Genomic DNA, 105,789 nt, shown 5'->3' with positions numbered 1-105,789 from the left:
ACGGTGATCGAGCGTCCATCCACGGACATGCCATCGAGCGCCTTGATGGCAGCCTCGGCAACTTCCGCAGACGCCATTTCGACAAAACCGAAGCCCTTGGAGCGGCCGGTTTCACGGTCCATCATGACCTTGGCGGAGGAAACGCTGCCGAACTCGGCAAAGTTGGATTCCAGGGTGGAATCGGTCACGGAGTAGGGCAGGTTGCCCACGTAGATCTTGCTGCTCATGGCGAGCCTTTCTCAATGATGGCGCTTAGTAGTGCGCACAGGTGCCGCGCAGCAACCTGCCGCGCGATGCGCAACGTCAGAAGACATCGGGAGGGATTCAGACAACGACGCGGCGGGTTGCAAGTTCGCCGGAGGGAGACAGTAATACCTTGAAGAGCGACGTTCTGCTCAACGTTCAGCAGCACGGAGGTTAGCACGTTACGTACTTTCGCGTGACCCTGTCCCAGGATTCAGTACCGCTCGGTTACAGAAACCGCCCGGCATGATGAAGGCCCGAGAGGGCCAGGAGGCATGTCGTGAGAAAGAGCAAGTTCACAGGCGATCAGATCGCGTTCGCGCTCAAGCAGGCGGAGCTGGGTATCAGCGTCGAGGAGGTCTGTCGCAAGATGGGCATCAGCGATGCGACCTTTTATGTCTGGCGCAAGAAGTACGGCGGCGTGGGTCCCTCTGAGCTGCGCCGATTGCGGCAGCTGGAAGAAGAGAATCGCAAGTTAAAGCAGATCGTGGCCGATCTGACGTGGTCGCCACCCTCAGTCGCATTTGCGCCGCCCGGGGCTTGCCGGCAACGATCAAGACAGACAACGGCAGCGAGTTCATCTCCAAGGCAATGGACAAGTGGGCCTACGAGCACGGCGTGGAGCTTGACTTCAGTCGACCCGGCAAACCGACCGACAACGCGCGCGTGGAAAGCTTCAACGGCCGACTGCGCCAGGAGTGTCTGAACGCCCACTGGTTCTTGTCCCTGGAGGACGCCAGGGACAAGATCGACGCCTGGCGCAGCGACTACAACGAGAGCCGCCCCCACTCCGCGCCAGACTGGATCGCACCGGCCGAATTCGCCCGCCGTTGCCGGCTTGAGCCGGCAACGGTGATCCCCGAAGAGCCGGAAGTTTCTACTTCTGAACGGTACTGAAACGGGTACAGGGTCACGTAGGGATCGGCCTCATCCGCGATGCTGATCGTGAGCCGATCTCTTTCGACCTACGCCCTCCGGTCGCTGCCGACTTCGTGCGGCAGCGCACCGACATGGACGCGAGGCGTGTTTACGTTACTTGAGGGCACTGAAGTTTTGCAGCCCGAGAAAGCTCCGTCATGAATCCCGTCACTTCCTTCCTCGTCTTTGTCTGCGTGCTCGCCGCCGCAGCTGTCGGCTATCTGGTGAACCCGTTTCTGGCACTCGCCTTCCTCGCGGCCGCCGCAGTGATCGCGAGTTCACTGAAGATGGCCAATGTGTGGCAGAAGTTCGTCGTGCTGCGCATGGGCAAGCTGCAAGGCGTCAAGGGCGCGGGGCTGTTCGCGATCATTCCGGTCATCGACAGCATCGTCGCGGTGATCGACTGCCGCATTCAGACGACGGCCTTCAACGCCGAGCAGGCGCTCACGCGCGACACGGTGCCCGTGAACGTCGACGCAATCATCTTCTGGCACGTCCACGATGCCGAGAAGGCGGCATTGGCGATTACCAACTACCGTGAAGCCATCGACCGCGTCGCCCAGACTTCGCTACGGGAGATGATCGGCTCGTCGATGTTGGCGGCGCTCTTGTCCGACCGAAAGGATGCCGACGAGCAACTGAAGATCGAGATCGGCGCCAAGACCGCGCCCTGGGGCGTCTCGGTCACGTCCGTGGAAATCCGGGACGTCGCCATTCCCGAGGCGCTGCAGAACGCGATGTCGCGCCAGGCGCAGGCCGAGCGCGAGAAGCAGGCCCGCGTCATCCTGGGCTCAGCCGAGGCGGCAATCGCTGGCAGGTTCGTCGAGGCAGCCAAGATCTATGCGGGTCATCCATGGGCGCTCCAGCTACGCGCGATGAACATCATTTACGAAACGACGAAAGAGCGTGGCGCCACGATCCTGATGCCGAGTTCGATGGTCGACAGCCTCAATCCCTCGGCCGCCAGCATGGCATTCGCACTAGCCGGGCAAGCCGCGCCCGACCCGACGATGGTCGAGCCTGCGGCACCGGCCAGGCCGCGGCCCCCATCAGGCCCGGTGCTGAGCGCCGACAACAGCGCTGAGGCCCCGTTGCTGGCGGCATGAGCGCGGCGGCCCGCGTCTGGCGATTCCGGACACGCCAGCGCGCCGCGCGCCAGACCGGATCCGACCCGCCGAATTCGCCCGCCGTGCCGGGGCAGCCGGCAACGGGAGTATCCGAGGGGCCGGAAGCTTTACTTCCGAGCCGTACTGAAGCGGGTACAGGGTCAGTCCCTCGCGGCGGAGTTCTTCTCGTGCCGGAGGTCCGGGCAGCACGGACCCCCGACTATGCGGGCTAGCGCACGGACGGCACCGGTGCGTTCGGTGACAGTCAGCCAGGCAAGGCTTGCCGCGGCGCGGACTGCGCTGGCCTTGCGCTCTCAAAGGATGCAGATGGCGACGGATCTGAGACAGCTACCCAAGACGCCGACCGGCATCGTCGGATTCGACCAGATCACAGGCGGTGGCGTGCCGACGGGGCGGCCCACCCTGCTGTGCGGCGCGGCCGGCTGTGGCAAGACCTTGTTCGCGATGACTTTCCTGGTCTGCGGCGCGCAGAAGAACGACGAGCCCGGCGTCTTCATGTCCTTCGAGGAGCACGCGGGGGACCTGTCGGCGAACGTCGCGTCCCTTGGCTATGACCTCGATGGCCTGATCGCCGAGAACCGGCTCGTCATCGACCACGTGCAACTGGATCGCAGCCAGATCGAGGAAACCGGCGACTACGACCTCGAAGGCCTGTTCGTGCGCCTCGACTACGCGATCACGCGCATCGGGGCCAAGCGAGTCGTGCTGGACACGATCGAGACCCTGTTCTCGAGTTTCACCGATGCGGGGATGCTGCGGGCCGAGCTGCGCCGCCTGTTCGAGTGGCTCAAGAAACGCGGCGTGACGGCGATCATCACCGGCGAGCGCGGCGAAGGGCAGCTGACGCGCTACGGCATCGAGGAGTACATCTCCGACTGCGTGGTGCTGCTGGACAACCGGGTGGTCGATCAGGTCACCACCCGCCGCCTGCGGGTGGTGAAGTACCGCGGCTCGGCGCACGGCACCAACGAGTACCCCTTCCTGATCGACGCGCAGGGCATCAGCGTGTTCCCGGTGACGTCGGCGGGCCTGGATCACCAGACGTCGGACCGGGTGGTGTCGTCCGGGGTATCCCAGCTCGACGAAATGTTCGACCTGCGGGGCTACTTCCGCGCCTCCAGCATCCTGATCTCCGGCCTTGCGGGCACCGGCAAGACGACGTTCGCGGCGAGCTTCATCGACGCTTGCTGCCGTGCCGGCGAGAAGTGCCTGTACTTCGTCTTCGAGGAGTCTCCCAAGCAGATCGTCCGCAACATGGAGTCGATCGGGATCCGCCTGGGCCAGCATCTGGCCTCCGGGCTGCTGCAGTTCGAAGCGGCGCGGCCCAGTGTGTACGGCGTCGAGATGCACCTGGCCAAGATGCACCGGGACATCAGCGTGTTCAACCCGTCCATCGTGCTCATCGATCCCATCACCGCCTTTCGCGGACCCGCGACCGAGGTGAATTCCATCCTGCTGCGGCTGATCGACCTGCTCAAGTCGCACGGGATCACGGCGCTGTTCACCAGCCTCTCGAGCATCGACGAAACGATGAACGAAAGCGACCACGCCATCTCCTCGCTGATGGACGCCTGGGTGTCGCTGTCGAACACGACGTCCAACGGCGAGCGCAACCGGATCCTGTATGTCCTCAAGGCACGCGGCATGGGGCATTCAAACCAGCTGCGCGAATACCAGATCACCTCCCAGGGCATCAAGGTGGTCCCCGCCTACATCGGCGCCGCCGGGGTGCTGACCGGTTCCGCGCGCGTGACGCAGGAAGCGAGCGAGCGCGAGGACCTGGCCGCCGCCAAGCAGGAGGCCGAGCTGCGCGTGCGCGTGCTGGCGCGCAGCCGGCAGGTGGTCGAGCGGCAGATCGAGGACATGCGCGCCGGCCTGGACGACGCCGACAAGGAAGCGCTCGGACTCACCACGCAGCGCATCCTGCAGCAAAGCGTGGTCGCCTCCGACCGCTCCGTCATGGCCAAGCGCCGCAGCTGAGTCGCCATGCTCACAGACACCACCAGTTCGACACCCGCCCCGGCGGAAGCACCACGGGACGGCCATTACTCGCTGCGCCTGTACGTCGCGGGCCAGACACCGAAGTCTGTCGCCGCGATCCACAACCTCACCGTCATCTGCGAAACGCACCTGGCGGGCCGCTACACCATCGAGATCGTCGATCTGCGCGTGAATCCGCAGCTGGCTGCGGGCGACCAGATCCTGGCGCTGCCCACCCTGGTGCGGCACCTGCCTTCACCCCTCACGAAGATCATCGGAGACCTCTCGAACACGGAGCGCGTCCTCGTGGGCCTGGACATCCGGTCCAGGGGCGAGGCACCATGATGACCGCCGAGCGCTACAGCCTTCGCCTCTACGTGGCCGGCTCTACGCCGCGATCGATGCAGGCGGTGAAGAACATCCGCAACATCTGCGAGCGGCACCTGGCCGGCCTTTACGACCTCGAGGTCATCGACATCTACCAGCATCCGGAGGCCGCGGCCGGTGCGCAGATCATCGCCGCGCCCACGCTGATCAAGGTCAGCCCGGCACCCGCCCGGCGCGCCATCGGAGACCTTTCCAACGAACAAAAAGTTCTGTCGACGCTGAGCCTGCCGATCATCGATCACCATGAGAACTGATGGCGCGCCGAGGCCCTCCGCCGCCCAGGAGGCAATGATTGCCGACCTGCGCGCCAAGCTGCGCGAGGCGGAGGAAACGCTCGAGGCGATCCGCTGCGGCGACGTGGATGCGGTAGTGGTGAACCAGGCGGGTTCCAACCAGATCTTCACCCTGGTCAACGCGGACCGACCCTACCGGTCGCTGATCGAGCAGATGAAGGAAGGCGCGGTCACGCTGTCGGAGGACGGAGTCGTGCTGTACGGCAACCGTCGGCTCGGCGAGATCCTGGGCTGCCCGCTGGAGCAGATCGTAGGCAGCAACATCAAGCGTTTCTTTGTCGGCGGCGAAGCGGCCAAGTTCGAGAGCCTGTTGGCGGCCACCGGTCCCGAGCCATCGCGCGCTGAACTCCGTGCCGGCCTCGCTGGCGAAGACGCCGTTGCCGTCTATATCTCGATCAACGACATCGTCTCGGAGCCCGGCGCGGCGCGGCTGATCGGCGGCGTGGTCACCGACCTGACGGAACAACACGAGGTGGATGCCCGCTTCAGTCACCATCGGAAGATGGAGGCCGTAGGCCAGCTGACCGGAGGGTTGGCACACGAGTTCAACAACCTGTTCCAGACCGTCTGCGGCAACCTGAGCCTGATCCGGCTGCGGCCGCACGACGCCGCCGCGGTGCGCAGGTGGTCGGAGAGCGGCCTCAGGGCCGCCGACCGCGGCAGCAAGCTCACGTCCCAGCTGCTCGCGTTCTCGGAGACGCAGCAGATCAACGTTCAGCCCGTTGACCTGGAAAGCCTGGTTCGTGGCATGGCGGAGCTGTTGCGAACCACCTTGGGGCCGGGCATCAGTGTCCACTACGATCTTGACTCGTCGGGGGTGCGCGTTTTCGCCGACAAGACCCAGCTCGAACTGGCAATCCTCAACCTGTCGATCAATGCGCGGGATGCCATGCCCGGCGGCGGCGGCCTGCGCATAGCAACCACGATTCGCGTAATTGGCAGCGACCCGGAGCTCGGGGCCGGACGCTACCTGGAGCTGAGCATCGCCGATACCGGCCACGGGATGGACGACAACGTCCGGGCGCGCGCTTTCGATCCTTTTTTCACGACGAAGGCGATCGGGCGAGGCAGCGGACTCGGCCTCGCGCAGGTGTATGGCATCGCCCGCCAGTCGGGTGGCGCGGCTCGCATCGCCAGTGCGCTGGGGACGGGGACCACGGTGACCCTGCTGCTGCGGCAGGCGCTGTCCGCCGGGATTGCGGTGATGAAAGACGTTGCCGCACTCCCAAGCGCAGCGGCCAGGACAAAGCCAGCCAGCATTCTCGTGATCGACGACGACGACGATGTCAGGAGCCTGCTCGTGGAGAGCCTGTCGGTTGCCGGGTACGACGTCTGCGGCGCGGCCGACGGACTCACGGGACTTGCGCGCATGGCGTGCAGCCCGCCTGACTTGCTGTTGATCGACTATCTCATGCCCGGTGTGAACGGAGCCGAGGTCGTGCAACAGGCCCGGGCAAGGGGCTTTGACATGCCCGTGATTTTCGCCACCGGGTATGCGGACACGCGCGCGCTCGATGCGGCAATCGGGTTGAAGGCAACGGTCCTCGCGAAGCCATTTTCGCTGGCCGACCTGCAGCTGGCGATCGAGGCAGCACTGGAGGCCCCGACGTGATGGTGGCATGGCCATCCAGCGCCTCCTGGCCGGAACGCGATGAGTGGGACATCTCCCATCGGGCAGCGAGCGCGTTCCTGTCGCGCGCGAGCTCTGCCCTGGCGCACTCGTGGTCGAGTCAGCCCTGGGACTGGCCGGCGCGTCAGTCGCTCAGACGCAATCAGTTCGCGGCCGCAGCTGTCCGGAATCTGTGCGTCGTCGGGGTGTCCTGTGAGAGTCTTGAAAGCGGGAGGGCTGCAAAGGCAAGCCAGCGGCTTCAGCCGCTGGCCCGCTGTTGCAGGAAAGCATGGCGCGGCATGCGTATCGAGAACACGCAGCCCACGCCGGGGATGTCGCGCACGCTCAGGGTGCCCGAGTCGGTTTCTATGCTTTGCCGGGCGATGGTCAGCCCCAGGCCGAGCCCCGACCGGTCGCTGCTGCGCTGGCGAAACGGCATGAACATCTCTTCCGCGCTGCCCTTGGGCAACCCGCCGCAGTGATCGGAAACGTCGATCTGGATGTGGCGCGTTGACGCGAAGACTCGCAGCGTGACCACCGTGTCGGCATGCGTGAACTTGAAGGCGTTGTGCAGCAGGTTGGACAACGCCGCCAGCAGCAGTTCGCGGTCGCCACGCATCCCCAGTGCCGGTTCGACCGGCGCCACCTCGAACTTGCAGCGCAGGGAACCCGCTACCAACTGCGCCGCGCTGCTGGCGTCCTCGATGAACGCGGCGACATCGAAAACCTCGTGTTCGACCAGGGCGCCCCGGCGCACGTCGTCCAGCGAACGCTCCACCAGGCCGGTCAAGGCTCGCAGGCTGCGTTTGAGCACTGCGCCGGTCGCGCCGCTGATCGGCATGTTGCTCAACTCGAGGGCGCCGACGGCAAGTGTCGCCGTCCCGAGCGCGTTTCGCAGCTCGTGGACGAAGAACGCCAGGCGCTCGTTGGCGGCTGCCTGCTGCTCGGTAATCAGGCCGGTTTCGCGGCGCCGGCTGAACTCGGTCACTGCGTCGGCGATGGCATTGTCCAGGCAGCGATTGAGCGTGCGGAACTCCTCGGTGGGGAACGCTGTCTCCCGCTCGAAGGCGAGGTCCATGATGCTCTGGCAAAGATCGCCGTAGTCATGAACCACCTGGTCGACGGAAAACCCCAACTCCAGCAGCTCCTTGCCGTGAGCAGCGGCGCTGACGCCGATTTCGGAAAGCGACAGCGCGTCGCCCCCGGCCGCGCCGGAAATCCGAATGCTTTCGGCGGCGAGGCCATCCTCCTCCGCGCCCAGCGTGCGGGTCAACTGGTCGAGGAAGAGAGGGATGCCGTGCTCAAGTTGAGCTGCGGTGGCCGAACGGCGGGGACGCTGCGCGACCTTCCGCGTGCAGCGGGCGATCAATTCATCGCGATTGTGGATCAGGAATTGGTGCACGTTGTTGCTCCCGCGTCAGTGAGGGACCGCGGCGAGGTTCGTGCCCGCTCGCTGCCGACGAAGTCCAGGCTGCGCGCACGCCGGTAGCCGTGCTGCAGCACGGCTACTGGTGCGGCGCGGCCAGCGAGGCACCGCCGGGCGGCGCTTCCCCGGGTGGTGCGCACGCAGTCCCACGCACCCAGCGGCAGCAGCGTGACGGCGACGGCGGCGCGCATCCACCAGGACGGCGAGCGGGCCGGCGTCGGCCGTCAGGGGTTGGGCGGCAGGTGTCATGGGAGTCCTTCGGAGCGAAGGATGCGCCGGGGAGCCATGCCCCGTCGGTGCGCTGGCATACCGACAGGGCGCCTCCACCGGGGCCTCGGCCGCTCGCGGCGCAGTGTTCAGTAGCGCACAGACTTGGCCGGCATCCTTTTATACTGAGGCGGCAAATGACAGACAGCGTGCCTGCATCCTGCAATCCCCGACGCAACCAGCTTCTGGCCGCGCTTCCTGCGCCGGAGTGGGAACGTTGGTCTCCCTTGCTCGAAGAGGTGCAGCTGCCGCTGGGCCGGGTGCTTTACGAGTCCGGCGTGTCGCTCGCCCACGTCTATTTCCCGATCGATTCGATCGTCTCCCTGCTGTACGTGATGGAAGACGGCGCGTCGGCTGAAATCGCGCTCGTCGGCAACGAGGGTCTGGTTGGCGTGTCGCTGTTCATGGGTGGCGAAACCACGCCAAGCCGGGCAGTGGTGCAAAGCGCGGGGCGCGGTTTTCGGCTCGAGGCGCAAGCCATGAAGAACGAGTTCAACCGCGCGGGGCCGGTGCTTCACCTGTTGCTGCGGTATACGCAGGCACTCATCACGCAGATGGCCCAGACCGCCGTGTGCAACCGCCACCATTCGCTGGACCAGCAGCTTTGCCGCTGGCTGCTACTCAGTCTGGATCGCCTGCAGGGCAGCGAACTGCGCATGACGCAGGAACTGATCGCGAACATGCTGGGCGTCCGGCGCGAAGGCGTGACCGAAGCCGCGCTCAAGCTGCAGGCCGCCGGCGTCATCCGCTACTCGCGCGGTCACATCACGGTACTGGATAGGCCCGCTCTGGAGCACCGGACTTGTGAATGCTACGCCGTGGTCAAGAAGGAATACGACCGCCTGCTGCCCGCGCGCAAGGCGGCATGAGTGCATCTGCGGGGGCACGCAGCTTGATGCGTTTGCGTCGTGCCGACAAACCCCTGGTGGCGCCAAGGTGAGTTGCGCGGTTTCGCCCTGGCGCATCACCCTGGGCCCGGGCTCACGGAGTGCGCATGCCCTGCACTTGCACGTCGACTCGGCGGTCCGGCTGCAGGCAGGCGACCAGCGCCGGCGTGGCAGCGTTGCCGTGGCAGTTCGCAGTTGCGGGCAGCGGGTCGGATTCGCCGCCGCCACTGGTGGCCAGTTTGTCGGCGGGCACTCCGGCGCGCACCAGGTACGCGGCGACGGCAGCGGCCCGGCGGCGGGACAGGTTGGCGTTGTAGGCGGTGGAGCCCAGGCGATCGGTGTGGCCGATCACGCGCATGCCGTCGTACTGCACGCCGCGCAACTGGCTGACGAACGCATCGAGCTCCCGGCTGCCCTGCGGGCGCAGATCGGCGCGGTCGAAATCGAACAGGGCATCGGCCGAGAAGTGCACGGTGACCAGCGGCCGCGCTGGGGCAGGGGCGGGGGGTGGCAGCGGCGCCGCCGGGACGGGGACCACCTCGCGCGGGGGTGGCATGGATGCCGCAACGTAAGCCGCTGCAGGCGCAGCTGCCGTCCGAGGCGCAGCCACGCCGCCGAAGTGATAGACGACAGCCAGGCTCAGCAAATCCACGTGCCCGCGGTTGCCGACACTGTCGTTGACGCGGATGCGCTCGCCTTCGGCACGCAGGTCCCAGGCATCGGTGAGGCGCCAGGCAAGGCCCACGCCGTACTCGGCCCCGAAGCGCCGCGCGCTGGTGCTGTTGCCGGAGAAGGGCATCACCACCGCGCCGGTGGAACTGAAGGCGCCACGCGTGCGGACGTACGCGCCGCCGATGCGCCCCAGCAGCGAGAAGCGATCGCTGATCGGCAGCGTGCCGACCAGGTCGAGGTCGAGGCCGTTGAAGCGGACATCCCCGACCAGCGTGCCGGCCGGCGTGGTCGTCGCGGTGAAGCCCATCCTGCCCACGTCGAACCAGCCGGCCTCGAGGCCGAAGTTGCGGTTCCACTGGTAGCCGCCGAACAGCTTGTAGCCGGTGCTGCGATCGCGGTCTTCGATGGCGGTGGTGGCCAGGCCTTCGCTGGCCAGCCCACGGTTGATGCGCGCATCGTCGATGGTGGCGGCGGACCGGCCGATGGCGCCGCCCGCGTACCAGCCGGCGTCCTGCGCCAGGCTGGCCTGGCCGACCAGTGTGCCCGCCGCCAGGCAGCCGAGCGCCACGAAGTTTCTGGAAGTGATCGTCATGATTCTTCTTTGGTGAAGGTGGGTGCTGTCACGGTGCCGGCACGTTGATGACCGTGTTCACCAGCGTCACGGAAGGGCCGAGCGACAGCAGCCGGCCGTTGATCGTGGTCACCGCGAGCGCGCCGGCGGTGGAGACCGACTGGCCCGCCTGCGAAATGATCGTACCGACCATGGTGCCGCCGCCGCCCGCGTTGATGGTCGCGGCCGAGCCGACCTGCCAGAACACGTTCTTCGCCTGGGCGCCGTTGGTCAGGATCACGCTGCTCGGGAAAGCGGCACCGGGGCCGCCGACCGTCAGCGAGGCGGCCATCTGGAACACCCAGGTGGCATTGGCATTGCCGCCCGCGTCGAGCGTCAGGTTGCCCCCCTGGATGCGGAACGTGCCGGCCGCGGAGGTGTAGACGCCGGGAGCCAGCGTCAGGTTGGCCAGGTTGCCGGCGCCCGGGTCGGGTCCGCCCGGCAACGCCGCGAGCTGGTTGTAGGCGACCAGTGCGTCGGCGCGCGCCTGCGTGGCGACGGCCAGCGTCACCGCCGTGCCCTCGCTCGGGCAGGCCGGCGTGGGCGGCGGCGGGGCGGTGTAGATCAGCCCGTTGACCGCGCCGATGTTCAGCGGAGTCTCCGTGTAGGTGCAACCGGGGCCGGCGTCGTGGAAGCCGGTCGCCGCGGTGGACACGCCGGTGGTGCCGATGTCGCCGTTGATCACGGTGAGGATGCCCTGGTTGGTCATGCCGGCGGATCCGCCGAACACGCCGAAGGTGGCCGCCGACGCGAGCGGGACCGGTGTCGCCGCTGCGCAAGGCACGGCGCTGAAGCTCCAGACGAAGTCATTCGCCATGGGGTTGCCCGGCACCGCGAGGTCCTTGACGCCGGCGCTGCCGCCGCGCAGGCGCGCCGTATAGACGCCGGCCACCAGCGGCGCCAGCGGCGTGAAGGTGGCGATGCGTCCGGTAGCGGCGTCCAGCGCCACCGAGGCGGGCACCACGGCGACGCCGCCCGGCCCGGTCACGGCGAAGTTGGCAGCGGTGATGCTGGCGGGGTCCATGCGCAGGCCCGAGGGCACCGCGAAGGTGGCATTGACCGCCGCATTCAGGCAGACGTTGTTGGCGCCGGCGGCTGGATTGGTGCTCTGCACCGACACGTCGGCCGGCGGCACGGCGCCCGCGGTAGTGAAGGTCCACACGTAGTTGCTGGCGGCCGGCAGCGCGGCCTGGTTACCGGCCAGCGCGTTGCCGGCGAGGTCCCTGGCCGCCGTGGTGATGGTGCCGGTGTAGGTGGTGCCTGCTGCCAGCGCTGCGGTCGGGGTGAAGACGGCGGTGCGGCTGCCGACGACGTAGGTCACGGTGCCCGCCGGGGATGTGCAAGGTGCGGCGCAGGTGAGCGTGAAGCTGCCGGCGCTGATACTGGCGGGGTCCATGTCCTCGGTGAACGTCGCCGTCACGGCGGTGTTGGCCGCCACGCCGGGCGTTGGGCCCGGCACCGTGGTGGCGGGAACGGTCAGCGTCACCCGCGGCCGCGTGGTGTCCGCCACGGTTCCGGTCGTGAAGTGCCACACGAAAGGCGCCACCATCGCCAAGCCGGTGACCCTGCTGCGCGCCCCGGTGACGGTGGCGGTGTAGAGCGTCAGCGGCGCCAGTGAGGCGCCGGCGGGCAGCGAGAAGGTGGCGATGCGGCCGGACGGATCCAGGCTGGCGGTGCCGCTCGGGCTGGTGCAGGGTGCCGCGCAGGTCACGACGAACGTGGCCGTGCCGCCCAGCGGAGCCATGACCTCGCTGAAGTCGGCGCTGATCACGGCGTTGTTGAACGCAACCCCGGTCGCGCCGTTCACGGGAGCCACGGCAGTGACCGTCGGGGGCGCCTGCGAGGGACCGTCGAAGCCGAGGATGGGGTCGCGTCCACCGCTTCCCCCGCCGCATCCTGCAATGACTGCGGCCAGCAGCAAAGCTGCCAGCCTGGCGGTGAAGTGGCTGAGTCGGTTTTTCATTCGTCTGTACTCCGTTTGCTCGCAGCAGGATCGCGAAGCGCAGCGGCAGCGTCTGTGCGCTGAGGTACATAGCGCGTCCCACGCTCGGGATGTCCGCACGCGCAAGCTGCCTGAGTCGCTATGTGCGGCGACGCACCGACCGTGGCGGCAGTTGCGGGGGTAATGCAGCCATTGCCTTTTTCCACCCGCGAAACGCGAGTGCTGCCGCTGAGTCACTGCAGTCGGGGCCTGGCGCGCGCGCTGAAGGCAAATCCCTGGTGCATCCGATGCACGACTGCCCACGCACCGTCTGCCGGGCAGTCGCTCTTGTGGACATTCACGCGCTCCACGGCGGCACGAGGCCGCCTTTGTGAAATGTCGGGAGCAAGAAGGATGCGCGCCGCCGACCACAGGAGCTGCCCATGCATGCGTTTCTGAAAGACAACCGTGATGCCTTGATTGCCAGGTGCAAGTTGAAGGTTTCACAGCGCCCGCAGCGCGCCGCGACCCACGCGCAGCTCGCCAACGGGGTGCCGATGTTCCTTGACCAGCTGACCCGCACACTCGAGGCCGAAGAGGCAGGCGAACCAGCGCAAAGCCTCAGGATTTCAGGAGTGGCGGAGCGAGACACATCCACTTTCTCGGAGATCGGGGTGAGCGCGACGGCGCACGGAAAGGAACTTCTCAAGCTCGGCTTCTCCGTCGACCAGGTCGTCTACGACTATGGCGACATCAGCCAGGCGCTCGCCGAACTCGCACATGAACGCCACGAGCCTTTCACCACCGATGAATTCCGAATTCTCAACAGCTGCGTTGACCATGCGATTGCCTACGCGGTGATGGCGTTCAGCAGCGAGCGCGACGCTGCGGTCGTGCGTCAACAGCACGCCGATGCGCACGAGCGCGTGGGATTTCTGGTTCACGAACTTCGCAACGCGCTTGGCACGGCGACCTTGGCCGCAAGCGCCCTGGAACTGGGAAACATGACCTTGAGCGGCGCCACGGGTGCGGTGCTCAAACGCAGTCTTGCCGCCCTGAACACACTGATCACCCGCTCTTTGGGCGAAGTGCGAAGCGATACACAGGCCGAACGGGCTCCCTTTTCTGTTGCCGCGCTGGTGTGGGACGCGGAACAAACGGCGCAGCTGGATGCGTCGGCGAGGGGTTGCACGCTGCTCGTGCCGGCGGTGGACACCCACATGATGGTTCGGGCCAACCGTGAGCTCCTGCAGGCAGCCCTGGGCAACCTGATTCAAAACGCGCTCAAGTTTACCCATGCCCATTCAGCAGTGACGGTTCACGCCCGTGCCGTCGGCGACCGCGTGTTGATCGAAGTCGAGGACCATTGCGGGGGCCTGCCGCCGGGAGGTGCCGAACGGATGTTCGATTCCTTCAATCAGCGAAATGACGACAAGTCCGGCCTCGGGATAGGCCTGTCCATCGCCCGGCAAAGTATCGAAGCAGACTTGGGGGCACTCAGCGTGCGAGACGTTCCTGGCAGCGGGTGCGTCTTCACGATTTCACTCCCGCTCGTGTCGCTGCAGCAGCGTCCGTGCTGAATCGAGGCTGGCGAAAGCGCCGTGATCGCCAGGCGGCTCACTCCACAAAATGCCTTGCTTTTTTTTGAGAGACTATCGCAGCACGGCAGCGGCCAGCTTGCAACGAGCACCGTCCGGGCAACGGGCGCCGTTGTTTGCAGCGCTCGCCTTGTTCGCGCAGTTTGCGCTTGCGCAAAACGAGGCCGTGCCGCTGGTGAAGGATGCGGACTCCATCGAAGCGCGCGTGCAGGGCTGCGTCACCTGCCACGGGCAGGGCGGACAAGGCACCAGCAACGGCTACTTCCCCCGCATCGCCGGCAAGCCGGCCGGCTACCTGTACAACCAGCTCGCCGCCTTTCGCGACGGGACGCGTCACTACGCCCCGATGAACTATCTGGTGGCCTACATGCCAGACCGGTTCCTGCACGAAATTGCGGAGTACTTCGCCAGGCAGCGGCCGCCCTTCGTCGCGAAGGAAGTCGCGAACGTCGGTGCCGATGTGCTCGCACGTGGCCGCGCCCTTGTCAGCGCCGGCGATCCGCAGAAGGGCATTCCCGCCTGCGTGGCGTGCCACGGCGTGGGCCTCACTGGCATGGACCCGGGCATCCCGGGACTCGTCGGCCTGCGCCCCACCTACATCGTGGGGCAGCTCACGCGCTGGCGCGTGGGTGAGCGGCACGCGGCCGAACCGGACTGCATGAAGCGCATCGCCACCCGCCTGTCCGATACCGACATCACCGCCGTGGCCTCGTGGCTGTCGCAACAGGTCGCGCCCAAGGACCCGTCGCCCGAATCGTCCAACCTCGTGCGCATGCCCTTCGCATGCGGCAGCCAGCAGGCCGTACGATGAAGAAGGGCATCGCGATCATCGTCGCCCTGGCGATCCTCGTCCTCGCGGCGATCGGCGTCGTCTACTGGACACATCCCGGGCCGCTGCCGGTCAGGTCCGGGGAAGCCGCCGCGCCCAATGCGGCCACCCAGGTGATAGCCCGCGGCGAATACCTGGCGCGCGCCGGGGACTGCGTCGCCTGCCACACGCCGCCAAACGGCAAGGCTTTTGCCGGTGGCCGGCCCATGCCCACGCCCTTCGGGGCGCTGTACGCGCCCAACATCACGCCGGACGACGAGACCGGCATCGGCAAATGGACCCCCGACGACTTCTACCGGATGATGCACACGGGCGTCTCCCGCGACGGCACGCTGCTGTACCCGGCGATGCCCTTTGCCAGCTATACCAAGGTCACGCGGGCGGACTCCGACGCGATCTACGCCTACCTCATGTCCGTCACGCCGGCGAAGCAGCAGAACCGGCCGCACGAGCTGAAGTTTCCCTTCAACAACCGCGACCTGCTCCTGGGCTGGCGCACGCTGTACTTCCGCGAAGGTGAATACGCGGCTGACCCGAAGCAGTCGGCCGAGTGGAACCGCGGCGCCTATCTCGTGCAGGGCCTGGGCCACTGCGCGATGTGCCACACGGCCATCAACGCGCTGGGTGGCTCGAGCGAGGCCAAGGCATTCGAGGGCGGCATGATCCCCAACCAGAACTGGTACGCGCCCTCGCTGACGTCCAATCGCGAGGCAGGCCTGGGCAACTGGGAGCTGCAGGACATCGCGGACCTGCTGCAGGTCGGCGTCTCGCATCGGGGCACTACTTACGGGCCGATGGCCGAAGTGGTCTACGACAGCCTGCAGTACCTCTCGGACGCCGACGTGAAGGCGGTGGGCGTGTACCTGAAGACGCTGCCGCAAAAGGAAGCGCAGGCGCCGGTCACCAACGAGGCGCGGCTCGTGCAGCCCGGCGTGATGGAGACAGGGCGCAAGGTGTACGAGGCGCAGTGCGCCACCTGCCACGGCGCCCAGGGCAAGGGGAATGGCACCGCGTTCCCGCCGCTGGCAGGCAACCAGTCGATCACGATGTCATCGCCGGTCAACGCGATCCGCATGGTGCTCAATGGCGGCTATGCGCCGGGGACCAGGAAGAACCCGCGCCCGCACGGCATGCCGCCGTTCAGTCACCTGCTGAACGACGACGAAGTCGCCGCCGTCGTCACCTACATCCGCGTGGCCTGGGAAAACACCGGCACGCCCGTGACCCCGGCGCAGGCCAACGACCTGCGCAAGCTGCTGCCGGAGTGAACATCCTCATGTCGCCCATCCCACCCACCGACGAAGAAGACCGGCGCGTCGACGAAATCGTGCGGCGTGGCCCGGCGGGGGCCTTCGCGGTGGCCGGCGTGGCTACCGCCATCGTGGTGGCGATCTACTTCATCTTCTACATCGTGGTCTACCTGCCGCGGGGGGCGGTGCAGTGAGCACCGCGATCGAGTCGCCCGCGGGCGGGCCTGAATCCGAAGCCGTCTCCATCGCGGCGGAACGGCGCTGGACCATCGTCGTCGTGGCGATCGTCGCGCTGCTGGTGCTGATGATGATCGTCACCGGCCTGCACTGGGCTTCGATGCCGCCCTCCCGCGTGGAGACTGTTGATGTCAAGACGGTGCACGTGAGGGGCGAGTTCGTGGAGTCCAATCTGGGCACCGCGGTGGCGTCGGACGGCAAGGTGACGGTGCGCCTGATCGCGCAGCAGTACTCGTTCGTGCCGCAATGCATCGTCGTGCCGGCCGACCTGCCGGTCACCTTCCGCGGCACGGCCACCGATGCGATCCACGGTTTCATCGTCGGCCGCACCAACGCGAACACGATGCTGATCCCCGGCTTCGTGTCCACCTTCACCACGAGCTTCCATGCGACCGGCGAACTGCTGATGCCCTGCCACGAATACTGCGGCACCGGGCACGAGGCGATGTGGGGGCGCGTGCAGGTGCTACCGGCCGACGAGTTCCTGGCCAAGGCGCGCGCTGGAGAAAGGCTCAGCTGTGTTCCTCGCTAGGAAACTCGTTCTCGCGCATTTCTGGGTGGCGTTCGTCGCCTTCCTCGCAGCGCTCGTGCTGGGCGCCTGGCAGATGTACGTGCGCAGCCCGCTCTCCACCTGGGTCAACAATCCTGAGCATTACTACCGCTCGGTCACGGCGCACGGTACCGTCATGGCCTACGTGCTGCCGACGCTGGTGGCCATGGGCTTCGGCTATGCCATCACCGAACTCGCGCTGAAGAAACCGCTGGTGGGGGTGCGCTGGGCCTGGGCCGGCTTCTGGCTGGTCGTGGCCGGCACGGCGCTGGCGGCCGTGACCATCGGCATCGGCAAGGCGTCGGTGCTGTACACCTTCTACCCGCCGATGCTGGCCAGCCCGCTCTATTACCTGGGCGTGGTGCTCGTGGTGGTGGGCTCGTGGATCTGGGTGGCGCTGATGTCCGTCAACCTGCGCCTGTGGAAGAAGGAGAACCCGGGCGTGCCGGTGCCGCTGGCGATGTTCGGCAACGTCGCGGGCGCGTACCTGTGGGCCTGGACTTCGGTCGGCGCCGCGGTGGAGGTGCTGGTGCTGATCCTGCCCGCCTCGCTCGGGCTGACGGACACCATCAACGCCGGACTGGCACGCGTCTTGTTCTCGTGGACGCTGCACGCCATCGTGTACTTCTGGCTGATGCCCTCGTACATCGTGTTCTACACGATCGTGCCGCGCGCCATCGGCGGCCGACTCTACAGCGACACCATGGGCCGGGTTTCCTTCGTGTTGTTCCTGGTGTTCTCGATGCCGATCGGCATCCACCACCTGTTTGCCGATCCGCAGGTGGGTGCCGGCTTCAAGTTCGTGCATGCGGCGATGACGGCGATGGTCTCGGTGCCGACCTTGCTGACGGTGTTCACCATCACGGCCTCCGTGGAGATCGCCGGCCGCCTGCGTGGCGGCAAGGGCGCCTTCGGCTGGGTGAAGGCGCTGCCGTGGGACAAGCCGATGATGCTGGCGGTCGCCTTCGCTTTCATCATGCTGGGCTTCGGCGGCGCCGGCGGCCTGATCAACATGAGTTACCAGCTCAATGGAAGCATCCACAACACGCAGTGGGTGACGGGGCACTTCCACCTGATCTTCGCCGGCGCCATCGTCCTGATGTACTTCATGGCGGCCTATGAGCTGTGGCCGCAGCTCACGGGCTGCGCGCCGCTTTCGCCAAAACTCATAAAGACCCAGGTCTGGCTTTGGTTCGTTGGAATGATGGTGCTGTCGATGCCTTGGCACCTGGTCGGCTTGCTGGGCGCTCCGCGGCGCATGGCCTATTACGACTACACGCATCCCGCCCTGCATCCCCAGGCCTGGACAGTCACGGTATCGGCCATCGGCGGCTTCATCCTGCTCGCCTCGGGCATCTTGCTGGTCTACATCCTGGCGACCGCAAGGAGGCGGCAAGCCGGCGTGGTCGAGCCCTTCACTTTCAGCCGTGCGGCGCACCCGGGTGCGCATACGCCCGTCGCATTGAACGGTTTCGGCCTCTGGCTCGCCATGATGATCGGCTTGACCCTGGTGAACTACGGCTACCCCATCGCGCAGCTCGCATCCATCAAGGAGGCGTACGTGCCTGTCATTCCCATCGGGAGCCGCTGATGCGAGAGGAAGGCATGTACTCCTGGCGCAATCCCTGGTTCCGGTGGAGCGTGGTCTCGCTCGTCACCTTTACGGTCGTGTCGGTGCTGGTGGGCTTCGTCTGGCTTCCCTCGGTGCATCGCGACTTCACGGCCCAGGGTCTCTGGGCAAGTATCTGCCGCGCCGCCGGCGTTCCCTCGACCTGGAGCGACAGCGGCGGTACAGGCAAGGACGTTCCCCAGGCCACCAATGTGGTCCTTGAGCGAAGCATGGCCAGGATCGCAGGAAGTGCCTCGGTGGGGCGCGGAGGGACCTTGGCCCTGAACTGCACGATGTGCCACGGCGCGCAGGGCATGAGCGCCTCCAGTGCGCCCAACCTGGCCGGCCAGTACCCCGAGGTCGTCATCAAGCAGCTGCACGATTACCAGGCGGCCAAGCGCGCCAGCTCCATCATGGAGGCGCTGGCGGCGAGGCTGTCCGACCGCGACATCGAGGATTTGGCGGCCTACTACGCGTACTTGCCGAAGGCTCGCACGGCGCCGACTACCTATGACGAAAGATTGCCTGCGCTGGTCCGCGTTGGGGCTCCCCTGCGGAACATTGCTCCGTGCATCTCCTGCCATGGCGGCGTCGACCAGAAGCTTGGGGCGCCCTGGCTCGAGGGCATGCCCAAGGACTACCTGGTGGGACAACTGCAAGCATTGCGAAGCGGCAAGCGGCGCAACGACTCGGAAGCCCAGATGCGCAATGTTGTCCGGAGCATGACCGATGCTGAAATCGAGGAGGTCACCACGTTCTATGCCGGCAAGGCCAGCGCCGGTGGAGAGCGGTGAAGCAGGCCTCTCAGCGGACCACAGCGTGAGCAGCCCGTTGTCCCGTCGCTGGGCGCCAAGCAGGCGGCGATGGACGATTGCAGGCTTCGTCTTGCTCGTGAGCGCGCTGGCTGCTGCTCTGGTCTTGCGCGGCGAACAAGAGCGCCATGGCCGAGAGGTCGACGCATTGAAGCATCAGCTGGAAACCGGGCGGCGAACCGAACTCACCATGGCTCGCAAGCTCGAGGGTCTTCCGCCGCCTGTTCGTCGCTACCTTCAGATGGTGCTGCCTACAGGCGCGCCGCGTCCGCCTCGGATAGTGACACTCAGGCAGCACGGCGAGCTGCGCACCGATGTGACCTCCGCCCACTGGATGCCTTTCGAGGCGACCCATCTTGCATCACCAGGCGCGACCGGATTCGTTTGGGACGCATGGGTCAACGCGGCGCCCTTCATTCACATTCGAGTTCTGGACTCGCTGATACAAGGGCGTGGTGCGGGCCAGGTCCTGTTGCTGTCTGCTCTTGACGTCGGTCACGACGGTGCTACGCCGGAGATGAACTCGGGGTCCTTGCACCGTTTTCTGGCCGAGGCGCCGTGGTACCCATGGGCGCTCTTGCCGAGCGATGAACTAAGCTGGACGCCGGTCGACGACCATCGCGCGTTGGCTACGCTCTCGGCCCAGGGAACAACGGTCGCCCTGGAATTCCGCTTCGCCGAGTCGGGGGAAGTGCAGAGCATCTACACGCCAGGACGGTGGGGTTCGTTTGGAGGAGCCTACGCCAAACTCCCCTGGGAGGGGCGCTTCCTTGATTACCAGCGCCAGGGCGGGGTTCTCGTTCCAATGCGCGCAGAGGTCGGTTGGTACCAAGGCGGTAAATTGGCCTTGGTGTGGAAGGCAAGCATTGACGGCGTGTCAACTTCCTACTGATGGCTTCGAAAGAGAAAATGAGCAAGAAGAGCGCGAACGGATTTGCACAGCGCCTGGGCCCGGGCCTCATCACCGGGGCTGCTGACGACGATCCAAGCGGCATCGCGACCTACTCGCAGGCGGGTTCACAGTTCCGATTCGGTCTGGTCTGGACCCTGCTGCTCACCACGCCGCTCATGATCGGCATCCAGATGCTGTCTGCGCGCATTGGATGGGTAACGCAGCAAGGACTCGGGGCGAACATCGCCCTGATGTGCCCGCGGTGGCTCACCGTGCTTCTCGTCGGCCTCCTCGTGGTGGCGAACACGATCAACATCGCCGCGGACATCGGCGCGATGGCAGACGCTTCGCGCCTGCTGCTCGGGGGCCCGCAGTCGCTCTACGTCGTCGCATTCGGAGCCGTGTGCATTGCAGGACAGTTGTACTTCTCCTACGAGCGGACCGTGAGGGTCCTGAAGTGGCTGACGCTTGCGTTGTTTTCGTATGTCGCAGTCATCCTGTCGGTGCATGTTCCGTGGCGCCAGGCCCTGCTTGAAACCGTGCAGCCCTGGGCCTACTTCCCGAAGGACATGTCTGCTGGCGACTACGCCAGCATGGTGGTCGCAGTCCTGGGGACCACCATCAGTCCCTACCTGTTTTTCTGGCAGGCGTCGCAGGAGGCTGAGGACAATCGCCGCCGACCCGAAGCCGCCGCTCTGCGAACGCACCCGGCCTATGCGGCCGAACACCTGTCTCGCATCAAGCAGGACACGAATGTCGGGATGCTGTTCTCCAATGCCGTCGCACTGTGCATCGTTGTGGCGACGGCGGTGACACTGAATCACCCTGGACCGAACACCATCCAGACTTCCGCGCAGGCCGCCGAGGCGCTGCGGCCGGTCGCCGGAGACTTTGCGTTTGCATTGTTCGCACTGGGCATCATCGGCACCGGGCTCTTGGCGGTGCCGGTCCTGGCGGGCTCGGCTGCTTACGCGGTCAGCGAGGCGTTCGGATGGAAGGCGGGCCTGTCACGGGGCTTCGACGATGCTCGCGGCTTCTACGTCATCATCATCGCGGCGACCGCGCTCGGTGCCTTGATGAGCATTTTCGAGCTGGACCCGATGAAAGCCCTCGTCTGGAGTGCCATCGTCAACGGGGTCATTTCCGTTCCGATCATGGTCGTGATGATGTGGATCGGCCAGTCTTCGACCTTGATGGGAGACCTCACGATGAGCACCCGTCACCGGGTGTTTGGATGGGCGGCCACCGGTGTGATGGCAATCGCAGTAGCCGTGATGCTAGTGTCCTGTTCCTTTCATTCATAGGCACAGAAACTGGTGAGGGCGCTGGGTGCGCGTCCAGACTATCGCCGCCGCCGTCAGCCACACAGACCTCAAGAACCGCGGCGGCATGGCTTTCTGTACGCCACAGGGGATCGAGCACCGCAGCAGTCTCAGTGCCCCGACGCCACCACCGCGCCAATGCCGGTTTCCGATCTGACCTGCTGCGCTGCGAATCCGGCCCGGTCCTGCGCCGCGCGCGCGCTCGTGTCCAGGATCGAGAACAGCCAGATGCCGAAGAAGCCGATCGTCATCGAGAACAGCGCCGGCGAGGCATAGGGGAACCATGCCGAGCCAGGGGGGTTGCCCAGGGTCACTTCCCAGACTGCCGGCGACACCAGCGTCAGCAGCACCGAGGACAGGAGGCCGAGAAAGCCACCGATCACCGCGCCGCGCGTCGTGCAATCCTTCCACAGCACCGACATCAGCAGCACCGGGAAATTGGCCGAAGCTGCGATCGCGAACGCCAGGCTCACCATGAAGGCGATGTTCTGCTTCTCGAAGGCGATGCCCAGCACCACGGCAACGATGCCGAGTCCGACCGTGGTCATCTTCGACACGCGCAGTTCCGCCGCGCTGTCGGCCTTGCCCTTCTTGATGACCGTGGCATAGATGTCGTGCGACACGGCCGATGCGCCGGACAAAGTCAGGCCCGCAACCACCGCCAGGATGGTCGCGAAAGCCACGGCCGAAATGAACCCGAGGAAGACATTGCCGCCGACCGCATTGGCCAGGTGAATAGCGGCCATGTTGCCGCCCCCCAGCAACGCGCCCTTGGCGTCGAGGAACTGCGGGTTGGTCAGCACGAAGGTGATCGCGCCGAAGCCGATGATGAAGGTGAGGAGATAGAAGTAGCCGATCCAGGTGGTCGCCCACAGCACCGACTTGCGGGCCTCCTTGGCGTTGGGTACCGTGAAGAAGCGCATCAGGATGTGCGGCAGGCCGGCGGTGCCGAACATCAATGCCATGCCGAAACTGATCGCCGAGACCGGGTCCTTGATGAAGCCCCCCGGACCCATGATCGAGAAGCCCTGGGCAGCGGCTTCAGCCGGTGATTTGCCGGAGGCGGCGGCCAATCCCGTCTTGATTTCCACGGCCTTGGCGAACATCGCTTCCGTGCTGAAGTCGAAGCCGTAGAGCACCATGAACGCCATGAAAGTCGCCCCCGCCAGCAGCAGGCAGGCCTTGATGATCTGGACCCACGTGGTCGCCGTCATGCCGCCGAACAGCACGTAGACCATCATCAGCGCGCCGACGATCACCACCGCGATCCAGTACTCCAGCCCGAACAGCAGCTTGATCAACTGGCCCGCGCCGACCATCTGCGCGATCAGGTAGAAGGCGACGACCACCAGCGTGCCCGAGGCGGCGAAGACGCGCACGGGCGTCTGCGCGAAGCGGAACGCGGCCACGTCGGCGAAGGTGAACTTGCCGAGGTTGCGCAGCCGCTCCGCCAGCAGGAAGGTGACGACCGGCCAGCCGACCAGGAACCCGATCGAATAGATCAGGCCGTCGAAGCCGCCCACCATCACCGCCGCAGAAATGCCCAGGAACGATGCGGCCGACATGTAGTCGCCGGCAATGGCCAGCCCGTTCTGGAAGCCGGTGATGCCGCCGCCGGCGGTGTAGAAATCGGCAGCCGACCTGGTCCTGCCGGCAGCCCACTTGGTGATGAAGAGCGTGAACACCACGAACCCGGCGAACATGCTGATGGCCGTCCAGTTGGTGGGCTGCCGCTCGGTCTGGCCGAGGTCGGCGCCGGCCGCGAAGGCGGCGCCGCAGGCAGCCAGCAGCCCGGCAATCGCCGCAGCCCTGATGACCCGCCCAGTGGGCACCGGCGCGGTCACTGGAGTGCTCCCTTGATGATCCGCTCGCTCAGCACGTCGAACTCGCGGTTCGCGCGGCGCACATACATCGCGGTGATGGCGATCGTGAAGGCGATGACGGCCAGGGCGACCGGCATGCCGAGGGTCGTCACGCCGTCGCCCATGCGCGTTGCCAGGAACGGCTTGTCGAATGCCACCAGCAGGATGAAGCCGTAGTACACCAGCATCATCGCGAGCGTGAGCCACCAGCCCATGCGCGTACGCCTGGCCTTGAGCTCCTGGTAGTTGGGGTCGCGCGCGACGCGGGTCGCCAGGTCATCGGCTTGCATGGGTGGTCTTTCAGATCTTCTCGGCCAACTGCTGGAGTACCGCCGGGTTTTCGAGGGTGGAAATGTCCTGGGTGATGGCTTGCCCGGCGGCGACGGAGCGAAGCAGGCGGCGCATGATCTTTCCGCTGCGCGTCTTCGGCAGGTTGTCGCCGAAGCGGACGTCCTTCGGCTTGGCGATCGGGCCGATTTCCCTGGCGACCCAGTTGCGCAAGGTGTTGGCGATCTGCCTGGCTTCTTCACCCATGGGCCGGCTGCCCTTGAGGACGACGAAGGCGCAGATGGCCTCGCCGGTGGTGTCGTCGGGGCGCCCGACCACCGCGGCTTCCGCGACCAGTTCCGTGCACGACACCAGCGCGGACTCGATCTCCATCGTTCCCAGGCGGTGGCCGCTGACATTGAGCACGTCGTCGATGCGGCCGGTGATGGTGAAGTAGCCGGTGCCAGCGTCGCGGATCGCGCCGTCGCCGGCCAGGTAGAAGCCACGTAGCTCCGGCGGGAAGTAGCTGGCCCGGTAGCGCTCGGGGTCGCCCCAGATGGTGCGGATCATCCCGGGCCAGGGTTTCTTCACCACCAGGATGCCGCCCTGGCCGTTCGGCACGTCGTTGCCCGCCTCGTCCACGACCGCCGCCTCGATGCCGGGGAACGGCAGCGTGCAGGAGCCCGGGACCAGCGGGGTGGCGCCAGGCAGCGGGGTGATCATGTGGCCGCCGGTCTCGGTCTGCCAGAAGGTGTCGACGATGGGGCAACGCCCGCCACCCACGTTCCGGTGGTACCACTCCCACGCCGCCGGGTTGATCGGCTCGCCGACCGAGCCGAGGATGCGCAGGCTGGCGAGGTCGTAGCGGTCCGGATGGATGGCCGCATCCGCTTCGGCTGCCTTGAGGAGCGAGCGGATGACGGTCGGCGCGGTGTAGAAGATCGTGACGCCGTGCCGCTGGATCATCTGCCAGAACCTGCCCGCATCGGGGTAGGTGGGCACCCCCTCGAACATCACCTGGGTGGCGCCGAGCGCGAGCGGGCCATAGGCGATGTAGCTGTGGCCGGTGATCCAGCCGATGTCGGCGGTGCACCAGAAGACATCGTCGTCCTTCAGGTCGAAGGTCCACTTCATCGTGACGGCGGCGAACACCAGGTAGCCGCCGCTCGAATGCTGCACGCCCTTGGGCTTGCCGGTCGATCCGGAGGTATACAGCAGGAACAGCGGATGTTCGGCCCCCACCCATTCAGGCTCGCAGCTGTCTGGCTGGACAGCGCACTCGTCGTGCAGCCAGCGGTCGCGCGCCGGGTTCCACGCCACGGCAGCGCCGGTGCGGCGGTAGACGATGACGTCGCGCACCGAGTCGCAGCCACCCAGCGCCAGGGCCTCGTCGACGATGGCCTTCAGCGGCAGGTGCCTGCCCCCGCGCACCTGCTCGTCGGCGGTGATGACCATCACCGCGCCGGCGCCCTCGATCCGGTCGCGCAGACTGTGCGCTGAAAAGCCGCCAAACACGACCGAGTGGGTTGCGCCGATGCGCGCGCACGCCTGCATCGCCACCACGCCCTCGATGCTCATGGGCAGGTAGATGACGACGCGGTCGCCGCGCCGAACGCCGCGCGCCTTCAGCGCGTTGGCCAGGCGGCAGGTCCGGGCCAGCAGATCACGGTAGCTGACGCGGGTGACCGTGCCGGCGTCGGACTCGAACACGATGGCCGTCCTGGCGCCCCTGCCCGCTTGCACATGCCGGTCCAGGCAGTTCCAGGAAACGTTCAAGGTCCCGTCCGCGAACCACTTGTAGAAGGGTGCCTCGCTCTCGTCCAGCGACTTGCTGAAGGGCGTTCTCCAGGCAACCACGTCGCGCGCGATGCCGGCCCAGTAGCCGCCGTAGTCGGCCTGCGCCTGCGCCACCAGCTTGCGGTATGCGGCCATCCCCGAAACATGCGCCGCGGCCTCGAGGACCGGTGGCGGAACGTAGAGTCCGTGCGGGGCGAAAGAAGCGAGATCCATCGTGTGAACGTCCTGCTGCGCGGTTGTCGGAACAGCATGAAATGTCGCCGGCATCGGAGCGCCGCCGCATGATGTGCATCAATGCCGGCGGCATTCCATGAAGCTCAATGCACCCGCATTTCCACGGTGCGCGTGAGGCCCTCCAGGTCGGCGAGCCGGACGTGCTTCTTGTCCACGTCCAGCAGGCCTTGCTGCTGGAGGGCCGAAAAGGTGCGGCTCACGGTTTCCAGTTTCATTCCCAGGTAGCTGCCGATCTCGGCGCGCGACATGCGCAGATGGAACTCGCTCGCGGAGTAGCCACGCGCCTTCATGCGCTGGGAAATGTTCAGCAGGAAGACCCCCAGGCGTTCCTCGGCATTCATCGAGCCGAGCAGCATCATCAGGCTGTGTTCGCGCACGATTTCGCGGCTCATGAGCCGGCTGATGATGTTCTGCATGTCGGGATTGCCCGCCGCCAGCTCGGTGAGGCCCGCGTACGGGATCGCGCAGATCTCCGCATCTTCCAGTGCCGTGGCCGAGGTCGCGTGCGTGCCATGCGCCAGCCCGTCCAGTCCCATCAGCTCGCCGGCCATGTGGAACGCAGTCACCTGCTCGCGCCCGTCCTTCAGCGCCAGCCCGGAACGGAAGGTGCCGCTGCGCACCGCGTAGATGAACTGGAACTTGTCGCCCTGGCGGTACAGGCCGTGGCCCGGCTTGAGCTTGCGGCGGGCGAACATCATGCCGTCCAGGCGCTGCACGTCCTTGCCCGCCAGGCCGCAGGGCAGGCACAGGTCCTTCAGGTGGCACGTGGAGCACGGCGTGGGCACCGTCGCGCGGGTGGCTGCGGCTGCGTGTTCGCCTGCGGCGCTGCGGCTGAAGTGGACCGCCGAAACGGCGCTCGCGGGGGTGGTGGTGTTCATGTTCGGTGCCTCTGGGTCAATGTGGGAAGCGGGTGCAGGCCGAAACGACAGCTTGTGCGAGCTGGTCGAATTCGGAGCTCTTGTCGAGGAAGCGGACCGCCCCTTCGGCGAGGTAGCGCTTGCGGTATCCGGCGGCGGAGTTGTTGCTGAAGACGACGAAGGCGATGGCCGGGTCAGCGCGGCGCACCGCCTTGAGCACGTCCAGGCCGGTGCCGCCTTCCAGCTGGCAGTCCAGGACCACGACGTCGGGGCTGGATCCCAGAATGCCCGCGATGCAGTCCTGCGGCGTTTCGCCTGCGCCGACGATCGTCACGGCCTCGCCGGCGAGGAGCGTGACCACCCTTTGGCGAATCGGCGCGGAGTCCTCGGCGAGGTAAACCTTCAGGTGGGCAAGGCACGTCTTCATGCCCTGTACCTTGCCCTGGACGGGCGTGCCGCGACATCGGCGCCCCCTGAATCGGAGCCTAGGAGGACTCCGGTTGCGGTTCTCGTCACCGGCCGATGCCGCCTAGGACGATTCCCAGGAAGCCCCTAGGTTTCCGCCAGGCCGTGCTTGATCGCGTAGCGAACGAGTTCGCTCGGGTTCTGCAAGTCCAGCTTGTGCATCAGGTTGGCCTTGTGCGTGCTCACGGTCTTGACCGAGAGGTGCAGCGCCGCTGCGATCCCGGTGACCGACTGGCCTGCCACCAGCATGCGGAACACTTCGAACTCACGGTTGGACAGTGCCCCATGCGGCGCCGCATCGTTGCCAGGCATCGCGCCCAGGGCGAGCTGTTCCGCGACTTCGGCGCTGACATAGGCGCCGCCGGAGGCGACCTTGCGGATCGCCGGCTCCAGCAGCGCGGGGGCGCTGTCCTTCGTCAGATAGCCGCTGGCGCCCGACTTGATGGCCCGCACCGCGTACTGCATCTCCTGGTGCATCGAGAGCACCAGGATGCGCAGCCTGGGCTTCTCCGCCTTGACCAGCTTGATCAGCTCCATCCCGCTGCGGCCTGGCATGGACAGGTCCAGCACGAGCACCTGGAAATCCAGATCGCGCACCCGCTGCATGACCTCGCTGCCGTCGGCCGCCTCGCCGACCACGGCGAGGTCGGGCACCGCTTCCACGATCCGTTTCAGCCCCTCCCGGACGATCGCGTGGTCGTCGGCGATGACGATGGGGATCAAGCGCCTTCCTCCTGCGAACTGGCGAGCCAGCGCCCGGATTTCTGGTGGGCAGGGTGGGTGGCGTGCAAGGCGGGTGGCGAAAGCTCGTCTGCCCTGAATCTACAGCACAAACGCGCCGGCTCCGGCAGGGGCGGACCCTCGAAGTCAACGCAGCACGAGCACCGGAACCGCGCCGTGCGTCAGCACGTGCTGGGTCTCGCTTCCCAGCAGCAGGCGCTTGAGCCCCTTGCGGCCATGCGAGGCCATCACCACCAGGTCGCACCGGTTCTTGCGGACGGCGCCCAGGATGGCTTCGGCGACGAGATCCGAGCGCACGGTGATCGCCCTGGCCTTCACGCCTGCCTTCGCCGCCGCCTTGCTCACTTCATCGGCGATCGCCTGGCCCTGTTCGGCCCATTGCCGTTCGGCGCGCGCCACCTCGTCCGGGGACACGCCGTTGCCACCTTCGAAAAAGGCGGTGGGATAGCGCGGCACCACGTTCACGCCGACCACTTCGGCGCCCACACTCGCGGCGAGTTCGACCGCGCTGCGAATCGCCTTGCGCGAGAGCGGCGAGCCGTCGGTGGGGACCAGAATTCGTCGGTACATGCGTTCTCCCTGAACGTGCCAAGCTTAGGGGCCCCGAGTCCTGCGCAGTTGACCCACATCAAGTGCAGCGCGCGCCATCCGCGGAACACTCTGCGCACCGCAAACAAGGAGACCCACCATGGCGCGCTGTGCCCTCCAGATCATCCGCGACGAACACGCCGCAGTCGCTGCGATGCTGCGTTCCATGCTGATGCTGATCGAGCGGGGGCCGGGTGAGCCGCCCGAGCGCTTCTTCGACGTTCTCCGGGCGATGCTGTTCTACATCGACGAATTTCCCGAGCGGCGCCACCACCCCAACGAGTCGAAGTTCCTGTTCCCGAAACTGGCCCGGCTGCGGCCCCAGCTGATGCCGGTGATCCAACGGCTGGAGGAGCAGCACATCAACGGCGAACGGCGCGTGCGTGATCTGCAGCACCTGCTGCTCGCCTGGGAGCTGCTGGGTGACTCACGCCGGGCAGCATTTTGCAAGGCTGCACAGGACTATGTCCGCTTCTACCTCGATCACATGCACACCGAGGAATCGGAACTGCTGCCGGTCGCCGACAAGCTGTTCTCCGAAGAAGATCGGCGCGAGCTGGACCGCGCGTTCGCGGCGGACCGGGACCCGCTGGCCGGCGGTGTGAGCGACTCGAGCTACGACCGCCTGTTCACGCGCATCGTGCTGCGCGCTCCTGCGCCCATCGGCGTCGGTCCCGAATTCGCCTGACCCCGGGGCGGGCAAAGCGCAGGCGGCGGCGCCTGCCGCATCCTCCACTTCGGTCATCCACCCGCGCAGGAATGGCGAGGGAAGGTGCTACCCTGATCGCAGCACCTGCCCCATGTCTTCCCTCCTTGCCACCGAGCCAGCCGCCGATGCCGGAACTCCGGTGGCCGAGACGCGCTCCGGGCGACGCCGTGGCCGTGTCCTCGGTTCCTTCGGCATGGTGGTGGTGGTGGTGGTGGTCGGCCTGCTGGTGACGCTGCTGTCCTGGGAGATGGCCCGCGGCCTCGCGCGCCAGGACCAGGCCCGCCGCTTCGAATACCGCACCAGCCGCATCGTGGGCGCCCTGCGTCAGGGCCTGGAGTCGGACCAGGTGCTGCTGCGTTCCGTCTCGACCCTCCTCGGCACGCGCGGCGACCTCAGCCGCTCCCAGTGGCGCGATTACTTCGACGTGATGGAGAGCGGCAGCCGCGCACCAGGGCGGCTGTGGCTGGCATTCGCGCAGCGGGTCCCGGCGGTCGAACGCGAGGCGCACGAGCGGCAGGCGCGCGCCGACGGCCTGGGAGACTACCGGGTGCGCGCGAGCGAGCCGCGCACGGACTATTTCCCGCTTGCCTATTTGCGCGCCTTCGGCACGAATGACCTGAGTCCGCTGGGACTCGACCTGCAGGACGACACGCTCGCACGCGCAGCGATGTCCCGCGCCATGCAGACCGGGGCGATGGTGATGGCGGGGCCGCTGGCGCTGTCCGCCGCCGCGGGGCAGGGCGGGCGGGTCTGGGCTCTGGTCGTGCCGGTGTATGCGGGCGGCGTAGCGCCTGCGGCCGAGGCCGAGCGCGCGCGGGCGCTCACCGGCTACCTGGTCGAGGCCCTGGACGCGCCAGAGATGGTGAAGGCGGCCGTGGGCCAGGATGCGGCCCTCATCGGCGTGCGCGTACACGATGGCAACGTCCCCGTGTTCACCAGTGCCGAACTGCTGCAGCAGGCGGCCGTCGGCGACGAGTCGGCGCTGCGCCGCGTGACACAGCTGGAGTTCGGCCAGAGCCGCTGGCAGCTGGAGTTCCTGCCGCTGCCGCGCTTCGGGGACACCCTGCCTTCGGACCAGTCCTCGGCGATCCTCGGGCTCGGCATCGTCATCAGCGCGCTGATGGCCGGCCTGCTCGGGCTCGTCTCCAGGCTGCGGGTGCGCGCGCTGGCGCTGGTGGACGAGCGCACGGGCGCGTTGCGTAGTGCGATGCAGCAGCATGCGCAGAGCGAGGCACGGCTGCGTGCGGTGTTCGACCATGCGCTCGATGCCTTCATCACCATCGACACGCATGGGGTGGTCCAGACCTTCAACCTGGCGGCCGAACGCATCTTCGGCTGGACAGCCGACGAGGTGATCGGGCGCAACGTCCACATGCTGATGCCGCCACCGGACCACGAGCGGCACGACTCCTACCTGCGCAACTATCTCGCCGGTGGCCCCCCCAGCATCATCGGCATCGGCCGCCTGGTCACCGGCCGGCGCAAGGACGGCACCCACCTGCCGCTGGACCTGGGCGTGAGCGCGATGACGGTCAACGGCCAGAAGCTGTTCTCCGGGATCATGCGTGACGTCACGGAGCGGGTGGCGAGCGAGAGTGCGCTGCGCGCCAGCGAGCGCAAGCTGCGCTCGTACATCGAGCAATCGCTGGAAGGGATCATGGTGGTGGACGGCGAGGGCCATTACCTGGAGACCAATCCGGCGGCGGCGCAGATGCTGGGCTACCCCGAGCACGAACTCGTGCAGATGACGATCGCCGACGTGCTGGCCGGCGACGAGGCCGAGCGCGCGACGGGTCTCGCGCACTTCCGGCGCGTTGCCGTCGAAGGCCGCAGCAGCGGCGAAGTGGGTTTGCGCAAGCGCGGCGGCGAGACTTTCATCGCCGAGATCAACGCGGTGGCCCTGGGCGGCGACCGCTACCTGGCCATCTTCCGCGACGTCACCGAGCGCCGGCTGGCGCAGCAGGCCTTGCAGGCGGAGCGCGCGCAACTGGAGCAGCGGGTGCAGGAGCGCACCGCGGTGCTGACGCAGACGAACGCGACGCTGCAGGAGGAGATCAACGAGCGCAGGCGCATCGAGGCGGAACTGGTGGCCGCGCGCGAGCAGGCGCTGCAGGCGGCGGAGGCCAAGGCCTCCTTCCTGGCCAACATGAGCCACGAGATCCGCACGCCGATGAATGCGGTGATCGGCATGACCGCGCTGCTCGAGGACACCGGCCTCGACGCCGAACAGCGCTCCTACGTGCAGACCATCCACACCAGCGGGGACGCCCTGCTGTCCACGATCAACGACATCCTGGACTTCTCCAAGACCGAGTCGGGCATGCTGGAACTGGAGCAGCGCCCGTTCGAGCTGGGCGTGTGCATCGAGGAGGCCTTCGACATCCTCGCGCCGCGCGCGGCCGACAAGGGCATCGACCTGCTGTACGAGATCGCCGAGAACGTGCCGCACTGGATCGTCGGCGACGCGACGCGGCTGCGGCAGGTGCTGGTCAACCTGCTGTCCAACGCGGTGAAGTTCACCGAGCACGGCGAGGTGTGCCTGACGGCCAGCGTGCTGCGGCGCGAGACCGAGCGCGTGCAACTGCGCTTCGCCGTGCGGGACACCGGCATCGGCATCCCGGCAAGCCAGCAGGAACACCTGTTCAAGGCCTTCTCCCAGGGAGATGCCTCTACCACCCGCAAATACGGCGGCACCGGCCTGGGACTGGCGATCAGCGCGCGGCTGGCCCGCCTGATGGGTGGCGACATCCGGGTCGAGAGCCAGGAGCGCCAGGGCTCCACCTTCTCGTTCACGATCGACGCCGGCATCGGCCGCGACGTGCCGACGGCCCGCTACCGCACCGGCAGCGCACCCGAACTGGCGGGCCGCAAGGTGCTGCTGGTCGACGACAATCAGGCCAACCTGCAGATCCTGAAGACGCAGTGCACGCGCTGGGGCATGGAGGCGTTGTGCGCAACGCGCGGCACCCATGCCCTGGCGCTGCTGGAAGCCGAGGGGCCGTTCGACATCGCGGTGCTGGACCTGCACATGCCCCACATGGACGGCCTGCAGCTCGCGCGCGCCATCACCGCGCAGCGTGGCGACAGCGCACCGCCGCTGGTGCTGCTGTCGTCCTCGCCGGGGCGAAGCCGCGACGCCGCGGCGATGAAGCTGTTCGCCGCGACGCTGTCCAAGCCGGTGAAGCATTCGCGGCTGTTCGCGGTGCTGGACGAAGTGGTCCACCACCACCGCGCGGCGGCTGCCGCGCCGCCCGCGCAGATCATCGATCACACGCTCGCCGACCAGCTGCCGATGAATATCCTGGTGGTGGAGGACAGCGACATCAACCGCAAGCTGGCCGTCACGATGCTGCGCAAGTTCGGCTACACGTGCGAGGTCGCCGTCGATGGTTCCGAGGCCGTGGCGAAGGTGCGGACGCAGCGTTACGACCTGGTGTTCATGGACCTGCAGATGCCGGTGATGGACGGCCTGGAGGCGACGCGCCAGATCGTCGCCATGCAGCCGCCGCATCGACGCCCACGCATCGTCGCCATGACCGCCAACGCCCTGCCGCAGGACCGCCAGCGCTGCCTCGACGCGGGCATGGACGACTACATCGCCAAGCCGATCCTGCCGATGCTGGTGCAGCAGCTGATCGAGCGCTGGGCGCCCCAGCGCTCACGCGCCCCGGGGGAGGCAGCGCACGGCGTCCTCGACGAGGCCATCCTGAAGGAGCTCTCGGCGCTGGACGAACCCGGCGCGCCCTCGATCCTGCGCCGCCTGCTGGGCGACTACCTCAGCGAAACACCGGCGGCGCTGAGCGCGATCAACCAGCACCTGCACAGCGGCGACACCACGGACCTGGGCAAGCGCGCCCACAAGCTGGCAGGCACCAGCGCCAGCCTGGGCGCCAAGGCCATGGCGGAGGTCTGCAACCGCATCGAGCAGACGGTGCAGCGCAATGAGACGTCGCCGCTGGCCGCGATGGTGGAGGAGCTGGAGATGCGCTTCACACGCACGCGAACGGCGCTGCAGCGGTACGTGGCGAGTTGAGCCGACCCAACTTGCCGGGCCTCTCCCATCTTGATCGGATCCCGTCAGCGCTTCGCCAGTCGCGACACGCCCCCGAAGCTGCCCACCCACATGGTGCCGTCCGCGCCCGTGTCCATCGAGAAGACGGTGTTCGAGAACAGGCCGTCGCTGGTGGTCAGCACCTCGAAATGCTCGCCTTTCTTGCGCGCCAGGCCGGCGTTGGTGCCGATCCACAAGTCGCCGTTGGGGGCCTGGTGCAGCATGAACACATGGTTGCCGGGCAGGCCGTCCTTGACCGTGTAGTTGCGAAAGCCCTTGCCGTCGAAGTGGGCCAGCCCACCGCCCCAGGTGCCGGCCCACACGGTGCCGTCGCGGTCGGCCACCAGCGAGACGATGTAGTTGGGGTTGTACGCCGTGTCGATCCCGGTCAGTCCCATCTCTTCCTTCTGGCGGGCATGGTGGCTCGACACCTTGGACGGATCGTTCTTGAACGTCAGGTCGTCCTTCACCAGATCGAACGATGCCCCCTGGCCCTTGGCATGGTTCCAGTTGTCCCACTTGCCGTTCTCGAAGCGCGCGAGCCCGCCTTCGGTGGCCAGCCAGACGATGCCGTCCTTGCCTTCGGCCAGGCCGTAGACCCAGTCGTTGGGGAGTCCGCCCTTGGTGGACGCCACGGTGTGCAGCTCCCACTTGGACCGGTCCTTCAGGTTGCCGCCCCGGATGCGGTTGACGCCCGACCAGGTGGCGATCCACACGTCGCCGTTCTTCGCCTTCAGCACGTCGTACACGAAGGCATCGCCCAGTCCGTCGGGGATGTTGTAGCTCTCCCAGGTGCCGCTCTTTTCGTCCAGCAGCGACAGTCCGCCGCCGTAGGTTCCGACGGCCAGCTTTCCGTCCAGGCGGCTCACGTGGAACACGCCGTTGGACAGCAGGCCCGCGCGCGTGTCGAACAGCTTGTATTCGTCGGTCTTCGTGTTGTAGCGGATCACGCCGCCGGAGGTGCCGACCCACACGATGTCACCTTCGACGAGGATGTCCTTGACGTTGCGGTTGCCGACGCGAAAGTGCACGAACTTCGCGGCCGGATCGACCTGCACCTTGCCCTCGGTGGCGGGCGCGCCGCCCTCGGCCACCGGCGGATGGCCCGCGGGAGCGTGGATGCTGCCGGGTGCCGCGGCGTTCGCTGCGTCACCCATCTTCGCGGTAACCGCCATTGGCACCGGTTGCTTGACGGCGGCGGGCGAGCCGTTGCTGCGACCGAGCGTGTAGGCGCCGGCGATGACGCCGCCCAGGGCGATCGCCAGCACGGCGATGGACTTGTGACCGAACTGCATCTGCTGCTCCTTGATCTTCGGGTCGTGCCGCATCAGCGGCCGATGCGGGCGACGCCCTTGCGGGTGCCGGCCCAGACAACGCCTTGCGGCGTGATCGCCAGCGCATAGACGTTGTCTTCCAGCAGGCCTTCCTTGCGGCCGAAGTTCTGGAACTTCTTGCCGTCCCAGCGCGATACGCCGCGATTGGTGCCGAACCAGAGCGCGCCGTCGCCGTGCTGCGCGATCGAATAGACGATGTTGCCGGCGAGGCCGTCGCTGCTGGACAGGTTGGTCCACTTCTTCCCGTCGAAGCGCGCGACGCCGCCGCCCCAGGTGCCGGCCCAGATCGCGTCGTCGGCCGCGACATGGATCGCGAACGTGTAGTTCGGGTTGTAGGTGGGCTGCCCCTCGTTCAGGGTTGCCAGATCGTGGCGCGAGCGGGTGCCGAGACCGGTGTTGGTGCTGAAGGCGAGCTGGTCGGTGTTGGGTGCACCCAGGCCGTCCTTGTGGGTCCAGCTTTTCCAGGTCCTGCCGTCGAACATCGACACGCCGCCTTCGGTGCCGAACCACACGCGGTCCTGCCGGTCGACGCCCAGGCCGTAGACCCACTCGTTGATCAACTCGCGCACGTAGGTCGTGAACTTGCCAGTCCTGGGGTCGACCTTGTTGGTGCCGGCCCAGGTGCCGATCCACAGCGTGCCGTCCTTCTGGCTGGCGAAGCAGTACACCCAGTAGTCGGCCAGGCCGTGCATCGGGAAGAAGGTCTTCCACTGGCCGTCCTTGTAGCGCGAAACGCCGCCGGCATTGGTGCCGAACCACTTGTTGTCCTGCGCATCGACGGTGACGGCGAACACGTATTCATTGGCCAGGCCGTCCTTGCGCGTGAAGGTGCTCAGGGCCTTGAGCGTCTTCAGGTCGACCTCGTGCACGCCCGAGGAGGTGCCGACCCACATCACGTTCTTCTTCGCTTCCACCTTCAGCGCGCGCACGTACACGCCTTCGCCGACCTCGAAGGTGTCCAGCACGCGCCAGCCGTCGGCCGCAGGCCTGGCGGCGGCTGCGCCGGAGCTGGCGGACGCCGGTGGTTGCGCAAGGGCGCTCGCGGCGCCGGTGGCCAGTGCCACGGCCAGCGCGAGTGCCGGCAAGGCGCGCGTGCGTTTCATTCCTGTCGTCATCAGCTGAGGGTCCTCAGGTAGGCCACCACGTCCAGGATCTCGCGGTCCCGCAGCACGCCGAAGTAGCCGGGCATCGCGCCCTTGCCATTGCGGATCGCGGTAAGCAGCTGCATGTCGGGACGCATCAGTGCCTCCATGCGCCGGAAGTTGGGGGCGCCGGGCATCACGGGCGTGCCACTGGCGCCGTGGCACATCGCGCAGTGCGTTGCGTAGAGCGTGCCACCCCGGGCGATGTCCGCCGCGGCTGCAGGGCCCGCGGCGAGCGCGAGCAGCATCGCGGCGAGCATTCCCGAGCGCGGGAAAGCGGCTGCGCGCAGCGCCAGAATCGAGATCACCTGACCTCCGCGGCGGCGTTCTTCGGCGCAGCGTCGGCCTTGCGCTGGTAGGCCCTCGCCAGCTCGGGGTCCTTGGCCAGGCCCAGCGTCCCGGTGCGATAGGCGCGCGCCAGCTGGTCGAAGGCCGGGCCGTAGTTCCTGCCCTCCGCCTTGCGATAGAGCTCCAGCGCCTGCGCCGGGTCCTGCGCCACGCCGGCGCCGTCGGCATAGGCGCGGCCCAGGCCGACCTCGCCGGCGGGCTCGCCGCGTTCGGCGGCCTTGCGGTACAGGACGACGGCTTCGCTCTCGAATTCGGCGGCTCGCAGCAGGTCGCCCAGGCGCGCCATTGCCAGCGGGTGGTCCTGGTCGGCGGCCCGCCGCAGCAGCGACATGGCATCGGGGACGTCGCCGGTGCGCAGCAGGGCATCGGCCTGCTGCACGTCTTCGGCGGGGCCCGCATGCAGGCCCAAGGCGGCGAACAGCGCACCCGTCCACAGGGTGCAGCGCGCGAGGAAGCGGGTGGCTTGAAGGGTGTTCATGCACCCTTCAGTGCAACTTCCAGACCACCCGGCTTGAGGTGGATCAGGGCCCGGCCATCCGTTGGTGACTAAGCCTCCGGCGTGTCGCGACCCTGCTCATGCTCTTCCAGCTTGCGGTACAGGCTGGACAGGCCGATGCCCAGGGCCTGGGCTGCGGCGCGGCGGTCGCCGTCGCATTCCTCGATCGCGCGCAGGATCAGTCCGTGCTCGAAATCGCGGAGCTGCTCGCGCAGCTGGCCGCGCGCGGCGGCTGGCAGGGTGGTGCCGGCGGGCGTGGTGGGCGTGATGTTGGGCGGCAGGTCGGCCACCGTGATGCGGCCGTCCTCGGCGAGGATGGTCGCACGCTGCAGCACGTTCTCGAGTTCGCGCACGTTGCCCGGCCAGTCGTAGCCCACCAGGATGTCCTCGGCCTCCGCATCCAGCGCCAGCTTGCCGGCCACGCCGAAGCGCTCGGCACCGCGCGCGAGCAGATAGCGGATCAGCGGCGGGATGTCTTCGCGCCGCTCGCGCAGTGGCGGCACCGTAACGAGGAAGCCGCTGATGCGAAAGTACAGGTCCTCCCGGAAGCGCCCTGCCGCGACCATTTCCTTGAGGTCGCGATTGGTGGCAGCGATGATGCGCACGTTGATCTTGCGCACCTGCTCGCTGCCCAGCGGCCGGATCTCGCGCGCCTCCAGCACGTGCAGCAGCTTCACCTGCAACTCCAGCGGCAACTCGCCGATCTCGTCGAGGAAGATGGTGCCGCGGTCGGCCTCCAGGAACAGGCCCTTGCGCGCGCGGTCGGCGCCGGTGAAGGCACCGCGCGTGTGGCCGAAGAATTCGCTTTCCAGCAGGTTCTCGGGGATGGCGCCGCAGTTCACCGGGATGAAGGGCGCGCCGGCACGCTGGCTCTGCTGGTGGATCGAGCGCGCCGTCACGCCCTTGCCGGTGCCGCTCTCGCCGGTGATCAGCACGGTGCTGTCGGTCGGCGCCACCTTGGCGACCAGGCGATCGAGCTGCTTCATCGCCGCAGAGAGCGCGACGCAGCGGTCGTCGCTGCGGCCCACCACCAGCTTGCGCAGCGTCTCGTTCTCTCCGCGCAGGCCGCGCAGGTCCGAGATCTGGTCCAGCCGCTGCTGCAGTTCCTCCGAACGCAGCGGCTTGATCATGTAGTCGCTGGCGCCGGCCTTCATGGCCTCGACCGCGGTGTCCACCGAGGAGAAGGCGGTCATCATGATGAAGGTGGTGTCGACGCCGCTGGCGCGCGCCTCGCGGACCACTTCGATGCCGGTCAGGTCCGGCATGTTGATGTCGCACAGCGCGACCTCCACGTCCCCCTTGGCCAGGCGCATCAGTGCCGCGCGGCCGCTGCCGGCGACTTCGACGGAATGGCCGGCGCGGGTCAGCGTCGCGGCAAGGATCTGCCGGATCGCGGGTTCATCGTCGATGACCAGGATCTGCAGCGTGGAACTCATTGCCGCAGTTTACCGGCTCATCCCCGTCAAGAGGCAGCCAGACGGTGACCCGCGTGCCGCCGCCGGGGCGCAAGGCCAGGCTGATTCGGCCGCCATGCGCCTGCACCACGGAGCGGCACAGCGGCAGGCCGAGGCCGGTGCCGCGGCCCGCAGGCTTGGTGGTGAACAGCGGCTCGAAGGCGCGCACAACCACCTCCGGCGGCATGCCGCAGCCGTTGTCGTCGACCACGAGCAGGATCCCGCCCTCATCCGGCCGGGTGCTGATGGCGATCCGCGCGGTGTGCGGCGCCAGCCCCGCCGTCGCGTCCGCGGCGTTGACGACCAGGTTGGTGAGCATCTGCATCAGCCGGTCGGCAAAGGCCATCGCGGCCGGCAACTGCGGATCGAGCGTCGTCGTGACCGTCACACCGTCCAGCCGCGGTTCGTAGCGCAGCAGGGCGAGGGTGTGGGTGACGATCTGGTTGACGCTGGCCAGCTGCCACTGGGCGGCCGGCCCCGCGGCCAGGTTCGAGATCTCGCGGGTGATCGCGATCAGTCGCGCCGTCTCCCGCAGGATCGGCTTCACGTCTTCGTCCCCGGTGACCGGTGGCGGGCCGGGCGAGGCGAGGCGCGCTTCCAGCAGGGCGCGCGCGTAGCCGTCGATGGCGGCGATCGGGTTGCCGATCTCGCGGATCACGCCGGCGGCCATCGAACCGATGGTGGCCAGCTTCTCCTGGTGCATGACGTGGCGCCGCTCCACGGCCAGGTCGCGCTCGTGCCGGGCCAGCGCCCCGGCCAGGTCGTTGACCGCCTGCGAGAGTTCGCCGAGCTCGTCGTGCCGGCTCAGCGGTGCGCCGGGGCCGCGGTCGCCCATCAGGATGTCCTGCGCCCGCGCACGCACCGCCGCGATGTCGCCGGCCAACCGCGAGAAGAACAGCAGTGCAAGGCTGCCCATCGAGGTGATCCCCAGCCAGGCGAGCGAAGCGATGGTCACCGTGCTGCCGTCGATGTAGTGGCGCGTGGTCGCCAGGTGGCGCTGGCGTTCCGCCGCCGTGTCGCGCAGCTCCGTGTCCAGCGCCTGCAGCGTGGCGGCGTCGCTGTCGCTACGCTGCTGCGCCTCCTGCCGCCATTGCTGCAGCAGGCCGTGCCGCGCGCTGGCGTCTTCCAGCTGCTGCAGCTGCGCCTGCACCGCACCGCGGAACAGTAGCGCCGACACCACCATGAGGGTGGCCAGCGCAATCAGCGCCAGGATGCCCAGCAGCCCGATCGCGCGCAGCGAGAACCGGCGCTGGCGCCAGCCGCTGCCCGCGGGCAGCGTGGCAGCGAGTTGCGGCAGCGGTGCGGCGGCGTCCATCAGGCGCCCTGCAGCACCCGCGCGACATCGGCGCGGACCGGCGCGGAGTCCCACGCGCGCGCACCCACCCAGCAGACCGCGATGTTGCCGTCACGGTCCACCACGAAGGTCTGCGGCAGCGCGTCGATCGCCAGTTCCTCGCGCACGACCGGCAGCTTCGGATCGAGCACGGCGCCGCGCAGGCGAACGGCGTTCTGCGCCAGATATTCGCGCACGGCGAACACGTCGTCGGCCAGCGCGAGGGCGGTGACGCCGATGCCCTGCGGCGCCAGCACCCCGGCCAGCCGCTCCAGCGCGGGCAGCTCCGCGCGACAGGGTGGGCACCACAGGGCCCAGAGGTTGATCAATTGCGGCTTGCCCGGCGTGGCGGCGAGCGTGAGTTCGCGGCCGTCGAAGTCGCGTACGTCGAGCGTCGGCCATCTCGGCCGCTTCGTTGCGGTCGCGATCGGCGTCGGCCACGGGCCGCAGCCGGCGGAGCAGGCCGCGAGCGCGCAGGCCAGGGCGGCGCGGCGCTTCATTTCACGGCCTCGACGATCACCAGCTGGACGTCGCGCGCACCCACGTTCACCGGGGCCAGCGTGCCCGTGAGGTCGCCGGGTTGCGGCATCGCGTTGCCGCTGCGCGAAATGCGCGCCACCAGCATCACTTCCGAATGCGTGGACAGGCGGGTCTGCGGGGTCATCGCCTGCGAGTCGTCCAGCCGGAACCGGAACGGGAAGCCGCCCGCGGGCACCCGCAGGATCGCCAGCGGCATGCGGCCGCCAGCGACCGGGCGCGCATAGACGAACAGCGTGGCGCCCGGAGCGAGCTGCGGCTTGAGCGCGTCGGCCACGGTGACGCTGCCTTCGATGCTGGTGCCGGCGGCGACGACGGCGACAGCGGCACCGGCGTTGTCGGCGACCGGCGTCCGCGCTCGCGCCGCCACCTGCGTGCCGCCCGCGTCGGCCTGGGCGATGTTGCTGCGAATCGCGGTGGCCTGCTGCGAGTCGGGCGGCACGGTGGCCAGCAGCTGTCGCCACCAGTTCGCGGCGCCCTCGAAGTCGCCGCGGTTGAAGGCGGCGGTGCCGGCCAGCGACAGCGACTTCGGGTGCTTCGGATCGACCTTCAGCGCTTGCTGCAGCAGCTGCATCGGCCGGCCTTCCAGGTTGCGGTCGTTGACCATGGCCAGCACGTCGGCGAAATCGGAGAGGATCTGCGGATCGCCGGGCGCCAACTGGTTGGCGCGCTCGTAGGCCTGCGCTGCTTCCGGCAGCCGGTCGAACGCCACGTAGGAGCGCGCCAGCATGTGCCAGCCGGCGGCGTCTTCAGGGTTCTTCTTCAGCTTCTCGGCCAGCTTGTCCACCATCGTTTCGATCTGCTCGCGGCTCATCGCATGCGGCGACGCTTCGCCGCTCGCCTGCTGCGGCTCGCTGGCGTGCAGCGCCGCGGGTGTGCCGGTCAGCGCATAGACCGCGAGCGCGGCGGCGGGGATCAGCAGCGCCACGGCGGCGACGAGCGACTTCGATCGCGGCCCGGCGTCCAGCGGCTGGTGGTCGGCGGGATCGCCCACTTCCTCCACCACCCGGGCCTGCAGTTCGGCCAGGGCCTGCTGGTGCTGCTCGCGGCTGAGTGTTCCTCGCGCGAATTCGGCATCGACCTGCGCCCGTTGTTCGCGGTACGCCGCCAGCGGCGATTCGGCGGCCCGGCGCACGCCGGTGGGGCGCAGCAGTGGCGGCAGCACAAACAGCAGCGCGCCGGCCAGCAGCAGGGCGACGCAGGCCCAGAAGGCAACAGTCATGTTTGGATCTCCGGCTCGTCCTGCAGCAGTTGTGCGGCCTCGCTGCGCTGCGCTTGCGTGATCCGCGTGACGCTGGGCGCGACCTCGCCGCGCCGGCGCACCACCAGCACGCCGGCCGCGATGCCGAGCGCCAGCAGCACGAAAGGCCCGGCCCACAACAGGATGGTGGTGGGTTTCAGCGGCGGGCGATACAGCACGAAGTCGCCGTAGCGCTCCACCATGAAATCCATGATCTGCCGGTCGCTGCGTCCGGCCTTGAGCTGTTCGCGGATCTGGTTCTTCAGGTCGGTCGCCAGTCCGGCATGCGAGTCGGCGATGGTCTGGTTCTGGCACACCAGGCAGCGCAGTTCCTCGCCGATGCGGTTGACGTGCGCTTCGAGTGCCGGGTCGTCGGCCAGCGCCGGCGCTTCTTCCGCGCGCACTGCCATGGCCGCAAGCAGCACCAGCAGGACGGCGACTATCTTCAGCCATTGCTTCATGCCTGGGCTCCTGCAATCAGCGCGGGCTGTGGCGCCTGGCGTGCGCTCTCGCGGGCCAGGCGATAGCGCCGGTCGGTGGCTGCCAGCAATCCGCCCAGCGCCATCAGCAGCGCGCCGGCCCAGATCCAGTCGACGAAGGGCTTGACCTGCACCCGCACGGCGAAGGCACTGCCGCCGACGTTCTCGCCCAGCGAGACATAGAGGTCGCGCGTGAGGCCGGCGTCGATCGCCGCCTCGGTCATCGGCATGCCTTGCGCCGTGTAGAGGCGCTTTTCCGGATGCAGCACGGCGACCGGCTGGCCATCGCGGGTGACCGTCATCGCCGCCCGCAGTCCCAGGTAGTTGGGGCCTGTGTACTCGGCGACGCTGTCCATCCGGAAGACATAGCCGCCCAGCGTGGTGGTGGTGCCCGGCTCCATGCGCACGTCGCGCTCGGTTTCCCAGGTCTTGACCATGGTCACGCCGAAGATGAACACGCCGACGCCGAAGTGCGCGAGCAGCATGCCCCATTCGCCGCGCGGCAACAGGCGGGGCAGGCGAGCGACGCGCTGCAGCAGCGAACCGGGGACGTTGCGGGCGCGCTCCAGCACGGTGACCAGCGTCGCGCCCGCGACCCACGCGGCCAGCAGCACGCCGAAGCAACTGAGGAGAGAGCCGCCCGCGGCGAGCGACACGCCACTGGCCACCAGCGCGGCCACCAAGGCCCAGCGCAGGCGCTTGGCCAGGTCCGGCAGCGAGGCTTCGCGCCAGCGCGCCAGCGGACCGACACCCATCAGGAAGATCGCCGGCGCCATCAGCGGCACGAACACGGCCTCGAAGTAGGGCGGGCCGACGGAGATCTTCCCCAGCGAGAGGGCATCGAGCAGCAGCGGATAGAGCGTGCCGAGCAGCACCGAGGCCGCGGCCACCGACAGCAGCACGTTGTTGGCCAGCAGCAGGGTTTCACGCGAGATCGCCTTGAAGCCGCCGCCGAGGCCGACCTTGGGAGCGCGGGCCGCGAACAGCGCCAGCGAGCTGCCTACGACGGCGACCAGGAAGGCGAGGATGTAGATGCCCCGCCGGGGGTCGGTCGCGAAGGCGTGGACCGAGGTCAGCACGCCGGAGCGCACGAGGAAAGTCCCGAGCAGGCTGAAGGAGAAGGCGAAGATCGCCAGCAGCACCGTCCACGAGCGGAACACGCCACGCTTTTCCGTGACGGCCAGCGAGTGGATCAGTGCCGTGCCGGCCAGCCAGGGCAGGAAGGAGGCGTTCTCCACCGGGTCCCAGAACCACCAGCCGCCCCAGCCCAGCTCGTAGTACGCCCAGCCCGAGCCGAGCGCGATGCCCAGCGTGAGGAACATCCAGGCGATGGTGGTCCACGGCCGCGACCAGCGTGCCCAGGTGGCGTCGAGCCGGCCCGAGAGCAGGGCCGCGATCGCGAAGGCGAAGGCGACCGAGAAGCCCACGTAGCCCATGTACAGCATCGGGGGGTGGATCACCATGCCGGGGTCCTGCAGCAGCGGGTTCAGGTCGCGCCCTTCGCCTGCTGCCGGCAGCAGGCGCGCGAACGGGTTGGACGTGAACAGCAGGAAGCCCAGGAAGCCGGCGCCGAGCAGCCCCATCACCCCGAGCACGCGGGCGACGATGGCCGTGGGCAGCCGCTGGCTGAACACCGACACGGCGATGCCCCACAGCGACAGCATCAGCACCCACAGCAGCATCGAGCCTTCGTGGCCGCCCCACACGGCCGCCACGCGATAGGGCGTGGGCAGTTGCGTGTTGGAGTTCTGCGCCACCACGGCGATGCTGAAGTCGTTGTTCAGGAAGGCGCTCACGAGCAGGGCGAAGGCGATCGCCACGAACAGGAACTGCCCCTGCGCCGCCGGCTGCGCCACCGCCATCCAGGTGCTGCGCCCGCGCGCGGCCCCCAGCAGCGGCAGGATCCCTTGCGCCAGCGCCAGCATCAGCGCGACGATCAGGCAGAAGTGGCCGATTTCACCAATCATTGTTGCTCCCGGTGGGGAGCGTGACGTGCACGGAGCGTGCCAGACGAATTGCGCCGAAAACCGTGTCCGCAGGGGCTGTCGCTTCCCGCCGGCAGGAAGCGCGCGGCGGCTTTCCCGGAAACAGGAAGGGGCGCCGCCTGCGCCTAGGGTTGGCGCAGGGGCGCGGCGGTCGAAGCAGCCGCCGCGCGGATGACCGCGGGCGGGGAAGACGCTGCGCCGGGCGCATGCCGGCCCAGCTTCTCCTCCCACTCCCACAACGCCGATCGCGCGCGGGTCACGTGCGGATCGTTGGCCGGCGCCAGGTGCAGGTAGGTGCGCATCGCGCCGAGCGCGCTCTCGTAGTCCTGCTGTTGTTCGGCCACCAACGCCAGGCCGTAGTAGGCATTGGCCTGGCGTGGCTGCAGCTCGATCGCCGCCTCGAAGAAGCCCCGGGCCGCCTCGGGCTGCGCCAGGCCGATCAGCGCATAGCCCATGTTCACATGCGCTTCCGGCAGCCGCGGCGCCAGCTCCAGCACGCGGTGCAGGGCGGTGACCGCGTGCTCGTACTGCTTCGCGTGCAGCATCACCACTCCCTGCTCGAAGCGCTGCTTCAGTTCCGAGCGCTGCATCTGCTGCTGGTGCTCCATCCGGCTCACGCTGGCCGGTTCGCCGGCGAAGCGGACGATGCCGCCGACCAGCACGAGGGCCGGCACCAGGATGGCGGCGGCCAGCGTCGTCGGGTTTTTCATACGGCGCCCTTGTGCGGCGCGAGGCTGAGGAACGGCACGCCGAAGAAGGTGAGGAAGGCGATGGCGAACACGCCGGCGATCATCAACGCGCCCACGCGCGGCCCGACCTGCCAGGTGATGCGGGCATGCACGGCCGCCGACAGCGCGATCCAGGTGATGAAGGCCCAGGTCTCCAGCGGGTCCCAGGCCCAGAAGCGGCCCCAGGCGTCCTGCGCCCACACGGCCCCGGCAATCAGCATCAGGCTCTCGAACACCAGTCCTGCCAGCATGAAGCGCCAGGCGAGCAGGTCCAGCGCGGCGTCGCCGGGCATGCGGCGGAACCAGCGCGCGCCACGCCTGCTGCGGCGCGCGAGCAGCACGCCGGCGAGTCCGGTGGCGACGAAGGCGCAACCGAGGAAGATCTTTCCGAGCGCCACGTGCACCCAGAGGATAGGCATCTCGTAGGTGGGCGGCAGCAGCGTGTCGGCGGGGTTGGCCACCAGCAGCCAGATGCCCATGACGGATAGCAGCGACAGCACCACGGGCGCGCTCTCACGCAGCAGCGGCAGGCGCAGGCCCGCGATGCGCCAGACCAGGCCCAGGCTCACCAGGCTGCTGGCCAGCACCTCGAACAGGCTCAGGAAGGGGCCGTGGCCGATGCGCGCCCAGCGCAGCGCAATGCCGACGGCCAGCACGGCCAGCGCCAGATCGTGCAGCGACAGCACGCGCACCGGCGCGCTGCGCACCGTGGTCACAGCCGTCACGCGCCAGGCGAGCAGGGCGGAGCCGGCCACCAGCAACGCGCCGAGGTACAGGACCCAGGTATCGATAGCATGCTGGGCGAGGCTCATGCCAGGACTCCTTGCAAGCCGGGTGCCAGCCGGCCGATCCGCCGCCACAAATGCCACGCGAGCCCGGCGACGCCCAGCAGCGCCGCCGCCAGCAGCGGGATCAGCGTGGGATCGTAGAAGATGCGATAGCCCATCCATCCCAGCAGCCGCTCGTAGCGCAGCGTGCCGGATGGCAGGGTGAGCGCGCCGCCCGGGCGCAGTTCGTGCCGGACGCCGGCGGCTTCCACGACCAGCAGCGCGGGCACGTCCTTGGTCGACAGCGTCCAGGCCACCTCCTGCGCGATCGGCCGCTCGATGCGCAGCCAGAAGCGCAGCGCGGTGCCGTCGGGCGCGGTCCAGGCCTGCTCCTGCTTCCAGTCGAACATGGGGTAGCTGGGCATGTGCAGCACTCCCTGCATAGTCTCGGCGCCGGTCGCCTGCCAGGCCAGCAGCGGCGCGAAGCCCTTGTTGGGCGTCGTGTAGAAGCGGTAGCCGGCGAGGATCAGCGCGGTGTCGTCGCCCACCGTGCGCGGTTCCTGCTCGCCCGGCAGCCACGCCAGGCTGCGGGTGTGGGCGCGCTTGACGCCCGGCCGGTAGTCCACCTCCCAGCCGCCCTGGCGGAACTGCAGGCGCTTCCACGCCTCGCCGTGCCACGGACCCTGGCCGGTGACTTCCACCAGCGCAGGATCGAAGAAGCCATCCTGCGCAACCTCGACCCGGCCATCGAAGTGCGTCAGCCGCCCCCAGCCCGCGAGCAGCAGGAACGCCAGCAGTGCGAAGTGGAACAGGCCGAGGCCGCCGCGCCGCAAGGCGGGCCGCATCGCGATCGCGGCGGCCAGGTTGAGGCCCAGGAGCGCGAGCGGGGCGACGAACGCCAGCGTTGGCGCGGCGGGCCAGTGCAGGCCGGCGACGATCACCCCCACCAGCAGCGCGAAGCCGGCGAGCGTGAGCCGAGGCGAGGCGAGGCGTTGCAGCACGTGCTTCATGGCATGTTGCTGCAGGCTTCGCTGCCGCCGCCCATCCAGTCCTTGCCCGATTGTCCATTGCCCGGCGCGCCAGCGGAGCCGCAGTTGGTGTCGACCCAGTTGCCGCTGGCCGCGAAGGTGCGCACCTTGAGCACGGCGTTCAGGTAGTAGGGCGCGTTGTTGTAGCCCGCCGTGGTGTTGTTGCGCACCTGCGTGCCGGCGGCCAGTCCGCCCTCGGGGCCGACATCGTTCAGGTTCACCAGGAAAGCCTTGTTCTTCCAGCCGTGCGGCACGGCGGTGTGGCACCAGCTGCAGCGGATGCGGCCGATCTTGTCCGTGTGGAAGGCGTGCAGGTTGCCCTTGTCGTTGTTGTAGAAGCCGGTCGTGCGGTTGCTGCCGCCGCCCAGGCCGCCCTTGCTCGCATAGTTGGCCGGGTTGTGGCACTTGAAGCACAGGGCATTGGCGGTCTGCGTGCCGGACGAACTGGCGCCCGTGGTGGCGCTCCACTCGCCCTTGAGCAGGAAATTGTTGGTCGAGCCGTGCGGCCCCCACGGGCTGCCGTTCTCGCCGCCGGCCGGCACCACGTCCGCCGGGCCGGTGTTGGAGCCGTGGCAGTCGGTGCAGTACATGGTCTGCGTGCCGACATCGCCGGCAGCGTTGAAGGGCGCGCGCCAGGCGGTGGTGGCCTGGGCGGCCGTCATCTGCCGCACGGCCAGCGAGCGGCCGGTGCTGTCCTGCACCGGGTGCCAGCCACGGTGGTTGTTGCTGCGGTAGTTCACCGAGTAGGTCTGCCCCGGTGGCGTGCCGGCGAAGGCGCCCGAGTCGGTGGTGGTGGTCTCGCCCTTGTGGCCGGCCGGTGCCTGGAACTCCATGGCCTGGTCGGTGAAATTCAGCAGCCCGTTGGTCCCGGAGGGCGTGCCGCCACCGCTGTCGCCCAGCTTGGGCGGCGTGTCGAACGCGTAGCTGGAATGGCACTTCATGCACACCTGGTACTCGCGCGTCACCCACGCGCTGCCCACGGCGTTGCTGGCGCCGACGCCGCCGTCGCCGCGCTTGACGTCGTAGGCAGCCGCCAGGCTGCCGAAGGCTGCGCCGCCGTACACCGGCTGCACGCCATGGCTGCCGCGCAGCACGCCGGAGGCGATGTTGGTGTGGCCGGCCGCGTGGTTGTGCGTGCCGGCGGCATCGGGCGTCGCGGGGTTGGCGTTGAACAACCGGTTCTTCACCACGCGATGCGGGTTGTGGCAGTCGGTGCATTCGACGTGCCGGTTCTTCAGGTCGCCCTTGCCGAGAAGGCGCGGGTCCTCGATGAAGTCCTTGCCCCGCTGCAGGCCGGTGCCGGTGCCGATGTCGTGCACCTCGCCGCCGGTCTGTTGCTCGCTCGATCTGATCGGCATGTGCCGCGGCAGCGAGAAATCGTCCTTGATGTTCGGCACCGTCGCGACGCTGGAGAGCGCGGTCTCGGCGGTGGACGAGTGGCACTGGTAGCAGGTCTCCTCGATGGCGGAATTGCCGCCGGACTTGGGCTTGGCCAGGCTGTCGGTGCCTTCGCGCAGCAGGCGGCGCGCACCTTGCACGGTGTGCGTGTCGTGGCAGGACATGCAGGCCGCGCGCCAGACCGGGAGGTTGGCCGGGAACTCGCGCTGGGTGGCGCCAGCAGCGCTGAACAGTTCGTCGGCCACCAGCGGGTTGGCGTGCGCCGACAGCGCCCACGTCTGGCCGGCCTTCTCGTGGCAGGCCAGGCAGAAGATGTCGCCGGTCTCGGAGAAGGCGCCACCGGTGGGCGTGCTCTCCTGCAGCCGGTTCAGGCGCAGGAACTTGGCTGCTCCCTTGAGCGGATCGGTCTCCTTCAGGTGCGGGTCGTGGCAGGTGGTGCACTGCATCTGCCCGTTCTCCAGCGGCAGCTTGGGCTTGGCGCCGCCGCGCGTGCGCGTGCCGACCACGTTGCCATCCGGGCTGCGCAGTTCGCCGTCGAGCGCCGCGACCGACGCGTCGTAGGTGAAGGAGATCGGGTGATCGTTGGTCAGGTCCACGCCCAGGTTGCGCGTGAAGCCGGTGCTGGCGCCGCTGCCCGCAGGCATCGTGCCGCCGGTGCCGGTGCCCGCCATGTTGATCGTCGGGCTGGCCTGGCCGTTCAGGACGTTGACGCTGCCGATCGCCATCGTGCCGTCGTGGCACGACAGGCACAGGCGCGACAGTCCGCCCGGACCCTTGGAGAGTTCGTCGATGCTGGCGTCGATCGAACTGGATTGGTAGGTGTTGTAGGTGGCGCCGGAGAGCTTGCGGTTCCACAGCGGCGCGCCCGGGATGTTCTCTGCGGAGTGCGGCGTATGGCAGAACACGCAGATCTGCGTTTCGCTGGTCGCCTTGACAGTGCCCGGCCCGTTGGCCGACAGGTTGTGCTTCGTGTTGGCGATGTCCGGAACCTTCGCCGCATACGATGCCGGCGGCAGCAGGGCGAGCAGCACCGTGACGAGCAAGGCGGCCAGGCGCGTGATCATCACTTGCCGCCCAGGAACTGGAACACCGCGACGCGGCCATTGAACATGTCGGCGACGAACACGCGATTGCGCGCATCGACCCAGACCCCGGCGGGCAGGTAGAACTTGCTCGCCTCCACGTCGGTGCCGCCCAGCGCCATCAGGAAGCGGCCCTCGCGGTCGTACACCAGCAGGCTGTCGTGCATGGATTCGACGACATAGACGTTGCCTTCATCGTCGGCGGCCACGCCCTTGGGCCGCACCAGGTTGCCCACGTACAGCCCGCGCTGGCCGATGCGCAACACCGGCTTGCCTTCGCGGTCGAAGCCCTGCACGCGCGCGTTCATCGCGTCGGTCACCAGCAGCGTGCCGTCCGCGAAGGCCAGGTGCGTCGGGTAGTTCAGTTCGCCCGGGCCTTCGCCGCGGTGTCCCCAGGTCGCCAGCAGCTTGCCGTCGTCGTCGAACACCTTGATGTCGTGCGAGTGCGTGTCGGCGACGAACACGCGGCCGCGCTGCGCGTCGCGGGCGATGCCGGTGGGCCGCCGCAGCACGCCGGCGCCGAACTCGCCCAGCGGCGTGCCGTCGCCAGCGAGCCGGAACACGCGACCGAGTTCGGCGTCGCTCACCAGGAACTCGCCGCCGCGTCCCAGCGCGATCGCGATCGGCGCGGCGAAGCGTTCGCGCCGCGAGGCCCGCTCCCACACATCGAGCTTGCCCGCCGCCTCGTCGAACACGTAGATCGCGTTGCGGCTGACATCAGTGACGAGCACGCGGCCGGCAGCGTCCACCACGCCCGACTGCGGCCGCTGCAACGTCACCGGCGTCTCGCGCTCTTCGCCCAGGCCGGCGATCCAGGCCAGCAGCTTGCGGCCGCCGCCGTCCTTGGGCTTGAAGTTGCTCTCGCCCAGCAGCTGGCCGAGGTAACGGTAGCGCGGCTCCTCCTGCGTTTGCGGCGGCGGGAACAGGCGGGCGCTGGCATTCTGCGGCGCATCCAGCTGCATCACCATGGGTTCGCTGGCGCAGCCGACGAGCAGCAGCACGACGGCACAAAGCAGCAGTTGCGGCGCGCTCATCGCCGTCCCTCCGGTGCCATGGGCAGGCCGACGTTCACCATTTGCCCGGCCCCTTCGTTTCCGACGCGCCGTAGATGCCCGGCGCGACCCCCGGCTTGCCGGAGTGGCACAGGTCGCAGCGGTCCGGTGTCCAGGCGATCTGACCGTTGTGGCACATGCCGCAAAAGCGCCCTTCGATGATGTCGTTCATCTGGATCGCATTGGACCCTGCCCGCATCTTGAAGCCCAGTTCCGAATGGCACACCTTGCAGCGAAAGCGGATGCGGTGGAACCAGTGCGGAAACACCACCGGCCGCATGCCGTTCTTCGTGGACGCGCGGTCCAGGACCACGTCCGCGTACTCCGCCGCCGCCGGCATGGCGACGCCCAGCCCGAGCGCCAGCACGAGTGCGCAGGGCACGAGGTTCACGGAGGCGTCGCCTCGCGCACCAGCGCGTTGCCGAAGGCCTGGTGCTCGGGGCTGCCGCGCTCCACGCTGTGGCAGCGCTTGCATTCGGTCAGCGGGAACGCGACCGCCCCGTGGCACAGCCCGCATTTCTCCCCGGACAGGATCAGCATCATGTTGATCTTCGTCGCGCCGGCCTGCTGCTCGAACAGGCCCGCGGCGCCGTGGCAGTTGCTGCAATCGAGCCAGGCGGTGTGCTGGCGATGCGGGAAGCGCACCATCGCCATCTCGCCGGTGTTCTTCAGCAGCACCTCGGACAGCCGCAGGTTGACCCGGGTCTCCGGCAGGATGTTGGTGCGCGGCTGGATCGCGCCCTCGTCCAGTGCCTTGACCCAGCGGACCTGGTTGCCGACTGCGTCGTGCGGCAGCGCCGCCAGCGCCTCGCCCGGTTCCTGCAGCACGCCCAGCGCCGGACTGCGCGGATCGTGCAGACCGTCAGCCGCGATCCGCACCCAGCCCCGGTTCTGTGCCAGTGCCGCCAGGCCCATCGCTGCCAGCAACAGCGCGAGCAGCCACCGCACGCCTGCGCGCTGGCGCGCAACTGCGCGTCGCAGGGTGCTTGCAGGCAGGCAGCCACGGGCCATGGTCATCCCGGGATGTAGACACCGGCGGCGCGGATTGCCTTCACCAGTTCGCGCGTGGAGTCCTCCAGCGTGCGGATCGCGCTCCGGTGGTCGTTGCGGGACGCTTCGCCCTCCGCCTGCGTGCGCAGCTTGCCGGAGGCGGCCACTGCCTGGTCCACCATCGCATCGCCATGGCGGTCCTTCAGCAGCATCTGCACCAGCATGCGGTGGGTGTCGTTGCGGTCGACTTCGTAGGCGTATTCGTCGGCCGGCGTGGCGAAGTTCAGCGAGCGCACGAGCGTATCCCCCTCGCGCTGGCTGCCGATCGCTGCCTTCACCGTGAGGTACGCCTGGTCCAGGGTGTGGCGTGCGTCGGTCAGCCGGCCGGCTGCCGCCAGCTTGTCCGCCTCGCCGATCAGGGCCTCGGCCTGCCGCGACGGTTCGGCCGCGCGGGTGCCGCCCTTCTCGGCGGAGATGCGCTTTTGCGCCTCGATCAGCGCGCGCGTGGAGTCCAGCCGCGCCTGGTAGTCGGCGCGCTGCTTGGCTTCGGTCACCTGCGACGGGGCGGCCAGGCGCACGCCGTCGAACATCGCGCGGGAGGATTCGTCCAGGAGTTTCGCCGCCTTCTCCAGCTCGCCGGCGGTCAGCGCGACACGGGCGCGCTGGTGCAGTTCACGCGCGTCGGCGCGCCGGGCTGCCGCTTCGACTACGCCGCTGGCCTCGATCTGCCTGGCGCCCGAGGAGGTCTCGATCAGCGTGCCGGTCGATTGCAGCTTGCGTTCCAGCTGCTCCCGGTCGATCGACATCCGCGGCTGGGCGCAGGCCATGCCCGCGGCGAGGCACAGGACGAGCGAAATGGCGGCGCCGCGCACGTTGCGCGGGGAGAGGAAGGTGCTCATCGGGATTCCATCGTCTGCGGCACCACCAGGCCGGCGGCCTGCAGCGCCCGCCGCAAGGCGTCGGTGCCGTCGCTGATGTCCTTGATGGCCGCGAGCGGGTTGCGGGCGAACTGCGCCTCGGCGCGCTCGCGCAGTTCGCGCGCCTGCGTCACGTTGCGCTCGGCCAGCGCCCGGGCTTCCGGCGCCGGCCTGAACTCCAGCAGCGCCAGCGGCACCAGCCGCTCGAAGCTGCGATGGCGCTCCAGCTCGAACGCGAACTCTTCGTGGCGATCCGCGAAGCGCACGTCGTACACGATCGTGTGGCCCGCCAGCCGCGCCGAGGCGTCCCGCAGCAGCAGCATCAGCGCCGCATCGAGCTGCTTGTTGGCCTCGATGTAGCGGTCGGCGCGCGCCAGCTGGCCGGCCTGGTCGGCCAGCAGGTCGGCGCGGGCCAGCATCATGTCGCGGCTTTCGCCCTGCGTGGCGGCAGCCGGGGGCAGGGCGATCTGTGCGGTGCGCTTGAGCGCGGCGACGCTGTCTTCCAGTTGCGCGTAGCGGGAGCGCTCGCCGGCCTGCTGCGTGCCGGGGTCGGGCACCAGCTGCTGCGCGCGGCTGATCTCCCAGATCGCTTCGTTCAGCAGGCCGTCGGCGGCGCGCAGCAGGCCGTCGGTGCGCAACGCCGCGGCGTGCGCGGCCAGTTCGCGGGCGTGGCCGAAGTGCCATCGCGCCTGCTCGTTGCCGCTGCTCAGGACGCGCGCCGCCACCGGCGACTCGTTCAGCACCTTGTCGACCATCGCGCTCTTTTGCGCGAGGACTTGCGGCGACACGACCGCTGCGGCGGCGGTGCCGGGCTGCGCGCGCGGCTCGCCAGCCAGTTGCAGCAGGACGAGTGCCACGGCAGCGTGGCAGCGGTAGGACTTGATGTTCATGGTCTCCTCCGGTCGCGAGTGGCCATCACCGCGGAGCGGCCTGGGTCTGGCCGGCCGCGCTCTCCGCCGGCGGGGTGCTGACGACCGCCGCGGTAGCGGTCGCCTTGGGCCTGGAGTGGCACAGGCGGCACTCCGACACCGGGAAGGCAACCTTGCCGTGGCATACCCCGCACTGCTGCCCGAGCAGGATGCTGGCCATGCTGATCTGGTTCGCGCCCTTTTGCGGCTTGAAGATGGCCGGGTGGCAGTTGGAGCAGTCCAGCCATTCCGTGTGCTGCTTGTGCGGGTACACCACATCCGGCATGGAGCCCTTCACCTCGCGCACTATGTTCAGGTCCATCACTGCCGGCACCGCCTTGGGGTCGAGCCGGTCGGCGCGCGGATTGATCTTGCCGTCGTGCAGCGACTTGACCCAGTCGACGCGGTTGCCGGCGTTGCTGCGCGTGAGCTCGTTGAAGGCCAGGGTCGGCGGCTGCAGCGCCAGCGTCGCGTCGTTGCCGGGATCGTGGATGCCGTCCTCCGCCGGCGGCCGGTTGCGCAGTTGTGGCCGCAGCAAACGGTTGAAGGTGTTGACGCCGGCTTGGGCGCCGGCGGGCTGGAGGGCAGCCGTCATCGTCGCCGCAGCTGCTGGCGGCGCCGCAGGGGCCCTGGGAGCAGTGAGCACCGGGGCAGCAGGAGCCGCCACCACGGCAGGCACGGGGGCCACTGCAGCCGCAGCCATGGGCTTGGCCGCCCCCGCGGTGCTCGCTGCGGCCGGCGCGGCGGCGGCAGCCTTGGCCGCGGGCGCAGCCGCCAAAGCAGGCGCTTTCGCGGCTGCGAGGGCCGCAGCCGGCCTGGCCGGCGCCGCCGGCACGCCGGCGGACTGCGACACCATGTAGGCGATCGCATTCTGCAATTGCCCGTCGGTCAGTCCCGGCATGGCCCCCCTGGCTGGCATCGCACCCTTGCCGGCCCTGGCGCTGGCCAGCAGGGTGGCGAGTCCCTGCGCCGCGCGCGGCTTCCAGGCAGCGGCATCGCCCACCTTGGGCGCGCCCAGCACGCCGGTGCCGTGGCAGGCGACGCAACCGCCTTCGTAGACGCCCTTGCCGGCCGCGAGATCCTGCGCCGCGGCCGCCAGTGCGAACGAGGCCAGGGCCGCGGCCGCGAGCGCCGCCAGTGCGGTGCGGGCGCTCATGGCTTCTTCTCCGTGGCGGCCGGCGCGACCAGCGAGTTGGTCGTGCTCTCGTGCACCTGGGTCGGCGTGCCGGGCTTGGCCGAGTGGCACATGTTGCAGTTCTCGATGTTCCACGCGACCTCGCCGTTGTGGCAGGCGCCGCAGAACTGGCCGTCGATCACCTTGACCATGTTGATCTCGTTGCCGCCGGCCTTGAACTTGAAGCCCAGGTCTGCGTGGCACACCTTGCAGCGGTAGCGGATGCGGTGGAACCAGTGCGGGAACACCACCGGCCGCATGCCCGCCTGGTCGGAGTAGTTGTTGATGACCACGTCGCCGTATTCCGCGTGCGCCTGCGGCGCCAGCAAGCCGGCAAACAGCGCGCATCCGAACAGCGCCACGCCGGCGGCGACGCGCGCGGCGGGGGGCATCCGCTTGCTCGATCTCGACATCTCACCCTCACTTGGTTGTCGTCGCCGCGGTCAGTCGCCAAAGCTGCGCTGCACGCGGAACATCAGGGATTCCCGTCGCCTGCCATCCACTTCGGCGACCCGCAGCACCAGCTGGGTTTCGATCCGGCCGATGCTGTAGTCGAGCCGGTTTTCCCAGAGCCTGGTCTCACGATCGGGAAGGGACAGCAGGATTCCAGGTTGTTTCAGCACGTCCTGGGCCAGCTTCAGGCGCGAGATGAAGCGCAGCCGCGCGATGCCGAAAGGCCGCTGGTGGCGGTACGTGATCTCGCCGCTGGCGGCGCGCGAGCTGCTGCGGCCCGGGAGGGTCACGTCGCCCCCCGTGGACACGCTGTCGATCTGCTGCGACGTGCGCTGCCAGGTGAGGTCGCCGCCGAGGGAGCGGCGGTTGTCCAGTTCGAAATTTCCGGAAAGCTGGAAATTGAACAACTGGAACCGGTTGTCCCGTCCCAGCTCCGTCGCGTCGCTGTAGCTCGCGCGGGCATAGGCACTGCGGTCGCTGCCGCCGGTCTGCCAGGTGCCGGCCAGCGTGTTCAGCAGCGTGCGCGACGAGCCGAGTCCCAGCTCGCCGTCGGCGTGCAGGTTGCTCTGGTTGTCGTTCCAGGACAGCGTCTGCGCCGCGTTCAGGCCCAGCGTCGATTGCGCGCCGAGCGCCCAGTTGCGCGCGAAGCTGTGTCCGAGCTGCAGGTTCAGCGAGGTCTGCCGCTCGCGCTCCAGTCGCGTGCCGTCGTTCACCGCCGCGCCCGCCGAGCCGTTCGCGAACCAGTCGTAGCGCCCGCCCGCCAGCGGCACCGTGTCACCCTGGTACGCAGCGCCGACCGAGCCGGTGAAACCGAGGGCATCGCTGCCGCCGCTGCGCGTCGTGCTGACGGCGGCATTGCCGGTCAGGCGCAGATTGGGATTGAGCTCGTAGTTGGCGCCCAGGGTGGCGCCGGCGGAATCGAGCGCGGTGCCGGCCAGGCCCTCGCGCAGCGACAGGTAGCGGCCGCTGCCGGTCAGCGTCAGCGGCGAGCCCTCGCCGTGCCACAGGCCGACGCTGGACACCTGCAGCACCTTCAGGTCGCTCGGCGCCGTGGCCAGGCTCTCCTGCGTGCGCGTCCAGTTCGCGGTGGTGTTCACCGACAGGGCGTTGCCCGGCGCGTACTGGTGGCGCGCGACCAGGCTGGCGAAGCTGCTGTCGTCGTCCAGGCCGATGCTGCGGGCGCGGCTGAAGGAGGCCCCGAGATTGAGCTCGTTGGCGCGCCAGCGCGTGCCGAAGTCGCCGCTGACGGTGTCCTGCTTCGCGTTGAAACCCAGGCCGCTCTGCTCGCGGTGGTCGTAAGCGCCCGTCAGGTCGAAGCCGCCGGAGAGCGGGCGATACCGCTGGGAAAATCCGATGTTCTGCGTGCGGAAGTCGAGGCTGGAGGCCACCCCGCTGCCGATCCGGCTGTCGCTGTGCTCGACATGCGCCTCGAACGGGAAGCGGCTTTGGGCAAAGACGTCGAGCCGCCCGGTGCCGGTGATGAACTGCTCGCGGGCCTTGATGCTCTCGCTGAGCGAGGCCGTGCTGCCCTCGTCGAAGCTGCGCCGGGTCCAGTCGCTACTCAGGTTGAGCGTGCCGCCGACGGTGGCGAACCACGGCTGGAAGATGTAGGTGCGCGCTGCCAGGCTGGCGGTGAGCAGGTGCGACAGCGAACTGCCTTCGTGGCCGCCGTGGGAGGCGCGCAGGTCATAGGAGAGCGAGCCGCCCACGCGCACCGGCGGCAGTCGCCATTCGCGGCCGGGGGTGTCGGCGCCGTCGGCAGGCGGGGCCAGGGCGGCGGCCGGCGGGGAGTCTGCCGGCTGCTGCTGCTGTGCTGCCACGCTGGCCGCGGTGGCGACACCGGCGAGCAGGGTGAGCCAGGTGCGGCGGGCGGTTTGCATTCACTGCCCGCGGCTCACGGCGTTCGTCCCTAGCGCGCGGCCGCGCCGTCGTCCGCCTTGGCCAGCGGCAACAAGCGAGATTCGTCGAGCGTGACGGGGTTGTCCCGGCGCAGCGTTGCCAGCAGCGCGTTCCACGCCTCGTCGCCCTTGCCGCGCAGGTACAGGTCGCGCGCGCGATCGCGCACGCCGGCCAGCGGGTTCAGCACGGGCAGCTTGCGTTCCAGCAGGCGCAGCACCGCCACGCCTTCGAGCACGGCGACCGGCTCGCTGGTCTCGCCCGGCTTCATCCGGTCCACGGCCTGCTGCGCCGGCTCGGGCAGCATGCCCTGGTGGAGGTAGCCCAGGTCGCCGCCCCGTTCGGCCGAAGGATCGCTCGAGTGCACCTTGGCGAGCTCGGCGAAGGAGGCGCCCTTTTTCAGGCGGCCGACGATCGCCGCGGCTTCCTGCCGGGCACCGTCCCACTGCGCCTGCGGCGAGGAGGGATCGACCTTCAGCAGGATCATCTGCAGGTGCACCTGCTCGGGCGAGGTGAACTTGTCCTTGTGCGCCTGGTAGTACTGTTCGATCTGCGCGGTCGTCGGCTCGCTGACGGCCTTCACCTGCGTCGCGAGCTGCTCGATGATGCTGTCACGTTCCAGCTTCGCCACCAGCCCGGGCACCACCTGCGGGCGATCGAGCTTCCATTGCGCGCTGTCCTTGTAGCGCTCGTCGTAGCCGGCGATCACCTTGTGCACGGCGCCGGCGTCGGGCGCGATCTTGCGTCGCCTCGCTTCGCGGGCGAGCAGGAGGTCGTCCACGAGACTCTGGCCGACCTCGCGCTGCAGCTTCGCGATATCGGCTTGCGGCGGCTTGCCGTGATAGAACTTGCTGCGCGCGGCCTGCGCGAACGCGGCGTCGAAATCCTGGTGCGTGATCACGGTCTCGCCGACCTTGGCGAACGGCGCGGCATTCGAGCGTGCGGACGCCGGTGCCGGGGCTTGCGCCGCGACCGGCGCGGCGGTGGCAGCGGCCGCGCCGATCGGCAGCGTGGCGAGCGCCATGCAGGTGGCCAGCGCGGCGCGGGTGAAGGGAAGGGTCTTCATGGACATGCTCTTTCGCCTCGGTGAAAAAGAAAAGGGGCCATCAGGCCCCGTGGTATTGCACTGAGTGCAAGACATGTGCCGGACGCATCCGGCACGACTTGCTTTACTTCACGTGGCAGGACAGGCACACGGCGCTGCCATCGTTCTTGATGCGCAGGAAGGTGGTGTTGCTGGTGTGCGGGTCATGGCAGCTCGCGCACTCGACGAAGGGCTCCGGATCGGTCTGGCCGACGTAGCCCGCGACGGCGGCGCGCGTGTACAGCAGCATGTCGGTCTTCTGGCGCGTGCCGTTGGGGGTCGCTTCGGTGTCGACCCACCACACGGTGGTGCCGTTGATCTCGGCGTTGGCCGGCATCTTGAAGTCGCCGTCCCTCAGCGTGCCGGTCCTGGCCGTGGTGCTCAGGCCGCCACCGCCGTACTGGATGCCGATCGGGTGGTCATTGCGCAGGTCCTGGCCGATCTTGGTGATCAGGCCGTCCTTGAGCACGCCGCCGATCTGGTTGGCGCCGGACCAGGTGCCGGTGTTGAAGTCGGTGACGAGACCGGAGCCCGGCTGGTTGATCACCGCGCTCATCGACGTCACGCCGTCATGGCACGAGAGGCAGGCAATGGAAACGGAGCCGACCGGCGCCACCTTGCCGTCCAGCGTGGAAGTGCCCAGGCTGTCATAGGTGGTGAAGGTGTTCGGGTTCGGCAGCGTGCGGTTCCAGAGCGGCACCGCGGCGCTGGTGTCCGCTCCGTGCGGCGTGTGGCAGAACACGCAGATCTCGGTGGTGCCGCTGAACTTGTTGATCCCGGTGCCGCTGGCCCCCAGGTTGTGCCTGGTGCTGGCGATCTGCGCGTGCGCCGGCATGTACATCGTCATTCCGATCACGGCGACGGCCAGGGCCATCAGCAGTGTTCCGACTCCCCTTGCGGCCTTCGCCTGCGCGGCCCCTTGCTTCCAGCCCATGTCCATCTCCTTGGAAAGTTGTGAGGCAGCGGACCTTCCCGCAACCATCACGGGGCAAGTCGCATCTTGCGTGCCAAGCCCGAAAGCCGTGATTTGCGCCCGAAAGGACCTCCACAATTGATCCACGTCAAAGGGGTCGAAGGGGGCTTCCCGCATCCAGGAATCGGCGCCTCGCCCTTTCCCGGAAGCAGGCACGCAGCGCTCAGCGCGCCGTCAAGGGCGCGGCGGCGGCGGGCTGGCCAGGCGTCGGCACCAGCGCGGGGGTCACTGCGGCAGTGGCCGCGGGCTGGCCGTAGCGGGCGGACGCGGGCAGGTCGGCCGGCCGGAACACCTCCACCTTGCGGAAGAACTGGTCGGCCATGTAGATGCGGCCGTCACTGTCCACTGCGATTCCCGAGGGCAGCATGAACTTCGCCGGGCCGTCGCTGGCGCCGCGGCTGCCCACGTCCAGCAACAGCTGGCCGGCGGGATTGAAGATCTGGAAGTTGCCGAAGGCCGTGTCGACCACGTACAGGTTGCCGACAGCGTCGCTGGCGATTTCCTTCGGGCGCGAGAACTGGCCGCTCTGCCGGCCGATGGCGCCAAAGGTCCTCACGAACTTGCCGTCGACATCGAACACCTGCACGCGGAAGTTGCCGCCGTCCACCACGTACAGCTGCCCGCCGGCGCCCACGGCCACATCGCGCGGCAGGTTGAATTCGCCCGGGCCGTCGCCGCGCCTGCCGATCTCGAACAGCAGCTTGCCGGAGTCGAGGTCCAGCACGCGCACCTTGTGGTCCGGCTTGTCCACGCCGCCCGCGTCCACGACGTACAGACGCTTGCGCGCGTTGTCGATCGCCACGCCCACGGGCCGGCTCCATTGCATGTCCTGGCCGATCGCGCGGACAAACTTGCCGCTGGCGTCGTACACGTGCACCCGCTTGAGCGTGCCGTCGACCACGTACAGGTTGCCGCGGTCGTCGAGGTCCAGGCCGAAGGGCATGCGCAGCGAGCCGGGATCGTCGGCGCCGATGCGCGTGAAGGTCTTTGCGTTCAGGTCATAGACGGCGACGTTGCGGGCGACGGTGTCACCGACGTAGACCTTGCCATTACGCGCCGCGATGCCATAAGGCTTGTCCAGCGCCTGGCCGGTGCGGCCCTCGCCGGTGACCATGCGGCGCAGTGTGCCGTCCTTGTCGTCAGCCACCACGTCGGCGCTGCTGCGAATGCTGCGCTCCCAGTAGACGCGGGCGGCTTCCGGCGGCGGCGGAAAGGCGGGGATCTCTGCCGGCTTCGCGGATGAGACCTTGGGTGCCTCGGCACAGGCTGCCAGCAGCACTCCGGCCATTCCCACAAGCGCGCAGCGGCGGCTCGGATTCGAGAATCGGGAGGTCATGTGTGGGGTGTCTCCGGGTTGGGGTGCCGGCACCTGCCGGCCGTTGGTCGGAGGGCGAAAACGCAAGCGTCGTGCCACCCGCGGATCAGGTGGCATCGAAGTTGCAGGCCAGCCGCTATCTCATGGGAGTGGACATGTTCAGAAGCTCGCGTTCGCTGCGTCCCGCCCGCCTCTGGATGACTGCCGCCGTGTTCCTGCTGGCCTTCGCCGCCGCCCGCCCGGCGCTGGCGGGGAACCGCGGCCCGGACGCCGCGCAGCAGACCCCGGCGGCGCTCTATCACAACTACTGCTCGGTGTGCCACGGCGATGCCGGCGACGGCAACAGCCGCGCGTCCGCCAGCCTGAAGCCGCCGCCGCGCGACTTCACCAGCCCGCAGTCTGCGCAGGAGCTGACGCGCGAACGCATGCTCGCCGCGGTCGGGAACGGCGTGCCGGGCAGCGCGATGGTCGGCTGGCACACGCAATTGAGCGACGAGCAGGTCGGCCAGGTGGTCGACTACGTGCGCGGCACCTTCATGCGGCCCAGCGTCAACGACGACAGCCGCGGCCGCCAGATCTATGCGCGCGTGTGCTCGGTCTGCCACGGCGACGGCGGCACCGGCTCGATGTGGGCCAGCGCCAACCTGAAGCCGGCGCCGCGCGATTTCTCCTCGCCACAGGCGAAACTCGAACTCACCCGCGAACGCATGCTGGCCGCCGTCGCCGCCGGCCGCCCGGGCACCGCCATGCAAGGCTATGCCAGCCGCCTGAGCGGCGAAGACATGGCGGCGGTGGTCGATTACATCCGCGGCGCGATCATGCGGTCCGACGGCATACAAGGGATCCCGGGCAGCCATGCGCGCGACCTGCCGGCCCATGCAGCGGCGGCCCCCGCGCCGCAGCTTGCGGCCGCCGTGCCCGCCAGCCCCAGGGCACCCGCCGCGGCGCCGGCGACCCAGGCCGACGTCTCGCTGCCCTTGCCCGCCGGCCTGCGCGGGGACGCTGCCGCCGGCCACAAGTTCTACGACGCCAACTGCGCCACCTGCCACGGGCTCAAGGGCGACGGCCACGGGCCACGCGCGTACTTCATCAACCCGAAGCCGCGGGTCTTCACGAGCGACGCGTCGCGCGCGATGCTGAACCGGCCGGTGATCTTCGCGGCCACCTCGGCGGGGCGGCGCGGCTCCGAGATGCCTGCCTGGGACAAGGTGCTGTCGCCGCAGGAAATCGCCAACGTCTCGGAGTACGTGTTCCGTGCCTTCATCCAGCCGGGGGCAAGCGATGTCGCGAGGAACCGGCAGTAGGGCGGCCGGCTGGCTGCGGCACGCCGCCGCCGCCTTCGTCGTGGCCGGCATGGCGCTGCTGGCCGCCTGCGGTGAACGCGCGCCACGCGCGGCGACCCCGGTCGCCAGCGCGGCCACCGTGGAGCAGGGGCGCGCGATCTACAACTTCCGCTGCTACTTCTGCCACGGCTACTCGGGCGACGCGAAGACGCTGGCCACCAGCTACCTCGACCCGAAGCCGCGCGACTTCCGCGCCACGCGGGCGCAGGACCTGTCGCGCGCGGCCATGATCGCTGCCATCCGCAACGGCAAGTCCGGCACCGCGATGAAGGGCTTCACCGGCATCCTCTCGGAGGCCGAGATGGCGGCGGTCGCCGATTTCGTGCGCGACGAGTTCATGGACAAGCAGGCTGGGAACACGCGCTATCACAGCAAGGAAAACGGCTGGCCCGACCACGAGCGCAACGCCGTGGCCTTCCCGTTCGCGCGCGGCGAGCTCGCCATCGACACGCCGTGGGAGCAGCTCACGCCGGACCAGCGGAAAGGCATGCGCCTGTTCCGCAGCACCTGCATCACCTGCCACGACCACGGCAAGGTGAACGATCCCGGCAAGGTCTGGGAGTCGCGGCCGGTGAGCTTCCCGCGCGATGCGTACTGCACCAGCTGCCACCAAAACGTGCCGCGCTCGGCGCCCGAGGGCGCGGCGCATCCGGTGCGGCCGGCGACGCACACCTTCTCCGCGCCGGATGGCAGCGTGCCGGTGCGCTCGCCCACCCGGCCCGAGGCGCAGCTGGCCGCCAACTACGTCGTGCACGACACGCCGCCCGTGCTGGTGGCCGCGACGGCGCAGGAGCTGCGGGGTGAGCGTCTGTTCCAGAAGAACTGCGCTTTCTGCCATGCGGGCGACGGCACGTCCAAGGGCTGGATCGGCAGCTTCCTCGAGCCGCATCCGCGCGACCTGACCAGCGCGGTGGAGATGAAGGGGATGACCGGCGAGCGCATCCTGCGCGCCATCGGCGAGGGCCTGCCGGGCACGTCGATGCCGGCGTGGAAAAGCGTGATGCCGGCGTCGGATATCGAGGCGGTGGCGGCGTACATCTCGCGCGCGTTCCATCCGGTGCCGGGGATCGCGTCGGGGCAGTAGCGGGCAGAAGGCGGACATCCGAACGCAAAGGGCGCGAAGGATTCGCAAAGGACGCAAAAAAATCCAATGACGTTTGATTTTCCTTTTGCACCCTTTGCCTCCTTTGGCTATTCCCCCGCATTCCTCCGCAAAAGAAAAGCAGCCCTCGAAGGGGCTGCTTGCACGGGTACGCGTGTTGCCTACTTCGCCGCGGCCATCAGGAAGTCCACCGCGGCGCTCAGGTCGTCCGCGCTCAGCGCGGCGTTGCCGCCCTTGGGTGGCATCGCGCCCTTGCCGCCGGTGACCGAGGCCACCAGGGCGGGCTTGCCGGTCGCCACGCGCGGTGCCCAGGCCGCCTTGTCGCCGAGTTTCGGCGCATTGGCCACGCCGGCCGCATGGCACATCGCGCAGGTTTGTTCGTAAACGGCCTTGCCGTCGGCAGCGAATGCCGTCGCGGCCAGGCCCATCGTCGCAAGGGCCACGAGGCCCGCTGCAATGCTCTTCATCTGACTTTCTCCTTGTGGGGGTGAAAACACCGACGGTGAAAGTGCAAGCGCCATGCCGGAAGATCCGCGGCCGGGCTCACGCCGCGGCGCGTGGCCGAAAGCTTGATGCCGGTCAAGGATGCGGCGTGCCACGCTCACGCCAGGCGTGCCGCACGCAAGCCTTCCCGTCTCGCCCCAAGGAATCCCGGCACTGCTTTTCCTGCCTTTGGGAAGGTGCGGGGCCGCTGCGCGTGCGCGGGAAGCGATGCGAGGACGGCATGGCGCTTGCGTCGTATCGCGCATGCTCACTGTCCATGGCCTGACCTGCGTGCGCGGCACGCGCCCGCTCTTTGCGGGGCTCGACTTCGCAGTCGAAGCCGGCAGCTGGGCCCACGTGCGCGGCGCCAACGGCTCGGGCAAGACGAGCCTGCTGCGCCTGCTGGCCGGGCTGGCGAAGCCGGAGGCGGGCGACGTGCGCTGGAACGGCGAGCGTGTGGGCACGGAGGACTTCCGCCGGGAATTGATCTATCTCGGTCACCACGCCGCGGTGAAGGAAGACCTCACCGCGCGCGAGAACCTGTGCTTCGCCGCCAGCCTCGACGGCGTCGAGCTGGCGGGTGAACAGGCTGGCGACGCGCTCGCACGCTTCGGCCTCGCCGGGCGCGAAGACCTGCCGGTGCGCCATCTCTCCGCTGGCCAGAAGCGTCGCGTGCTGCTGGCACGCACCGTCACGCGTGCGGCCAGGCTCTGGATCCTGGACGAGCCCTTCACTGCGCTCGACACGAAGGCGGTGGAGCACCTGTCGAACCTGGTCGCGAACCACGTGCGGCAGGGCGGCCTGGCGGTGCTGACCAGCCACCAGGCGATTTCGCTGCCCGCCGGTCAGGTCGTGGAGCTGTGAACGCGATGATCAGCGTCATCAAACGCGACCTGCTGCTGGCCATGCGCCGCAAGGCGGAGGTGCTGACCGCGCTGTTCTTCTTCCTGATCGTCAGCAGCCTGTTTCCGCTAGGCATCGGCCCCGAGCCGGCGCTGCTGCGCAAGATCGGCCCGGGCGTGTTGTGGGTGGGCGCGCTGCTCGCCACCATGCTGGGACTGCAGCGCATCTTCGCCGCCGACCACGCCGACGGCACGCTCGAACAAATGGTGCTTGCGAGCGCGCCGCTGCCGCTGCTGGTGGCCGGCAAGATCGCCGCCCACTGGCTGGTCTCGGGCCTGCCGGTGGTACTGCTGGCGCCGGTGCTCGGACTGCAGTTCGGCCTCGACGCGCAGTCCCTGCTGGTGCTGACGCTCGGGCTCCTGATCGGAACGCCGGTGCTGTCCCTGATCGGCGCGATCGGCGCGGCGCTGACACTGGGCGTGCGCGGTGGCGGCGCTCTGCTGAGCCTGCTGGTGCTGCCGCTCTACATCCCGACGCTGATCTTCGGCGCGGGCGCCGTGCCGGCGCAGTTGTCGGGGCAGGGCGCCGGCGGGCATCTCTCGCTGCTCGGCGCGCTTCTTGCGCTGTCCCTGTTCTTTGCGCCGTGGGCGACCACGGCGGCCCTGAGGATCTCACTCGAATGAATCATCCATTGATCAACTGCTTCCGCCTCTCGAGTCCGGTGAGCTTCTATCCCGTCGCCGGGAAGCTGGTTCCCTGGTTCTGGCTGCTGGCCGCGCTGTTCGGGCTGACCGGCCTGTACGTGGGCTTCATGATCGCGCCGACCGACGCAACGCAGGGCGAGGGCTACCGCATCATCTTCCTGCACGTGCCGGCCTCGTGGATGTCGATGTTCATCTACGTCGTGATGGCCGCGTGGGCGGCGGTGGGCATGGCCTTCAATACGCGGCTGTCGTCGATGGTGGCGCTGTCGCTGGCGCCCACCGGCGCGCTGATGGCCTTCCTGTCGCTGTGGACCGGTGCGCTCTGGGGCAAGCCGACGTGGGGGACCTGGTGGGTGTGGGACGCGCGCCTGACCTCCGAGCTGATCCTGCTGTTCCTGTACCTCGGATTCATGGCGCTGCATGCGGCCACCGACGAGGCGCGCCGTGCCGATCGGGCCGCCGCCGTGCTCGCCCTGGTCGGCCTGGTGAACGTGCCGATCATCTACTTCTCGGTGCAATGGTGGAACACGCTGCACCAGGGATCGTCGGTCTCGCTGACCCGGTCCCCGTCGATGGCACACGCCATGCTGGCAGGCATGCTGCTGATGGCGCTGTGCTTCTGGATGTATTCGATCGCCGCGGCACTCACCCGGCTGCGCGCCATCATCCTCGAGCGCGAGGCGCATACGGACTGGGTGCTGCATCTGCCGGAGGCCGCCGCATGAACAACTGGAACTCGCTCTCTGAATTCATCCACATGGGCGGCTACGCGCTCTACGTGTGGGGCAGCGTCGGCGTCTGCGCAGTAGCGCTGGCGGCCGAACAGGTGCTGCTGAAGCGCCGCACGGAATCGGTCGTGCGCAACCTGCGGCTGCGCGCGCGGGCCCAGCGCCTGGACGCGGGACCGGCATGAAGAACTGGCACAAGCGCGGCGCGGTCATCGCCGCCGGCCTGCTGGCCCTGGGCACGGCGTCGGCGCTGGTGCTGAACGCGTTGAACAGCAACATCGCGCTGTACGTGACACCCAGCGAAGTGGCCGCTGGCAAGGCGCCCGAAGGCCGCGCGTTCCGCATCGGCGGCATGGTCAAGCAAGGGTCGCTGCGGCGCGACGACCTCACCGTGCACTTCGTGATCACCGACCTGGCCAGGGAAGTGCCGGTGGCCTACACGGGCCTGCTGCCGGACCTGTTCAAGGAAGGCAAGGGTGCGGTGGTGCAGGGCAGGCTGGAAGCCGGCGGCGGCTTCACCGCCTCGGAGGTGCTCGCCAAGCACGACGAGAACTACATGCCGCCGCCGGCGCAGCACGCGCTCGACGAGGCCAGGAAGCACCAGGGCGGGGGCAGCCTGAAATGAAGATCAAGTTCCTGATCCCGCTGCTGGCGTTCCTGGTGCTGGCCGTCTTCCTGGGCATCGGCCTCACGCACGACCCGCGCAAGCTGCCGTCCACCATGATCGACAAGCTGGCGCCTGCGTTCCGGATTGCGCAGGTGCATGCGCCGGACCAGACCTTCTCGCCCGCGGACATGAAGGGCCAGGTCTGGATGCTCAACGTCTGGGCCTCGTGGTGCACCGCGTGCCGCGTGGAGCATCCGCTGCTGGTGGAGATCGCGCGTTCCAATGCGATCCCGCTGGTCGGCCTGGACTACAAGGACCAGCGCGAGGATGCCGTGCCCTTCCTGCAGCAGCACGGCAACCCCTACATGCTGTCGGCGCTGGACCTCGATGGCCGGGTGGGCATCGACTACGGCGTCTACGGCGTGCCCGAGACCTTCATCATCGACAAGGCCGGCCGCATCCGGCACAAGCAGATCGGGCCGATCACGCCCGAAGCGTTGCAAGACGAGATCCTCCCCTTGATTGCGCAGTTGAAGAAGGATTGAACGCGTGGCCCGACAGCCCGCCCTTGCCGCCGGGCCCGGCGAAGTCTTCTTCGCCGGCGTGGACGGGCATGCACAGCTCCCGCAGCTCGCAGTTGGAGCAGGCGACCTGGATGCGAACGGGATGTGCCACGGGTCAAATTGTGGCGAGCGGGCGCTCCCGCGCCATGACGCAGATCAAGCGGGCGAGGGCGGTCGCAGCGCAAAGTACTTCCGCATGAGCGCTACCACCACGATCTCCCCCGAGCTGCTGCGCCGCTTCGACATGGCGGGCCCACGCTACACCTCGTATCCCACCGCCGACCGCTTCGTGGACGCCTTCGCGGCGCCGCAGTACGAACAGGCGCTGGCGCAGCGCCGCGACGGCCCGGCGGCCTCGTCCAGGCCGCTGTCGCTGTACGTGCACGTCCCCTTCTGCGAATCCCTGTGCTACTACTGCGCCTGCAACAAGATCATCACCCGGCACCATGAGCGCGGCCAGGCCTACCTGCGCTACCTGCAGCTGGAAGTGGAGTTGCACGCGGCCGTGCTCGGCACTGGCCAGGCCGTCTCCCAGGTGCACCTGGGTGGCGGGACGCCCACCTTCCTGTCGGACGCGGAGCTGGCGCAGCTCATGGCGATGCTGCGTCGCAGCTTTGCCATCGCGCCCGGCGCCGAATGCTCGATCGAGATCGACCCCAGGACCGTGGACGGCATCCGGCTGCAGGCCCTGGCCGACCTCGGATTCAACCGGGTCAGTTTCGGCGTCCAGGATTTCGACCCGCAGGTGCAGAAGGCGGTACACCGGATCCAGCCCGCCGAACAGGTTTTCGCGCTGGTGGCGCAGGCCAGGAGCGTGGGCTTCGAATCCATCAATGTAGACCTCATCTACGGCCTGCCGCGGCAGACACCCGAGTCGTTCGCCCACACCGTGGCGCAGGTGTCGCAGTTGCGGCCGGACCGGATCGCCCTGTACGCGTACGCGCACCTGCCGGAGCGCTTCAAGCCGCAACGTCGCATCGTCCCGGCCGAATTGCCCGGGGCCGCGGACAAGGTCAGCATGCTCGGGCAGGCGCTGGCTGCGTTCCAGGCCTGCGGCTACGTGTACGTGGGCATGGACCACTTTGCCTTGCCGGGTGACCCCTTGGCGGTGGCCAAGCGCCAGGGCCGGCTGCACCGCAACTTCCAGGGCTACAGCACCCAGCCGGACTGCGACCTGATCGGGCTGGGGGTGTCCGCCATCGGCCGCGTCGGCTCGACCTACAGCCAGAACGCGAAGACCATGGAGGAATACTGCAATCACCTGGACCAGGGGCGGCTCCCCGTGGTGCGTGGCCTTTCGCTGACGCGCGACGATCTCGCGCGGCGTGCGGTGATCATGGCGCTGATGTGCCAGGGCGAAGTGGTCTTCGAGGCGATCGAGACTGCGTGGCTGCTGGACTTCAGGAGCGCGTTCGCGCCGGAGCTGGAGCACTTGCAGCAGCTGCAGGAACAGGGGCTCGTATCCATCGACGCGGCCGGCGTGCAGGTGACGGACGAGGGCTGGTTTTTCGTGCGGGCCGTCGCGATGGTGTTCGACCGTTATCTGCAGGCTGATCGCAGCCGCGCACGCTTTTCCCGGATTCTCTGAACGATCGGACCGCATGGACTTCGAGCCTTCGCCGCGGGCGCGTGAGTGGCTGGGCCGGCTCGAGACTTTCCTCGATCGCTTCGTGCTGCCGCACAATGCCGCCTGGCACCGCGAGGCCGCAGCCGGCCGGCACGCAGCTTTCGTCGGTGAGTTGCAGGCGCTCGCGCGCGACGAGGGGCTGTGGAATCTGTGCCTCCCCACGCTGCCGGTCGACGCGCCCGGCACGCGCCTGGACAACCTGGACTACGCACCCCTGGCCGAAGCGATGGGCCGACTGCCCTGGTCGGCCGAGGTCTTCAACTGCAACGCGCCGGACAGCGGCAACATGGAACTGCTGTTGCGGCACGGCTCGCCGATGCAGCAGGAGCGCTGGCTCGCGCCCTTGCTGGCAGGGCGCATCCGATCCGCGTTCGCGATGTCCGAGCCGGACGTCGCGTCGTCCGATCCGACGGCACTGCAGGCCCAGGTGCGGCGCCAAGGCGATCAGCTGGTGGTGAGCGGCCGCAAGTGGTTCGTCACGGGTGCGGCGCATCCGGATTGCCGGCTGCTGGTCGTCGTCTGCCGGGATGCCGCCGCGACCGGGAGCGAGGCGCATCGTTCGCACAGTCTGGTGCTGGTGCCGATGGACACCCCGGGCGTGGAGGTGGTGCGCAACATACCCGTGCTGCAGCATGCGGCCCCGGAAGGCCATTGCGAGCTGGTGTTCCGCCAGGTGGCGGTGCCGATGGCCAATCTGGTGGGCGCCGGGTGTGACGGCTTCGCCCTGGCGCAGGCCAGGCTCGGCCCGGGCCGCGTGCATCACTGCATGCGCACCATCGGCCAATGCGAGCTGGCGCTGGCGCTCGCCTGCGACCGGGCCCTGGAGCGGCGAGCCTTCGGCAAGCCGCTGGCGCAGCAGGCGAACGTGCAGGAGTGGATTGCGGAGTCGCGCCTGGAGATCGACCAGGCGCGCTTGCTGGTGCTGCGCACGGCCTGGGCGCTGGACCAGCCGGTGCCGGGCGCCGGCTTGCGCGAGAGCATCGCGGCGATCAAGGTGGTCGCGGCACGCCTGCAGACGCGGGTGGTTGACCGCGCGATCCAGATCTTCGGCGCCATGGGCTTGTCGCCGGACACGCCGCTCGCATCGCTGTTTGCCTGGGGCCGCGCGTTGCGCATCATGGACGGACCGGACGAGGTGCACCTGCGCAGCGTCGCGCGGGGAGAGCTGCGGCGGGCGGCGCAGCAGCGGGGCAAGTGGACGGACTACTTCACCACCCCGCAACAACTCGAAGCCCCGGTGCGGATCCGCTAGCACTCCATCGCCTGCGGACCCGGTCAGCGGCGTGGTGCATGGTCGCCTGCGCCGGATCCGCCGCGAAACGCCGTGTCAGGCGAGTGCGTCAACCGCAGGCGCCGACATGGCCGCACGCCGTGCAGAAGTCACAGCCATCCTTGCGGATCATGGCGTGACCGCCGCACTCCGGGCACTTGCTGCCCGCCATTGCCACGCCGGCGAGGGCGGATACAGGCGCAGTCGCCAGCGTGGCGACCGGCTCGCCCTGCCGGCGCGCGATGATGTTCTGGATCGCGTAGGCGATCGCCGCCACCTCGGAGTCGTGCCACAGCGGCACGGCAGCGCCATCCGCCCTGGCATGGCTTCCCAGGCGTACCGCTCCGCGATCCCAGGCGACCTTGCGCATGTCCGCGAGTGCGCGCTCGAGAAAGCCGCCGCGCGCGGCCAGCGACAGCAGCCGCATGCTCGAAGTGATCCACTGCTGGGATTCGCCGCTCTGGCCGACGGGCATGAAGAACTCGATCGCACGCTCACGGCCGTCCTCCACCGGCAGGAAGGACACGACGATGTAGAGCGTCTGTCGTCCGGACTGCGTCCAGTATTCGACCTTCTCCACCGTGGCGGGCAGCTGCCCCTTGGGCCGGCTGGCGATCATGGTCCGCATGGGGTCCGCGGTCCGGCGCTGCCCAGCCGGCTCGGCCAGGCTCGCCGGCTCCGGCTCCGGCGCCACCGTCAGCACGGCGCCGAGAATATCGTTCGGCCGGTAGGTGGCCAGGCCCTTCAGTCCGGCTCGCCAGGCTTGCAGGTACAGGCCCTGGAAGTCGGCGTAGGGATACTCCGCCGGCACGTTCACCGTCTTGGAGATCGCGGTGTCGATGAAAGGCTGCACCGCTGCCATCATCGCCAGGTGATCGGAGGCCGGCATTTCGAGCGCGGAAACGAAGTACGGCGGCAGCTGCTGCACATCGCCGCCCAGCGCCCGGTACAGCCGCCACGCATGATCCTCCACCTGGTACTCGGACGTGCTGCCGTCGGACTCGCGCTTCTTGCGGCGGTAGGTCCACGAGAACGGCGGCTCGATGCCGTTCGACGCGTTGTCGGCGAAGGCCAGGCTGACCGTGCCGGTCGGGGCGATCGACAGCAGGTGGCTGTTGCGGATACCGTGCTGGCGGATCGCCTGTTGGAGTGGTTCGTCCAGGCGGCTGGCGAAGGTGCCGGCTTCCAGGTAGCGGCCGGCATCGAACAGGGCGAACGCTCCTTTCTCCTTCGCCAGTTCCACCGACGCGGCATAGGCCGCGTCGCGCATCGTGCGGGCGATCTGCGCCGCGGTCTCGCAGCCGGCCGGGGTGTCGTAACGGACCTTCAGCATGGCCAGCGCATTGCCCAGTCCGGTGAACCCGACGCCGATGCGGCGCTTGGACTGCGACTCCGCCTGCTGCTGCGGCAGGGGCCACCAGGTGAGGTCGAGGACGTTGTCGAGCGCCCGGACCTGCACCGCCACCGCCCTGGAGAATCCCTCGAAGTCGAACCCCGGTGGTCCGCCGAAGCCGAAAGGGTGCTGCACGAACCGCGTCAGGATGACCGGTCCCAGGTCACAGCAGCCGTACGGAGGCAGGGGTTCCTCGGCGCAGGGGTTGGTGGCTGTGATCGTCTCGCAATACCGCAGGTTGTTGTCGCGGTTGATGTTGTCCACGAACAGGACGCCCGGTTCGGCGAAGTCGTAGGTGGACTTCATCACTGTGTCCCACAGTTCCTGGGCGGGGAGGGTGCGGTACACCCAGAGGCCGGCATCGCGCTGGTGCGCGCCTTGCGCGAGCAGTGCCGCGCCTGGCGTTGCCTTGTGCACCAGCTGCCAATCGCCGCCGGATTGCATGGCGCGGATGAACTCGTCCGTCACTGCGACGGATACGTTGAAGTTGTTCCACCTGCCGGGCTCGCGCTTGGCGGTGATGAACTCCAGCACGTCGGGGTGATCGATGCGCAGCACGCCCATCTGCGCGCCTCGGCGGGCGCCGGCGCTTTCGACCGTGCTGCAGGAGCGATCGAACACGTCCATGTAGCTGCAGGGCCCGGACGCGAGCGAGGCGGTGGCGCGTACCTGCGCGCCGCGCGGCCTGATGCGCGAGAAGTCGTAGCCGACGCCGCCACCGCGGCGCATGGTCTCCGCCGCTTCGCGCAGCGCTTCGTAGATGCCCGGAAAGCCATCGTCGTCCCGCCCCTGGATCGCGTCACCCACCGGCTGCACAAAACAGTTGATCAGCGTCGCCTGCAGCTCGGTGCCCGCGGCGCTCATGATCCGGCCGGCGCCGATCGCGCCCGCCTGCAGGTTGGCGAGAAAGCGCGCCTCCCACGCGAGGCGCAGCGGCTCGGCCTCGACGCTCGCCAGCGCCCGGGCCACGCGGCGCAGGAGGTCGGCCTCGTTCGCCTCGCCGGGCTTCAGGTACTTTTCGCGCAGGACGTCGTGGCTGATCGGCTGCGTGGCGAGCGCCGGCAGGTCCGCAGGGAAGTCGCGCTTCATGCTTGCTGTTCCTCGAGCTGCAAATCGGCGGGCACGCGGTTGGCGACCAGCCATTCCAGCAGGTCCTTGACCGGACGAATCTGGCTGCCGAAAGGCAGGCGGCCGGCACCCCGGAAGAACAGGCCCTTGCGCAGGTCGCCCGTGAGGGCATGGCCAAGCACCTTGTCGATGCAGAACTGGCCCCAGCTGCCATTGCCATCGCGCAGCCCGCAGTGGGCCAGGCAGTCGAACCACATGGTGCAATGCTCCTTGGCGTGCGCCGCTTCCTGCATCCTGTCCTGCAGGCGCAGGTACTTGTCCAGCCAGGGCGTACGCACTGCCCTGGCGGGCAGGCCGGCCACGCTGGTGAATTCCACGAGATCCTGCGGCGTGGCGCCGGCCAGCACCTGTTTGAACGCCAGGCTCGCGTCGCTCTCCCGGGTCACCGCGAAAGCGGTGCCCAGTTGCACGGCGGACGCGCCCAGGTCCTGCAGCCGCCGGATGTCCTCATGCGTCGAGATGCCTCCCGCCGCAATCAGCGCAATCCGGCCTTCGAGGCCGGCCTGCCGGAAGAAGGCCGCCACCGCCGGCAGCACCACGTCGAAGTCGAATCGCCGGTCGTGCAGATCCTCGATCTTCGCCGCGCCGAGGTGCCCACCCGCCAGCCCCGGATGCTCGATCACGATCGCGTCCGGCAACCGGCCCTTCTTCTCCCACTTGCGCACCAGCAGTTGCACGCCGCGCGCGTCCGAGAGAATCGGAATCAGCGCGACGTGCGGAAAATCGCGCGCCAGGTCCGGCAGGTCCAGCGGCAAGCCGGCGCCGACCGCCAGCGCATCGGCACCGCTTTCCAGGGCCTGCCGCACATAGGTCTGGTACTGCTCCACCGCCTTCATGACGTTGACCGCGATGAGTCCATGGCCCTGCGACAGCTCACGGGCGCGCCGGATTTCCCGGTCCAGTGCTTCCCGGTTGGCGGCGTCGATCAGCAGCTTCGCATCGGCCCCTGCGAGATGGCTGGTGCGCTCCATGAGGTCCGGGTGAAGGCGCCGCAGGTCCACCGAGGAGATCGTGCCGACCGCGTCGAACGAAGCCACCGTGCCGGCCAGCCGGCCGGCGGAGACGCCCACGCCCATGCCACCCTGCACCACGGGCAACAGCGTGCGGCCGCGGAAGTTCCACAGGGCAAGGCCGCAGCCGCTGGCCAGGTCAGTCGCAAGGGATGTGTCCATAGTCTTCCACGTACGCCCGGCAAGGACCGGACCCGGGATCGAGGTTAACCAGGCGCAAGGAAATCTCCTTGCGGCGCGTCAAGGACATGAATCTCTTCCTGGAGCGTGCCGACCAGGTCTGGCTGGACGGCAAGGGCATCGACGCTTTGGCAGCTGTTGCCAGCGCCATGCAATGCGCGGCGAAGCTACTCGCCTGCGGCGCGATCGTCGCGACTGCTTCTCGCGATCGACACCAGCAGCCAGACGCTGCCCGCCACCGCGCCGAGGAAGCCCAGAAGGCCGAAGAAGGGCAGGCCGAGGAAGCTGGGGCCACCTGGCACTGTCATGACGATGGACGACCCGACGATCAGGGCGGCGACCACGACGCCGATCGCCAGGCGGTTCGCTGCTCGATCGAGCTGGTTGCCGACCCTCCTGAGGTGCTGCACGTCGATCTGGATCTCCAGCCTGCCGCGCCGGAGTGCCCGCAGCAAAGCCGACAGGTCCTGCGGCAGGCCCGAGAGCAGCGGCAGCATCTCACGCAGGGAGCGCCAAGCCCTCTGGAGCATGACGTGTGGTGCGTAGTGCTCCCGAATGGCGCTTTCGAGCACCGGCTGTGCCTCGCCGGCCATGTCGAACGCGGGGTCCAGTTCGCGGCCCATGCCCTCCAGCGTGATCAAGGCCTTGATCAGCAGTGCAAGATCGGCCGGCAGGCTCAGGTGGTGCTCGCGCAGCATCCGCACCAAGTCGTTCATCATCTCGCCCACGCGCAGTTCCCGCAGGGGAACCGCGCGGTACTGGGCAACGAAGTTCTCGATGTCCATGATCAGCCTTGCGTGATCGGTGGCGCGAGTTCCCGCCCATTCCAGCAGCACGTCGGCGGCGGCGGCGGATTGTTGTTTCACGAGCCCGGTCAGCAGCCGCATCAGCTGCTCACGTCGTTCGTCCGTCAGCCGGCCCACCATTCCGAAATCGACGAAGGCAATGCGATTGCCTGGCAGGTAGAACACGTTGCCCGGGTGCGGATCGGCGTGGAAGAATCCGTCGCGAATGATCATCTTCAGTACCGCGCGCGCGCCGCGTCTTGCGAGCACCCGACGGTCCAGTCCTGCCTCATCGACGGACGAAAGACGGGTGCCGGGGATTCCCTGCACCCTGTCCTGCACGCAGACCCGCTCGCTTTCCCAGTACACCGCCGGTATGACGATGACCGGCAGCGCCGGCACTGCCAGGCCGTTCACGTCCGTCTGCGGCGGCGCAGAGTCGGCGTCGCAGTAGCCGGCAAAGTTCTCGGCCATGCGACGTGCATTGCGCGCCTCCGCGGCGAAGTCAAGTTCCCGGCGCAGTGACTGCGCGAATTCGCGCACCACCTGCTGCGGCTTGAAATCTCGCAGCGCGCTGTTCTCCGTATCCGCGAGCAGCGCAAGACGCGCCAGCAGGCGGAGGTCGGCCTCCACCACCGGCCGGATGCCCGGCCGCCTCACCTTGACGATCACTTCCGTGCCGTCCCGAAGCGTGGCACCGTAAACCTGAGCAAGCGATCCCGTGGCGACGGGACTCGGATCGAACTGCGCAAAGAAGTCCTGCGGCGGCGCGCCGAGGTCCTCCGTCAATTGCTCACGCACCGACTCGTAGGGCGCCGGAAGCGAGTTGTCGTGCAGCCGGCTGAATTCGGCGATCCATTCCGGCTCGAGCAGGTCTACGCGGGTCGCCAGCACCTGCCCCAGCTTGACGAACGTGGGGCCCAGATCTTCCATGGCCCGGCGCACGCGCGCCGGCGGCGCAAGATGTGCGTACTCCTGCGCATCCTGCCAATGCAGTGCTCGCCCTGCATGTTCCAGAGCCGCTGCCAGGCCGATGCGGCGCACTGCGTCGCCAAAGCCATAGCCGATCAGCACCGACGCGATGTCGTACAGGCGGCCCAGGTCACGAACGCTGGCGAGTGCTTGCCACAGCATGGATACGGCCGCTCCTGTCTTCGGGGTGGATGCTTTCGTACATGGAGTTCTCCTGGCTCACGGACCATACCTTACGCGCTCCCGGGTCCACCGCCAGTTGATGGGTGTCAACTGGATGGCAGGTCATTGCGCCGTGTCCGTGTCCGTGGTCGCGGGCGCGTGCCCTGATTTCCTCTGGCGTTTTGGCCGTGAACGGTGGATGTTTTGCCGGGCGGATTGCGTCCGAACGGGCGCAGGCGTAGAAGGAGGCAAGCGCGGAGGATGGGCATGGGTGCTTTTGAGTTGCCGGATTCGAACACGGCGGCCTGGCTGGCCGGCCTGCTGGATTCGGCCATGGACGCCATCATCACCGTGGACGAGGCGCAGCGCATCGTGCTGTACAACCGCGCGGCCGAACGAATCTTCGGCTGGCCGGCCGCTGAGATGCGGGGTGCCGCCTTGTCCAAGCTGCTTCCCGAACGCCATCGCGACGGACACGGCCAGCACCTGCGCCGCTTCGGCGCCACCGGCAGCACGTCGCGCCGCATGAGCGGCAGCTCGGTGGTGCATGGGCTGCGCAGCAACGGCGAAGAGTTTCCGGTGGACGCCTCGATCTCGCAGCTCGATACACCGCAAGGCAAGCTGTTCACCGTGATCCTGCGTGACGTCACCGAGCGCGCCGAGAGCGAACAGGAGCAGGGACGGCTGGCGGCGCGCCTCTCCGGCCTCCTCGACTCCGCCATGGACGGGATCGTCACCATCGACGAGTCGCAGAAGATCATCCTCTACAACCGGGCGGCCGAGCGCATCTTCGGCTGGCCGGCGCTGCAGGTGATGGGCCGCTCCATGGAGATGCTGATGCCCAAGCGTCTGCGCACCGGGCACAAGTCCCACGTCGCGCGGTTTGGCGCCACCGGCGTCACCTCGCGCAGGATGGGGGATCGCACTGTCCTGATGGGACTGCGCGCCAACGGCGAGGAGTTCCCGATCGACGCCTCGATCTCGCAGTTGCTCACCCCCGAGGGCAAGCTGTTCACGGTGATCCTGCGCGACGTGACCGAACGGGTGCGAGCGCAGGAGGAACTGGCGGCCTTCGCTGCCGAGGCGAGCGGCATCCGCGAACAGGAAAAGTCCCGCATCGCACGGGAGCTGCACGATGAACTGGCCCAATCCCTGACGGCCCTGAAGATGGACGCGAACTGGGTACGCGCCAACCTCGGCGACCCGAATGCGGCAGCCGCGAAGCTGACGGACATGCTGGGGCTGCTGGACCAGGCAGTCGGTTCCACGCGCAGGATCGCGGCCGACTTGCGGCCGCTGGTGCTGGACGACCTGGGGCTGGCCCCCGCACTGGAGTGGCTGACGGGCAGTTTCACGCAGCGTCACCAGATCCCCTGCGAGCTGGCGATGGACGAAACCCTGGATCTCCAGGAGCCGTATGCGACGGCGCTGTTCCGCATGGTGCAGGAGTCGCTGGTGAATGTGGCGAAGCACGCGCAAGCGCGCACGGTACGCGTGCAGCTGGCCAGGACCGCGGAGGGTGTCGTGATGAGCGTGGAGGACGACGGCATCGGCTTCCGCCCGGCGGACCCACGCAAGCCGCAGTCGCTGGGGCTGGTGGGGCTGCGCGAACGCGCGCGGCTGCTTCGGGGATCGGTCGCGATCGCCAGCGAGCCCGGCAAGGGCACGCGCGTGGAAGCCCGGATCCCGCTGGGCGAGCAGCCAGACGCCGCGGCGATTTGAGCAGGATCAAGCATCGAGTGCTGCTCGGAATGCGCTGAGGCCGAGTCCTTGCGCGGTGTTCCGCACGCAGTTGATGCGGCGCAAACCCCCAGGGCAGCGCACGTCTTATGTTGCGTTTCTTGCTGTCGCTGCTGCAACCAAGGGAACCACCATGACACCGAACGTCGGCCTCCTCGATCTCGTGCTGCGCATTGCCGTCGGCGCGGCCCTCCTCTTCCTGGCGAGCGTGGGCTCGATCGGACCCTGGGGTTACATCGGAGTCGTGCCGTTCCTCACCGGGGTTTTCAGGTACTGCCCGCTGTACGGCTTTCTCGGGTTCAAGACCTGTCCCGCGGCGGAAAACCGTCGCTGACGGCCGGTACAGCGCAAGCCGGAAGAACCGGGCGGCCCACCGCGAAATGCTGGCGAGCGAAATCCACGCGCTGCTTGATCTGGCGCAAGTCGCGCGTCGCCTCGAAGCCTAGGCTGTCGGACGACCCATCCACCGCTGACAGGAACGCGCAATGAGCATCCGCAATCTCGATCGTCTTTTCGCGCCCCGCTCCGTCGCCGTGCTGGGCGTAGCTTCCCGCCCGGGCAACGTCGGGGCCATCGTCCTGCGCAACCTGCGCAAGGGCGGCTTCCAGGGTGCGTTGTGGGCCGTGGATCGCCAGCGCGGTGAAATCGACGGCATTGAAGTCTGGCCCGAGGTCGCGTCGCTGCCCGCGGCTCCGGACCTCGCCGTGATCTGCACGCCCGCCGCTGCGGTGCCGGAACTGATCGCCGCGCTCGGGAGGAAGGGCACCCGCGCCGCCGTCGTGGTGACCGCCGGACTGAAGCAGCGCGCGGCGGAAGATGGCCCCACCTTCGAGCAGCAGATGCTGGACGCCGCGCGGCCCTACCTCCTGCGCATCCTGGGACCCAACTGCATCGGCGAACTGGTCCCCGCGGCATGCCTGAATGCCAGCTTCGCGCCGGGGAACGCCGCCCCCGGCCAGCTGGCCTTCGTCACACAATCCGGAGCGCTGGCGACCGCGATGCTGGACTGGGCCAACGGCCAGGGCATCGGCTTCTCGCATTTCATCTCCCTCGGCGACAGCGCCGACGTGGACTTCGGGGACGTGCTCGACTACCTGGCCAGCGATCCGGGCACGCGCGCCATCCTCATGTACATGGAATCCGTGAAGCACGCGCGCAAGTTCATGTCGGCAGCGCGCGCCGCGGCGCGCAACAAGCCCGTGATCCTGGTGAAGGCGGGGCGGGCGCCGGACGGCGCACGGGCGGCCGCTTCGCACACCGGCGCGCTGGCCGGTTCGGACCAGGTGTTCGACGCGGCGGTGCGGCGCGCCGGGATGCTGCGCGTGGACACGCTCGACGGCCTGTTCGACGCGGCCCAGACGCTTTCGCGTCCGCGCAAGTGGGTCGGCGAGCGGCTCGCGATCCTCACCAACGGCGGCGGCGCCGGTGTGCTGGCCGCGGACGCACTCGCGTTCGGCCAGGGACAGCTGGCCGTGCTTTCGGCCGCAACCCTGGGGGCACTCGATGGCTGCCTGCCGGCAAGCTGGTCGCATGGCAATCCGGTGGACATCGTCGGCGACGCGCCGGTGGAGCGCTACCGCGACGCCTTGCGTGTGCTCCTGGCCGCGCCGGAGGTCGATGGCGTCCTGTTCATGCACGCACCCACGGCCATCGTGCCGGCGCCGCAGATCGCGTCGACCTGCCTGCCGCTCGTGCAGGATGCGGGCAAGCCCGTGCTGAGCTGCTGGTTGGGCGGGGCGACCGTCGAACCGGCCCGGCAGGCCTTCGCGGGAGCCGGGCAGGCCTGCTATGCGACACCGGAGCGTGGCGTCGACGCCTGGATGCAGCTTGTTCACTATCACCGCAACCAGGCCGCGCTGCTGCAACTGCCCGATGCGCAGCCGAATGACATCCGCCCGGACCGCGCCTGCGCGACCGACATTCTGGAGGAGGCCCTGGCCTCCGGTCGCGAATGGCTGGACGCGGCACAGACCATGGCGGTGCTCGAGGCCTACGGAATTCCGACGGTCCCGACGGTGAAGGTACGCGATGGGGAGGAGGCGGCCAGCACTGCGGCAAAACTTGGCTACCCGGTGGCGTTGAAGATCGTCGCGCCGGAGATCGTGCACAAGTCCGATGCCGGCGGCGTGGCCCTGAACCTAGCCAACGGGGACGCGCTGCGCACTGCCGCGGTCCTGATGCGCCAAGGCGTGGCTCGCGCCCGGCCCCATCCGCACGTCCTGGGCTTCACGGTGCAGCCCATGGTCCACCGACAGCATGCGCATGAACTGATTCTCGGGATCGCGACGGACCCCTTGTTCGGCCCCGTCGTCGTCTTCGGCGCCGGAGGAACGGCCGTGGAGTTGCGCAAGGACACCGCCGTGGACCTGCCGCCGCTGAATGCCTTGCTCGCTCGCGAGCTGGTCGGCCGCACCCGGGTCGCGCAGCTGCTTGCCGGCTACCGCGACCAGCCGGGCGTGAACCAGCCCGCGCTGCTGGACGCGGTGCTGCGGGTTTCGCGGATGGCGGCCGAACTGCCTGCGATCGCTGAACTGGACATCAATCCGCTGCTGGCGGACCCGGACGGGGTGATCGCGCTCGATGCCCGCATCCGGTTGCGCCGGCCGGCGGCCAATGAAGAAAGCCGGCTGGCGCTGCGGCCGTACCCGTCGGAGCTGGAAGAGCGCCTGCAAGTCGGCGGCCGCGAACTCCCGGTGCGGCCGATCCGACCGGAAGACGGAGCCAGGCTCGCCGCCTTTTATGCCGAATGCACCCCGGCCGACATGCGGCTGCGCTTTTTCCTGTCGCGGCGCGAGGTGCCGCTTTCCGAACTGGCCCGCTATTGCCAGATCGACTATGAGCGCGACATGACTTTCATTGCGCTGGACGCGGGGCGCATCGCGGGCGAGGTGCGCGCGGTGTGCGACCCGGACAACGTCGAGGCCGAATTCGCGATCCAGATCGCATCGGACTGGCAGCACCGCGGGCTCGGGGATTTGCTCATGGCCAAGCTGCTGGCCTACTTGCGCGCGCGAGGCACCGCGCAAGTCGTGGGCCAGTGCCTGCAGGAGAACGTGGCGATGGCCGCGCTGGCCCGCGGCAGCGGCTTCACGGTGCGGACCGCGCCTGACGGCGTTCTGGCATTCCGGCTCGGACTCTGCGCTCCCGAGCGCGTGGGCAGCCGTGCATCGCGTGCCTGATCGCGGTCAAGCCGGGACTACCGTGGCCTGGCTACATTGCGCCATTCACCGCGCGGAGCCGCAATGAGCAAGTTCAGGTTCATCCTCATGCTTCTCCTGTTCGTCTCGCGGCTGGCCTGCGGCTTGCCCCTGCTGACGCAGCAAGATACCGTGCAGGGCGTGACCATGGCGGTGACCCCCGGGGCGCTGAACGAGGGAAACCCGGTGTGGGAGTTCGCGGTCGCATTCCACTCGTCCGGACCGCCGCTGCAGGACGATCTGCTCCAGGCTGCCTTCCTCATCGCCGGCGGTCAGCGGCTGCAGCCGCTGGCATGGGAGGGGGAGGGTCCCACCCCGGCGCACCATCGCGCCGGGATCCTGAGGTTCGTTGCGCTGCGCAGCCTGCCCGGGGACCTCGAGTTCCACCTTGAGCGCCGCGGTGAGGCCACGACGAGAGTTCTCCGCTGGGATTTCAGGGGATGGTTTGCGATGGCGTCCCCGGCGCGCAACTGAAGCAACACCCGCTGCGCTGCGTACCGCCTTGAGCGGCCTCACTGGAAAGCGCGACGCCGCGTGTAAAAGAATTTCTTCGCGAACTCGGTGGCCACCACGTACGCAAGCGTCAAGGCGATCATGGCCAGCATCAATGGCGCAGGCAGCGGAACAAAGCCGAGGGCGCCTGCGAACGGGAGGTACGGCAGCAGCAGCGTCAGGGCGATCACGGCGAGGGTGCTGGCCAGCAGCAGCTTGCTGGGCCGGCTTCGCCAGAAGAGGCCACGCGTGCGGACCACCAGGGCAATGACCAGTTCCGTCAGCAGCGACTCGACGAACCAGCCGGTTCGGAATTCCTGCGCTGCCGCCTGGAACAGCCATAGCAGCACGGCGAAGGTCAGGAGGTCGAACACGGAACTGACCAGGCCGAAGACCACCATGTAGTCGCGGATGAACTGCGTGTCCCAGCGTCGCGGGGTGGCGACCATGTCCGCGTCCACGTTGTCGCTGGCGATCGTGGTGGCGGGAATGTCCGACAGGAAGTTGTTGAGGAGAACCTGCGAGGCCAGCAGGGGAAGAAAGGGCAGGAAGACCGAGGCCAGTGCCATGCTGAACATGTTGCCGAAGTTGGCACTGATGGTGGTGAGGATGTACTTGAGCGTATTGGCAAAGGTCCTGCGCCCTTCGTCGATGCCCTGCCGCAGGATGCCGAGGTCCTTGCGCAACAGCACGAAGTCGGCCGCATCCTTGGCAACGTCCACGGCGGTGTCCACCGAAATTCCCACGTCAGCCGTGTGCAGGGCCGGAGCATCGTTGATGCCGTCGCCCATGTAGCCGACCACATGGCCGGCCTTGCGCAAGGCGAGGATGATCCGCTCCTTCTGGTTCGGGTCCACTTCGGCGAACACGGTCGCCTCCTGCGCCGCGTGCCGCAGGGCCTCCTCGCTCATCTCGTTGAGTTGGCGCCCCGTCAAGGTCAGCGCCACCGGCAGGCCGATGGTCGCGGCCACATGGCAGGCCGCCTTGATGTTGTCCCCGGTGATCATCTTCAGTTGCACGCCCCTTCGGGCCAGGTCGACTATGACCTCGCGGACATCGTCCTTGGGCGGATCGAGGAACAGCAGAAAGCCGGCGAAGCACATGCCGCATTCATCGGCGCGTGTATACGACCCAGTGCGGTCTTCCAGCACGCGTGATGCAACCCCCAGCACGCGGAAGCCCTGGCCGCTCCATTCTTCGTAGAGCGCCTGGATGTTCGCCCGGATCGCCGCATCGAGCGGTGTCACGGCCGCCGCGGTCCTCGCGCCGATGCACATGGCCAGCACGTTGTCGAGGGCTCCCTTGGTCACGATCGTTCTCTCGCCAGTGGCGTCGGCGGCGACCACGGAGAGCGCCTTGCGCACGAAGTCATAGGGGATCTCGTCGATCTTGCGGACTTCGGTGAGCCCGGCTGCGCCGTCGTGGCTGGCTGCCCTGCTGATCGCCTCGTCCAGCGGGTTGGCCATGCCGGTCTGCAAGCGTGCATTGATGCCCGCGAGCCGCAGGACCGACGCACTTGCCTGGCCATCCACGTCGAAGGCCCCATCGAGTTCGACGATCCCTGCGGTCAGCGTGCCGGTCTTGTCCGTGCACAGGACGTCCATGCTGCCCAGGTTCTCGATCGCGTTGAGGCGGCGCACGATGACGCCCAGTGCAGCCATGCGCTTGGCGCCGTGCGACAGGGTGATGCTGATGATGGCGGGCAGCAGTTCGGGTGTCAGCCCCACGGCCAGAGCGAGGGCGAACAGCAGCGAAGCGATCGGCGGCCTGGCCATGAAGATGTTGATGGCCAGCACCACGATGACCATGGCCAGCATCACGCGCGTCAGCAGGTACCCGAAGCGATGAATTCCCTGCTCGAACTCGGTCAGGGGAGGGCGCAGCGCGAGCTTTCCCGCGATCTGGCCGAATGCGGTGGACTTGCCCGTTGCCGCGACCAGCACGTTGGCAGTGCCGCTGCGCACGCTCGTCCCCATGAAAACGCAGTTGCTGCGTGCTGCAAGGCCGGTGTCTGCGGCGACCACCCCCGGTACCTTCTCCACCGGAAACGCTTCGCCGGTGAGCGCCGCCTGGTCGACCAGGAAGTCACGTGCCGCGAGCACGACGCCATCGGCCGGGACCAGGCTTCCGGCCGCCAGCTGGACGACATCGCCCGGCACCACCCGGGACGACGGCAGCGACACGGCCGCGCCGCCCCGCAGCACCGTGGAAGTCATGGTGATCTGCGAGCGGAGTTTCTCGACCGCGTTGCCGGCGACGTACTCCTGGACGAAGCCCAGGGCGGTGCTGCCGAAAACGACCACGAGCACGATGCCCGCGTCCACCCACTCGGACGCTGCCAGCGACACCACCGACGCGATGATCAGGATCAGCACGAGCGGGCTCTTGAACTGGTTCGCGTACAGCCCCAAGGCACCCGCCTTGCGCGTGGCGTCGAGGGTATTCGGCCCGTATTGCGCAAGCCGTTGCGCACCCTCTGCCGCGCTCAGGCCGCCCGCATCTCCACGCAACTGCGCCAGCAGCTGCTCGTGCGGGACACTCCAATAGGCGTCGGCCTCGACTTCAGTGGCCGGAGTTCGCTCCACCATGATGACCGATCCAGGGCAGGGCCTGTGTGCTGGCTGGTTGCGATGCCCGGAGCAATGCACGGGTGTGGCGGGCGATCTGTTCGTCTTCCAGGCAGGGGAGCACCCGGACCTCGCACCGTGATGCGGAGTGCTGGATTGGACCGATGGCAGAACGGTTTCGCGCTTCGTCCAGGCTGATGCCCATCCAGGACAAGCCCGCACACACCGCGGCGCGAACCTGCGCGTCGTGCTCCCCGATGCCCCCGGTGAAGACGATCAGGTCGACCCCGTCCAGCACGGCGACCATGGCGGCGATCTGCTTGCGCACGGAGTAGCAGAACATCTCGATGGCAAGACGCGCAGCGGGGTTGCCGGCTGCTTGCTGGTGCAGGCACCGCATGTCGCTGGCGACGCCCGAAATGCCAAGCAGCCCCGACTGCCGATTGAGCATGGCTTCCACGGTTGCGGCGTCGAGGTTCGCCTTTCGCATCAGGTAGAAGAGGACGCCGGGATCGAGATCGCCGCTGCGCGTTCCCATCACCACGCCGCCGGTGGGTGTCAGGCCCATGCTGGTATCCACCGATTTGCCGTCTTGAACTGCCGTGATGCTGGCGCCGTTCCCGAGGTGAGCGACGACCATGCGCCTGGGCAGATCGCTGGCCAGTTGGTGCACGATGGATTCGATGGACAGGCCGTGAAAGCCGTAGCGCTGGACGCCCTCGGACTGCCATGCCTTGGGAACTGGAAGGATCCGTGCAACGTCGGGAAGCCCGGCGTGGAAGGTCGTGTCAAAGCAGGCCGCCTGCGGGATACCGGGGAAATTTTCCTGTGCGAACCCGATCACCGACAGGGTCGAAGGCATGTGCAAAGGCGCAAAGGCCGTTGCAAGTTCAAGTCTCGCCAGGACGGAGTCGTCGATCAGGCAATGCTGGCGCAGCGACGGCCCGCCATGGACCACCCGGTGGCCTATGGCCGCCGGCGCTGGCAGCCCGGACTTGCCGAGAATGCCCCTGATCTCGCGCAGCGCTGCGAGCAGTCCGCCGCTCGCGTGGGTTTCGACTTCCCCGCCCAGCATCGTGGCAGCCGTCGCTTCATTGACCTGGTACAGCCCGTACTTCAACGACGACGACCCGCTGTTCAGCGCGAGCACGTGCAGGGCGGCATCGGTTGCGGTCATGTCCGCCCCGTCATGCACTCCACCGCCAGTCCTTGACCTCCGGCAGGTCGTCGCCGTGCTCGCCGATATAGCGCTTGTGGCGCTGGATGGTGGCTTCGTGATGGGCGGTTGCCGCCTCCAACTGGCCGGCAAACCTGGGGATGCGGCGGATCGCGTCCAGCGCCAGCTGATAGCGGTCCAGGTTGTTCAGGACCACCATGTCGAACGCGGTCGTGGTCGTGCCCTCTTCCTGGTACCCGCGGACGTGGATGTTGTCGTGGTTGCGGCGCCGGTAAGTCAGCTTGTGAATCATGGCGGGGTAACCATGGAACGCGAAGATCACCGGCTTGTCGGTCGTGAACAGGGCATCGAACGCGTCATCCGGGAGGCCGTGGGGATGCTCCGACGGGGGCTGCAGCACCATCAGGTCGACCACGTTGACGAAGCGGATGCGGATGCCGGGAACCTGCACCCGCAGCAAGGTGACGGCGGCCAGCGCCTCCAGCGTCGGCACGTCACCGGCACAGGCCATCACCACATCCGGATCCGCGGCGTCGTTGCTGGCCCATTCCCAGATGCCGACGCCGACGCTGCAATGCCGGACGGCGGCGTCGATATCGAGCCACTGCCACTCCGGCTGCTTGCCCGCGACGATGACGTTGACGTAGTTGCGGCTGCGCAAGCAGTGATCGGCGACCGACAGCAGGCAGTTCGCATCCGGCGGCAGGTAGATCCGCACCACGTCCGCCTTCTTGTTGGCGACATGGTCGATGAATCCCGGATCCTGGTGCGAGAAGCCATTGTGGTCCTGCCGCCAGACGTGCGACGTGAGCAGGTAGTTCAGCGACGCGATCGGCCTGCGCCACGGGATCTGCTTGCTCACCTTCAGCCACTTGGCGTGCTGGTTGAACATCGAGTCGATGACATGGATGAAGGCCTCGTAGCAGGAGAACAGGCCGTGGCGCCCGGTGAGCAGGTAGCCCTCGAGCCACCCCTGGCAGAGATGCTCGCTCAAGACTTCCATGACCCGGCCGGTGGCGCTGAGATCCGTGTCGTTGGCTTCGACCTCGGCCATCCATGCCTTGCCGGTGACCTCGTACACTGCCTCCAGGCGGTTCGACGCGGTTTCGTCGGGACCGAAGATCCGGAAGTTCGCGCTGGCGAGATTGAGTTTCATCACGCCCAGCAGGAACTTGCCGAGGACGCGGGTTGCCTCGGCCTGGACGCACCCGGGGGTCGCCACCGGCACCGCGTACTCGCGAAAATCCGGCATCGACAAGGGCTGCAACAGCGCGCCGCCGTTGCTGTGCGGGTTGGAGCCCATGCGGCGAGTGCCGGTCGGTGCAAGCGCCGCGAACTCCTCGAGGAACTTGCCCTGGCTGTCGAACAATTCCTGCGGCCGATAGCTTTGCAGCCAGCTTTCCAGCTGGGCGAGATGGGCAGGGTTCTTGAAGTCCGCAATGGGCACCTGGTGCGAGCGCCACGTGCCCTCGACCGGTTTGTCGTCGACAAACTTGGGCCCCGTCCAGCCCTTGGGCGTGCGCAGGACGATCATGGGCCACAGCAGACGCTGCGGAATTTCGCTGCTGCCCGCGCAGCGTGCGGCATCCTGGATACCGCGGATTTTCGCCAGCACCGAATCCAGTGTGCCGGCCAGCAACTGGTGCACCACCATCGGATCGTCTCCCTCGACGAAATGCGGCTCGTAGCCGTAGCCGCGCATGAGACTGGTCAGTTCGTCGCGGCCGATCCTCGCCAGGATCGATGGGTTGGCAATCTTGAATCCGTTGAGATGGAGGATGGGCAGGACGGCGCCGTCCCGCGCAGGATTGAGAAACTTGTTGGAATGCCAGCTGGCGGCCAGCGCCCCGGTCTCGGCTTCGCCATCGCCCACGACGCAGGCGACGATCAGGTCGGGATTGTCGAACGCCGCTCCGTACGCGTGCAGGAGCGAATAACCCAGCTCGCCACCTTCGTGGATGGACCCCGGCGTTTCCGGCGAGACGTGGCTGGGGATCCCTTGCGGCCAGGAGAATTGGCGGAACAGCCGCTCCAGGCCATTCCGGTCCTGCCCGATCGCGGGATAGTGCTCGGTGTAAGAGCCTTCCAGGTAGGTGTTCGCCACGATGCCCGGCCCGCCGTGGCCGGGACCGATGACGTACATCAGGTTCAGGTCGTGGTCCCTGATCAACCGGTTCAAGTGGACATAGATCAGGTTCAATCCCGGCGTGGTGCCCCAATGTCCCAGCAGCCGGGGTTTCACCTGTTCGAGCGTGAGCGGTACATCGAGCAGCGGGTTCTTGTGCAGGTAGATCTGGCCGACCGAAATGTAGTTGGCCGCGCGCCAGTAGGCGTGCATCCGGCGCAGCAGGTCGGCTGAAAGGGGATCAGGCATCGAGCCCTCCTTGATGGCTGTCGCGCGCGCCTGAAAGGGCGGCGTCCACGATGGCCTGCGCCTCCTTCAGGATGCGCTGCAGGTGCTCATCGCCGAGAAAGCTCTCGGCGTAAATCTTGTAGACGTCCTCGGTGCCCGAAGGGCGTGCAGCGAACCAGCCACCGGCCGCAATGACCTTGATGCCGGCAATCGGAGCGTCGTTGCCCGGGGCGTTGGTGAGGATGCTCTGGATCGGTTCGCCCGCCAGGCTCGCCGAGTCGACCTGTCTTGCAGACAACGCGGCCAGCTGCGCTTTTTGCGCTGCGTTGGCCGGGGCCTCCATGCGAGCAGCCACCGGATTGCCGAACTCCCTTGCAAGATCCGCGTAGAGCTCACTCGGGTCGCGGCCGAGGCACGCAGTGATTTCACCGGCCAGCAACGCCGCCGCAATTCCGTCCTTGTCGGTCGTCCACGCCGTTGCGTCGCGGCGCAGGAAGGTCGCGCCGGCGCTTTCCTCGCCGGCGAATCCGAGCGAGCCGTCCCCGAGGCCGGCCGCGAACCACTTGAAACCTGTCGGGACGTCGTACAGCCTGCGGCCAAGCCGCGCCGCCAGCCTGTCGATCAGTGCCGTGCTGACCACTGTCTTGCCCACGGCCACTTCCCGCCCCCAGTGTTCGCGATGCTGGAACAGGTAGTCGATGGCCACGGACAGATAGTGGTTGGGTGGCATCAGGCCACCCGTGGGAGTGACGATCCCGTGCCGGTCATGGTCGGTGTCGCATGCGAACGCGACGTCGAAGCTGTCCTTCATCGCCGTGAGCCTGGCCATGGCGTAGGCAGACGAGGGGTCCATCCGGATTTGTCCGTCGCTATCCAGGGGCATGAACGCGAACTGTGGATCGACCGCTTGGCTGACCACCGTCAGCTCGAGGCGGTAGCGCTCGGCGATCGCGGCCCAGTAGTGCACACCGGCCCCGCCCATCGGATCGACTCCCATGCGGATTCCCGCGCGACTGATGGCGTCCAGGTCGATCACGTTGCCGAGATCGGCGACATAGGCGCCAAGGAAATCGTGGCGGTGCGTGGTCGCCGCGCGCAGCGCGCTTTCGTGCGGCAGGCGCAGCACGCCCTCCAGGTTTTTTGCCAGCAGCCGGTTGGCATCTGCCTGGATCCAGCCGGTGACGTCCTCACCGGCCGGGCCGCCGTGGGGCGGGTTGTACTTGAAGCCGCCGTCGCGCGGCGGGTTGTGGGACGGCGTCACCACGATGCCGTCGGCCAGCCCCGTGCTGCGTCCGCGGTTGTGCGCAAGGATCGCATGCGAGATCGCGGGCGTCGGAGTGAATTCGTCGTGGGCCGCCAGCATGACGTGCACGCCGTTGCCAGCCAGCACTTCCAGCGCGGTGACGTACGCCGGCCCTGACAAGGCATGGGTGTCGAGGCCGAGGAAGAGCGGCCCGTCGATGCCTTTGCCCTTGCGGTACCGGCAGATGGCTTGCGTGATCGCCAGCACGTGCCGTTCGTTGAACGAAAGGTCCAGCGAGCAGCCACGGTGTCCGGATGTGCCGAAGGACACGCGTTGCCCCGGCGTCGAAGGATCCGGCACACCGCGATGGTAGGCGGCAACGAGTGCCGCCACATCGACGAGCACGGAGGGGGGCGCGCGCTGGCCGGCCAGCGGGCTGATGGGGGAGATCAACGCGCCGCCTGTTCCACCGGCGCGTGCAGCGCGCTCATGGCGATGCCCGCGCCGGCCCGCCAGCGGAAAGCTGCCCGACCAGCGTGAGAAGGTCGGCATCCAGCAAGTCCCCGATGCTGGAGATGCTGAGGTCGGGGGCCGGATAGGAGGCGACGCTGGCGAGGTCCAGCGCATAGTGGCCCTGGCGCGCAAAGACGGTGGTCAGCCGCTCGCGCAGCGCGTCTTTCATCGCCGCGAGAATGCGCGGCTTGTCATCGACGAGGACGTAATGCCGTGCAGGGAATCGGCGCTGCAATTCGCCGAGCATCCGTTCCTTGTGGATGTAGATAAGAACCCGTCCGCCGACCGCGTCCCAGAGGCCGGATCGCTGCACCTTGCGCGGCTGGAAGACGACGTCGCCATCCGAGAAAATCACCGTCGGCCCGAAATTCCCCAGCTGTTCGATGACCTGCAGCGCCCGCGGATAAAGCCGATCGGCGAAGGGATAGTCGATCAGGAAGGAGGACATCTGCAACAGCCGCGCGTCGTCACCCCCGCGCCGCTCCGCGTCCAGGCGATAGCGTTGCAGTGCACCGAGGTAGTCGGCATAACCGAGCTCGCTGCGCAGGTCTTCGAAGATCGCCCAGTAGCGCCGGGCATTCGCCGCCCCGAATTCCTGTTCGAGATGCAGCCCCAGGTCGGCGATGACCCTGTCGTTGTCGAGCAAGGTGTTGTCGACGTCCAGCAGGAACACGACTTCATGGTCCATCTTCGTTGGCCCGGAGTTCACGCCGGCCTTTCGCTGGGCGCTTCATCGTGGCCGCCGAACTCGCTTCGCATCGCCGACAGGACCTTGCCGGAAAAATCCGCTTCGCCGCGCGACGTGAAACGCGCGAACAGCGCCGCGCTCAGAACGTTCATCGGCACTGCTTCGTCGATGCCCGCCTGGATGGCCCAGCGGCCTTCGCCCGAATCGGATACTCGCCCCTGGTAGGCGCGCAGATCCGGATCCTTCAGCAAGGCAACTGCCGTCAGATCCAGCAACCAGGAGCCGATGACACTGCCGCGGCGCCACACTTCGGTGATCTCCGGCAGGTTCAGGTCATAGCGGTAGAACTCCGGGTCGCGCAGCGGCGTCGTCTCGGCATCCGGCGGGCGGGTGCGGCTGCCGGCATCGGCATTGCGCAGGATGGCCAGGCCCTCGGCATAGGACGCCATCACGCCGTACTCGATGCCGTTGTGCACCATCTTGACGAAGTGGCCCGCACCGTGGGGGCCACAGTGCAGGAAGCCTTCTTCGGAGTCGGCGAGCCCGGATTTCCTGCCGGGAGTTCGGGCCACGGAGCCCACGCCGGGGGCAAGCGCCGAAAAGATCGGCCTGAGTCGCTCGAACACGGCAGGCTTGCCGCCGATCATGAGGCAGTACCCGCGCTGCAGTCCCGCCACCCCGCCACTCGTTCCCACGTCGAGATAGTCAAGACCGTTCAACTCCAGTTCAGCGGCGCGCCGGATGTCGTCGCGATACCAGGAGTTGCCGCCGTCGATGAGGAGGTCACCTGCCGTCAGCAGCGGCGCCAGCGCGTCCAGCGTCTGATCCACGAACGCCGCCGGCACCATCAGCCAGATCGCACGGGGCGTGGCAAGCCGCGCCACCATGTCGGCGAGCGAGGACGCTCCGGTCACGCCCTCCTGGCTCAGGCTTGCGACCTTGGCCGGGACAAGGTCGTGGACCACGCAGTCGTGGCCTTTTTCGACCAGGCGCCGGACCATGCTGGCGCCCATGCGGCCCAGTCCGACCAGGCCTAGTTGCATGTCGCGGCGGCGGCGGCGGCGGTGCGCGCGAAGCCGAGCGGGTAGCTGGGGGAAAGTCCGATTTTCATGGTGCTTCTGCTTTCCGTGGGTGGCGGCCAATATGCTGCTTCGCCACGGCCGTGTCCGTGCGGCTTCGCACGGACGTGATGCGACTGGAGGCCTACAAGATCAGCAGGGAAACTTTCCCTGCCAAGAAAGCACTTCATGAAGACACTCGGCGCGTCTGTCTGACAGCGCACACAGGCAAGGACGGTGGGCCGCCGGGCATCCGTTCGGCAGCGCACCGACGCTTGCGCGTCCGCCGGGTAACTTCAGATGCCGCCTGCGTCGGCGGTGATCCATACCCGGCTCCAGGGCGGGCACCCTAGGGAGAAATGCATGAAGGTTCTACTGGCCGTGGACGGAAGCGACTATACGAAGCGCATGTTGGCGTACCTGGCAGCCCATGAGGAATTGCTCGGCGCGGGCAACCTCTTCACGGCACTGAACGTGACCGTTGCCATCCCGGAGCGGGTTGCCCACTTCCTCGACAAAGCCACGGTCGACAGCTACGGCGAAGATGAGGCGAATGAAGTATTCAAGCCGATCCGCGCGTTCGCGCAGCAGCAGCAGTGGGACTTCAGCACGGCCCATGTGCAGGGGCCGGCCTCCGAAGCCATTGCCAGCTACGCGCGCGATACCAAGCCCGACCTGATCGTCATGGGCAGCCATGGGCATTCGGCACTGGACTCCGTTGTAATGGGGTCCACCGCCAGCGGCGTGCTGGCCCGGTGCCGCTTTCCGGTGCTGCTGGTACGCTGAGGGTTCACCTGCCTGTCGCTCCGCCAGAACTAGTCGCGAGAGGTCCCACATGGTCCTCTCCAGCAACAAAAGCCTTGAGTGATCAAGGCTTTTTGTTTTTCTGGTCGCTCGCGACCAGCCGTACAAGCTGCCGAGGGCAACGGCCTGTACGTGCTCATCAGTTCGCTTTCCGATCTGCGAGTCGACCCTGCTGGCAGGCTCGGCAGGCGACGAACGGACGCGCCGACCCCGGAGCGGGCGGCACCATTCGGTGGGTCGGGGCAGCCGTCCCCGCGAGGGAGTTGCGCATGAAGCCCACGGACAAGGACAGCGAGACGATCACGGTGGTGCTGGCCGACGACCACGATCTCGTGCGGTCGGGCATCAAGGCACTGCTTGCGACCATGCCGGGCGTGCAGGTGATCGGGGAGGCCCGCGACGGCAATGAACTGCTCGCCTTGCTCCACTCGCGAGCGCATCCGGACGTGGTCATCAGCGACCTGGCCATGCCGGGCCTGGACGGCCTGGCCGCGATTCGTCGCATCAAGGAGCGCTATCCCACCCTGCGGGTGCTGGTGCTCTCGATGCACGACAGCATGGACTTCGTGAAGCGCGCGGTGGAGAGCGGGGCGAACGGCTACATCATGAAAGACGGACCGCCCGAGGATCTGGAGCGCGCGCTCAGGACGCTCAAGTCCGACGGCTCCTTCTTCGCTGGCAAGGTGGTGCAGCGCTTGTTGCAACGGCAGGAGCCCACGGCCAACGACGAACTCACGGAGCGACAGGTCGAGATCCTGACCATGCTGGCCAGGGGTCTTTCTTCCAAGGAGATCGGCTTCGAGCTGGGACTGAGCCCGAAAACGATCGATGTCCACCGCGCGCGCATCATGCAACGCCTTGCCTTGTCGGATGTCGCCAGCCTCACGCGCTACGCCGTGCGCAAGGGCCTGATCGAGGCTTGACGGGGCCGATCTCGATGTGTAGGTTGCGTCCGATATCCCCATGGAGCGGCCATTGGTACCGTATCGAGCAACAGGAGCGCCGCTGGCCGCACTTCGCGTCGGGGACCTTGCGGCAGGCGCAGCAACATTGAACTCCCCGGCCATCCCGCTCGCGAGCTTTGGCGCCGAACTGTCGACCGGCTGCCACGCCTGTGCCTTCTTCGAGGATCCCGAGCAGGAGTACCGCGCGCTGTTGCCATTCGCACAGGACTGCCTGCGCTGCGGCGAGCAATGCGCTCACTTCGGCAGCGGCTTGCGCGAGCAGGAGCGCTTCCAGCGTTTCGCCGGGTACGCGATCGACGTGGCCGGGAGCACGGCTTCGGGCCAACTGGCCCTGCGCACCTGGGAGCACACCTACTTGCGCGGAGGCTGCTTCGAAATCGAGGGCATGCTGGCGCTGGTGGCCGAGCTGATGCGCGAAGGGCGGACCGCATTCGGACGCACGCGCCTCTGGGCCGACATGGAATGGTCGCTCTCGGGCCAGCGCGGCTGCGACCGGCTGATCGAATATGAAAGCCGGCTCAACACGCTGCTCGACGGCGGCACGGACGTCGTCCTGTGCGCCTACGACGTGCGCAAGTACAGCGCCAGCATGGTCATGGACGTGCTCCGCACCCACCCGATGCTGGTGGTCGGCGAGCATGTCCACCCGAACCCGCTGTTCGTGCCAAGCGAGCAGTTCCTGTTCGAATACCGCCGGCGCGGTGCCATGCGTCCGCGAGCGGGTGAGGGGACGGATCCGGATCCCGCAGCCGGTTAGTCGACAGCGCCGGTGCGCCACTACGAGCTTCGACGTGCCATCATCCTGCTGTCCGGCCGGCTGCAGAGCTCCCGTCCGCTAGCGTGAGCGGACCCACAGGAGGCGAGGAATGCTCGATCTGCTGAAGGCGCGCCGAGCGACCGGCACGCTCCATGTCTGCGCCTTGTTCGACAGCGCAGAGGAGGCCGCCGCTGTCGCACCCGCGCTGGCCTGCGCCGCGCTGCAGGACAGCGAAAAGTTTGTCGCACTGGCGGGTACCGCATCACTGGAGAGACTGCGCGGCCATCTGCAGGAGATGGCGATCAGCGCGACCGAGTCCGAAAGCGTCGGCCGGCTGACATTGGTCCCCTGGGGGCGGGTGGCGGGCGATCCCAGGCGCCGGTTCGACTGCGGCAAGGCCTTGTCCGCTGTCGATTCCATCCTCTCCGGCGCGACGCAGGACGGGGTGGCGGGCGTGCGGGTCGTGGCCGAAATGGATTGGGTGGTCAGTGCCCTGGGCGGCGGCATGGAAGTCGCCGGGTATGAGCGCGACGTCGATGGCGTGATGGCACGTTACCGGCAGCCGGCCATCTGTGTCTACGACCTGAACGGCCTGTCGGGACAACTGCTGATCGAGATCCTGGCCGCACATCCCATGGCCTACGTGGGCGGAAGCCTGGTCCGCAGTCCGTTCTACCGCGCGCAGGCGTGAGCCCGCGGGGCCGCCACGAGGCGGCTCCTGCACGGCTGGCCTGGGGGGTCCTACGCGCACTCCCCGGCTGCTCTGACGCATCCCCCCATGGCAGGTGCCCACACTGAACCGTCCATCAACAAGGAGTCCGACATGAAATCACTGATGAAGAGCTCGATGCTTGCCGCGGTCGTCATGGCCGCCATGGCAGTGGCCGCGCCGGCAGCTAACGCGAAGGGCTGCCTGAAGGGCGCTGCCGCAGGTGCGGTCGGTGGCCACTTCCTGCACCACCACAGCCTGATCGGCGCGGGCGTCGGCTGTGCCATCGGCCACTATCATTCCAACGCGAAGGCCACGCGCCAGCAAGGCTGATGCGCGTCGTTCCGGACCGTGCATGGCGCGGTCCGTTCGCCATCGCAAGAAATGACCTGATGCCTGCCAGCCGGCGGGCTTCTCTTGCGGCTCCTCGTCCGGCCGGCCACCTCGGCGTTGTGCATGCGCTTACGAGGTGTACCGCAGCTTTGCCTGTTGGCGCCTTGTCTGGACCCGACCAGCACCCAACTGCAAGAGGTCTAGAAAAGGAGATCTTCATGAAAACCAGGTTCAGATTCGTTGCCCTCGCCGTCGCCGCCACCATGGGGCTCGGCTCGATGTCCGCGTTCGCCCAGGACCACCGCCATGACGGCGGCGGTCAAGGCGGGTGGCAGCAGCAACGGGGCGAGCAGGGCCGGGGCCAGTGGGCCCAGAACGGGCAGCGTGGTGCTCGCGGCTATTACGCTCCTTCGTATGGCTATCGCCGTGATGACGGGGATGTCGTCGGGGCGGTGGTGCTGGGTGCGCTGACGGGCGCCTTGGTGGGGCAGTCTGCAGGCGCCTACGACTACAACCCGCCGCCTCCGGTGTACTACAACCCACCGCCCGCGACCTACTACAACCCGGGCTACGGCTATTACGGTAACTGAGCGAAGTGCTTCTCGCACCGGCGCGCCGGTCCGAGAAGCACGAGGAAGGCCCCGATCTTCCCGAGGCATCCATGCTCCGCATCCTTGCGAGCTTGCTACCGCCCCGGCAGCATCGAGCGCAGCACACCGTCCCTCAGAAAGAAGTGGTGGTAGAGCGCGGCGAGCGCGTGCAGGCCCGCCAGCCAGAGGATCGCGTCACCGAGCCAGCCATGGATGCCGGCCAGCTGCGCGCCCAGATCGTGAGCGGGTGCGATCAAGGGCCTGATCTCGCCTGCCAGCCAGGTGAGCGGGTGTCCTTCGAGCCACGCACCGCCGATTGCGGTCATCGGCACGAGAAACAGAAGGACGTAGAGCAGCACCTGCACGGTGGTCGCTGCGATGCCCATCCAGCGGGCCACGGGGACAGGCTCCGGATCATCGTGAAGAACGCGCCAGGCGAGCCGCACCGCGGAGAGGACGAACACGCACAGTCCCAGCGTCTCGTGCAACTGGCGATCGAAGTCTGTCGCCGCCGCGTAGACGCGCTGTTCCGAACCCCCGGGACCGTAGAGGAAGGCTGCCAGCACCAGGATGGCGGTGAGCCAGTGGAAGGCCTGCGCGCCGGCGCCATAGCGGGCCGGTGCGGACGTCTGCTGATCGGAGGTGAGCATGCTGGCAATTATTGCCCTCGTGCCTCACCACGGGTGACCAGGCAGCACGTCCCGGCGACCGCCGCACATCCGCTCCCCCGGGAGCCAGTCGCAAAAAGCCTTGAGAGATCAAGGCTTTTTGCTTTTCAACGGCGGCCGTAGCCGGAACCGTAGCGCTCCTGCGTGTCGCCCAGGCGCGCGATGGCCCGCTGGTCGCCGTTGCGCAGCACCGCCCGTGCATCGGCGAAGGCATCCGGGTCGTCGCTGCCGCGCACCGTGTAGCTGCCGACGTAGAAGCCCGGGCGCACTTCGCGCAGCGGCAGTCCGGCCACGACGTCGGGGATGTCGACGGAGGCCCGCGCGCGCGGCGTTCCCTCGAGCCGGAAGTGCACGACCGTGCCGGGCTCGAGGTCTTCGGTCTGCGACACCGCGAACGAGTTCACCACGGTCTCGGCCACAACCGGCCCCGCGCCCATCGCGAGCGCCTGGAAGGAGGGCGGGAAGTTGAAGGCCAGCGCAACGGGCCCTTCACCCCAGCCGGCGCGCACGGTCATCAGCCGGCTCGGATCGATGTGTTCGCCGCGCGCGATCACGTGGGTCCCGATGTATTCGCCTGGCGCACGCTCCTGCAGCGGCACGCGCAAGGCGTCGCCGAGCATCACGTTGGCCCAGCGCGCACCGGGCGTGCCATACACCTGCACGCGCAGCGTGGCGCCGGGCCGCAGGCCGCCGTCGGAGTTCAGCGACACGTTGCGGATGGTGCCCCGGTCGGACGGCACGACCCGATACGAGTCGTGCTGTGCAGCCGCCGGCTGGGCAAGCACAGCAGCGGCTAACGGGACCAGCAGCATGGCGGCAGACGCGAGCTTGGCAGGGAGAGTGGATTTCATGGCATGACTCCTGTTGATGTCATGCAAGCAGATTACGGCGGCGCAGATGAACGAAAACTGAACGTCCGCAGTTTTGCGCGTAGGTGGACATCGACACATCGAGAGCACGCGCAGAGCCTTCGCTCAAGCCGGCGGCCTGCTCCTCGCCCAGCTCTCGTAGCCGCCGCGCAGCACCCGGGCGTGCCAGCCGCGCTGGCGCAGCAGCATCGCGGCACGCGCGGCGGAAGCATCGTTCGGGCAGTCGCAAAAGGTCACGATCGCATGCTCTGCGGCGAGCGCCGGAAAGTCGATCGTCGCCAGTTGATCGAAGCTCACGGCGCGCGCACCCGGAATCGATGCGCCATCATCGGCTGGCGCTGCCCTCTGGCGCAGATCCAGGATGACCAGGGGCTCGCCTCTTGCGAGCCGCTGCGCCAGTTCCGCGACGTCGATGCGGGGCGCGGTTTTCAGCAGCCGGGCGACCTTCATTCGGTGCAGCAGCCTGAGCATCACGTACAGCGTCAAGGCGCCGGCGAGCACGGCGGCCGCCAAGGCGCCAAGGTCAGCCAGTCGGGTCAATATCCCTTGAACCTGGCGATGGAACACGAAGCCGATGGCGAGTCCGCTGAGGCCCCACAGCAGGCTTCCGGCAAGCTCGAGCACCAGGAACAGCGGCAGCCGCATGCCGAGCGCGCCGGCCAGGGGCGCTGCGAGCAGCGAGACGCCGGGCACGAACTTCGCCAGCAGCACCGTCAGCGCGCCGCGGCGCGCGAAGCTCGCCTCGCTCTTGCGCACGCAGGTGTCGGGCGACAGGGAGACGCGGCACAGCAGGCTCAGCACGCCGCGCCCGAAGTGCCGCCCCGCCAGGTACCAGCAGGTATCCGCGATCAGCGCCGCCGCCGCGCCCACCATGAGCGCCTGCAGTCCGAACAGGCGCTCACCGACGGCACGCGCCCCTGCCAGCACGAAGAAGGGCAGCGCCGGCGTGGGGACGCCGACCTGCTCGATCAGGACGCCCAGGAACACCGAGAGCAGCCCGTGCTGCATGAAAACATGGACCAGGTTCTCCACGGTCGTCGCATCCTTCCGGCGCCGCAGCGGCAGCGCGCCCCTGAGAATAGCGTGGAGCGGCCCGCCTTACTTGTAGACCAGTGCGCCGGCACCGTCACGAGCAAGGCGCCGCTTGCGGCGCACTAGAACATCCGGTTTACACAATCAAGGGTACGGCCCGGAAACCTTTGACTTGTCGAAGTGATCGCTCTTGCGGCTTTAATTGCCTGGATCCACAGCACCCCGTGCAGCTCGCTTGCTTGCCCGGGACAAACAGTGGCAATGCGCCCGCGCAGCGGTCGCAGGAAGGAATGCCGAGGCGACCAGGCCTTGGCGTCCGCGTCGCACTACCTTGGAGTACCGAATGCAATGGGTCGCACGTTGGCTTGGGAGGAAACCAGCGAAGCCGCAGGAGCTGGAAATGTCTCGCCTGCAGGCTTCTACCCGCGAGCAAACGCGGCGTGAGTTGATCGCCATGGCACTGCGTGACACGCTCAAGAAGCATGGCTTGTCGCAAGGGTGCATCACTGCAGAACCGATCCCCAGCGGTGCGCCCGGCCGCCAGCGAGGCATGCATATCCAGATGGTTTTTCGCGATTGCGAGCCAGGCCTCTCGTCTTACGCGGTGGCTCTGGAAGCTGCCGTCAGGAGCAGGCTCGAGCGTTTGGATCCTCTGTCCGCATCCTGGATCACGGGATTGTCGTGGCGCTTCGAACCCACCGACCTGGCAGCCTGGCCGCAGCTGCCGGGGCACGCTCAGCAACGAGGACTTCCGCCAGTGCTCAGCGATGTTGTGCCTCTCGCGTCGGCCACGCCGGTTCAAAAGCTGCTTCTCGCAGGCGAAAGTGCGCTCCAGGCCGGCCTTGGTCTTCGGCCTGATTTCAGTCCGACGCTGCCAATGCCGGCCCGGTAAATCGTTCGACCGGGGTAGCCACCGAATCGGGCGTGCAGGGTGCATTCGTCCGTGCCAGTTCAAGGTGTGCGCCGGCGCACCGCGCACCGCGAGTGAGGACTACGGTCTGACCAGGCCCTTTCGCACGGCGTACATCGTCAGACTCGCGACGTCGCGCAGCCCGAGCCGCTCCATGATGCGCGATCGATGGACATCGACTGTCTTGGGGCTCAGGCCCAATGCAAAGCCGATCTCCTTTGAGGTCTGGCCGGACGCAAGCATCTTCAGGATCTGGGTTTGACGGTCCGTGAGTACCTGTTCGGCTTCGGGTTCGCCGGCACTCATCAGCACCTTGGCAATTCCAGCGCTGATGTAGCTCCCGGTGATCATCACGCTCTGGATGGCAGACGCCAGTTCGAAGTCACTGGAGTCCTTGCGCAAATAGGCGGCGGCACCGGAGGCCATCGCTCGCTTGACCAGGTCTGGCGAATCATGCATCGACAGCACGATCACGCGAACCTTCGGTTGGCAAGCCCGGATTCGCGAGAGCGCCTCGAGGCCGTCCATTCCAGGCATCGAAATGTCGGTGATGACCACATCCGGCCGAATCGATGCGAGAACTTCCATCAGTTCGGAGCCGTCTGCAACCTCGGCGGCGACGCTGACCTCGGGCAAGGTCTTGAGCAAAGAGCGAATCCCGGAGCGGACCAGAGGATGATCGTCCGCAATCACCACATGAATTGTCGAAGGAAAGCGCTGCATTTTCGTTGTTCTGGCTGGCCGTCGCACCGATCACGGTGGCTCCTGCCAAGTCGACGGAGCCCGCTGCGACACGACGGCATTTGAACATCAAGGCGCCGAAGCTCTATCAGGACAGAGTGTGTGGATCGTGCACTCTGCACGGATATCGCAATGCAGGTGTTGCCGTCCGGATTTTCCGCGCAATAAGACGTCGCCGGAATTAAGCAAGCAGCGTACGCAGTAGGGAATGCACCTACGGCGTTACCAACAGTTTTTCGCTCGCACGTCTTGAGCGTTCTTCTACTCGGCCGGTGTCCCTCGGCGCACCGGCTCGTGTCGTCTATCGACCAATGGCTGCCTCGAAGGCACCGAGCGTCTCCTCGCGGGCTTGCTGGCACTGCTCGAGCAGCAAGGCCGCTCCCTTCAGACTTCCTGCCCGGACGATCTTCTGGACCTCCAGCAGCAAATGCGCAAGCTTCTCGGCCCCGAGGACCGCGCACACGCCTGCGTATTCATGCAAGACCGCGCGCAGTTCTGAATCGTGAGCCGCGCGAACCGCCGTCATCAGGCGGTTCTGGAACTCCAACGAGGCCGATGCAAAGTCGCGCGCCAGTTCCTTGAGGAACTCGCCGCTCCCGTCTGCTTCGACGTGGCAGCGCAGCCGCTCGTGGGAAAGAATCCTGGGCGACGGGTGCTCCGCGGAGCCGCCGACAGGCAGCGCGCGGTCTGCGGATTCCTCCAGGGCCGTCCGAAGCTCGGACGGAGCGAATGGCTTCGCAATGTACTTGTCGGCCCCCGCCGCGAGGGCGGCGACGACGTGCTCTCGCATCACGTTGGCACTCATGGCAATGATGCGTGGGCGCCGCTCCCTGGCGGTCGTCGCGACGATCAACTTCGTGGCTTCGATGCCGTCGACCTTCGGCATCTCGATGTCCATCAGGACGAGGTCGTAGGTCTGGCGCCGGACCGCCTCGATCACCTCCGAGCCGTTCACGGCAACGTCGGCCTTGTATCCGAAGCCCGAGAGCATTCTGAGTACAACCTTGCGGTTGATCTCATTGTCCTCAGCCACCAGGATGCGCAGCGGCACGCTCTTGCCAAGGGTGTCGTCGAATTGCGGTGTCGTGTGCAGTCCCGTGTAGGCTGGCACGCCCGCAGATTCAAGCGCATCCCCCAGCGCATCGTAGAGCGCGGACGGGGTCGACGACCTGGAAAGAACGCGCGCGCGCAAGGCTTCATTCAGGGAGCTCAAGCCGCGAGTCCGGGAGAGCAATACCGCCGGGATGCTCACACCTTCATCCCGCAGGCGCTGGACAAATCCCAGCCAGCGCGCTTCGCTCATGTGGGTTGCCGCAAGTACCAGGTCAAAACGCTCCTTGCCGGCCACCTTGGCCAGGGCCTCCGAGGCGCTTGCGCAGGAGTGGACGTCCAGGCCCCACCGCCGCAGTTGCGTGATAAGGACACGAACGTCCGCACGGGAGCCGGTCACCAGGAGCACCCGCTTCTTCCAGAGGGGCGGCTGCTTGCCGGCCGGAGTGCGACCGCGCGGCACCGCCGCTTCCGCGAGAAAGTTGAAGCTGACCCTGGTTCCGCGGCCAGGTTCGCTCTGCACTGAAATCTCTCCGCCCATGGCCTCGACCAGCCGCCTGGCAATGGCAAGTCCGAGCCCGGTGCCGCCGAAGCGCCGACCAGTGCTGGAGTCCGCCTGGACGAACGGGTCGAAGATGGTCAGGAGCTTTTCTTCGGGAATGCCGATGCCGCTGTCCTGCACGCAAACCGTGATGTTGCACAGATCTCCCATTTCGTCGCCGCTCTCATGAGGCGAGTTGCTCGAGCCGTTGATCACGCCCACGCGCACTTCCCCAGCCTCGGTGAATTTCACCGCGTTCGAAACGAGGTTGACGAGTACCTGGTTCAAGCGGGTGCTGTCGCCCAGGATCAGCGGAGGAACTGCCGGGTCGATGTCGACGCCCAGGCTCAGTCCCTTCTCGTCGGCCTTCGGCGCCAGAAGTCGCAGCGAGTCGCCGACCACTTCCTCGAGCCGAAGAGGCACCCATTCAAGCTCCATCTGGCCGGATTCGATCTTCGAATAGTCCAGGATGTCGTTGATGACGACCAGGAGCGACTCGCCGCTCTGCCGGATGACTTCGACCAGCTCGCGCTGATCGGAAGTAAGCCGCGTTTCCAGCAGGATGTTCGTCATGCCGATGACGCCATTCATCGGCGTTCGGATCTCATGGCTCATGGTCGCGAGGAAGGCGGTCTTCGCCGCCGCGGCCTGTTCGGCCGCGGCTTTGGCCTGCTGGAGGTTTTCGACAATCTGCTTGTGGTGCGTGATGTCCGTGTGGGTAACCACAGTTCCGCCAGCGGGCATTCTTGCGTTCCTTACTTCGAGTACTCGCCCGTCGGGCTGGACTTCTTCACGCAGTTGCGGTGCCGCGGCCATCCCGCTGTCCAGGGGCACGGGCCCTTGCGCGTCGGGACAGGACAACGGGTGGTTCGCGTACTCGACGCTGATCGTCCCGAAATCGGTGATTGCCGAATCCGGCACGTCGTTCGGCAGGCTGCGAAAGGCGATTTTCTGGTTGTCCAGCACCAGGCTTCCGTCCGCGTCGAAGACGGAGATTCCGCATGGAATGTTTTCCAGCATTGCGCCCAGCAGCTCGTTGTTTCTGCGCAGGCGCTGCTGCGCCACTACGTGGTCCGTGATGTCGTTGATGACCGCGAGATGGATGCCAGGCGTGCCATATGCCACAGAGGAGCCGCCGCTGATCCGCACGAAGCGACAGGACCCGTCGGGCTTGATCACACGGAACTCGATGTCCAGGCTGCGCGGAAACTCGCAGACGCGGCGCCATTGCGCCACTACCCGCGCTCGATCCGCGCAATGGACGGCAGTCAGCCAGCCGTACCCCAGGAGTTGCTGCGCGCTCAGCCCGGTGATCTCACTGCACGCGCAGTTTGCGTAGTTCGCCGCTCCGCTTGCATCCGCTGCCAGCACCCCGAGTGGGAAATCATCGTAGAAGTCCTTGAATTCCAGCACGGTTCCTTGATCGCTGTCGGTCCCCCAAGAGAACCTCTTGCCGCAACCCTAGCGCTCGTGGAGAGGTGGCGGATAGGCGGGTTCTTGGAGGTGGGGCAGGCAATTGCTCAATACGGAAGTTCACGTGTGAACCCTCTGCCGCTCCCCTGCCCGCTCAGCGCTTACCGGCAGCGAAGCGCACTATCAGCAAGGCGCGTTCTGGACATCGCGCCAGCTGGTTCACTCGATAAGTGAGTGCTACGCAATTGCGGCTGTTGCAGGTAAAGAATCGACCTACGGCGGCGTGTGCGCCGAATGGTCCACTTCGATGCCTCACAGCGCGCATTCGTGCGACTCGCCTGAGAGATTTACCAAACCGTTTCAGCTTAAGGACAGGCACCGTATGAAAACCAAGATCAGCAAATTCGCGATTGCATTCGCCGCAGCCATGCTCTCCGTCGGGGCGTTCGCGACCGACAGTGGCTCCGGCACGATGGGCGTGACGGCATCGATCGGCGACGAATGCTCCGTCGGCAATGCCGCCGTCCTGGGCTTCGGCCAACTCAGCATGCTGGCCAACGGTTCGCCTTCCACAGCGGCGAGTGCGTCAACGTCGGGTGGCACCTTCGATGCGGTCTGCACCAGCGGCACGACCACTCCCAAGCTGAAGTTCTCCTCCGCCAATTCGAGCGGCACTGACTTCCGCCTGGTGGGCGCGGTCACGACCACCTACATCGTGTACACGCTGGCGGAAGCCGGTGGCAACGCGATTGCGTACAACACGGTTGCGAGTTTCACGGGGTTTTCCGCCGACGGAACGACCAAGTCCCTGGCGATCGTCGGAGCCATCGCCTCGAGCGAAAAGACGGGCAAGGCGAAGCAGGCGTACAGCGACACGATCACGATCACCAGCACCTACGGCATCTAAGAAGGTGAAGGGTATGAAGCGCACTTCGACTCAACCCGCTGCCTGGCGAACGCGCGCTTCATGGCGAACCCGAGCAGCGCTGGCGGTCTGGCTCGCGAGCTGCGCCGCGGGGGCGGCAGCGCAAGCGCTGATCAGCCCGGTCGTCGTTGAATTCGGGCCGAAGCAAAAGATTGCCACCGTGCGCGTGAGCCTGAGCGAGCAGGCGATCAAGCCGATGCGCCTGCAGAGCCAGTTGCTGCAGTGGCGCCAGGATGTGCACGGGGCCGCGGTCACCCAACCCAGTGACGACCTCATCGTGACACCCCGTATCTCCGAGCTCAAGCCCGGCCAGCAGCAGGTGCTGCGCGTTGCGCTCCGAGGTGCGCTCCCCGCAGACACCGAGCGCGCCTATCGCCTGGTGCTCGAGGACATCGCGGAACCTTCTTCGGTCGAACTCGCAGGAGGTGCCGCCGTCAATTTCCGTATGGCCTACGACTTGCCGGTCATGGTCGCACCGCGTGGCGACTTCGTCACTGCGCTGCGTTGGCGAAGTTGTCCCGTCGTGGCGGACGCACCGGTGTCAAAGGGCGTTTGCGTGCGAATCCTCAACACCGGCAATCGGCGCGTGAAAGTGCAGGCGCTGATGCTGGCGGGGCAGGGCTGGCAGCGGTCGCTGGACCTCAAGGAAGCCGCGGCCGTGCTTGCTGGCGATGAGCGCGAGTGGATCGTTCCGGGGGCCGCTGAAGGTGCGCTGCAAAGCGTCGAGGTGCGCACTTCCACTGGCCAGGTCGTGAGGGCCGAATCGGGCGGCTAGCCGACCGGTTCCGAATTCACGTTCAGACGAAATATCTGCTCGCCATCCGAGGTGGGGCAAGCCAGTTATCTTGACCAGCGCGCGCCGCCATTTCCTTCATTTTTCGTCTGCACGCCGCGAGCTGGCGGCGGCCATCGCCGCTGCGACAGCCGCCTGGACGAATACCGCATGGGGAATTCCCATGTCGGTCGAGATCGTGCGGCCGCCTGGCGCGCCAATACAGCTTCGCATCCATGTTCCTGCGGGCAATGAGCCCGTTCTCGCCTGGGGAGGAACGCGTGGACCGGGCCCTTATCCCCTCACACTGATCTGGACCGATGCATCGCTCAGGCTTTCCGCAGAGCTGCCGAGCGTGCCCACGAGCGGCGAGGGCGTGCTGCAGGGCATCGCGTTACGCACCGTTGGAACCACCGACAGATTGGAAGTACTGCTGCGCGAGCCGGTTTATCCGAAGCTGCGCCGAAGTGGCGGCATCTGGGTCCTGGAGCTGCAGCCCGAAGAGCCGGCGGTTGCCAGCGCGGCGCCGGTCGCGGCTGCGGCCTCCGCCAGCGAGGCGCCAACGCTGCAGGGCAGCCCGCAAGCCGAGATCCGTCCTGCCGCGGCCGCCAATCTGCCGCCAGCTTCCGGTCGCGATTCGAACACGACGCTTCAGGCGAAGCCAGGCTCCCCAACGTCACCGGCCGAACAGCTCCTTGCCGATTTCACTGTCAATGGACTGCGCCAGCCAGACATCGCACGCGCGGAGCAATTGCCTGACGGTCAGGTCCTGGTCGCCGCCGAAGACTGGCAAGCTGCCCGACTGAAACCACCCGGCCAGCCGCGTGTGATGTCCGACGGCACACAGGCGTTCGCGCTCGAGTCTGTTGCCGGTCTGCGGTACCGGGTGGACAAGCAGCGAATGAGTATTGAAGTGGATGCGCCGCCCAGCTCGTTCACCGGCGCCACCATGGACACGCAGCAGGCGGCGCAAGCCGCTCCGCCCAGGCCGGCGCCCGGTGTATTCCTGAATTACGACGTGAGTGTCGCCCAGCTGGCGGGCGCGCCCAGTACTTCCGCCGCCACGCTGGAAGCCGTCGGATTTGGTCCGTTCGGCACGGCCGTGACTTCCGCCCTGGTGAAGGATGACGGGCAGCGGCGCGAGTTCGTGCGCCTCGACAGCTACTGGCAGTACGACATGCCTCAATCCATGCAGACGCTTGTCTTGGGCGACACCGTGGGCGTGGCAGGCGGCTGGAGCCGGCCGGTGCGTTATGGCGGGCTGCGCTGGGGTCGCGACTTTGGTTTGAGGCCGGGGCTGTCGACCATGCCCTTGCCCTCGGTCGCTGGCGAGGCGGCGCTTCCTTCAACGGTCGATCTGCTGGTGAACGACTCTCACCGCTTCAGCCAATCGGTGCGCCCGGGCCCCTTCGATATCACGAACGTGCCGGTGATCACGGGAGCGGGCGAGCTGAACCTGGTGGTACAGGACCTCCTGGGCCGTCAGACGGTCCTCCATCAGAGCTACTACGCCTCACCGCGCCTCCTGGCGCCGGGTCTCTCCGATTTTTCCGTGGAGACGGGTTGGCTGCGCACGGGGTTCGGTACGGATAGCCGGTACGGCGATGCGTTCGGCGCCGCGACCGGGCGTCGTGGCATCACACCGAATCTGACCACGGAAGGCCGAGTGGAATTGCAGCACGATAGGCAAGCGAGCGGCTTCGAGTTGGCGGGCCTGCTCGGGACCTGGGGCGTCGGGCGGCTCGCCGTTGCCGGCTCGCGCGATCGCTTGCATGACCTGCCGGCGCACGGCGGGCTGGTCCAGGTCGGGATCGAGCGCAGCTCGCCGCTTGGTGGAGGTGCGCTCCAATACGAGTACGCCACCCGGGGCTTCGCACCCTTCGGCGAGTCCCCCGATCCAGCCGCGCCGGCCAGCCGCTCGCGCGAACAGCTCCTGGCCAGCATCGGAGGCAGGGTCTGGGGATCGCTCAACGGCGGAATCAGCTACGCGCGTCGCGTCCAGTGGGATGGCGAGCATCCCAGCACGCTCGGCTTCTCCTTGAACATTCCGATCGGATCCGCCGCAACCCTCACGTTGACGGCAGCCAAGCAACGGAGCAGCACCAGCGTGTGGACTGGCAGCGTGAACCTGAACGTTCCGCTTGGAAACGAACAGTACATCGGCTCGCGCGTGGAGCGCCAGGACGACGGCCACACAGCGGCGAGCGTGCTGGCGGTGCGCAATCCCCCGGCGGGCCCCGGCTTGGGCTGGCAGGCCGAGGTATCCAGCGACCCCCGACAACGAGCCCGCGGTGGTGTGCAGTACAACACGAACCACGCGGACCTGACCGCGGAAGTGGTGACCGATGCCGACGCGCGGGTGAGTTCGCGCGGGGGCGCTCGCGGCACGCTCGGCCTGATGGCGGGCCTGCCGTTCGCCTCTCGGCCGGTGGGCGAAGGCAGCTTCGCGGTCGTCGAGCTCGAGGGCCTGCCCGACGTGCCGATCAAACGAAGCAACCAGGTCGTCGCGCAAACCGATTCGCGCGGTCTTGCATTTGTGCCCGGACTGGTGCCGTGGCAGAAGAACGTGATCGAGATCGACGCGGCGGACCTGCCGCTGGACGTGGAAACCCAGGCGGTCGTGCAGGAGCTCGTACCGTATGCACGCAGCGGAGCGCTGGTGCACTTCGATGTGCGCCGCACGCGCCAGGCGCTGCTCGTGCTGCACCAGGCCAACGGCCAGCCCGTGCCTCGTGGTGCACGCGTGCGCCTGCTGCCCGCCGGAGCGGAATTCGAGGCCGGTCTGCGTGGCGAGGTCTGGCTGACCGATCTGGCGGCTGACCAGCAGCGTGTCACCGTCAGCTGGCAATCTGGCCAATGTGAGCTGGATCTTCGAATCCCCCCGAGTGAGAATGGCGCGCCGGCGAGTCTTGGACCGCTGGTGTGCGACGGAAGAGCCCCATGAAACTTCGCGTGCTTGCAATTCCCCGAAACACCGCGCTTCTTGTCTTGGGACTGGCTTGCTCGGCGCACAGCGTCGCTGGCGGCTGCAGCGTCACGTCCACCAGCTTGGCCTTCGGCCGATACCAGCCACTGACCTTCGCAGGAAAGCTGACGTCCACCGACCGCACTTCCGATGCAACCGTCTCCGTGCAGTGCACGGCGATCTCAGGCGGCGGCAGCTACTCGATCTCGCTCGGACCTGGCGCGCAGGCCAACAGCATCATCCCCAGGTACCTCTCGCACGACGCCGGCGGACCCGGCATGGCGTTCAACGTTTACCTGGACGCCACCTATACGTCGGTGTGGGGCGACGGCTTCACCGGGTCGGTGCTGAGCGGAAGCATTCCGCTTGGCGACAGCAGCCAGAGTCACACGGTATTCGGGCGCGTGCCCGCAGGACAGCAACAGCTCATGGCCGGAAGCTATCTGGGCTCCTTGACGATCACCATCTCATACAACCCCTGACAGGTCGCCGCGCTGCTGCCGTCCGTTTAGGGATTTCGCGAGGTGGGCTTAGGGGGAGGAACAGCTTCCTGGGCGATCGATCCACTGCAAAGATCGTGGCGAATGTTTGCGTTGGCCGAGTGTTGTACTGCGGCCGGACTGCCAACCGCTTGAAGATCGATCATGTCCCAACTCGCAACCCGAGACGCCGACCTGCCGGTGTTTGACCCTCC

Annotated in this window: 92 protein-coding genes and 2 pseudogenes; 43 read left to right on the top strand and 51 right to left on the bottom strand. The window is 67.8% G+C overall.

Annotation, left to right across the window (positions count from 1 at the left end):
- On the bottom strand, positions 1 to 227 hold a 227-nt coding region (locus JWP60_RS01820; RefSeq protein ID WP_299785805.1), incomplete at its 3' end, for an RNA-binding protein.
- Positions 228 to 523: 296 nt separating this feature from the next.
- Between JWP60_RS01820 and JWP60_RS01815 the strand changes: the two are divergent.
- From JWP60_RS01815 to JWP60_RS01790, 6 genes and pseudogenes are all read left to right on the top strand, one after another.
- Positions 524 to 1,140, top strand: a pseudogene (locus JWP60_RS01815) (integrase core domain-containing protein).
- Between the two features lie 179 nt (positions 1,141 to 1,319).
- A complete protein-coding gene (locus JWP60_RS01810) occupies positions 1,320 to 2,267 on the top strand; it encodes a slipin family protein (protein ID WP_299785803.1) in 948 nt (315 codons plus the stop codon).
- Positions 2,268 to 2,594: 327 nt separating this feature from the next.
- Entirely contained in the window at positions 2,595 to 4,268 is a 1,674-nt protein-coding gene (gene kaiC / locus JWP60_RS01805; RefSeq protein WP_299785801.1) for a circadian clock protein KaiC, read from the top strand.
- 6 nt (positions 4,269 to 4,274) lie between these two features.
- The gene (locus JWP60_RS01800) at positions 4,275 to 4,613 is read left to right on the top strand and encodes a circadian clock KaiB family protein (protein ID WP_299785798.1); all 339 of its coding nucleotides are present in this window, start codon (positions 4,275 to 4,277) and stop codon (positions 4,611 to 4,613) included.
- Positions 4,610 to 4,909 carry a circadian clock KaiB family protein gene (locus JWP60_RS01795; protein ID WP_299785796.1) on the top strand — a complete coding sequence of 100 codons (300 nt, stop codon included), beginning with the start codon at positions 4,610 to 4,612 and terminating at the stop codon, positions 4,907 to 4,909. The genes JWP60_RS01800 and JWP60_RS01795 overlap by 4 nt, the downstream gene beginning before the upstream one ends.
- A 34-nt stretch (positions 4,910 to 4,943) precedes the next feature.
- Positions 4,944 to 6,560, top strand: a complete 1,617-nt coding sequence (locus JWP60_RS01790; protein WP_299785794.1) for a response regulator — start codon at positions 4,944 to 4,946, stop codon at positions 6,558 to 6,560.
- 256 nt (positions 6,561 to 6,816) lie between these two features.
- On the opposite strand, the gene JWP60_RS01785 is transcribed toward JWP60_RS01790, so the two are convergent.
- Positions 6,817 to 7,959, bottom strand: a complete 1,143-nt coding sequence (locus tag JWP60_RS01785; protein WP_299785792.1) for a HAMP domain-containing sensor histidine kinase — start codon at positions 7,957 to 7,959, stop codon at positions 6,817 to 6,819.
- Between the two features lie 428 nt (positions 7,960 to 8,387).
- On the opposite strand from JWP60_RS01785, the gene JWP60_RS01780 reads away from it, so the two are divergent.
- Entirely contained in the window at positions 8,388 to 9,119 is a 732-nt protein-coding gene (locus JWP60_RS01780; protein WP_299785790.1) for a Crp/Fnr family transcriptional regulator, read from the top strand.
- A gap of 112 nt (positions 9,120 to 9,231) precedes the next feature.
- On the opposite strand, the gene JWP60_RS01775 is transcribed toward JWP60_RS01780, so the two are convergent.
- Both JWP60_RS01775 and JWP60_RS01770 read right to left on the bottom strand, forming a co-directional pair.
- The gene (locus tag JWP60_RS01775; protein ID WP_299785788.1) at positions 9,232 to 10,401 is read right to left on the bottom strand and encodes an OmpA family protein; all 1,170 of its coding nucleotides are present in this window, start codon (positions 10,399 to 10,401) and stop codon (positions 9,232 to 9,234) included.
- Between the two features lie 28 nt (positions 10,402 to 10,429).
- Positions 10,430 to 12,382 (bottom strand): ice-binding family protein, encoded by a 1,953-nt coding sequence (locus tag JWP60_RS01770; protein WP_299785786.1) that lies wholly within the window; start codon positions 12,380 to 12,382, stop codon positions 10,430 to 10,432.
- Between the two features lie 401 nt (positions 12,383 to 12,783).
- Here JWP60_RS01770 and JWP60_RS01765 point away from each other — a divergent pair, with 401 nt between their 5' ends.
- The 9 genes from JWP60_RS01765 to JWP60_RS01725 all read left to right on the top strand — a co-directional run bounded on the left by JWP60_RS01765 (position 12,784) and on the right by JWP60_RS01725 (position 21,421).
- Positions 12,784 to 13,920: a HAMP domain-containing sensor histidine kinase gene (locus tag JWP60_RS01765; protein ID WP_299785784.1), complete on the top strand. Its 1,137-nt coding sequence runs from the start codon at positions 12,784 to 12,786 to the stop codon at positions 13,918 to 13,920.
- 130 nt (positions 13,921 to 14,050) lie between these two features.
- The gene (locus JWP60_RS01760; RefSeq protein WP_299785782.1) at positions 14,051 to 14,749 is read left to right on the top strand and encodes a c-type cytochrome; all 699 of its coding nucleotides are present in this window, start codon (positions 14,051 to 14,053) and stop codon (positions 14,747 to 14,749) included.
- Entirely contained in the window at positions 14,746 to 16,035 is a 1,290-nt protein-coding gene (locus JWP60_RS01755) for a c-type cytochrome (RefSeq protein ID WP_299785780.1), read from the top strand. Before JWP60_RS01760 ends, JWP60_RS01755 begins: the two co-directional genes overlap by 4 nt.
- A gap of 8 nt (positions 16,036 to 16,043) precedes the next feature.
- Complete coding sequence (locus JWP60_RS01750) at positions 16,044 to 16,211, top strand: hypothetical protein (protein ID WP_299785778.1); 168 nt, start codon at positions 16,044 to 16,046, stop codon at positions 16,209 to 16,211.
- An 8-nt stretch (positions 16,212 to 16,219) separates the two neighbouring features.
- The gene (locus tag JWP60_RS01745) at positions 16,220 to 16,786 is read left to right on the top strand and encodes a cytochrome C oxidase subunit II (RefSeq protein WP_299785811.1); all 567 of its coding nucleotides are present in this window, start codon (positions 16,220 to 16,222) and stop codon (positions 16,784 to 16,786) included.
- Positions 16,773 to 18,395, top strand: coding sequence for a cbb3-type cytochrome c oxidase subunit I (locus JWP60_RS01740; protein ID WP_299785776.1), 1,623 nt, complete (start codon positions 16,773 to 16,775; stop codon positions 18,393 to 18,395). Before JWP60_RS01745 ends, JWP60_RS01740 begins: the two co-directional genes overlap by 14 nt.
- Positions 18,395 to 19,207, top strand: a complete 813-nt coding sequence (locus JWP60_RS01735; protein WP_363320807.1) for a c-type cytochrome — start codon at positions 18,395 to 18,397, stop codon at positions 19,205 to 19,207. Before JWP60_RS01740 ends, JWP60_RS01735 begins: the two co-directional genes overlap by 1 nt.
- 97 nt (positions 19,208 to 19,304) lie before the next feature.
- Positions 19,305 to 20,117: a DUF6544 family protein gene (locus JWP60_RS01730; protein WP_299785772.1), complete on the top strand. Its 813-nt coding sequence runs from the start codon at positions 19,305 to 19,307 to the stop codon at positions 20,115 to 20,117.
- Positions 20,118 to 20,134: 17 nt separating this feature from the next.
- Positions 20,135 to 21,421 carry a divalent metal cation transporter gene (locus tag JWP60_RS01725; RefSeq protein ID WP_299785770.1) on the top strand — a complete coding sequence of 429 codons (1,287 nt, stop codon included), beginning with the start codon at positions 20,135 to 20,137 and terminating at the stop codon, positions 21,419 to 21,421.
- A 128-nt stretch (positions 21,422 to 21,549) separates the two neighbouring features.
- On the opposite strand, the gene JWP60_RS01720 is transcribed toward JWP60_RS01725, so the two are convergent.
- The 7 genes from JWP60_RS01720 to JWP60_RS01690 all read right to left on the bottom strand — a co-directional run bounded on the left by JWP60_RS01720 (position 21,550) and on the right by JWP60_RS01690 (position 28,232).
- Positions 21,550 to 23,283, bottom strand: a complete 1,734-nt coding sequence (locus JWP60_RS01720; protein ID WP_299785768.1) for a cation acetate symporter — start codon at positions 23,281 to 23,283, stop codon at positions 21,550 to 21,552.
- Positions 23,280 to 23,591, bottom strand: a complete 312-nt coding sequence (locus JWP60_RS01715; protein WP_299785766.1) for a DUF485 domain-containing protein — start codon at positions 23,589 to 23,591, stop codon at positions 23,280 to 23,282. Before JWP60_RS01715 ends, JWP60_RS01720 begins: the two co-directional genes overlap by 4 nt.
- A 10-nt stretch (positions 23,592 to 23,601) precedes the next feature.
- Positions 23,602 to 25,578, bottom strand: coding sequence for an acetate--CoA ligase (gene acs, locus JWP60_RS01710; protein ID WP_299785764.1), 1,977 nt, complete (start codon positions 25,576 to 25,578; stop codon positions 23,602 to 23,604).
- Between the two features lie 104 nt (positions 25,579 to 25,682).
- Positions 25,683 to 26,477: a cyclic nucleotide-binding domain-containing protein gene (locus JWP60_RS01705; protein ID WP_299785762.1), complete on the bottom strand. Its 795-nt coding sequence runs from the start codon at positions 26,475 to 26,477 to the stop codon at positions 25,683 to 25,685.
- A gap of 16 nt (positions 26,478 to 26,493) precedes the next feature.
- Positions 26,494 to 26,883 carry a response regulator transcription factor gene (locus tag JWP60_RS01700; protein WP_299785760.1) on the bottom strand — a complete coding sequence of 130 codons (390 nt, stop codon included), beginning with the start codon at positions 26,881 to 26,883 and terminating at the stop codon, positions 26,494 to 26,496.
- Between the two features lie 125 nt (positions 26,884 to 27,008).
- Positions 27,009 to 27,644, bottom strand: a complete 636-nt coding sequence (locus JWP60_RS01695; protein WP_299785758.1) for a response regulator transcription factor — start codon at positions 27,642 to 27,644, stop codon at positions 27,009 to 27,011.
- A 144-nt stretch (positions 27,645 to 27,788) separates the two neighbouring features.
- Complete coding sequence (locus tag JWP60_RS01690; protein WP_299785756.1) at positions 27,789 to 28,232, bottom strand: universal stress protein; 444 nt, start codon at positions 28,230 to 28,232, stop codon at positions 27,789 to 27,791.
- Between the two features lie 118 nt (positions 28,233 to 28,350).
- Between JWP60_RS01690 and JWP60_RS01685 the strand changes: the two genes are divergently transcribed.
- Positions 28,351 to 28,938 carry a hemerythrin domain-containing protein gene (locus tag JWP60_RS01685; RefSeq protein WP_299785755.1) on the top strand — a complete coding sequence of 196 codons (588 nt, stop codon included), beginning with the start codon at positions 28,351 to 28,353 and terminating at the stop codon, positions 28,936 to 28,938.
- Positions 28,939 to 29,050: 112 nt separating this feature from the next.
- Positions 29,051 to 32,992 (top strand): PAS domain S-box protein, encoded by a 3,942-nt coding sequence (locus JWP60_RS01680; protein ID WP_299785753.1) that lies wholly within the window; start codon positions 29,051 to 29,053, stop codon positions 32,990 to 32,992.
- Positions 32,993 to 33,036: 44 nt separating this feature from the next.
- Here JWP60_RS01680 and JWP60_RS01675 read toward each other — a convergent pair whose 3' ends face one another.
- The 25 genes from JWP60_RS01675 to JWP60_RS01555 all read right to left on the bottom strand — a co-directional run bounded on the left by JWP60_RS01675 (position 33,037) and on the right by JWP60_RS01555 (position 59,144).
- The gene (locus JWP60_RS01675) at positions 33,037 to 34,338 is read right to left on the bottom strand and encodes a two-component regulator propeller domain-containing protein (RefSeq protein ID WP_299785751.1); all 1,302 of its coding nucleotides are present in this window, start codon (positions 34,336 to 34,338) and stop codon (positions 33,037 to 33,039) included.
- Positions 34,338 to 35,447, bottom strand: coding sequence for a two-component regulator propeller domain-containing protein (locus tag JWP60_RS01670; protein ID WP_299785749.1), 1,110 nt, complete (start codon positions 35,445 to 35,447; stop codon positions 34,338 to 34,340). The genes JWP60_RS01675 and JWP60_RS01670 overlap by 1 nt, the downstream gene beginning before the upstream one ends.
- An 11-nt stretch (positions 35,448 to 35,458) precedes the next feature.
- The gene (locus tag JWP60_RS01665) at positions 35,459 to 35,794 is read right to left on the bottom strand and encodes a cytochrome c (RefSeq protein WP_299785747.1); all 336 of its coding nucleotides are present in this window, start codon (positions 35,792 to 35,794) and stop codon (positions 35,459 to 35,461) included.
- Entirely contained in the window at positions 35,791 to 36,312 is a 522-nt protein-coding gene (locus tag JWP60_RS01660; protein WP_299785745.1) for a hypothetical protein, read from the bottom strand. Before JWP60_RS01660 ends, JWP60_RS01665 begins: the two co-directional genes overlap by 4 nt.
- A gap of 68 nt (positions 36,313 to 36,380) precedes the next feature.
- Positions 36,381 to 37,766 carry a sigma-54 dependent transcriptional regulator gene (locus JWP60_RS01655; RefSeq protein WP_299785744.1) on the bottom strand — a complete coding sequence of 462 codons (1,386 nt, stop codon included), beginning with the start codon at positions 37,764 to 37,766 and terminating at the stop codon, positions 36,381 to 36,383.
- Positions 37,729 to 39,099: an ATP-binding protein gene (locus JWP60_RS01650; RefSeq protein WP_299785743.1), complete on the bottom strand. Its 1,371-nt coding sequence runs from the start codon at positions 39,097 to 39,099 to the stop codon at positions 37,729 to 37,731. The genes JWP60_RS01655 and JWP60_RS01650 overlap by 38 nt, the downstream gene beginning before the upstream one ends.
- A complete protein-coding gene (locus tag JWP60_RS01645; RefSeq protein WP_299785740.1) occupies positions 39,099 to 39,617 on the bottom strand; it encodes a TlpA disulfide reductase family protein in 519 nt (172 codons plus the stop codon). Before JWP60_RS01645 ends, JWP60_RS01650 begins: the two co-directional genes overlap by 1 nt.
- Positions 39,614 to 40,876 (bottom strand): c-type cytochrome biogenesis protein CcmI, encoded by a 1,263-nt coding sequence (gene ccmI / locus JWP60_RS01640; RefSeq protein ID WP_299785738.1) that lies wholly within the window; start codon positions 40,874 to 40,876, stop codon positions 39,614 to 39,616. Before ccmI ends, JWP60_RS01645 begins: the two co-directional genes overlap by 4 nt.
- Positions 40,873 to 41,355: a cytochrome c-type biogenesis protein gene (locus JWP60_RS01635; protein WP_299785736.1), complete on the bottom strand. Its 483-nt coding sequence runs from the start codon at positions 41,353 to 41,355 to the stop codon at positions 40,873 to 40,875. The genes ccmI and JWP60_RS01635 overlap by 4 nt, the downstream gene beginning before the upstream one ends.
- The gene (locus JWP60_RS01630) at positions 41,352 to 43,340 is read right to left on the bottom strand and encodes a heme lyase CcmF/NrfE family subunit (protein WP_299785733.1); all 1,989 of its coding nucleotides are present in this window, start codon (positions 43,338 to 43,340) and stop codon (positions 41,352 to 41,354) included. The genes JWP60_RS01635 and JWP60_RS01630 overlap by 4 nt, the downstream gene beginning before the upstream one ends.
- Positions 43,341 to 43,483: 143 nt before the next feature.
- Positions 43,484 to 44,068, bottom strand: a complete 585-nt coding sequence (locus JWP60_RS01625; protein WP_299785731.1) for a tetratricopeptide repeat protein — start codon at positions 44,066 to 44,068, stop codon at positions 43,484 to 43,486.
- Complete coding sequence (gene ccsA, locus JWP60_RS01620; RefSeq protein WP_299785729.1) at positions 44,065 to 44,898, bottom strand: cytochrome c biogenesis protein CcsA; 834 nt, start codon at positions 44,896 to 44,898, stop codon at positions 44,065 to 44,067. Before ccsA ends, JWP60_RS01625 begins: the two co-directional genes overlap by 4 nt.
- Positions 44,895 to 45,863: a hypothetical protein gene (locus JWP60_RS01615; protein WP_299785727.1), complete on the bottom strand. Its 969-nt coding sequence runs from the start codon at positions 45,861 to 45,863 to the stop codon at positions 44,895 to 44,897. The genes ccsA and JWP60_RS01615 overlap by 4 nt, the downstream gene beginning before the upstream one ends.
- The gene (locus tag JWP60_RS01610) at positions 45,860 to 48,343 is read right to left on the bottom strand and encodes a cytochrome c3 family protein (RefSeq protein WP_299785809.1); all 2,484 of its coding nucleotides are present in this window, start codon (positions 48,341 to 48,343) and stop codon (positions 45,860 to 45,862) included. The genes JWP60_RS01615 and JWP60_RS01610 overlap by 4 nt, the downstream gene beginning before the upstream one ends.
- The gene (locus tag JWP60_RS01605; RefSeq protein WP_299785725.1) at positions 48,343 to 49,395 is read right to left on the bottom strand and encodes a 6-bladed beta-propeller; all 1,053 of its coding nucleotides are present in this window, start codon (positions 49,393 to 49,395) and stop codon (positions 48,343 to 48,345) included. The genes JWP60_RS01610 and JWP60_RS01605 overlap by 1 nt, the downstream gene beginning before the upstream one ends.
- A gap of 34 nt (positions 49,396 to 49,429) precedes the next feature.
- On the bottom strand, positions 49,430 to 49,804 hold the full coding sequence (locus JWP60_RS01600; protein WP_299785723.1) for a c(7)-type cytochrome triheme domain-containing protein: 375 nt from the start codon (positions 49,802 to 49,804) through the stop codon (positions 49,430 to 49,432).
- Complete coding sequence (locus tag JWP60_RS01595; RefSeq protein ID WP_299785721.1) at positions 49,801 to 50,430, bottom strand: c(7)-type cytochrome triheme domain-containing protein; 630 nt, start codon at positions 50,428 to 50,430, stop codon at positions 49,801 to 49,803. The genes JWP60_RS01600 and JWP60_RS01595 overlap by 4 nt, the downstream gene beginning before the upstream one ends.
- Positions 50,427 to 51,302 carry a hypothetical protein gene (locus tag JWP60_RS01590; protein WP_299785719.1) on the bottom strand — a complete coding sequence of 292 codons (876 nt, stop codon included), beginning with the start codon at positions 51,300 to 51,302 and terminating at the stop codon, positions 50,427 to 50,429. Before JWP60_RS01590 ends, JWP60_RS01595 begins: the two co-directional genes overlap by 4 nt.
- Positions 51,299 to 52,210 (bottom strand): hypothetical protein, encoded by a 912-nt coding sequence (locus tag JWP60_RS01585; protein ID WP_299785717.1) that lies wholly within the window; start codon positions 52,208 to 52,210, stop codon positions 51,299 to 51,301. Before JWP60_RS01585 ends, JWP60_RS01590 begins: the two co-directional genes overlap by 4 nt.
- A gap of 25 nt (positions 52,211 to 52,235) precedes the next feature.
- Positions 52,236 to 53,384 carry a c(7)-type cytochrome triheme domain-containing protein gene (locus tag JWP60_RS01580; protein ID WP_299785715.1) on the bottom strand — a complete coding sequence of 383 codons (1,149 nt, stop codon included), beginning with the start codon at positions 53,382 to 53,384 and terminating at the stop codon, positions 52,236 to 52,238.
- Entirely contained in the window at positions 53,381 to 53,815 is a 435-nt protein-coding gene (locus JWP60_RS01575; protein ID WP_299785713.1) for a c(7)-type cytochrome triheme domain-containing protein, read from the bottom strand. Before JWP60_RS01575 ends, JWP60_RS01580 begins: the two co-directional genes overlap by 4 nt.
- A gap of 30 nt (positions 53,816 to 53,845) precedes the next feature.
- Positions 53,846 to 55,735 (bottom strand): hypothetical protein, encoded by a 1,890-nt coding sequence (locus JWP60_RS01570; protein ID WP_299785711.1) that lies wholly within the window; start codon positions 55,733 to 55,735, stop codon positions 53,846 to 53,848.
- A gap of 29 nt (positions 55,736 to 55,764) precedes the next feature.
- Positions 55,765 to 56,817: a peptidylprolyl isomerase gene (locus JWP60_RS01565; protein WP_299785709.1), complete on the bottom strand. Its 1,053-nt coding sequence runs from the start codon at positions 56,815 to 56,817 to the stop codon at positions 55,765 to 55,767.
- Positions 56,818 to 56,920: 103 nt separating this feature from the next.
- A complete protein-coding gene (locus tag JWP60_RS01560) occupies positions 56,921 to 57,769 on the bottom strand; it encodes a cytochrome c3 family protein (protein ID WP_299785707.1) in 849 nt (282 codons plus the stop codon).
- A gap of 202 nt (positions 57,770 to 57,971) precedes the next feature.
- Entirely contained in the window at positions 57,972 to 59,144 is a 1,173-nt protein-coding gene (locus tag JWP60_RS01555) for a 6-bladed beta-propeller (protein ID WP_299785705.1), read from the bottom strand.
- A gap of 134 nt (positions 59,145 to 59,278) precedes the next feature.
- Between JWP60_RS01555 and JWP60_RS01550 the strand changes: the two genes are divergently transcribed.
- The gene (locus JWP60_RS01550; RefSeq protein ID WP_299785703.1) at positions 59,279 to 60,427 is read left to right on the top strand and encodes a c-type cytochrome; all 1,149 of its coding nucleotides are present in this window, start codon (positions 59,279 to 59,281) and stop codon (positions 60,425 to 60,427) included.
- Complete coding sequence (locus JWP60_RS01545; RefSeq protein ID WP_299785702.1) at positions 60,405 to 61,550, top strand: c-type cytochrome; 1,146 nt, start codon at positions 60,405 to 60,407, stop codon at positions 61,548 to 61,550. Before JWP60_RS01550 ends, JWP60_RS01545 begins: the two co-directional genes overlap by 23 nt.
- A 179-nt stretch (positions 61,551 to 61,729) precedes the next feature.
- On the opposite strand, the pseudogene JWP60_RS01540 reads toward JWP60_RS01545, so the two are convergent.
- Positions 61,730 to 61,963 (bottom strand): annotated as a pseudogene (locus JWP60_RS01540) (c-type cytochrome); the annotation flags it as partial.
- Between the two features lie 352 nt (positions 61,964 to 62,315).
- On the opposite strand from JWP60_RS01540, the gene ccmA reads away from it, so the two are divergent.
- The 8 genes from ccmA to JWP60_RS01500 all read left to right on the top strand — a co-directional run bounded on the left by ccmA (position 62,316) and on the right by JWP60_RS01500 (position 68,375).
- Positions 62,316 to 62,915 (top strand): cytochrome c biogenesis heme-transporting ATPase CcmA, encoded by a 600-nt coding sequence (gene ccmA, locus JWP60_RS01535; RefSeq protein WP_299785700.1) that lies wholly within the window; start codon positions 62,316 to 62,318, stop codon positions 62,913 to 62,915.
- 5 nt (positions 62,916 to 62,920) lie between these two features.
- Entirely contained in the window at positions 62,921 to 63,577 is a 657-nt protein-coding gene (gene ccmB / locus JWP60_RS01530; RefSeq protein ID WP_299785698.1) for a heme exporter protein CcmB, read from the top strand.
- Positions 63,574 to 64,323, top strand: a complete 750-nt coding sequence (ccmC, locus tag JWP60_RS01525) for a heme ABC transporter permease CcmC (RefSeq protein WP_299785696.1) — start codon at positions 63,574 to 63,576, stop codon at positions 64,321 to 64,323. The genes ccmB and ccmC overlap by 4 nt, the downstream gene beginning before the upstream one ends.
- Positions 64,320 to 64,511: a heme exporter protein CcmD gene (ccmD, locus tag JWP60_RS01520; protein WP_299785694.1), complete on the top strand. Its 192-nt coding sequence runs from the start codon at positions 64,320 to 64,322 to the stop codon at positions 64,509 to 64,511. The genes ccmC and ccmD overlap by 4 nt, the downstream gene beginning before the upstream one ends.
- The gene (gene ccmE / locus JWP60_RS01515; RefSeq protein WP_299785692.1) at positions 64,508 to 64,951 is read left to right on the top strand and encodes a cytochrome c maturation protein CcmE; all 444 of its coding nucleotides are present in this window, start codon (positions 64,508 to 64,510) and stop codon (positions 64,949 to 64,951) included. The genes ccmD and ccmE overlap by 4 nt, the downstream gene beginning before the upstream one ends.
- Complete coding sequence (locus JWP60_RS01510; protein WP_299785690.1) at positions 64,948 to 65,478, top strand: DsbE family thiol:disulfide interchange protein; 531 nt, start codon at positions 64,948 to 64,950, stop codon at positions 65,476 to 65,478. Before ccmE ends, JWP60_RS01510 begins: the two co-directional genes overlap by 4 nt.
- Before the next feature lie 214 nt (positions 65,479 to 65,692).
- Complete coding sequence (hemN, locus tag JWP60_RS01505; RefSeq protein ID WP_299785688.1) at positions 65,693 to 67,084, top strand: oxygen-independent coproporphyrinogen III oxidase; 1,392 nt, start codon at positions 65,693 to 65,695, stop codon at positions 67,082 to 67,084.
- Positions 67,085 to 67,097: 13 nt separating this feature from the next.
- Positions 67,098 to 68,375, top strand: coding sequence for an acyl-CoA dehydrogenase family protein (locus JWP60_RS01500; RefSeq protein ID WP_299785685.1), 1,278 nt, complete (start codon positions 67,098 to 67,100; stop codon positions 68,373 to 68,375).
- A gap of 88 nt (positions 68,376 to 68,463) precedes the next feature.
- On the opposite strand, the gene JWP60_RS01495 is transcribed toward JWP60_RS01500, so the two are convergent.
- The 3 genes from JWP60_RS01495 to JWP60_RS01485 all read right to left on the bottom strand — a co-directional run bounded on the left by JWP60_RS01495 (position 68,464) and on the right by JWP60_RS01485 (position 74,023).
- On the bottom strand, positions 68,464 to 70,875 hold the full coding sequence (locus JWP60_RS01495; protein ID WP_299785683.1) for an adenosylcobalamin-dependent ribonucleoside-diphosphate reductase: 2,412 nt from the start codon (positions 70,873 to 70,875) through the stop codon (positions 68,464 to 68,466).
- Positions 70,872 to 72,086: a nitronate monooxygenase family protein gene (locus tag JWP60_RS01490; RefSeq protein WP_299785681.1), complete on the bottom strand. Its 1,215-nt coding sequence runs from the start codon at positions 72,084 to 72,086 to the stop codon at positions 70,872 to 70,874. Before JWP60_RS01490 ends, JWP60_RS01495 begins: the two co-directional genes overlap by 4 nt.
- A gap of 185 nt (positions 72,087 to 72,271) precedes the next feature.
- Positions 72,272 to 74,023, bottom strand: coding sequence for an AarF/UbiB family protein (locus JWP60_RS01485; protein WP_299785679.1), 1,752 nt, complete (start codon positions 74,021 to 74,023; stop codon positions 72,272 to 72,274).
- Positions 74,024 to 74,290: 267 nt separating this feature from the next.
- On the opposite strand from JWP60_RS01485, the gene JWP60_RS01480 reads away from it, so the two are divergent.
- From JWP60_RS01480 to JWP60_RS01465, 4 genes are all read left to right on the top strand, one after another.
- Positions 74,291 to 75,745, top strand: a complete 1,455-nt coding sequence (locus JWP60_RS01480; RefSeq protein ID WP_299785677.1) for a PAS domain S-box protein — start codon at positions 74,291 to 74,293, stop codon at positions 75,743 to 75,745.
- Between the two features lie 151 nt (positions 75,746 to 75,896).
- Entirely contained in the window at positions 75,897 to 76,097 is a 201-nt protein-coding gene (locus JWP60_RS01475; RefSeq protein WP_299785675.1) for a DUF2892 domain-containing protein, read from the top strand.
- Positions 76,098 to 76,248: 151 nt separating this feature from the next.
- Positions 76,249 to 78,942 (top strand): bifunctional acetate--CoA ligase family protein/GNAT family N-acetyltransferase, encoded by a 2,694-nt coding sequence (locus JWP60_RS01470; protein ID WP_299785673.1) that lies wholly within the window; start codon positions 76,249 to 76,251, stop codon positions 78,940 to 78,942.
- A gap of 63 nt (positions 78,943 to 79,005) precedes the next feature.
- On the top strand, positions 79,006 to 79,434 hold the full coding sequence (locus tag JWP60_RS01465; protein ID WP_299785671.1) for a hypothetical protein: 429 nt from the start codon (positions 79,006 to 79,008) through the stop codon (positions 79,432 to 79,434).
- A gap of 38 nt (positions 79,435 to 79,472) precedes the next feature.
- On the opposite strand, the gene mgtA is transcribed toward JWP60_RS01465, so the two are convergent.
- Genes mgtA through gnd form a run of 6 tightly spaced genes read right to left on the bottom strand, consistent with a single transcriptional unit; the run spans position 79,473 to position 89,036 of the window.
- A complete protein-coding gene (mgtA, locus tag JWP60_RS01460; protein WP_299785669.1) occupies positions 79,473 to 82,040 on the bottom strand; it encodes a magnesium-translocating P-type ATPase in 2,568 nt (855 codons plus the stop codon).
- The gene (locus JWP60_RS01455; protein ID WP_299785667.1) at positions 82,015 to 83,196 is read right to left on the bottom strand and encodes an acetate/propionate family kinase; all 1,182 of its coding nucleotides are present in this window, start codon (positions 83,194 to 83,196) and stop codon (positions 82,015 to 82,017) included. The genes mgtA and JWP60_RS01455 overlap by 26 nt, the downstream gene beginning before the upstream one ends.
- A gap of 10 nt (positions 83,197 to 83,206) precedes the next feature.
- Complete coding sequence (locus JWP60_RS01450) at positions 83,207 to 85,570, bottom strand: phosphoketolase family protein (protein ID WP_299785665.1); 2,364 nt, start codon at positions 85,568 to 85,570, stop codon at positions 83,207 to 83,209.
- Entirely contained in the window at positions 85,563 to 87,344 is a 1,782-nt protein-coding gene (gene pgm / locus JWP60_RS01445) for a phosphoglucomutase (alpha-D-glucose-1,6-bisphosphate-dependent) (protein WP_299785663.1), read from the bottom strand. Before pgm ends, JWP60_RS01450 begins: the two co-directional genes overlap by 8 nt.
- The gene (locus JWP60_RS01440) at positions 87,280 to 87,993 is read right to left on the bottom strand and encodes an HAD family hydrolase (protein WP_299785661.1); all 714 of its coding nucleotides are present in this window, start codon (positions 87,991 to 87,993) and stop codon (positions 87,280 to 87,282) included. Before JWP60_RS01440 ends, pgm begins: the two co-directional genes overlap by 65 nt.
- Positions 87,994 to 88,010: 17 nt before the next feature.
- The gene (gene gnd, locus JWP60_RS01435; RefSeq protein WP_299785807.1) at positions 88,011 to 89,036 is read right to left on the bottom strand and encodes a phosphogluconate dehydrogenase (NAD(+)-dependent, decarboxylating); all 1,026 of its coding nucleotides are present in this window, start codon (positions 89,034 to 89,036) and stop codon (positions 88,011 to 88,013) included.
- Positions 89,037 to 89,414: 378 nt separating this feature from the next.
- Between gnd and JWP60_RS01430 the strand changes: the two genes are divergently transcribed.
- The 6 genes from JWP60_RS01430 to JWP60_RS01405 all read left to right on the top strand — a co-directional run bounded on the left by JWP60_RS01430 (position 89,415) and on the right by JWP60_RS01405 (position 93,209).
- Positions 89,415 to 89,837 (top strand): universal stress protein, encoded by a 423-nt coding sequence (locus JWP60_RS01430; protein WP_299785659.1) that lies wholly within the window; start codon positions 89,415 to 89,417, stop codon positions 89,835 to 89,837.
- A 287-nt stretch (positions 89,838 to 90,124) separates the two neighbouring features.
- Positions 90,125 to 90,778: a response regulator transcription factor gene (locus JWP60_RS01425; RefSeq protein ID WP_299785657.1), complete on the top strand. Its 654-nt coding sequence runs from the start codon at positions 90,125 to 90,127 to the stop codon at positions 90,776 to 90,778.
- Positions 90,779 to 90,905: 127 nt separating this feature from the next.
- Positions 90,906 to 91,577, top strand: coding sequence for an MEDS domain-containing protein (locus tag JWP60_RS01420; RefSeq protein WP_299785655.1), 672 nt, complete (start codon positions 90,906 to 90,908; stop codon positions 91,575 to 91,577).
- 109 nt (positions 91,578 to 91,686) lie between these two features.
- A complete protein-coding gene (locus JWP60_RS01415; protein WP_299785653.1) occupies positions 91,687 to 92,268 on the top strand; it encodes an MEDS domain-containing protein in 582 nt (193 codons plus the stop codon).
- A 132-nt stretch (positions 92,269 to 92,400) separates the two neighbouring features.
- Positions 92,401 to 92,619: a hypothetical protein gene (locus JWP60_RS01410; RefSeq protein WP_299785651.1), complete on the top strand. Its 219-nt coding sequence runs from the start codon at positions 92,401 to 92,403 to the stop codon at positions 92,617 to 92,619.
- Between the two features lie 218 nt (positions 92,620 to 92,837).
- Positions 92,838 to 93,209: a hypothetical protein gene (locus JWP60_RS01405; protein ID WP_299785649.1), complete on the top strand. Its 372-nt coding sequence runs from the start codon at positions 92,838 to 92,840 to the stop codon at positions 93,207 to 93,209.
- Positions 93,210 to 93,304: 95 nt separating this feature from the next.
- On the opposite strand, the gene JWP60_RS01400 is transcribed toward JWP60_RS01405, so the two are convergent.
- The 3 genes from JWP60_RS01400 to JWP60_RS01390 all read right to left on the bottom strand — a co-directional run bounded on the left by JWP60_RS01400 (position 93,305) and on the right by JWP60_RS01390 (position 95,778).
- Positions 93,305 to 93,859: a cytochrome b/b6 domain-containing protein gene (locus tag JWP60_RS01400; RefSeq protein WP_299785647.1), complete on the bottom strand. Its 555-nt coding sequence runs from the start codon at positions 93,857 to 93,859 to the stop codon at positions 93,305 to 93,307.
- A 125-nt stretch (positions 93,860 to 93,984) separates the two neighbouring features.
- Entirely contained in the window at positions 93,985 to 94,728 is a 744-nt protein-coding gene (locus tag JWP60_RS01395; RefSeq protein ID WP_299785645.1) for a hypothetical protein, read from the bottom strand.
- Between the two features lie 123 nt (positions 94,729 to 94,851).
- Positions 94,852 to 95,778: a VTT domain-containing protein gene (locus JWP60_RS01390; protein ID WP_299785643.1), complete on the bottom strand. Its 927-nt coding sequence runs from the start codon at positions 95,776 to 95,778 to the stop codon at positions 94,852 to 94,854.
- Positions 95,779 to 96,178: 400 nt separating this feature from the next.
- Here JWP60_RS01390 and JWP60_RS01385 point away from each other — a divergent pair, with 400 nt between their 5' ends.
- A complete protein-coding gene (locus JWP60_RS01385; protein ID WP_299785641.1) occupies positions 96,179 to 96,670 on the top strand; it encodes a hypothetical protein in 492 nt (163 codons plus the stop codon).
- A 99-nt stretch (positions 96,671 to 96,769) separates the two neighbouring features.
- On the opposite strand, the gene JWP60_RS01380 is transcribed toward JWP60_RS01385, so the two are convergent.
- Positions 96,770 to 97,411 (bottom strand): response regulator transcription factor, encoded by a 642-nt coding sequence (locus JWP60_RS01380; RefSeq protein WP_299785639.1) that lies wholly within the window; start codon positions 97,409 to 97,411, stop codon positions 96,770 to 96,772.
- Between the two features lie 319 nt (positions 97,412 to 97,730).
- Positions 97,731 to 100,433, bottom strand: a complete 2,703-nt coding sequence (locus tag JWP60_RS01375; protein ID WP_299785637.1) for a response regulator — start codon at positions 100,431 to 100,433, stop codon at positions 97,731 to 97,733.
- 382 nt (positions 100,434 to 100,815) lie between these two features.
- Here JWP60_RS01375 and JWP60_RS01370 point away from each other — a divergent pair, with 382 nt between their 5' ends.
- From JWP60_RS01370 to JWP60_RS01355, 4 genes are all read left to right on the top strand, one after another.
- On the top strand, positions 100,816 to 101,340 hold the full coding sequence (locus JWP60_RS01370) for a spore coat protein U domain-containing protein (protein WP_299785635.1): 525 nt from the start codon (positions 100,816 to 100,818) through the stop codon (positions 101,338 to 101,340).
- 13 nt (positions 101,341 to 101,353) lie between these two features.
- A complete protein-coding gene (locus tag JWP60_RS01365; protein WP_299785633.1) occupies positions 101,354 to 102,133 on the top strand; it encodes a fimbria/pilus periplasmic chaperone in 780 nt (259 codons plus the stop codon).
- Between the two features lie 181 nt (positions 102,134 to 102,314).
- The gene (locus JWP60_RS01360; protein WP_299785631.1) at positions 102,315 to 105,074 is read left to right on the top strand and encodes a fimbria/pilus outer membrane usher protein; all 2,760 of its coding nucleotides are present in this window, start codon (positions 102,315 to 102,317) and stop codon (positions 105,072 to 105,074) included.
- Positions 105,071 to 105,577 (top strand): spore coat U domain-containing protein, encoded by a 507-nt coding sequence (locus JWP60_RS01355; protein ID WP_299785629.1) that lies wholly within the window; start codon positions 105,071 to 105,073, stop codon positions 105,575 to 105,577. The genes JWP60_RS01360 and JWP60_RS01355 overlap by 4 nt, the downstream gene beginning before the upstream one ends.
- The last annotated feature ends 212 nt before the right edge of the window (positions 105,578 to 105,789 follow it).

This window comes from Ramlibacter sp. (genome assembly GCF_028291745.1).
GTDB lineage: Bacteria > Pseudomonadota > Gammaproteobacteria > Burkholderiales > Burkholderiaceae_C > Ramlibacter.
Note: the sequence above shows the minus strand (reverse complement) of the source record. Positions and strands in the feature narration are given on the sequence as shown.

What these genes read in the sequence shown, in the direction of transcription:
- JWP60_RS01635 (WP_299785736.1), bottom strand. Translation starts at nt 41,355, where the DNA reads ATGAAGCAATGGCTGAAGATAGTCGCCGTCCTGCTGGTGCTGCTTGCG.
- JWP60_RS01425 (WP_299785657.1), top strand. Translation starts at nt 90,125, where the DNA reads ATGAAGCCCACGGACAAGGACAGCGAGACGATCACGGTGGTGCTGGCC.
- JWP60_RS01495 (WP_299785683.1), bottom strand. Translation starts at nt 70,875, where the DNA reads ATGAAGCGCGACTTCCCTGCGGACCTGCCGGCGCTCGCCACGCAGCCG.
- JWP60_RS01800 (WP_299785798.1), top strand. Translation starts at nt 4,275, where the DNA reads ATGCTCACAGACACCACCAGTTCGACACCCGCCCCGGCGGAAGCACCA.
- JWP60_RS01455 (WP_299785667.1), bottom strand. Translation starts at nt 83,196, where the DNA reads ATGACCGCAACCGATGCCGCCCTGCACGTGCTCGCGCTGAACAGCGGG.
- JWP60_RS01670 (WP_299785749.1), bottom strand. Translation starts at nt 35,447, where the DNA reads ATGAAACGCACGCGCGCCTTGCCGGCACTCGCGCTGGCCGTGGCACTG.
- hemN (WP_299785688.1), top strand. Translation starts at nt 65,693, where the DNA reads ATGAGCGCTACCACCACGATCTCCCCCGAGCTGCTGCGCCGCTTCGAC.
- ccmI (WP_299785738.1), bottom strand. Translation starts at nt 40,876, where the DNA reads ATGACTGTTGCCTTCTGGGCCTGCGTCGCCCTGCTGCTGGCCGGCGCG.
- JWP60_RS01355 (WP_299785629.1), top strand. Translation starts at nt 105,071, where the DNA reads ATGAAACTTCGCGTGCTTGCAATTCCCCGAAACACCGCGCTTCTTGTC.
- JWP60_RS01660 (WP_299785745.1), bottom strand. Translation starts at nt 36,312, where the DNA reads ATGAACACCCTTCAAGCCACCCGCTTCCTCGCGCGCTGCACCCTGTGG.
- JWP60_RS01810 (WP_299785803.1), top strand. Translation starts at nt 1,320, where the DNA reads ATGAATCCCGTCACTTCCTTCCTCGTCTTTGTCTGCGTGCTCGCCGCC.
- JWP60_RS01630 (WP_299785733.1), bottom strand. Translation starts at nt 43,340, where the DNA reads ATGATTGGTGAAATCGGCCACTTCTGCCTGATCGTCGCGCTGATGCTG.
- JWP60_RS01485 (WP_299785679.1), bottom strand. Translation starts at nt 74,023, where the DNA reads ATGCTGTGGCAAGCACTCGCCAGCGTTCGTGACCTGGGCCGCCTGTAC.
- JWP60_RS01565 (WP_299785709.1), bottom strand. Translation starts at nt 56,817, where the DNA reads ATGAAGACCCTTCCCTTCACCCGCGCCGCGCTGGCCACCTGCATGGCG.
- JWP60_RS01560 (WP_299785707.1), bottom strand. Translation starts at nt 57,769, where the DNA reads ATGGGCTGGAAGCAAGGGGCCGCGCAGGCGAAGGCCGCAAGGGGAGTC.
- JWP60_RS01605 (WP_299785725.1), bottom strand. Translation starts at nt 49,395, where the DNA reads ATGAGCGCGCCGCAACTGCTGCTTTGTGCCGTCGTGCTGCTGCTCGTC.
- JWP60_RS01555 (WP_299785705.1), bottom strand. Translation starts at nt 59,144, where the DNA reads ATGACCTCCCGATTCTCGAATCCGAGCCGCCGCTGCGCGCTTGTGGGA.
- JWP60_RS01775 (WP_299785788.1), bottom strand. Translation starts at nt 10,401, where the DNA reads ATGACGATCACTTCCAGAAACTTCGTGGCGCTCGGCTGCCTGGCGGCG.
- JWP60_RS01765 (WP_299785784.1), top strand. Translation starts at nt 12,784, where the DNA reads ATGCATGCGTTTCTGAAAGACAACCGTGATGCCTTGATTGCCAGGTGC.
- JWP60_RS01470 (WP_299785673.1), top strand. Translation starts at nt 76,249, where the DNA reads ATGAGCATCCGCAATCTCGATCGTCTTTTCGCGCCCCGCTCCGTCGCC.
- JWP60_RS01625 (WP_299785731.1), bottom strand. Translation starts at nt 44,068, where the DNA reads ATGAAAAACCCGACGACGCTGGCCGCCGCCATCCTGGTGCCGGCCCTC.
- JWP60_RS01395 (WP_299785645.1), bottom strand. Translation starts at nt 94,728, where the DNA reads ATGAAATCCACTCTCCCTGCCAAGCTCGCGTCTGCCGCCATGCTGCTG.
- kaiC (WP_299785801.1), top strand. Translation starts at nt 2,595, where the DNA reads ATGGCGACGGATCTGAGACAGCTACCCAAGACGCCGACCGGCATCGTC.
- JWP60_RS01780 (WP_299785790.1), top strand. Translation starts at nt 8,388, where the DNA reads ATGACAGACAGCGTGCCTGCATCCTGCAATCCCCGACGCAACCAGCTT.
- JWP60_RS01430 (WP_299785659.1), top strand. Translation starts at nt 89,415, where the DNA reads ATGAAGGTTCTACTGGCCGTGGACGGAAGCGACTATACGAAGCGCATG.
- acs (WP_299785764.1), bottom strand. Translation starts at nt 25,578, where the DNA reads ATGGATCTCGCTTCTTTCGCCCCGCACGGACTCTACGTTCCGCCACCG.
- JWP60_RS01500 (WP_299785685.1), top strand. Translation starts at nt 67,098, where the DNA reads ATGGACTTCGAGCCTTCGCCGCGGGCGCGTGAGTGGCTGGGCCGGCTC.
- JWP60_RS01575 (WP_299785713.1), bottom strand. Translation starts at nt 53,815, where the DNA reads ATGTCGAGATCGAGCAAGCGGATGCCCCCCGCCGCGCGCGTCGCCGCC.
- ccmE (WP_299785692.1), top strand. Translation starts at nt 64,508, where the DNA reads ATGAAGAACTGGCACAAGCGCGGCGCGGTCATCGCCGCCGGCCTGCTG.
- JWP60_RS01680 (WP_299785753.1), top strand. Translation starts at nt 29,051, where the DNA reads ATGTCTTCCCTCCTTGCCACCGAGCCAGCCGCCGATGCCGGAACTCCG.
- JWP60_RS01685 (WP_299785755.1), top strand. Translation starts at nt 28,351, where the DNA reads ATGGCGCGCTGTGCCCTCCAGATCATCCGCGACGAACACGCCGCAGTC.
- JWP60_RS01475 (WP_299785675.1), top strand. Translation starts at nt 75,897, where the DNA reads ATGACACCGAACGTCGGCCTCCTCGATCTCGTGCTGCGCATTGCCGTC.
- ccmB (WP_299785698.1), top strand. Translation starts at nt 62,921, where the DNA reads ATGATCAGCGTCATCAAACGCGACCTGCTGCTGGCCATGCGCCGCAAG.
- JWP60_RS01545 (WP_299785702.1), top strand. Translation starts at nt 60,405, where the DNA reads ATGTCGCGAGGAACCGGCAGTAGGGCGGCCGGCTGGCTGCGGCACGCC.
- gnd (WP_299785807.1), bottom strand. Translation starts at nt 89,036, where the DNA reads ATGCAACTAGGCCTGGTCGGACTGGGCCGCATGGGCGCCAGCATGGTC.
- ccsA (WP_299785729.1), bottom strand. Translation starts at nt 44,898, where the DNA reads ATGAGCCTCGCCCAGCATGCTATCGATACCTGGGTCCTGTACCTCGGC.
- JWP60_RS01465 (WP_299785671.1), top strand. Translation starts at nt 79,006, where the DNA reads ATGAGCAAGTTCAGGTTCATCCTCATGCTTCTCCTGTTCGTCTCGCGG.
- JWP60_RS01750 (WP_299785778.1), top strand. Translation starts at nt 16,044, where the DNA reads ATGTCGCCCATCCCACCCACCGACGAAGAAGACCGGCGCGTCGACGAA.
- JWP60_RS01690 (WP_299785756.1), bottom strand. Translation starts at nt 28,232, where the DNA reads ATGTACCGACGAATTCTGGTCCCCACCGACGGCTCGCCGCTCTCGCGC.
- mgtA (WP_299785669.1), bottom strand. Translation starts at nt 82,040, where the DNA reads ATGGTGGAGCGAACTCCGGCCACTGAAGTCGAGGCCGACGCCTATTGG.
- JWP60_RS01655 (WP_299785744.1), bottom strand. Translation starts at nt 37,766, where the DNA reads ATGAGTTCCACGCTGCAGATCCTGGTCATCGACGATGAACCCGCGATC.
- JWP60_RS01705 (WP_299785762.1), bottom strand. Translation starts at nt 26,477, where the DNA reads ATGAACACCACCACCCCCGCGAGCGCCGTTTCGGCGGTCCACTTCAGC.
- JWP60_RS01615 (WP_299785727.1), bottom strand. Translation starts at nt 45,863, where the DNA reads ATGAAGCACGTGCTGCAACGCCTCGCCTCGCCTCGGCTCACGCTCGCC.
- JWP60_RS01365 (WP_299785633.1), top strand. Translation starts at nt 101,354, where the DNA reads ATGAAGCGCACTTCGACTCAACCCGCTGCCTGGCGAACGCGCGCTTCA.
- JWP60_RS01580 (WP_299785715.1), bottom strand. Translation starts at nt 53,384, where the DNA reads ATGAGCGCCCGCACCGCACTGGCGGCGCTCGCGGCCGCGGCCCTGGCC.
- JWP60_RS01550 (WP_299785703.1), top strand. Translation starts at nt 59,279, where the DNA reads ATGTTCAGAAGCTCGCGTTCGCTGCGTCCCGCCCGCCTCTGGATGACT.
- JWP60_RS01380 (WP_299785639.1), bottom strand. Translation starts at nt 97,411, where the DNA reads ATGCAGCGCTTTCCTTCGACAATTCATGTGGTGATTGCGGACGATCAT.
- JWP60_RS01590 (WP_299785719.1), bottom strand. Translation starts at nt 51,302, where the DNA reads ATGAGCACCTTCCTCTCCCCGCGCAACGTGCGCGGCGCCGCCATTTCG.
- ccmC (WP_299785696.1), top strand. Translation starts at nt 63,574, where the DNA reads ATGAATCATCCATTGATCAACTGCTTCCGCCTCTCGAGTCCGGTGAGC.
- JWP60_RS01410 (WP_299785651.1), top strand. Translation starts at nt 92,401, where the DNA reads ATGAAATCACTGATGAAGAGCTCGATGCTTGCCGCGGTCGTCATGGCC.
- JWP60_RS01700 (WP_299785760.1), bottom strand. Translation starts at nt 26,883, where the DNA reads ATGAAGACGTGCCTTGCCCACCTGAAGGTTTACCTCGCCGAGGACTCC.
- JWP60_RS01510 (WP_299785690.1), top strand. Translation starts at nt 64,948, where the DNA reads ATGAAGATCAAGTTCCTGATCCCGCTGCTGGCGTTCCTGGTGCTGGCC.
- ccmD (WP_299785694.1), top strand. Translation starts at nt 64,320, where the DNA reads ATGAACAACTGGAACTCGCTCTCTGAATTCATCCACATGGGCGGCTAC.
- JWP60_RS01725 (WP_299785770.1), top strand. Translation starts at nt 20,135, where the DNA reads ATGAGCAAGAAGAGCGCGAACGGATTTGCACAGCGCCTGGGCCCGGGC.
- JWP60_RS01385 (WP_299785641.1), top strand. Translation starts at nt 96,179, where the DNA reads ATGTCTCGCCTGCAGGCTTCTACCCGCGAGCAAACGCGGCGTGAGTTG.
- JWP60_RS01440 (WP_299785661.1), bottom strand. Translation starts at nt 87,993, where the DNA reads ATGGACCATGAAGTCGTGTTCCTGCTGGACGTCGACAACACCTTGCTC.
- JWP60_RS01795 (WP_299785796.1), top strand. Translation starts at nt 4,610, where the DNA reads ATGATGACCGCCGAGCGCTACAGCCTTCGCCTCTACGTGGCCGGCTCT.
- JWP60_RS01735 (WP_363320807.1), top strand. Translation starts at nt 18,395, where the DNA reads ATGCGAGAGGAAGGCATGTACTCCTGGCGCAATCCCTGGTTCCGGTGG.
- JWP60_RS01415 (WP_299785653.1), top strand. Translation starts at nt 91,687, where the DNA reads ATGCTCGATCTGCTGAAGGCGCGCCGAGCGACCGGCACGCTCCATGTC.
- JWP60_RS01370 (WP_299785635.1), top strand. Translation starts at nt 100,816, where the DNA reads ATGAAAACCAAGATCAGCAAATTCGCGATTGCATTCGCCGCAGCCATG.
- JWP60_RS01450 (WP_299785665.1), bottom strand. Translation starts at nt 85,570, where the DNA reads ATGCCTGATCCCCTTTCAGCCGACCTGCTGCGCCGGATGCACGCCTAC.
- JWP60_RS01650 (WP_299785743.1), bottom strand. Translation starts at nt 39,099, where the DNA reads ATGGACGCCGCCGCACCGCTGCCGCAACTCGCTGCCACGCTGCCCGCG.
- JWP60_RS01645 (WP_299785740.1), bottom strand. Translation starts at nt 39,617, where the DNA reads ATGAAGCGCCGCGCCGCCCTGGCCTGCGCGCTCGCGGCCTGCTCCGCC.
- JWP60_RS01585 (WP_299785717.1), bottom strand. Translation starts at nt 52,210, where the DNA reads ATGAACATCAAGTCCTACCGCTGCCACGCTGCCGTGGCACTCGTCCTG.
- ccmA (WP_299785700.1), top strand. Translation starts at nt 62,316, where the DNA reads ATGCTCACTGTCCATGGCCTGACCTGCGTGCGCGGCACGCGCCCGCTC.
- JWP60_RS01715 (WP_299785766.1), bottom strand. Translation starts at nt 23,591, where the DNA reads ATGCAAGCCGATGACCTGGCGACCCGCGTCGCGCGCGACCCCAACTAC.
- JWP60_RS01405 (WP_299785649.1), top strand. Translation starts at nt 92,838, where the DNA reads ATGAAAACCAGGTTCAGATTCGTTGCCCTCGCCGTCGCCGCCACCATG.
- JWP60_RS01675 (WP_299785751.1), bottom strand. Translation starts at nt 34,338, where the DNA reads ATGCGGCACGACCCGAAGATCAAGGAGCAGCAGATGCAGTTCGGTCAC.
- pgm (WP_299785663.1), bottom strand. Translation starts at nt 87,344, where the DNA reads ATGCCGACCTTCTCACGCTGGTCGGGCAGCTTTCCGCTGGCGGGCCGG.
- JWP60_RS01755 (WP_299785780.1), top strand. Translation starts at nt 14,746, where the DNA reads ATGAAGAAGGGCATCGCGATCATCGTCGCCCTGGCGATCCTCGTCCTC.
- JWP60_RS01570 (WP_299785711.1), bottom strand. Translation starts at nt 55,735, where the DNA reads ATGCAAACCGCCCGCCGCACCTGGCTCACCCTGCTCGCCGGTGTCGCC.
- JWP60_RS01610 (WP_299785809.1), bottom strand. Translation starts at nt 48,343, where the DNA reads ATGATCACGCGCCTGGCCGCCTTGCTCGTCACGGTGCTGCTCGCCCTG.
- JWP60_RS01595 (WP_299785721.1), bottom strand. Translation starts at nt 50,430, where the DNA reads ATGACCATGGCCCGTGGCTGCCTGCCTGCAAGCACCCTGCGACGCGCA.
- JWP60_RS01400 (WP_299785647.1), bottom strand. Translation starts at nt 93,859, where the DNA reads ATGCTCACCTCCGATCAGCAGACGTCCGCACCGGCCCGCTATGGCGCC.
- JWP60_RS01360 (WP_299785631.1), top strand. Translation starts at nt 102,315, where the DNA reads ATGTCGGTCGAGATCGTGCGGCCGCCTGGCGCGCCAATACAGCTTCGC.
- JWP60_RS01480 (WP_299785677.1), top strand. Translation starts at nt 74,291, where the DNA reads ATGGGTGCTTTTGAGTTGCCGGATTCGAACACGGCGGCCTGGCTGGCC.
- JWP60_RS01770 (WP_299785786.1), bottom strand. Translation starts at nt 12,382, where the DNA reads ATGAAAAACCGACTCAGCCACTTCACCGCCAGGCTGGCAGCTTTGCTG.
- JWP60_RS01490 (WP_299785681.1), bottom strand. Translation starts at nt 72,086, where the DNA reads ATGGACACATCCCTTGCGACTGACCTGGCCAGCGGCTGCGGCCTTGCC.
- JWP60_RS01790 (WP_299785794.1), top strand. Translation starts at nt 4,944, where the DNA reads ATGATTGCCGACCTGCGCGCCAAGCTGCGCGAGGCGGAGGAAACGCTC.